This is a genomic window from Lysinibacillus sphaericus (assembly GCF_006864135.1).
GTDB lineage: Bacteria > Bacillota > Bacilli > Bacillales_A > Planococcaceae > Lysinibacillus.
In genome coordinates, this window is sequence record NZ_SADV01000016.1 from 1 (window position 1) to 94,160 (window position 94,160).

Below are 94,160 nucleotides of genomic sequence, written 5' to 3' on the forward strand. Positions count from 1 at the left end.
TGCTTTGCGCATATGTATTCCCCTCCTCATCTAATTACAATTTAAATACACGATATTTAGTATACCATTCGAAGGTAACAGGAAAGCATGCACTTGAGAATTAATGATTGAAAACATCATTTATTTGACGGCACTTTAAGATAAAAAGTTTCTGTTTTTTAACAATTGCTAGAAAAATAGTTTTTTATTGTGGGGTGAGCCACAATTTGAAGCACTCCAAACGTACCGGCAATCGTTCCCTCCCCTTCAGCCCAACTGGCGTGTTGGGGCATTCACCTCCATCTTATATTAAAAAAGCAGCAAAAAAGGCTATGCCTCGGTGATTTATCACCTTTGACATAGCCTTTTAATAAAAATTAATTATTTTGCAGCTTGGAATTTAGCTTCCACTACATCCCAGTTTACTACGTTCCAGAATGCACCGATGTAATCTGGACGACGGTTTTGGTAGTTTAAGTAGTAAGCATGCTCCCAAACGTCTAAGCCTAGGACTGGAGTTTTACCTTCCATAACTGGAGAGTCTTGGTTTGGAGTAGATGTAACAGCAACTGAGTCACCATCAACGATTAACCAAGCCCAGCCTGAACCGAAGCGAGTAGTAGCAGCTTTTGCAAATTCTTCTTTGAATGCATCGAAAGAACCGAATTTAGCATCGATTGCTTTTGCAACTTCGCCAACTGGAGTTTTTGAACCGCCTGGAGCGATTACTTCCCAGAATAATGAGTGGTTAGCATGTCCGCCACCGTTGTTACGTACAGCAGTTTGTTTGTCAGCTGGAAGAGCATCAATGTTTGCGATAAGATCGTTAATGTCTTTTTCAGCAAATTCAGTGCCTTCTACTGCTGCGTTTAAGTTTGTTACATAAGTATTGTGGTGTTTAGAATGGTGAATTTCCATTGTTTTTGCATCGATATGTGGTTCTAATGCGTCATAAGCGTAAGTTAATTGTGGTAATTCGTAAGCCATTGTTAAGTTCCTCCCTAAAATAAAGAAATAATTAATACATTCTTAGATTATCAAAATTGGTCAAACCATTCAACGAAAAATACTTCAAATTGAAGATTTCAGCCTTTTGACTGAAAAGCCAATACGATTACTATACTACCCTGTTGTTTTAGCAATTATGCCTCGGCATAATTACGGCCGGAATTGGAAAGGAGTGACATCCGCCTCAGGCTTTTAAATTCTTTCAACGGATGTTTTGACACCCGCTGAAAGAATTTAAATAGCTAACTATCGGAGGAAATTATATCGCTATAAAGAACACGACAATCATAACGATTTGAATGACTGCTTTTGCAAGTGTTGATGTTAAGAAGCCAACAAGAGAGCCAACACCGCTTTTCACAGCCTCTCCAAATGTACGACGCTCCACGATTAATTCTGCAATCACAGCTCCTAGAAATGGACCGATTAGTATACCTACAACCGGAATGACGAACGGACCAATTAATAAACCAATGGTACTCCCCCACATACCAGCATTTGAACCACCAAATTTTTTAATACCAAAGGCATTGGCTACAGAATCAGCAACAAATAAAATGACAACAAATAGTATTTCAGTCGCCCAGAACAACCAGCTTAGCTCCGCAAATGAAAAAAATAATCCGTATACTAAAAAACCACCTATTAAAAAAATCACACCTGGAATGATCGGGTATACCAATCCAACAAATGAAATGATAAAGCAGGCAATCACTAAGATCCAGCCAACAACTTCCATGAAAATTCTCTCCTTTTATCGTGCATAGCCTACTTACTTTACGGATTTACAAAGCTATTGGTTTCAGTTATTTTCGTTTGTATCGTAAGTGCAACGTCAGCTACAAATCTTTCCTGTAGCGAAAGCAAAGCGTCAGCTACAATGACGCCAAGGCGCAATTGATTTAATGTCTAATTCCTAAAATAGAGTCAGCTATATTTACAGCATGGTCTCCTATACGTTCTAAATTGCTAATGATATCCGTATAGACGATTCCCGCCGCCCCATTACATTCGTACGTATTTAAGCGCGCAATATGCTTTTGTCTTAGTTTATCTTCCATATCATCTATCAAGCTTTCGAGCTCCGTAACTTCCTGCGCCAAACTCAAACTGGCTGTATCCAGAGCCGCTATGCTCTTTCGTACAGCTTCAATCGCCAAGCTAAACATGCCTATTAAATCTTGTCGTGCTGATTTACTTAAATTTACCTCATGATGATCTTTATATTGTAAAAGCTCTAAAATATTTTCAAAATGATCGCCAATACGTTCGATGTCTCGTACATTTGTTAGCAGTGTATGGTGTCTTACTGAGTCTGCTCGAGAAAGTGGTTGCTTAGACACCATCACTAAATAATTCGTGATTTCCTTGTCTAAATGATTGAGCGCTACTTCTAATTGTAAAACTGTAGGAATATGAGCAGTTTCACCCGTTTTCATATATAAAAACGTTTCTTCTAAACCATGCAGTGCATGCTCTCCCATACGTAACACTTCCTCCTTCGCTTGCCCGAGTGCAATCGCCGGAGAGGAATCAATAAATGATGGATCTAAATGCTTCGTTGTCACATCAATATTTCCATCATGCCCAGGAACTAGCTTCGTGACAAGTACAGCCAACCCTCCGATAAATGGCAGCTGAATCATCATATTAATTATGTTAAATGAGCCATGCGCAAGCGCTATTTGCATTTTCGCATCTAAATGGAATAGCCCACTAATCCACTGAACGAAATGTATAAACGGTGTAAAGAATACCATGAAAATGATCGTTCCTATAATATTAAATAGTACATGTGCCGCCGCTGCACGCTTAGCATATATAGAAGCACCCAGTGAAGCTAATACTGCTGTAATGGTCGTGCCTATATTCTCACCGAATAAAATAGGTAAAGCACTATCTAAGCCAATCAAGTGCTCAGCATATAAGCCCTGTAACACACCGACAGTTGCTGTTGAGCTTTGGACAAGCAATGTAAAAACTGCCCCTAGAAAAATCCCTACAATGGGCAGATTCTTGAGATGAAGGGTTAATGATGCTAGGTCCGCTAATTGATGGAGTGATTGCATGCTTGCACTCATTAACTCTAATCCTAAAAATAATCCCCCGAAGCCAAACAATATTTGCCCGATATACTGATACGTCGCTTTCTTAAAGAAAAATAACAACCCTGCACCTAGCGCCAATAACGGATAAAAATATATGCCGATATTTATACCAATAATAAATGCGGTTATGGTCGTCCCAATATTTGCCCCCATAATGACACCTATTGCTTGACGTAATGTTAAAAAACCTGCACTCACTAGCCCAACCGTAATCACCGTCGTTGCAGAGCTCGACTGGATACAAATCGTCACAATTATGCCCACTAACACACCCATTAAAGGATTTGTTGTAAAACGATTCAACCATTCACGCAGTCGATCATCTGCTGATTTTTGAAGCCCATCCCCCATGAATTTAATGGAAAATAAAAAGACTCCTAATCCGCCTAAAAATTGAAACAGTATGCTTTGCCAATCTATTGTCAATTGTATTCGCTCCAATTCCTACATCTCTACTTCCCTATTCCTAATCTTTAAATGATAGTTTAGAAAAAGTAAAGAAAACCTTTAACTTCTTTACACAATATTAACATTTCATCATCGTATTCTCAGTTATTATTACTTATTTCATATCTTGTCAAAGTTGAACATGGTAGAATAGCGGTTGGAGGAGATTTGCTTATGAAACACTCACAACTATTTATCGATAGCTTAATTCATCCAAAAAAACTTGCTGCCTATCGTTTATTACCTATCGGAAAAGTCATTCAATATACTTTTCTTCTAATTACTGTTGTTACAGTTTTCTCTTTTGGTCGTTTTACGGCCGGAATGTCTGTTGATACTTTTGATATGAATAGTTTAAATGGTATTACTGAATACATAGAAGGTGTTAAATGGGTTTTGTATCCCGTGACATTCATTATGCTTTTTGTTTTTACAACGATGCTCATTTTTGCACAAATTGCTCTCTATGCCCTAGCAGGTCTACTGATTTTAAAAGTCATGAAACGTCGCGGTGAATACCGTCACATTTGGCGTACTACGACATTTGCCATGACTTGGGCAATTCTAATAAGTATGCTAGCAGATTATTTACCGATTAACAGTACAATTATCTCTGTTTTTTCTTTATTTTTAACTGTAACTCTACTAATCGTAGCCATCACAAAATATCCAAAACAACCAAACATAAAATAATGTGCATGAACTCCCTCTCTTCTAAATATAGTGTAGAAAAGGAGGGGATTTTTTGCGTGCTTTTGTGTTAACAGCTATCATTATTATTTTTGCTTTTGTTGTGAAAGTAGATTTAACAGAAGGTTCATTACACCTTGCTGCCATTTATCCGAAAGATAGTGAAAAAGCCCTTTGTGAGAAGCAGCGAGAGCCAAATTATATTACTGTACAAACTATTCAAGGCGATTCCATTCACAGTTTATTTGCACTTCATCCCGCCAAAGTACCAATGACCTTCCCTGAACGCTTACAACTATTTTATGAATTAAATCCACACTTACAATTACAGGCTCTTATTCCTGGTGAAAATATTAAGCTTCCTCTGTCATTTGAATTTGAAAACAAATGCGGAAAATGAAAAGTTAACGTTTCTTCCTTGTCCTTATTTTCTTACACTGCTAAAATAAATGTCAGTGACGGTCGAAAGTATGGCCCGAAAAGGAGAGAAAGTTAATGAGTGAAATTTGTCACCGTACAAATACACGTCCCGTACGTGTCGGTAATTTAACAATAGGTGGTAGTAATGAATTATTCATTCAAAGTATGTGTACAACAAAAACACATGATGTCGAAGCAACAGTAGCAGAAATTCTTCGTCTTGAGGAAGCAGGCTGTCAAATCGTTCGCGTCGCAGTACCAGATGAACGTGCAGCTGATGCGATAGCAGATATTAAAAAACGTATCAATATTCCATTAGTAGCTGATATTCACTTTGACTATAAATTAGCATTAAAAGCAATTGAAAATGGTATCGATAAAGTTCGTATTAACCCAGGTAATATTGGGCGTAAGGAAAAAGTAGAAGCTGTTGTTAATGCAGCTAAGGCTAAAGGTATTCCAATCCGTATCGGGGTAAACGCTGGTTCATTAGAGCGTCATATTTTAGAAAAATATGGTTACCCTACTGCGGACGGTATGGTAGAATCTGCCCTTCACCATATTAAAATTTTGGAAGACTTGGACTTCCACGATATTATCGTATCAATGAAGGCATCAGACGTAAATCTAGCGATTGAGGCCTATGAGAAAGCGGCTAAAGCCTTTGATTATCCTCTGCATTTAGGAATTACTGAATCAGGTACATTATTCGCGGGTACAGTAAAATCAGCAGCTGGCCTTGGCGCAATCCTATCAAAAGGTATTGGTAATACGTTACGTATTTCACTATCTGCAGACCCTGTCGAAGAAGTTAAAGTAGCACGCGAGCTATTAAAATCATTCGGTCTTGCTTCAAATATGGCAACACTTATTTCTTGCCCAACTTGTGGTCGTATCGAAATTGATTTAATTTCAATTGCCAATGAAGTAGAAGAATATATTTCTAAACTTAATGTACCATTAAAAGTTGCTGTTCTTGGTTGTGCGGTAAACGGTCCTGGTGAAGCACGTGAAGCCGATATCGGTATTGCTGGTGCTCGTGGTGAAGGTTTACTATTTATGAAGGGCAAAACTGTTCGTAAAGTGCCTGAAGAAACAATGGTAGAAGAGTTGAAAAAAGAAATCGATAAATTAGCAGCTGAAATGGTAGAAAAACGCGCTGCTGAAGAAGCAGAAAAAGCGAACGCCTAAGGAGGTGCTAGTATGAAAAAGCCTCGCTTTGGTATTGATATCGATGGAACAGTAACATGTCCTAGTACTCTCATTCCACATATCAATAAACAATACAATCTAAATATTACACTCGACGATGTGTGCGAATATGATTTTTTATCAGCATTTCCTCACCCTGTTGATCGTGTAGCATTTAATACATGGTTTAAAGAAAATGAACCATTTATGTATGAAGTTTCGGAAGCAGCTAAAGATGCGAAAGATATTTTAAATACGTGGAAAGAAAACTACGAACTTTATTACATCTCTGCTCGTGGTGAGAATGTATCAGATGTTACGGTAAATTGGTTTAAATCACGATCTATTCCGTATGATCATATCGAGCTCATCGGTAGTCACGATAAAATTTCCGTAGCAAAAAAACATGGTGTTGATGCATTTTTTGAAGATAAGCATGATAATGCGGTTATGCTTGCAGAGGAATTAAAAATACCGGTTGTATTATTTGACACTCCGTATAATCGTCTTGCTGTTCCAGACAATGTCGTACGTGTTTATAACTGGCAAGAAGCCAACCATTTTATCACAAATTATTTTAAATAAACAAATGGAGTCGTGTTCATGTATTGAACACGACTCTGCTTCTTTTATACATCCAGTATCCCTCGTAACCAACGCTCCACAAAATTTTCAAAGGTAATGCCATAATTTTCATAAACAGCATGGTAAACAAAGTAAGTCCCTAATCGCTCAAGTAATTCATCATTAATCTTCATCACAAACTGCTCCCTTCCCTTAGTTTTTTTCACTGAATTTTCAGATACTTAAACTTCCAATTTCTCGAATATTCTAGCGGAGTTCGCATAGTTGCAAAACCGTCACAATCTACCGCCTCCATGCCCTTTTTTCATAGTTTTCTTTTCGTTAATATAGTAGTATCAACTTACAAAACTGGAGGGACTACTTGTGAGATGGATAACAAAGGTAGCTTGTATAACATGTCTTTGCGCGTTGCTCACTGGCTGTGGTAATCGATTATCAGAAATTAAAGATGCGGTTTCAGGCATAAATTCAGCAGCAGAAACTGCAGCCAGTGCAGTTAGTCGTGATGTACATGCTGTACGAGCAATTGCCATTAACTATAAAGATACATCTTTTACGGTTAATGACCTATTTAAAACTATTTTACGTGACGTACGCTGGGATTATGACGCCGAAAAAAGTGAGCTTCATGTGAGAGGCACTTGGAAAGCACCTCTATTTTCTGAGCAACCATGGGATGATACGAAGAAAAAACAACTAGCAGAAACAGGTGTAGTAAAGGTTATATGCACTATTAACAACAATAAAATTGATAGCGCTCTCACAAATGTAACACTTATTTTTAATGACGAAACGATTTTAGAAATGACTGGCGAAGATGCTCTTCATCACCTATATGATACATATTTACAAAATTAAGCTCCGTAGCTTTTAAACAAGGCTGTTTCCTCAAAGATTGTTTTAAAAAAAGGCAGATTTAATCTACAAAACGTCTAGATTAAATTCTGTCTTTTTGTTCTAATATATCGCGAATCGAAAATTTAACTAAAGCTCCCTGTTTGTTTAATTGTTAGTGTTATTGTCTAGTTGCAGCTTTTTCTTGACTGTTATTCTGTGATGCTAGGTGAGGATATGTATTTTTTCTAAATAATACTTCACGATAGCTAAATATTCTCTGGAGTAGTACTTAATACGAAATTCTGATGGTGTTGCAGCTGGTAAGCCGGTAACGTTAAGTCCTAAATCTTCAGCAATGGATTCGGCTCGATATAGATGGAATCGGTTTGTTACAACTACAATTGTGGAATCTTTGTCTATGTAATCCATTGAATACTGAAAATTTTCAAGAGTGCGAGTAGAATTGGATTCGGTGATGATTCGTTGTTCATCAATACCTAATTGCATTAATGATTCTTTAATTACAGAAGCTTCAGACACAATTTCGTCCTGCCCCTGACCACCAGAAGCGATTGCAATTGTATGTTCGTTTTCTTTTAAGTATGCAGCTGCAGTCGTAATGCGCTCGAACAGCAGACTAGACGGTTGATCCCCCGATAATCGTGTACCTAAAATAATGAGGTAATCTGCATTTTCTATCGCAGTATTTTTGCCTTGAGACACGATAAGTAAGTGTAGGCAAAGAAAAAAAACAAGTACTACCGCGAGCAATATAGTGATGAGCTTGAATACTTTCTTCATAATAACCTCCATATTTACTGTAACGATTGACATTATTTAAATTATCGGTAGCAAATTTTAATATATGAGCTTGTTTTTTATTCTTTTCTAAAAGATCGTTGCTATTACTACATATCTTTCCTTAATAGTCTGTGGAATAAATATAAAACGACTGTTAATAAGCTCAGAATAAAAAATTGTATTGTTGATGTCCAAAATATAAATATTACATCTGCGCCTAAAACAACAATCTCGCCCGGTGGCAGTTCTTTAGATGGCAAAGGAAATAAAATTATATAAGGTACAATGACAAAAGACGAATAAGAAGTTGCAAAAGAATCGAATCATTTAAAAACACTTGAGCAAAGAATAACAATGTATGCGATAGATACTATTGCATACATTGTTATTCTTTTCATACTCTACGATTAAATTCATACAACACATTTCCTCTCCTTTTAATCTTAATAATCCAATCTATAGTAAGACGAACGGAATCGTGTGATGTTCCAATTTTTCTTCACCTAACCTGCAAGTGAAAAAAGAAACTTAAACAAACAAAGAACTGCGACTGGGTGCTTTCCCGAGGACGTCCGACGAACCCCAAGGAGTCGCACAGCCTCACTCCAACCACTTTTAGTTATAGCGAAAACGAAACTTCAGAATTTTTTGTGCGAAAGAGCAGCGGCAGTAGATGTACAAGCGCATCTCTGTTATAAGTCTATTCGGTGTTCTTCAGCAAATAAGCGCAAAAAAATCTTACAATTTTGAAATATCGGACTCTCCTAATTGAAACTTTCAAAACCAACAAGTTATAATCAAAGTATCACGTGATGGTTTGGAGGTGTTTCCATTGGGACAGAGAGATTAAAAATTGGCGAGCTTGCAGAAAAAACAGGCATTACAAAAAGAACAATCGATTATTATACAAACATCGGCTTATTAGAAGCAGAACGTTCTGCATCCAATTATCGCTACTATGCTTCTGCAATGATCGAAAGACTTCATTATATCGAGCAACGCAAACAGCAAGGTCTTTCACTCATTGATATCCAACATGAACTAAACATCACTCCGCATGAAGAAATTGATGTACAAATGCTACGTGTAAAAATGCAAGACCTAGAGCAGGATGTAACTTCTTTACTTGAACAAATAAACAAACAAGACAACAAAAATATTGAAAAAATAAAAAAAAATGTTTCTCCCGAAAGCATTGCACTCATGCAATCTTTATTTTTACTTATTCATAATTAGGAGGTGACGTTCTGTTCATACAGAACGACTATTTGGAGACCATACTCAACTTATCAATTTTTACAATTTTATTAGCTTTAACTGGCTTTTTCGTAGCAACGGAGTTTGCTATTGTAAAAGTACGTTCATCAAGGCTTGACCAATTAATTGCGGAGGGCAATAAAAGGGCCGTATCTGCAAAGTATGTTGTCAATCATTTAGACGAGTACTTATCTGCCTGTCAACTTGGTATTACTGTAACAGCGCTTGGTATCGGGATGGTCGGAGAAAAAACATTTGAATTTATGCTCCACCCTCTATTTAACTTGATAGGCATTTCAGATAAGTATATGACGATTTTTACAATTGGTAGTGCTTTTGCCATCGCAACATTTTTACATGTTGTCGTCGGGGAGTTGGCACCAAAAACTGCTGCGATTCAGAAGGCTGAAACGATTACACTCCATTTTGCCAAACCTATTATGTTGTTTTATAAAGTGATGTATCCATTTATCTGGTTTTTGAACGGCTCAGCTCGAGTATTAATTGGCCTATTTGGTATGAAGCCTGCTTCAGAGCATGAGTTATCACATTCTGAGGAAGAATTACGATTACTGCTATCTGAAAGCTTTGAAAGTGGTGAAATCAATAAAACAGAGCTAAAGTTTGTGAATAATGTCTTTGAATTTGATGAACGTATTGCTCGTGAAATTATGGTTCCTCGAACAGAGATTATTGGCATTGAAAAAAATGAATCTTTTACAAATATGATTCATTTTATCGCCGCTGAAAATTATACTCGTTATCCTGTTTATGATGGTGATCGTGATAATATTTTAGGCTTTATCAACGTTAAGGAATTGTTTACACACTGTTTGCTTGAGCAACTTACAGACGATTCATTAAACCTTGAAGATTTCATTAATCCTGTTATACGAGTAATTGAAACGATTCCTATTCAAGCATTACTTATGCGTATGCAAAAAGAGCGCATTCATATGGCTATTTTAATGGATGAATACGGCGGGACATCAGGGCTTGTAACAGTCGAGGATATTTTAGAAGAAATAGTAGGTGAGATTCGCGATGAGTTTGATGATGATGAAATTGCAGAAATCCGAAAAGTAAGTGACAACCACTATATTTTAAACGCAAAAATTCTCATTGAAGATGTTGAAAAACTATTAAATGTAACACTTGAAGCAGATGAAGTCGAAACATTGGGCGGTTGGTTTTTAACAGTAAATAATGGCATTAAAGCAACTAAAAATATTGAGTTGGCCCCTTATATATTTAGTATTTATGAGCAGCAAGGCCATCGTATTCATTACATCGAAGTTCGTCCCCTTCGCAATATTGTGCCTACTGTATTAGAGGCATATTCTGACTGATATGGTTTTCTTAATGGTTTATAACAATTTTAACTCCATAGTATCATTCAAATGGGACTATTCTAGTTTTTCTAAATACTTTTTTCTTATTCCATTATTAGGCATATCCATATATAATAAATATATGGATATGATTCTATTTTCAGGGGGCAAAACATATGAAATTGTTTAAACTATATCATTCGGACGGTATTCATATCATTACCGACGTCAAAAAACACAAAACTAACATTGAATTAAAAACAATTACAGGTGAAGTATTATATATTATCGTAGTAACAGATGAAAACTACACAGTATACGATGATCGTTTTGCTGGTGCTTCAAAGCAATTAAATTCTGTTGAGGCATTTGATATTGACGGAAACTTCCGTAGCCTAGATTTTGATAATATGCGTTTACTCTTCAAAGAGGCATTTACGAAGCTATTACAAGAGATTGCAGAATGTGTCAATGAAAATGATAAGCTAGTAGATATTGATACACTACGTCATAAAGTAAGCGCTCAAATTAAAGGTATCCATTTCCGCGTTATTTCTGACACGAAAAAATACGAGTTTTAAATATTTAACAGACTGTCCAATCAATAGAATGCGGATAGTCTGTTTTTTACGTTTCAAATATTCAGCACTTTCCCCGATATTTAACCATAGTCACCCTCGAAACAAAAAACATCTCATACCACTTTCATGTATAATGGTATTTAATTATCTGAAAGAAAGGGTGTTTGGATGAATCGTGAACAATTAATCACACTTATTTCGGAAAAACTGAAATTAATCCGTACCGAAAAAGACTTAACACAGGATCAGATGAGTGATTTACTAGGACTCTCTAAAAAAACACTTGTTCAAATTGAAAAAGGTCGTATTTATACTGGCTGGACTACAACGGTTGCAGTTTGTGCATTATGCCGAGAAAGCTCCATTTTACAGCATGAGCTTGGCGGGGACCCACTAGAGGTTGTCGACTTAATTGCTAATAACGGAACATTATATCCTAAGGAAAAGACGATGGGTGGATACATATGGTGGAAAAATCTTAGCGAGTACAAAGGTTATCGTCTACAACAAAACGTCATTAGTCAGCATTTTCGAATTTTAGATACAAACAATTATCGACTACTATCAACATTCGACGAGTCAATAGCTAAGCAATCATGGGAAAATTTTCAAGAATAATTATTGTACTGTATTCGCACATAACGTAGAAGCATTACATCCAAATACCTCTACGTTATGGGCAGAAGTACTAGGATCGGAAAGAACCTTTGTAAATGCTGCACAATACTGCCAGTGATGGCGCTCTTTTTCTTCATTATTAATCTCCTGTTTTGTTGTACTACTTTCTTGCATTCTCACTCTCTCCTCTCCTAGTTCTAGCTCCTATATAATGAAGATATGAAAAGACCATCACTATATATAATAGCAAATTCTTTCTCTTCGTTATTCCAACACCTAGACGAATGAATACAGAAATGAAATCACTTCGTCATATGATAAAGTATAACTAGAAACCGATAGTATGGCGTAATAACATTACAACCAAACTTTTGGTTAAAAGTTTCATTAGTCGAAATTTCTAACACTATTCTCTATACTTAATAATAACTTCTCTAATACTGGAAAGGATGCTCTTTTATGGATCGAATACTAGCAATTAGTGATATACATGGGGAATTAGAACTTTTTGAAGAATTATTATTAAAAGCTAATTACGATACTGTGCAGGATCAGTTATTTTTACTTGGTGATTATATTGATCGTGGGCCTGCATCATGTGGCGTTTTAAACTTAGTCGGAGAATTACAGGCAAAAGGTGCACGTGTTCTATTAGGAAATCATGAAGCCATTATGCTAAAAGCCTGTCGCTCTGGCGATCCTAAGCCGTGGAATCATTGGGTGGAACTTTGCGGTGGCGAGGCAACTCTTGCAAGCTATGGTTATCAGTTAGAAGATTTTAAGGAAGTCATTGAAAATGAGACATTACCTAGCTTTATTCAGTCTTTACCAAAGCTCGAAGAACATTTACAGCTTATCGCAACCTTTGATACTTATATCGAATTAGAGGATGCCATTTTTGTACATGGCGGTGTAGTCCCTGGCATAGCTTTGGCAGAAACAGATCCCTTGCAATTTTTATGGATTCGTGAAGAATTTCATGTAGGTTATCAAGGCCAGAAAACTGTAATCTTTGGCCATACACCTACCTATAGACTTCACCATAATCCGACAGATTACAGTGTCTATTTTGGCGAAAATAATATCATCGGTATAGATGGTGGAGCTGTTTTTGGAGGTCAGTTACACGCATTAGAATGGCCAAGTCATCAAGTAATATCGGTGGAAAAGGAAAAGCCAACAAGTGTAGAATAACCTGTTGGCTTTTCGTGCTAAAATGAAGATAAAAGTTTTAATACAATTTAAAAATAACACCTACTAAAGAGTACACAATAACTGTTGTAAATAAAATTGTCATGTGGATAAGTGAGAAAACAAACATTTTTGTCGCCCACTTTATTTGATCTTTATTACTATGATATCCGTAAATACTCATCACAAGCCATGCAATGCTTAACAATAGAGCAACAAGCATAATACCAACACTTAAAGTGCCAAATAAAAAGCTTGATAATATCAATAAGATTAAATAAAAGTTCGATTGATAATAAGTACGACGCATTCCTTTCACAACCGGAAGCATTGGAACGCCGGCTGCTTCGTAATCAGCATGCTTACGAATGGCAATGGCATAGAAATGAGGCATCTGCCAAATAACCATAACTAAAAATAGGCCAAGTATCGCAGGATGTGTAATATCAGAAGAAACAGCTGCCCAACCAATTAAAGCTGGAACCGCCCCTCCTATACTCCCTATTTCCGTATTATAAATCGTGCGACGTTTTGTCCACATTGTATAAGGTACTACATATAAAAATACACCTAAGAGACCAAATCCTGCAGCTAATGGAGAAGCAAGTGCCAACACAGCTGCCCCGAGAATAAGCATGGCAAAAGCTAAAATTAACGCTGTTTTACCTGACATTTCACCAGTAACAGTTGGTCGACTTTGCGTACGAGGCATTATAGCATCAATGTCTCGGTCATACACATTATTAAATGTTCCAGCAGCACCAATAACAAGCGCTGAGCCAATCGTTGCGAAAATAATTTCAGGTATATTCTCTACAAAAGTCATTTTATTTTTGTACATACCTAGCGTTAAACCAGCCCACATAGGAATTAAATTGGATTTAATGATCCCTGTTTTTACTGTCTGCGCTAAAATAGAAGGGCGCGAGGACTTCTTGGAAGATTGTAGGTTATGCTCCGTTTTTAGATTTTGTTCCATTCATCTTAATTCCTTTTCTCTCTTAATTTCTACACGCTTTACCATTAGAAAGCGACAAATTTTGCATGCGATTAATATGCGTCGGCATAATTGCGTCCGGAATCTGCTTTTGCGCTTGCACTAAGAACTCCTTGCCGATTCCTTGACATCCATTCAGCGGATTTTGGCACTTACACCCGCATTCATCACCATCTATAGTGATGGTTGACTTCTATAGCTCGCTACAAAAAACATTTGTAACTGCCGATGTACTTTAGTTACAAAAACATTCGCTGAAATAAGTATACATATCAAATTATTATTCTACCCCTTTTAGATAGAATCTGTCTCAATGTTCACATAAAGTACATGATTTTCTTACTCTTTATATTCTACCTAATGAAAATAGAGATACACGTTCATTCACAACATCTTCTATGATACCACCGACTGGCGTGAATTTGAACCTAATTGGCTTGATTCTTTGCATATTACTATTCAAGTAAAACAATCTACTCTATACTAAGGTGTATGCTTTTAACTCTATATGAAGGAGTGTCTATCACGTGAAATACGGATTTATCGGCCTTGGAAATATGACAACGGCCATTATCAAAGGAATGTGTAAAAGCGGAGATTTTAATCCTACTTTTATTTATGGCTATAATCGTACCGAAGCAAAAACAACAAAATTAACAACCTCTTACGGTATTCTAGCCGCAAGCTCTATTGAAGATATTATGTCGAATTGTGACGTCATTATCCTCGGTGTCAAACCCCAAATGTTACCAGATGTTTTACCAGAGGTGAAAAAGCATTTACAAGACAACCATGTCATTGTTTCCATTGCTGCAGGTAAAAATATTTCATATTTTCAGGGTTATCTATCTGAAGTTACCCCCATTATTCGTGTAATGCCAAACATTAATGCGCTTATCGGTGCCTCTACAAGCTGCTTTACAGCAAGTGAACCAGTATCAGATATGCAGCTACAGTATGTCGTTTCACTGTTTGAAACAGTAGGTACAATAATCGAGGTCCCTGAACACCTATTTTCTATATTTACAACGATCGGTGGAGCTTCACCAGCATTCACCTATATGTATATTGACGCTTTAGCACGTGCTGCTGTTCGTGAAGGAATGCCAAAAAGCATGGCTCTTGATATTGCAGCAAATGCAGTACTCGGCAGTGCAAAAATGATAATACAATCTCAGGAACATCCCTGGGCACTTGTAGATCAGGTATGCTCACCGGGAGGAACAACTATTCAAGGTGTATCCTCATTACAAAGCAATCATTTTGAAACAACGATTCACGATGCAGTCGCTGCAGTGACTAACAAAGATCGAAACTTATCAAAATAGAGCTTGCTTGATCTACTAAAAAATAAAACGAAACCGAGACATCATTCGTGTCTCGGCTTTTCATTTCATTGAATATTATCTTGTAATTCCTGTGCTAAAAATGCAATTAGGTCACGTAGATTTTCTGGTGTAACACCGTGACCGTCTGCATACTGCTTAAATGTCACAGTAGCTCCAAATTGCTCAAATAGTTCTTTACTTTCAGCGCCCCATTGCGATGGGATGACATAATCATAATCCCCATGAGAAATAAATGCATGTAAGTGATTGATTGGGCGAATTGCATATTCCTCTGTCACGAATTTCGGCGTGTAGCCACTTAATGCTACTATTCCTGTAATTAAATTACCCATTGCAAAAGCAAGTGACTGTGCCAAAACTGCTCCTTGACTGAATCCAAGCATGTACACTTTATGTGGATCAATTTGATATTCATCCATTGCCTCTAACACAAATCGTTGTAGAGCCACTAATACTTTATCGAAAATTTCACGGTCTGGTTTACCGATGTCTTGGATTGTGAAAAAAGCATAGCCAGGCTTTTGCGTAATAGGTCCACGTAAACTAAAGATATGACATTGCTCTTTAAAGTCCTGCACTAATTGTGGTAAATCATCTTCATTGCTTCCCATTCCATGCAATAAAAAAATCGCTGGATATTTTCTATTTGGATCCATATTCGTTGGTTGTGTATGTTTAAATGTAAATGGTGTATTCATAAAAAAATTCCTTTCAGGTGAACTTGTGTCACCTTATTATACTGCAAAAAATAGCTAGACAAAAACAGGATTGCTTCGTTATCATAAATAGTTTTTGGGACGTACGATCAGACACTTGGAACACAATGTTTTTATGTACGAAATCGTAATAATAGAACGTATACTTTTAGCCTTTGTTCTTCTATCGGTTCGCTCAAGGTACTGCGATCGACCTATTTACATGACAGCTATTATCTCAACTTTTGTAATGAGCCAAATTACAGTAATTTTGTCTTATTTATAATCCCGTCAGTGTGATAAGCAATATAGCCGTTAATTATACGAATCGTTTCTTGTGGATCTGCGTTAAATAGCACTTTTGATTGCTCTGGAGTTGAGACAAGTACCGTTAATAAATCTACGCGCATTGAATGTCCAGCAGAGCTATAAGCATAATCGTAAACAATATCTTCCTCTGTCACATTGTCTGTCATATATTGCTTATGAAACAATTCTTTAGCGGCATCCATTTGTTCTGCAACTTGCTGACGAATTCGCATTTGATGCATCAATAGTTCTTCTTCAAGTATAGTGGTCTTTAACCACTCTTTCTTTTCGAGCATCTTCAAAAACTCTTTTTCCCAAATTTGCTCATTTTCAGTAAAATACAGCATATTCATCATTAACATATCCCAAAAATCAATTTGAGACTGTGCTGATTTACGCTGCATCTCTATTACTTCTTTAAAGTGCTCCTCAACCTTCGTAATATTCATATTGCGCACTAAATGATTACATACATTTTCAATAAATTTATTTGCCACTTCTTGTGCCATGAAAAAACCCGTCCTTTATATCTACAAATCATTTCCTCACTATCATACCATGATTGTAGAATAGAAATAAACGGGTAGCGTTTAGGTCTGCCATGTAGGCTCTCATACTTTTACAAGCTAACAAAAAAACATCCTCGTCAAAAGATGAAACAAGGATGTTGTATGAACATTTTATACTTTAGATGTAGTAATTGAATCTAAAATAGACTTTGCATTTTTGTGAAGCGTTTGATAGTTCTCCTGTAATATATGTGGAGGTACAGGTTTGCTGAATAAGAAGCCCTGTACAGTATCACATTTACTGTCTATTAGATATGTTAGCTGCTCTATCTCTTCTATTCCTTCTGCAACTACCTTTAACTGTAGATGCTTTGCCATAGAGAGAATCATGTCCACTAATGCCTTATCTGTAGAGTTCGAATGTATTTTCTGAACGAAAGATCGATCAATTTTTAAACAATCTATAGGAAAATCCTTTAAATAAGATAATGACGAATAGCCTGTCCCAAAATCATCTACTGCGATCGTAACACCAAGCGCCCTCAATTTTTGTAAAATCGTCGTCATATGATCAATATTGATGGTCATACTCTCTGTTATCTCTAGCTGCAAATATTTCGGCTCTAATTGTGTTTTCTCAAGAACATGATGAATTATTTCAACTAAATTTTGCTGAAAAAGTTGACCTAATGACAGATTGACCGCTACTTTAATCGGTGGCAATCCCGCTGCTTCCCATTTCTTTACTTGTTGACAGGCCGTTTCTAGTACCCATTGTCCAATAGGAATAATTAATCCCGATTCCTCAGCAATTGGGATGAAGACTCCCGGCGAAATCCACCCCTTCTTTGGATGCTGCCATCTGACTAAAGCCTCTACTGACTTAATTTGGCCCGTATGTAAATCTAGTTGCGGTTGATATTCTAAAAAAAGCTCTTGCTTCGCTAATGCATCATGTAAATCATTTTCTAATAAAAGTTGTTCCGTCGTCTCTTTAGATATTGAGGACTCATAAAACCGTAGACGAGTTGGAGATTTCTGCGCTTCATGCATAGCATAGAGTGCAAATCTAATAAGTTCCTCTTCCCTATAAGAATCTGTTGGAAATAAAGCAATACCAATATTTAATTGACTATTGAGGGAAAAATGTTGTATTTGGAATGATTCTTCCATGACAAATTGAAGCTGCTGACTAAGCTGCGTTAATTGATGGGTATTATTCACCTCATCAATATAAACGACAAAATAATCTTCTCTCAGCAAGCAAAGTAAATACTTCTCTGGTAAAACATTTTTCAATCTTTGCGCGATTAGACTTATCATTTGGTCTGCATATGTACTACCTAAAGACGCTTTAATAGCAGGAATTCTTTCTATACCGATCGCAAGAATTGCCTTTTGGGATTTAGATATGTCTAAATCTTTCTTTAATGATTCCATTAAAAAACGTTCATTTGGTAAATTCGTAATATCATTATGGTAAGCCATATGATGCATCTTTTCGCGAGATTTTTCTAAATGCTCTTGTGTATCAACTAACTGCTGAAAAGGTTTTTCGATAGATGAAAAATAAATAGCTCTAAATAAAAGATAAGATGCACCTAGCTCAAAAATATGTCCAATGAAGTTTTTAATATCATAAACATCTTGATAAATTGTATAAAGAAAATCGCTCATGATTAAATAAATTGAACTACATAATAATAAAAATATAATTTTAGGTGCTTTCTTAAAATTTTTAAGTAATAGAACCATAATCACCAGCTGAAGCGCTACAGCTGTATATTGTAAAATATTTTTTATAACAGTAGGTCCTTCACCTTCCATTATAAGTGGGGGCAAAATTGGCGTTGGACCATAGAGAACGCCAAAACAACAAATGATTATTAGAAATGGCAAGCTATAAATAAACCAACGATAACTTGATTTTATTTCCTTCTCCTTTATAAAAAAAATAATGAGAAAACCAATTGATAATAGTAATCGACAAAACATGTAAAACCATGTTGATGCATACGGCGTACTTTCTGTAATGAAAAATGGCATTCCTTTATAGGAAAGTGTATGAGCCATTTCTAATAAGCTAATCGTTAAAAATAATGCCCCAACATAGAGGACTCTATTCGATAAAATATAAGGCGTAATTAACCATGTCTGAATTGAAATAGACATTGTCACTACAGTTATAAGCATTTCCATCATTAAATGAATCGTAACATAATTGTTCTCTCCAAATATCCCATAAAATTTATCGCTACCCAAACCCATTACGATTAATAAAATCATTGATAATAGGATGAATTGATTGCCCTGCTTCACAAATGAAAAATCCTCATTAAATTTCCACATCATAACTCCCTTCTTAAGCTCTAAATAATTTCCTCCATCTACTGCTTTATTGATGGTTTTAGGATAATTATACTATAAAACTATTATGAAGTATCGACTTTTTAACCAAAAAAGAACAAAAATTCAGGACAATAAAGTGAAACTTTAATCAGTAGGAGGGGTTCTTCATCCTACACTAATTATTAATCTTCACTAATCGGGCTTTTTCGGGATAAAAATATCGCTACAAAAAACAGATGCTGAATAAAGAAAAAAAGATGCCTCAGCTTTTGAGACATCTTCTATCTACTACGAAAATACATAGCTATCCATATTATCTATTGTATTTTGGATAGCATCTTTTAAGGAACGCTGATGTTTGCCACAATCAGCTATTGCTTCTTCTAATGTAATTGCAGCATTTGCCATAAACGGTGCCATCTGCAAATCTTTCGCTAATTGAATAAGAACAAGTGCTTTATTCCATTTCCAACGCGCATTTTTCGAATCTAAGTTAATAGCTTGCTCTAAGTAGCCAAGTGCATCGAATGGCATCCACCCAAAGCGATGCATCGTTTGACCCGTGATGCCCCAATATAACGCCTTGTTAGGGTTTTCTTTTACTGCTTGTCTAAAACAATGGACACTCTCATTGTAATGATGTGCAAACAAAAACAGTTCACCTTGTGTAAAATATGATTGTGCCTTTTCAATTGAGGTACCTGTTGTTACTACATCCTCAAGTTCTTTAATACGCTTTGAAAACTCTGTTTCATCTTTGATCGCACGAATTTCGACTACGGTATCCGATTCAGGATAACTTTCATCCGCTCGTTCTGCATGTTGAGTTTCAACATCCAATGCAGGCTTTGGATAGCAAGTAAAATCATACTCTTCTAATAATTTAATATATTTATCAGCTAACGCTTTCTCATTGTTATCTGTAACTCGCTTAGCCGCCTCATAACACTTCATTAGCTCACCATTATAAAAATAATCATCCATTGTCATTCAATATTCCTCCAATGTACAACTCTTCAGTATATTTAGTATACACTACAAAAATCCATTATGGCATTTTTGCGTCCGGAGGCTTTAACTAGCAATAAAAAAAGACTGTTCAAAAATAACTTTTGATACAGTCTCAGCTTTACTTATTTTTTCAATACTTCTTTATTTAAAAATGTACGTAAATCTTCATCTGATAAGGCACCTTCAAAGCGTTGAACCTCTTTACCACCTTCAAAACGAATAAAAGTTGGTGTCGCATTAATATGATATTTATCCCATAAATCTTGATATTCCCAAACATTTAATTGAGCAATATCAACACCAAGCTTCTTAGCCATAGGCATTAACTTGGGTGTAAAAGCTTTACAGTGCACACATGTTGGACTGAAGAAATAAGCATTTACATCTTCACCAGCTTTTATTTTTTTTTCAAGCTCGTCGGGCAACATAATATTTTGGTAATTTTTATCATCTAATTGATCAATAGTTTCTTGTTTTAGTTCTTTGTCGCCGTAAGGATTATTTGCACTTTCTAACTTACTTTTGTTTGATACAAGCGTTACTACAATAATCGCTACAAATAACAAAACGATGACTGAGCCAATAATTAGTAGTTTTTTCACGAGAATATGTTCCTCCTTTTTCACACTAAAAACCCTAGTTTTAGTGTATTCGCAATTGATTATAATGTGTTTTTAAAACCTAGTAAACTAATAAGTCTTTAAAAATAAGTTTTTCCATAATTCAAACATAATTTGGCCCAAATTTGGGAACATACATATATAATGCTCAATACGAATATGGAGTGGTTAATATGAAACACACTATCCGAAATATTTTTCAAATTTATAAAAGTGATATCCATAATATTTTAACAAATTGGGTAGTTGCTGTCATTATTGGTGGGCTCATTTTTTTACCTTCTCTTTATGCTTGGCTCAATATTTATGCATCTATGGATCCCTATGCTCATACATCCAACATGAAGATCGCTATTGTCAATGAAGACACAGGAGCGAATGTTAGAGGAGAAGATATTAATGTCGGTAACGAGGTAGTAGACAATTTAAGTACCAATCAAAACTTTACTTGGGAATTTACCTCTCATGAACAAGCACTTGATAATTTAAAAAACGGTAACTATTTTGCGGTTATAGTTGTCCCTAGTGATTTTTCTCAAAAACTAACCTCCATACTTTCAAAAGTGCCTACTAAAGCGCATATCGATTATTATGTAAATGAAAAAATAAATCCAATTGCCCCTAAAATTACAAGTAAAGGTGCTAGTGGCCTGACGCAACAAGTTTCTAGCGAGTTTATCTCAACCGTTAATGGAACACTTTTTTCTATTTTTAATACGGTCGGTGTTGAAATGGAAAAGGAAATTCCAGATTTTAAAAAATTCGAAAATTACATTTTTACCATTGAACATCATCTTCCAGATATCGGAACATTTTTAGCGAAAACTGCTAATGGCGGAAAAGAAGCTGAGACATTACTGAATCATACGATTACGCAAGTTCCTGAGGTTGAAAAATTAGCAAATGATGGTCTAACAACTATCAGCTCAGGTTTAAAATTGATTAATGAAGCAGATACACTATTCAATCAGCTGTCCCCTATCGTAAAGAAAGATCTAGAATCTGTGCAAAATATTGCTCAACGATTTACAGATATTATAGGGAAGCTACAAAATGCTAATATAGATACAGCTGCTCTTGCACAAATAAAGGATACGATTAAAAACCAACTAGCTGCATCTCGTGAGAAAGTAAATACTAGCATCCAAACACTTGAAGCACTTCAAAAATTAACACAAGCTGATGCTTCGACTCGAAAACAACTTGAAAACAAGGTGCAAAACATCCTGACGGCGCTACAGCAAAGCAATTCAGATGATGTTAAGACTTTGCTAACTAACAATAAAATTATTGAACAACTTGAAGCTATACGTGGAGATTTACAGGCAAATCCTAGTTTTACTGATTATTCTTTAAGCGCTTTAACAGCATTAAATCAGCTAAATACTTTATTAACGGACGCCTCAACTAAAATACAGCAATTAAATAATATTGATGTCGAAACGATAAAAAAAGATCTTGCTGATGTTCAAAGTGTTGCTCAAAATGCTTCTAACAATCTTCATCAATTCCTTACGAATTATAACGATCATCTAGAGCCACAAATTCATACGACCTTGGCTTCTGCGAAAAATACTTTAACAAATGCATCAACCATGCTAACAAAAGTAAAAAGTATACTGCCTCAAGCAACAGATCGTTTAACAAATGCTAAAAATATGTTAGCCACAGCTAATAAGACCATTGGTACAGTACAATCAGATTTTCCTGCATTAAGTACAAAAATTAAAGCTCTTGCAGACAAGCTGAGAAAATTAGAAAGCGAAGCTGATATTTCTGAAATCGTTCAATTATTGAAAAACGACGTTAACGCTGAGCGAGATTTTTTTGAGGAGCCTATTAAGCTTGAGGAACATAGAATGTTTCCAATTGCTAATTATGGAACAGCTATGACACCGTTTTACACTGTGCTATCCATTTGGGTTGGTTGTTTATTATTAATTTCTCTATTATCTGTAGATATTCACGACAATACTCAATATAGTATTCGCCAAATATACTTTGGACGTTTATTAACATTTGCAACTTTTTCATTTATTCAAACGCTCATTATCACAATAGGTGATATTGTTATTTTAGATGGATCAATTAGTGCTCCTTACTTCTTTATTCCATTTGGGCTATTTATTAGTTTAGTGTTCATTACAGTTGTCTATACGCTAGTATCCGTATTCGGAAATGTTGGAAAAGCGTTAGCCATTGTCATGTTAGTATTGCAAATTGCAGGTTCCGGTGGCACATATCCTGTAGAATTACTACCAAAATTTTTCCAAATGATAAATCCATTTCTTCCGTTCACTTATGCAATTGGAATGATGCGAGAAGCAGTTGGTGGTATTATTTGGTCAAAGGTCTGGATTGATCTTGCCTTTTTATCTTTCTTCTGGCTCATTTTCATTCTATTTGGTTTCTTCATGAAAAAATTACTGAGTGAGAAAATGGAACTTTTAATGAACAAAACACGCGGATTAGATATTTTTCATTAATTTTCACTAGTGCTTTTCTTGTAAATCCTAAAACGAACGATGTTATAATGGAAGTATTTTAAACATGTAGGAGGCGCTTTTGTTGAAAAAACTACTATCTATTTTTACTTTGTCGTTATTAGTGTTAAGTGCTTGTGGTGAAGATAAACAGGTTGTTGAAAAAAATGCAGCGCAAAAAGAAGTTTCACATGAAGAACATAGACATGCTTCCGGAGATATTCAGGAGGAAACTGCATCTTCTGATATATTACCATCGTTTTTAGATAATAAATCAGAAGATATTCGCTTAGTGTATCAAATTGCTGGTCAGTCTACTGACATTTTAGAATGGATGCCATGCTATTGTGGATGTGGTGAATCAGCTGGACATAAAAGCAATTTAAACTGCTTTATTGAGGAAAAACGTGAGGATGGCACAATTGTTTGGGATGATCACGGTACTCGTTGTCTCGTTTGCCTAGAAATTGCTGTACAGTCTGCAAAAATGCATAAAGATGGTATGAGCCTAAAAGAAATTCGTCAAACAATTGATAACACATATAAAGAAGGCTACGCAAAACCAACACCGACTGATATGCCTGCTTAATAACAAAAAAACTCATCGTTATGATGAGTTTTTTTGTTATTTAACGAGTTGTAGCACCGTTTTAAAATGTGGATGATCTGCACGTTGTAATAACTCGTATAAAATCATTTCCATGCTTGTTGGTAAAATTCCAAGTGCCTTCATCTTCTCAAGCCCTATCTCTTTATTGGCCTTTGTACGAGAGGACACTGCATCTGCAACAACTTCAACCTCAAACCCTTGTTCTTTTAGCTGTATGGCCGTTTGATAGACACAAATATGTGTTTCGATCCCTGTCACAATAAATTGAGAACGACCACTTGCCTTCATTGCATCGACAAACTCTTGTTCCTGGCATGCACTAAAAGCCATTTTAGCTATAGGTTGTTGACCTTGAATATGCTGAGCAATATTTAACGCTGTCCCACCTAAACGGCTAGGATTTTGCTCGAGCCATAAAATGGGTACCTCTAATACTTGCATAGCTTGTACCAGCTTGGCCACATTTTCTATCACCGCTTCACTTTCATCAACAATTGTCGCTAACTTTCCTTGTACATCGACGACAACTAAACACGCTTCTTCTATTGTAAACATTTAAAACACCCCTTATAGCAGTATTCACTATTCATTATACCGAAAGTTACTTAGTTTATGTTCAAGGTTAGAGATATTTCGTCCATTTAACTTAATTAATGCTTAAAAAGCAATCAACGTTGGCTACTTTTTTGAGTTCCTTTCTACCTGTAAATGTATCCATCTTTACCCTATAAGAACTTAAACTATACTACGGAAAGCGTCCTTCTGGGGTGGAATGTGCAAGCGAGTACTGATTTGACAGAAGAAATTTCATTTAAACAAACACGAACATTTTATTATCACTCCGTTTTAGCAATATGTAAATCACGAAATATTAACTCATATATGTACGACTCCGTTTCAGTTTGTTCGTATTTAAAGCTAAAACGCTATTATGAATTTTAACTCAATTGTGTACATTTTATTGCGAGCCTGTCATTATTCTGCTCGAATAGCGAGAATTTTATTTTTTCTCTTGAAAATTGAGTTATAATCCAGTAAAGTGCTTTTAACGGTCAGTAATCCGCATATTCTATTATCTTTAAATTAAAAAAGTTAGCTAGATGACTATGAACTGATTGTAAAAGCCCGATAGATTCATTAACCAATTAGTAAGGACTAAACTGATTAAGGTTTGACCTTATAAAACAAACAAGGAGTGTACCACTTTGACACAACGAGCATACAATTTTAACGCAGGCCCTTCTGCCCTACCACTAGAAGTATTAGAAAAAGCCCAACAACAATTAGTAAACTTCCGTGACTCAGGCATGTCAATTATGGAAATGAGCCACCGCAGTGCCATTTTCGACGAAGTACATAATGAAGCAATTGCTTTATTGAAAAAGCTTTATGCTATCCCAGAGAACTATGAAGTCCTTTTCCTACAAGGTGGAGCTAGTCTTCAATTTACTATGATACCGATGAACTTCCTACAAGCAGATCAAAAAGCAAGCTACGTATTATCAGGATCATGGTCTGAAAAAGCTTTCAAAGAGGCTAAATTATTTGGTACACCTGTTGAAGCTGCTAGTACAAAAGAAAATAAATACCGCAATATCCCAACTTTAGCAAACCTCCAATTCAATGAAGAGGATGCCTATTTGCATATCACTTCAAACAATACGATTTACGGTACACAATGGAAGGAATTCCCTGAGACAGGTAATGTACCATTAATTGCGGATATGTCTAGTGATATTCTTTCTAAACCAGTAGATGTAAGTAAATTTGGTCTTATTTATGCAGGGGCACAAAAAAATCTTGGTCCATCTGGTGTAACAGTCGTTATTATTCGCAAAGATTTGCTAGAGAAAGCGAATAAAAATATTCCTACAATGCTTAAATATTCAACGCATGCTGACAGCAACTCTTTATACAATACACCACCAACTTTTGGTATCTATATGTTAGGTGAAGTATTAAAATGGGTAGAATCAAAAGGCGGTGTTGCTGAAATTGCCAAGCATAATGAATTAAAAGCAAAAGTAATTTATGATGCTATTGACAATAGCAATGGATTCTATACAGGTCATGCAACACCTGAAAGCCGTTCTTTAATGAACATCACTTTCCGTGTTGCTGATGAAGAGCTTGAAAAACAATTCCTTGCTGAAGCAAAAGCAGCAGGATTTGTTGGACTTAATGGACACCGTTCTGTAGGCGGCTGCCGTGCTTCTACTTACAATGCTGTACCATTAGAGGCTTGTGAAGCATTACGTGACTTTATGGTAGAATTCCAACAAAAACATCAAAAATAATCAATTTCTCCTAGGACGTGGCGTTCGTTCCTCTATTTCAGTAAGTGTTTGGATACCTACTGAAAAGGGACCACACATTCGCCAGTCATCTTCACCTTCAGAGATTGGACCCTTTCACTGAATAAAGATAAAAAATCGACGAATGTTTTACTTAACGTAATCATTCGTCTTTTTATTATTTATGGAAAGAAGACAAATACCCGTGAAGCAGCAAATACCTTCTATTCAATATTTAAGGGAATACATCTTTTTAAATGCCTAGCGGACATATTACCAATCTCCTTTCACTCAAAAATCATAGATTATTAAAGTGATGCGCAATACTAGTCGGGGAAGACCTTTGTACAAAAAAATTGAAACTACATGTATAAAAGCATATATACAATAAAATGGGTAGTTCCAAATGAAACCTCACTTGGAACTACCCCTCTCTTCAAATATTGTCATGTCAGAATTCACAATGTTTCATGCTTACACTCTGGACATTTACCATATATTTCAAATTTATGATTTTCAATCTCATAGTCTGGCAGCTTTTCTCCAAGCATTTCCATAGGGCAAAGATTTAACTCCTTAACATTGCCGCAATCCATACAAATAAAATGATGGTGATGATGTTCAGATTCACAATGCATACGGAAATTTCGTTCCCCAGATAACTCCGTTTCCTCCAGTATTCCTAGCTTCACAAACGTTGAAAGGTTGCGGTAAATCGTATCGAAACTCATACCTGGAAAATCTTTTTTCAAAACATCTAATAAATCTCGAGCAGTTAAATATTTATCTGTTGCTGCAAACATATCTAATATTAACTCACGCTTATCTGTTTTTTTAAAGCCGTTTTCTTTTAAAATTTCCCACGCTCTTGAAACATTCACTGCGCTACCTCCTCCCGTTTTGTAGCCATTTTAAATACCATTTTCTTCACTAGTATTACAAGCAACAAAATTAAGATAGAAGTAACGACAATTGTACCACCGGGTGCTAAATCTAAATAAAAAGCACTGACTAAACCGATTAACACAGCCGTTTCGCCAAAGACAATTGCATAAATGATTGTTTGCTTAAAGCCCTTTGCAAGTCGCATTGCAGCAGCCACTGGTAACGTCATAAGTGATGATACAAGTAAAATACCGACGATGCGCATACTTGCAGCAATAACAAGCGCTGTAACGATCATAAACAAGAGATGAATCCAACGTGCAGGCAGACCGCTAGCTTTTGCATATTCCTCATCGAAAGATAAAACAAAAAGTTCCTTAAAAAATATAAATAAAAAGATAATGACAACGGCAGCAATTCCTACTACTACCCATAAATCCTGACGTGATACAGCTGACACTGAACCAAATAAATAGCTCATTAAATCCGTGCTAAAACCACTCGCAAGCGAGATAAAAATAGCACTAATACCAATGCCACCAGACATAATAATTGGAATAGCAAGCTCTTCATAGTGCTTATATAAACGTCTAAGACGCTCAATTAAAATTGAACCGCTGACAGAGGCTAGTATGCCTAAGTAAATCGGATTTAGCATCGCTAATGCTGTAACAGATTGACTGATATATAAGCTTCCCGCTATTCCCGCCAGTGTCACATGTGACAAGGCATCGGCAATAAGTGAAAGCCTGCGAACGACAATAAAAACACCTAATAGCGGTGCCAATATGCCAATTAATAGCCCAGAGAAAAAGGCATTTTGTAAAAATTCGTAGTTAAAAATTGCTTCAATCATTATGCCTTCTCCTTCTAGTGAATCTTTCTCACAGAATGGCCATACCAAGCATCAAGCGCATCATGAGAAATTGTATCAAATTCATTTTTGTAACCGTGGAAATGTATAGTTTGATTTAAACATGCCACATGACTGATACGATTAGACACTGTATCAACATCGTGTGTAACAAGAATCATTGTAATTCCCTGTTCCCGATTCAATTTCGCCAGCATATCATAAAATGACTGCACATTCTCATGATCAATGCCGACAGTTGGTTCATCTAATATTAGTAGCCTCGGTTCACTAACTAATGCTCTTGCAATAAAGACACGTTGCTGTTGCCCACCAGATAACTCACCAATATTACGATTGATAAATGCTTCCATTCCAACAGCTTTTAATGCTTCTAACACTTTTTCCTTTGCATCTCGTCCAGGTCTTTTAAATAATCCTAATTTTTTCGATAATCCACTTTTCACTACTTCTTGGACAGTTGCTGGAAAACCCGAATTAAAGGCATTAGATTTTTGTGACACATACCCTATCCATTCACGATGCTTAAAAGTTGAACTTGGTACACCAAATAGCTTTATTTCTCCAGACATTGGTTTAAGTAATCCTAGAATAATTTTTAATAATGTAGATTTCCCTGAACCATTCGGACCAAGAAGTGCTAAAAAATCTCCCTCTTCTACACGAAAAGAGATATTTTTTAATACTTGAGTATAGTCATATTGAAATGACACGTTTTCAATGTCAATTAATGATTTTTTCATGTATGTTCTCTTCTTTCTAATTCAAAATCATTACGATTTACAAGTTGTAAGTATAAATGAAAGTACAGTTTTTGTAAAGAAAATAAAATCATCACCATAACGTGTGGTTGATTTCCGTTCCGACTGGGCGCTTTGTTGCTGTCGCTTCGCTTTCGCACAGAAAAAATCATTTGTTGCTGTCGCTTCGCTTTCGCACAGAAAAAATCATTTGTTGCTGTCGCTTCGCTTTCGCACAGAAAAAAAACATTTGTTGCTGTCGCTTCGCTTTCGCACAGAAAAAAACATTTGTTGCTGTCGCGCAGATAAAAGCTTCCTGGGGGCGTCCGATGAGCCGCTTGGGGCAACGGATGTTTTTTGTGCGAAAGCGTAGTGTAACGTAGCGACGGCAACAGGATGTTGGTCACGAAGGCGTTATCACAGGATGTGATGGTTTTAGCCTTCGTTCATCTATATCGCTTATCCCCAAGGAGTCGCCCAGCCTCCACTCCAATCAACTTAAGGCATACGTTTTAACAAATGTCATCCAAGCTTTTGGTGATGACCAGAATTAAGATTATCATGCGTGTTGATTAGAAAAATAAAACTGTATTTTATTATTTGAACCGCGCTATTTTGTAACAGGCATTGATTCCAACACTTTTAATGTGAAGGGTTTTCATAACTGTCACGACTCACAAGAGTGATTTTCTTCAAGAAACTAAACAACTTTAAAAGGAGGATTAGCTTTGAGTATTCAATTTTTACAGCAATTAACACAAAGTAGTGATAAGGAAGTTGTTGCGATTGCACGTGCTGAAGGATTTGAAATTACTACTTCTGAAGTAAGAAAACTCCGTCCTTATTTGGAGCAATTCTCATTTACGTGGCTCTTTTTAGGTATTCCTAAAGATATTCTTGTAGAGGTAGAAGCTGTTTTAGGTAGAAAGCGTTCCAGACAACTAATTGCATTGTTTACGAAATAATCAATTCCGCCTTGGCGTAATTGTAGCTGACGCATTGCTTTCGCTACAGTAGGCATTTGCCGCTGTCGCACAGATAAACCTCTATTTCAGTATGTGTTTAGACACCTATTGAATAAAGGATCACATCAGCATTCATCTCATCACCATGGAGATAAAAAAAGCCCGAAAATCAGCAAATACGCTGATTTCGGACTTTTTATTCTATCCTCTTAGAGCATCGATTAACGCTGGTTTAAACTCTCCATTACGAAGCATTTCAATTTCATGCTTATAAGGAGCCGATTTTGATTTAGCATCACTATTTAAAGCAACAAATGGAGTTTCTAGGATTTTAGGAATCTCCATTAATTGTGGATGATGCACAATATTTTTTAATGCATCAAAGCCAATATGACCGAAGCCAATATTTTCGTGACGGTCTTTTCCTGCACCACGGACATTTTTTGAATCATTGATATGCAGGACTTTGATACGCTCAACACCTATTAGTTTATCAAACTCATTTAAGACGCCATCAAAATCTTCTACAATGTTATAACCAGCGTCATGAGTATGGCATGTATCAAAGCAAACTGAAAGACGTTCATTATGCGTTACGCCATCTATAATTTTTGCAAGTTCTTCAAAGGAACGGCCACATTCAGTTCCCTTCCCCGCCATTGTCTCCAATGCGATTTGTACAGGGTAATCCTGTGACAGTACTTCATTTAAACCTTCAATAATCTTGGCAATCCCTGCGTCTGCTCCCGCACCGACATGGGCACCCGGATGCAATACAATTTGTGTTGCTTCCAACGCTGCTGTTCGTTCGATTTCAGTTTGTAAAAAATCTACACCTAGACGGAAAGTTTCAGGTTTTTCTGTGTTCGCAATATTAATAATGTATGGAGCATGGACAACAATATTTGTCATACCATGCTCTTTCATGTGTAGTAAACCATTCATTATATTGAGGTCAGCAATTGCCTTACGACGAGTGTTTTGAGGTGCTCCTGTATAAATCATAAAGGTATTTGCCCCATATGAAAGGGCCTCTTTACTTGATCCGAGCAGCATTTCTTTTCCGCTCATTGAAACATGTGATCCAAGTAGCATTTGAATGCCTCCTTATTTTTTACCGCGAGCTTTTAAACGACGTTCACGTTTTTTAACTTTTTCCATTTCCCATTTCATATTACGCTTGTAGCCTGGTTTTACTTTTTTCGGCTTCCGCACTAATGCTTTAGCCTTTGCATCGATTTCATTTTCATGCTTCACACGATTTTTACGTGCATGACGATCTTTTAGTTCAGACCATTCGCCATCTTTTACGTCTTTTTGAACAAATGGAATGCCCATCTTCTCAACGCGTACTACTGCATCCTCATCTGATGGCTCAAACAAAGTGATAGCCGTTCCTTTATTCCCTGCACGCGCTGTACGTCCCACACGATGAATAAAGAATTCTAAGTCCTCTGGAATTTCGTAGTTAATGACATGTGAAATTCCTTGAATATCGATACCACGCGCTGCAAGATCTGTTGCAACGATATATTGATAGTCCAACTCTCGAATTTGCTTCATCATCCTCTTACGATCACGTGGACTTAAATCACCATGTATTTGACCACAGCGAATCCCATTTTCATTTAAGAAACCTGCAACGTGCTCTGCAGTTTTGCGTGTGTTGGTGAAAATTACCGCTAAAAATGGGTTGATTCCTTCAATAACATCCAGCAAACGTTTGTTACGTGATTTAGAACGCACTGGTACAAGCACAAAGTCAATTCCTTCTGCAACCGGGCGTTTATCGTTCATATGAATATGAACAGGTGCTTCCATATATTTTTTTAAAAAAGGCTGAAGCTTTTCTGGAATTGTTGCTGAGAATACAAACATTTCAAGGTTTTCTGGCATTTGGGAAGCAAAACCATCGATTTCCTCTATAAAGCCCATATCGAAGGCTAAATCTGCCTCGTCGACAACTAACATTGATGCCGTATGCACAAATAACGCTTGCGCTGTAACGAGATCACGAATACGCCCTGGCGTCCCGACAACAATTTGTGGTTGCGTTTTTAATTTATCAATGGAGCGTTGTTTGTCCGTACCTCCAATAAATAGTTTCGCTTGAATAGTTGTTCCTTCTATTAATTGATTTAGCGCATCAAAAATTTGTTGTGCAAGCTCACGTGTAGGTGACGTAATAACAGCTTGTACTTCCTGCTTGTCAGCATTAATTCGTTGCACAATCGGAATTAAAAAACTATGTGTTTTTCCCGTCCCTGTATGCGCTTGTCCGATTGCACTCTTACCTTTTAATAGTAGCGGAATGATTTCCTTTTGAATCGGCGTTGGTTCTGTAAAGCCAAGTCTTGCAATTGCGTCCTGCAAAAATGGCTGAAAATTATAATCAGTATATTTTGACATAATTCGTTCCTCCTAACATCTTTCACATTGTATCATGATTCGAACTCCAGGTATATTAACGTCCTATTATCTCAAGCATGAACATAATTTTATACTTTTATCATGGCTGTAGCGAAGCCCTTATCAAAGTTACTCGAAATACTGTGAATATGCAATAAAAAAAGCGCTCAGAACTGTACATAAATTCTACTCCTGATTGTAAAAAGCGGTATGGTAATTTAATCGTAAGACTTCGACATTCCCATTTTGTGAGGAGATTTTCTCTATGGTGAGCTCCCATTATAATTTAGTCTAAATCTTTTTAGTTTGTTAAACATAGTTTTAATACTATTTTGATTTTGCTACTTATACTAATGATGAGCTAAAAATTAGTATTTTTTATGTCAATTTATTGTTAACTAATGCTTTGAAGAATTACCATATGTTACGATAAAAATGTAAGATACTAGAGGAGGTTGACTTATCATGAAAGCAGCAAGATGGTATAAAGCAAAAGACATCCGAGTAGAAAACATTGAAGAACCAGTAATCTCACCTGGAAAAGTAAAAATTAAAGTACATTGGACAGGGATTTGCGGTAGTGATTTACATGAATACACAGCTGGCCCAATATTCATTCCAGTAGAACAACCTCACTATGTAAGTAAAGATATTGCGCCAATTGTTATGGGCCATGAGTTCTCTGGTGAAGTAGTAGAAATTGGCGAAGGTGTTACAAAGGTACAAGTTGGGGATCCCGTAGTTGTAGAACCTATTCTTGCATGTGGCGAATGTGCCGCTTGTAAAAAAGGAAAATATAATATTTGTAAGCATTTAGGATTCCACGGTCTGTCTGGCGGCGGCGGAGGTTTCTCTGAATATACAATGGTAGATGAAAAAATGGTACATAAAATGCCAGAAGGTCTTTCCTACGAACAAGGTGCACTTGTTGAACCAGCGGCAGTAGCATTACATGCAGTTCGTCAAAGTAAACTAAAGGCTGGCGATACAGCAGCTGTTTTTGGCACTGGGCCAATCGGTCTTCTAGTTATCGAGGCATTACGTGCAGCTGGAGCGGCGGAAATTTATGCGGTAGAACTTTCGGCGGAGCGTGCTGCTAAAGCATTAGAACTAGGCGCTACAGCAGTTATTAATCCTAAAGATGAGGATGCAGTAGCTCGTCTACATGAATTAACAAATGGTGGCGTAGATGTTGCATTTGAAGTAACAGGTGTTCCTGTAGTATTACAACAAGCTATTGATTCAACAACATTTGAAGGAGAAACAATTATCGTTTCTATTTGGGAAACTGCAGCTTCTATTCTGCCAAACAATATCGTACTGACAGAGCGTTCTGTAAAAGGTATCATTGCATATCGCGATATTTTCCCAGCGGTGATGGAATTAATGAAACAAGGTTACTTCCCTGCTGAAAAACTTGTAACGAAACGAATTGCTCTTGATGAAGTCGTAACAGAAGGCTTCGAGGCACTAATGAAAGAAAAAAACCATATTAAAATCCTTGTCAATTCACAAGCTTAATATATAGAGAGACAGGTAGAGAAAACGAAGAAACTTTTCTCTACCTGTTTTTAATTTTGTTACCCCTCTTTTTTCTCCATTTTTTTCATAATATCTAAATTGGCCATTAGGTAGTTCACCTTATTTTCTCCAAAAGTCCCTAACGTACGTTTTTCTGTATTTTCTTCTATAATTTTTTCAATCTCATCCTTCGCAAGCCCACTTGCTTGGGCAATTCGATCGACTTGTATTTCTGCAGCCTTCACACTAATATGCGGATCCAAACCTGAGCCTGAAGCGGTCATTAAATCAGCAGGTATGTCTTGTCGTTTAACGGATGGATTTGCTAATAAAAACTTCTCGATATCTGCTTCTATCCGTTTCTTTAATTCTGGGTTCGATGGTGCATAGTTAAATGTTCCAGAGCTAACACCACTATAGTTCACCTGGCCATTTTCATCTGGTATCGTATCCTCTTTCGTATAGACATTATAGTTAACAGATGAGACACGCCCCCAGAAATATTCTGGTGCAGTAAAAGCTTGACCGATTAATGCTGAACCAACAGCTTCACCATCCGCTTCTATTAAACTACCATTTGCTTTATGATGAAATAACCCTTGAGCTAATGCAGTTACTGCAAATGGGTATATAAAACCACATAAAACGAACATTGTCATTGAGATTAAAAATGCTTGCTTTGAATTCTCAAAAAATTTCCGCATGTCCTTCCTCCTATAAACCAAACATCTGGAATAGTGGTCCAACTAGTAAATCAATCAATTTAATGCCAATAAAGGGAGCAATAATTCCACCTACACCATAAACAAGTAAGTTTTTATTTAATAACTTTATAGCACTCATCGGCTCATACTTTACACCCTTCATTGCAATAGGTATTAATAGTGGTATAATCACTGCGTTAAAAATTAAAGCAGAAATGATCGCACTAGATGGCGAATTGAGATTCATAATGTTTAATGTCCCCATCTCTGGTACAGCGACCATAAGCATAGCTGGAATAATAGCAAAATACTTTGCGATATCATTTGCAATACTGAAAGTCGTTAATGCCCCTCGCGTCATGAGCAACTGTTTTCCTATTTCTACAACTTCAATAATTTTAGTTGGATTTGAATCTAAATCGACCATGTTCGCAGCTTCCTTTGCAGCGTTCGTTCCCGAATTCATGGCAAGACCTACGTTTGCTTGTGCTAATGCAGGGGCATCGTTCGTCCCGTCACCAGTCATCGCCACTACTTTCCCTTGTGCCTGCTCATCTTTAATAACTTGAATTTTGTCTTCTGGCTTACTTTCTGCTATAAAGCTGTCCACCCCCGCTTCCTTTGCGATAGCCGCTGCCGTTAAAGGATTATCTCCTGTACACATGATCGTTTTAATCCCCATCGTTCGAAGCTTTTCAAAGCGTTCCTTGAGTCCGGCCTTTACGACATCCTTTAAGTAAATGACACCTAAAATTTTATCGTTTAACGCTACTACGAGTGGTGTCCCACCAACAGAAGATACTTGTTGAATCAGTTGTTCCAAATTTGTAGGAATGCTATGACCTGCTTTTAGGCTCTCTTTTTTTATCGTATCATAGGCTCCTTTTCGAATTTTTGTGCCATCCTTCCTATCCAAACCACTCATACGAGTTTGTGCGGTAAAGGGAATATGTTCACTTGACTTAATAATGTCTTCTTCACCGTCTATATTCACTCCTAATTCACAAGCAAGTGACAAAATAGACTTTCCTTCAGGTGTATCATCTGTTAAAGAACTAAGCCATGCAGCTTGCAGTAAATCTTTACTTTCCACCCCTATTACTGGGAGAAATTCAGCTGCCATGCGATTTCCATAAGTAATAGTTCCAGTTTTATCTAAAATTAATGTATCTACATCTCCACACGCCTCTACGGCTCTTCCAGACATCGCAATAACATTAAACTGAGTAACTCTATCCATTCCTGCAATACCGATGGCCGACAATAATCCACCAATGGTTGTAGGAATTAAACAAACTGTAAGGGCAATTAATGTTGCGATGGAAATCGGTACATTTAAATAAGTTGTCATTGGATAGAGCGTCACAACAACTAATAAGAAAATAATCGTTAAACTTACTAAAAGTGTATTGAGTGCTATCTCATTTGGCGTTTTTTTACGACTGGCTCCTTCGATGAGTGTGATCATTTTATCTAAAAATGATTCACCAGGCATCGAAGTAATTTCGATCATCAACCAATCACTCGTAACCGTCGTACCACCTGTAACTGATGAGAAATCTCCACCCCGCTCCTTTACAACAGGCGCAGATTCACCTGTTATCGCCGATTCATCTACTGTAGCAATGCCTTCCAAAACTTCTCCATCATTTGGAATAACCTCACCTGCCTGAACTAAAACAATATCGCCCTTTTTTAGTTCATGTGCCTGTTTAAGTATTTCAGAGCCATCACTAAGTAAAACACGAGCCTGTGTAACTGTTTTTGTGTTTTTTAACGTTTGAACTTGTGCCTTTCCTCGCCCTTCAGCAATCGACTCGGCAAAGTTTGCAAATAGAATAGTTACAAAAAGAATGCTAGCGACGATCGCATTATACAATCGATCATGTTCTACTACTTCGCTACCAAACATATTCGGGAAGAGGGTTAATAGCAGCACAAACATAAACCCTACTTCTACTACAAACATAACAGGATTTTTCAGCATATATAATGGACTAAATTTTTTTAAAGCGTCTATAATCGAGTTTTTTAGCATATTGCCCGTAAGCAAACCTTTTCTTGCTGTTTCCATAGGTGTCTCTCCTTATTAAAAATCAATTTCGCCTTGGCGTAATTGCCGCTGACGCTTCGCTTTCGCGCAGATAAACAATGCGTCCGGATTTTAGATTCATTCCTTTCAAAATCCGTGACATCCGCCGGAGGCTTAGGCCAACATGATGTTGGTCACTCAGTCGTGTGTTGCTGTCGCTTCGCTTTCGCACAGATAAATTGCCACAGGACGTGGCGTTCTTAGACTGAGTTCCTCTATTTCAGTAGTTATTTAAAAGGAACCACATCCGCATTCATCTCACCTCATTCAGAGGCGGGAGTCTTAAACTGAATGAAGATAAAGTTGTAAGTGCTCCGTAATTGGCCCAAGTGCTAATGCCGGTAAAAATGTAAGAGCACCAATCATTAACACGATAGCAACAAGTAAAAATGTAAAAATAGTATTATCTGTTCTTAATGTTCCTACCGAGTCACTGTGAAACATTTTTTTAGCTAGTAGGGACGCTATAGCTAGTTGAATAATGATCGTCAAATAACGTCCGAAGAACATGGCAAGCCCTGTCGTCACATTCCAAAATGTTGAGTTGTCAGCTAATCCCTCAAAACCTGAGCCATTATTTGCTGAGGCAGATGCAAATTCATAAAGAACTTGAGATAACCCATGTGCACCTGGATTCGTTACGGCTGCTACTCCTGACGGTGTTAGTACTGCAAGCGCTGAAAATAGCAAAATAATAGCAGGATGGATGAGAATACAAAGTGCAATTAGCTTCATTTCCTTCTCTTCAATTTTCTTACCTAAAAACTGAGGTGTTCGACCAATCATCAAACAGGCGATAAAAATTGTTAATAACACATACATCATCATGTTCATCAGGCCGACTCCCTTGCCTCCAAACACAACATTTAGCATCATATTAAACATCGGTACAAGACCACCAAGCGGCGTTAATGTATCATGCATATTGTTGACAGACCCCGTTGTAAAAGCAGTGGTCACTGTCGTAAATAACGCAGATTGTGCCACCCCAAAGCGCATCTCTTTTCCTTCCATACTTCCTAGGTCCTGTACAATTCCGAGCTCATTAATAATTGGATTACCCGCTCTCTCCGCAACATACACCGTCATCAATCCAACTAGGAACAGCGCACTCATTGCCACAAAAATGGCGAGCCCTTGCTTTCCAAAGATCGTTTTCCTTTTTCCATATGCAACCATTAAACTAAAGGCAACTACACAAGCACCTGGTAATAACATCATAGATAGCATCTCCACAATATTAGAAATGACCGTTGGATTTTCAAAAGGTGTTGTTGAATTCGCCCCATTGAAGCCACCACCATTTGTTCCTATATGCTTGATAGATTCAAGAGAAGCTACAGGTCCAAGTGCAATATCTTGTAATTTACCTTCTATTGTTTGTACAGTTTTATTCGCACTCAAGGTTTGTGGTGTACCTTGAGAGACTAAAATAATGGCCACAACAATAGCTATAGGTATTAACACACGTGTGATAACACGCACAAAATCCACAAAGAAATTACCAATAGTGTCGGTTTTAGCAACAAGACGTCGGCAGAACGCCATACAAGCCGCATAACCAGTAGCTGCAGATGTAAACATCATAAAAATAATGATTAGCATTTGTGATAAATAACTTAGTCCTGATTCGCCACTATAGTGCTGAAGATTTGTATTCGTTATAAATGAAATTATGGTATTAAATGAAAGTGTTGCTTCCATATTGTCAATATCATTTGGGTTTAACAACAACATAGCTTGAATTCGTAAAAGAAAGTATCCACTAAACACCATAAAGGCGTTCGACAAAATTAATGAAAGTACATACTGTTTACCAGTCATATCTACTTGCTTAATGCCACATAATTTATAAATAAATCCATCAAATCTGTCCATTATTGGATCAAGCCAAGTTTTTTGTTGCATCGTCACCCGAAATAAATAATGACCGGTTAAAATAACGATTGGTAAAGAAATAATTAACACGATGGCGATTTGCCACATACCGCAATACCTCCTACAAGCCTATTAATAATTTTCAGGATAAAGTAATGCATGCCCTAGATAACCGAAAAGGAATACAAGTACAATCCCCATAACAATCCACATTTTTTATTCCTCCTTACTTTTCACCGACTAACTTGAAGCACCAAGCTGTTAATGCATATAGACTCGTAAAGCTTATGATGAGTAAGCCAATCATATAAAAGTCCATCAATCGAGCACCCTCCTTTATTTGGATGCTCTCATCATACTGACTTTCAAATTAATGTAGTGTTAGGAAATCGCTTTTTCTATTAAGAAACTATAAAGAGGGAAAATCTTAATACTTTCTTAATGGAAGATAACGCTATAATACAAATGAGGTGAAAGAGGATGGAAAATACACGTCCAACTCCAGAGACGTTTTTAGCGAGGCTTCAACAGGAAGAACAATTTGTAGGGAAGTTAAAAATCTTTCTTGGTTATGCTGCCGGAGTAGGTAAAACTTATGCAATGCTAGATGCAGCACAGCAAGCAAAAAAACTTGGTAAAGATGTGGTAGTTGGCTATGTAGAACCACATCCTCGTCCAGATACGTTAGCTTTACTCGAAGGACTGGAGCAAATTCCTACGAAAAAAATAATTTATAAAGGGAAACCTTTTCAGGAATTAGATATTGATGAAGTACTAAAGCGCAAACCAGAAATTGTCATTATTGATGAATTGGCACATAGCAATGTTCTAACGATGCGTCACAAAAAACGTTTTGGAGATGTAGAGGAATTACTTGCAAAGGGCATTCATGTCTATACAACCGTAAATATTCAACATATTGAAAGCCTACATGATTTAGTAGAAGAAATAACCGGAATAAAGGTTCGAGAGCGTATTCCCGATTATTTAATAGATCAAGCTGCACAAATAAAAATTGTCGATATTGAACCAGATGAGTTAATTCAACGCCTACAAGAAGGCAAAATTTATGTAAAACAACAAGCTGAAAAAGCGTTGCAATCTTTTTTTCGCAAACAAAATTTAGTATCACTTCGAGAAATTGCATTACGGAGAGCTGCAGATACGATTAACTATAAGCAAGTAAACAGCGACGAATCTATAAAGCATCCTGTACAAATCGAAGAGCATTTACTTGTGGGTATTAGTAGCTCTCCTACGAATGCCAAGGTTATTCGAACTACTGCGCGATTAGCACAGGCATTACATGGGAAATTTACAGCTCTTTACGTTCAAAACGTACAGGAGCATGACAGGAGTAACGCAAATTCTGAACGACTTCAGCAGCATATAAAGCTTGTTGAACAGCTTGGCGGCCATGTCGTAATTGTTCAGGAAGATGATGTAGCTGTCGCCCTTGCTAACTATGCACAAATTAGTGGTGTCACTAAATTAGTCATCGGTAGAACTAGCATGAGAAAAAAATGGTGGCGACCAAACACCAAAATTAGCGATCGACTCAACGAATTTGTGCCGAATTTAGCCATACATATAGTCCCTGATCAGGAAAACGAACAATTCTACTTCCCTACTGTAAAAAATAAGCTGTCATTTGAATGGCATGACTTATTAAAAATGGCTGTAGTATTTGGCATAGTATCAGTTGTTGGGCTATATTTTTACACAATTGGTGTTAGCGACTCGAACATTATCACTATCTACATTTTAGGTGTTTTAATTCTTGCCATTTGGTCATCAGGATGGATGATGAGCATTATTAGCTCCATCATAGCAGTACTACTTTTTAATTATTTTTTTACAGAACCACGATTTTCATTTAACGCCTATCATCGTGACTATCCGATGACCTTTGTGATCATGTTCCTTTCAGGAGTGATTACAAGTAGCTTAACGAAAAAAATAAAGGAGCAAACCATTGTCGCTGTTCGTAAATCTTATCGAATGGAGGTGCTCCTTGATACAAATCGTAGACTTCAACATGCTAAGTCAATAGAAGAAATTATTATTGAAGGCATGTCACAAATTGTTAAATTAGTAGAAAAACCAGTACAATTTTTTGAGATAGAAAATAACTTAATTGTGAACTCTATTTTTTTCCGTACCGAGAGCATATCTAGTATTGAAAATAAGAAGATAGCTTCCCTCTTTGAGAATCCGAATGAGCATGGTGTCGTAAGCTGGGTTATCAATAATAAGCATGTAGCAGGCGTATCCACTGACATATTTCCTGAAGTGAATGCCTACTATTTACCGGTTATTTCAAACGGGAGTGTTAAAGGCGTTATCGGTATTGCACTGTCAAAGCAATCACCATTACCTGCATTTGAGCGTAATATTTTGCATGCCATTATGAATGATTTTTCATTCGCACTTGATAAATGGTATTTACAAAAACTCAATGCAGAAGTAGCTAGAGAAGCTGAAATGGAGCAAATGCGAGCAAACCTTTTGCGCGCAGTTTCTCATGATTTAAGAACACCGTTAACTGCTATTTCCGGTAATGCAGATATATTACTATCTAGTGCATCTCAAATTCGAGAGGATGAAAAAAGCAAAATATATGAGGATATTTATAAAAATTCGAAATGGCTTGTACAAATGGTTGAAAACTTACTTGCTGTGTCTAAGTTAGAAGATGGCCAATTTGCAATGGAGATGCAATTGGAACTTGTAGAAGATATTATTCAAGAAGCACTAACGCATGTCGTTCGTCTAAACAATACACATGAAATATCCTATCAAATTGAACCAGAATTTTTATTTGCTGTAATGGATGCACGACTGATTATTCAAGTTCTAATTAATATTATTGATAATGCATTAACCTATACACCTTCAGGCAGTGTTATTACTATAAAGGTCAAAGAATGTGAACGTTTCGTCCACTTTAGCATTGCAGATAATGGCCCTGGCATTGACGATTCTATAAAAAATAACCTTTTTGAGCCATTTACTACCGGAAAAGTACAGCGGAGCGATAGTCGAAGAGGCTTGGGTTTAGGCTTAGCGCTATGTCAAACTATATTAAAATTACATGGAAGTGAAATAACAGTTTCGGATAATAAACCAAAAGGAACAATTTTTAATTTTTCACTGAAAAAAAGCCCTTTACCAAAAGTTAGAGATAACATTTATTAAACGTTTGTATAAGTTGATTGGAGTAGAAGATGGATGACATCTTGGGAATCAGTGCCACAGAGGATATCCTAAAGCGAGTGCCCCCAGGAAAGCACAAGCCGGCATTGAAATCAACGACACGTTTATGGTGATGAGCTAAAAAGGAGTAATGAATTTCGATGAATAAACGAATTCTAGTAGTAGAAGATGATATAGCCATTGGCAATTTAATTAAAATGACATTAACTACTCAGCAATATGAATTTGATATTGCTAGAGATGGTAATAGTGCTTTACAAAAGGCTCTTGCCATGAGTCCAGACGTTATTATTTTGGATTTAGGACTACCAGACATAGACGGTGTAGAGCTTATAACGAAAATAAGAAGCTGGACTCAAACTCCTATTATCGTAGTTAGTGCACGCGGCGAGGAGCACGATAAAATCAATGCTTTAGATGCCGGTGCAGACGATTATGTTACAAAGCCTTTCAGTGTTGAAGAGCTATTAGCCCGAATTCGAGTAGCTTTGAGAAGAATGTCATTTGAGCATCAGCTAGAAAATGAACCCTCTATCTTTGTAAATGGCCATTTACAAATAAACTACGCGGCAAATACAGTGTTTGTACATGACAAAGAAGTACATTTGACGCCTATTGAATATAAGCTCTTGGTTATTTTATCAAAGCATGTCGGCAAAGTTTTAACACATAATTTTATTTTAAAGGAAGTTTGGCATAACGCACTTCAATCGGATGTTCCAAGTTTAAGAGTTTTTATGGCTACTCTTCGAAAGAAAATAGAGGATAATCCAGCTAACCCAAAGTTCATCCAGACACATGTCCGCGTTGGGTACAGAATGCTTCGTTGTCACGATGAAGCATAAGGTTTAGCTATTCCAATATTACTTTAGACGGCAAACTTATTATTGATTGACTGGATAAAAAATGATAATATTTATTTGATAATGATTATCATCGACAAGAAAGTAGGTAGATCTTATGAACCTTCACGCTGTTCAATTGGGTGAAAAAGTTAAAGTGAAAGATCTACAGCAAATTGACACTCTTTTATGTAAACGTTTAAACGCTTTTGGTATTAAAGAAGGCTGTCAGGTTTGTATGATCCAAAAAGGATGGTTTTCTGGAGCTTGTATATTGGAATGTCAAGGACAGAAAATCGGGCTTAGAAAAAAAGATTTAATGGATATAAAGGTTGAACAAGTATGAGTAGATTAGCTTTAATAGGAAACCCTAATATCGGTAAAACATCATTGTTCAATACGTTGACAAATTCATATGAATATGTTGGCAATTGGAGTGGCGTAACCGTTGAAAAAAAAGTAGGACAAGTAAAAAAATTACAAAAAGAAATAATTGATTTACCTGGTGTCTATACGCTTAACCCTCTTTCAAAAGATGAAAGTGTTGTTACTTCCTTTTTACTGGAAGATCAGGTAGATGGAATTTTAAATATTATCGATGCCTCAAATTTCGAACGAAATATGCAATTAACAGTAGATATACTTGAACTTAGCAAGCCTGTTTTCATCTGTTTAAATATGATAGACGTAGCAAAAAAGAAAGGCGTCTCAATTGATGTCGAAAAATTACAAAGTTATTTAGGAGTACCTGTTGTTCCAATAAGTGCTCGTACGGGTAAAGGTGTCGAAGGTATTTATGCTGCTATTCAAGCCTCAGATCGTACTCAACAACGTTTTACATTAGCCTATGATGACGTAATTGAAAAAGGCATCTCAAAAATTGAAGCATTGTTACAGCATGTTCCTGAAGAACAAAGAAGATGGTGTACGATTCAATTTTTAATGGGAAATGACGCTGTTGACGCTTATTTGCAAGACAAGGAATACTTTGAAAAGCTAGCTACTGTGCGAGATGCTTTAGAGAAGCAAATAGGAGAACCATTAAATAAAGCTATTGCTAAAAAACGTGATTTATATATTTCTAACATCAATAGCGAAGTAATTATACAAGAGAAAAGTGAAACTCAATGGTCAGAGAAAGTTGATAAAATTCTAACACATCCAATTTTAGGTGTTCCGATTTTCCTAGCGCTTATGTTTTTAATGTTTCAAGCAACGTTTGCATGGATTGGTACCCCTCTTTCGGATTTCCTGGATGGCTTTGTAAGTGGCCCTCTTTCAGATGCTGTTACTCAGGGCTTAGAAGCTATTGGTGCAGCTCCTTTTATTGTTCATTTAATATGTGATGGAATCATTGCAGGGGTTGGCGGTGTTTTAGTTTTCATTCCGCAAATCTTTGTACTATTTTTCTTTATTTCACTATTAGAAGATTCAGGGTATATGGCGAGAATTGCTGTTGTAATGGATCGTCTTATGGAGTTTTTCGGTTTAAACGGTAAAGCCTTTATTCCGATGATTGTAAGCTTTGGATGCAATGTTCCAGGTGTAATGGCTGCGAGAACAATTGAACAGCCGAGAGAACGACTATTAACAATTCTTGTTGCGCCGTTTATGAGCTGCTCAGCAAGGCTACCTGTATATGCTTTGTTCGGTGCAGCATTCTTTTCTGCACATCAATCATTAGTAGTATTCTCGCTATATGTTATGGGTATTGTGGTAGCGCTTATTGTAACAAAAATATTATCAATGACGATTTTAAAAAATGAAACTTCCGTATTTTTCGTTGAGTTACCTGCCTACCATGTACCACAACTTAAAACACTTTGGCGTTCCACTTGGGAAAAAGGGAAAGGATTTTTCCGCAAAGCTGGTACTATTATCTTTGCTGGTTCCGTTATTATTTGGCTTCTTTCTTATCTTGGACCACATGGTGCTAATGTCAATATGGATGACAGCTTTTTAGCAATTATCGGGGGCGCTTTTGGTGTGTTGTTTATCCCTCTTGGCTTTGGAACATGGCAAGCCGGTGCATCCCTTATTGCTGGATTCCTGGCAAAAGAAGTAATTGTTTCGACAATGGCGATTATTTATGGCGTAAGTGAAGGTGTATTATCCGCTACAATGACAACTCATTTTACTGCTTTAAGTGCTTATACATTCTTGGCCTTTGTTTTACTTTATATGCCTTGTTTAGCAACAGTAGGCGCAATAAAAAGGGAAACACAGTCTGTGAAATGGACTTTATTTGCAACCATATATCCATTTGTTGTAGCTTATCTCATTGCACTTATGATTTATGGTATTGGGAATTTATTGATGTGAGGTGTAGAGGATGACTTTATTAATTAATATCTTAATCGGTAGTATTATATTTGGCTATGCTGGTATTACTTTATATAAAAGCATTAAGAAGCAGAAAAAGGGCAAATGCGCATCATGCTCATTACAGAAGAGTTGTTCCTCTAACGTTTGTGTCCCTCCTACCAAACTGAAAGATTTCACCACTAAATAAATATATAGCGAGGTAATTTCAAATGGAAAATTTCATTGGGAACTACCTCGCTTTTTTGTGAGCTTTTAGACTTAAAGTGCTTTCTTCTAAAGCTTAAGTATTAGAAACGTACTTTAAATGTTTCATCACCAAGAGTTAGGGTGATGACATTTGTTATAGTGTATAACCTATATATAAGCTGAGTGAGGGCTGGGCGCGACTCCTTGAGGATCAGCAATAGAGGAACGAAGGTGTTATCACATCCTGTGATAACGCCTTCGCCACCAACATCGTGTTATTGCTGCTGCCGCTCCGCATTCGCGGAAATAAACCCCACATTTTGGTAATGAGCGTTATATTTTAAATTTATTGATTTCTTCCTTCACGGACACCGCTTCTTCACTTAATGCCTTAGCAACAGCGTTAATTTCTTGAATAGTCGCAGCTTGCTCTTCAATTGTCGATGCTATTGTTTCAGACTGTTGTGCAGCATGCTTGGAAGAAGAGGACATTTCATTGACCGATGCTGCCACTTCTTCAGTACTCGCAGAAATTTGTTGCGTAGAAGCAGATACATCCTCGATTTGAGATGTCATATCACTAATCGCTTTTAAAATCCCATCGAAGGCATTTTGGGCATTCTGAATAAATGTGACACCTTCATCTACATTCAATACTGTTACATTTACGGCATTTTCTACTTCTTTCGTTTCTTGCTGAATAAGTGTTATTACATCTACTATTTGATTGGCAGAAGCTTTGGATTCCTCTGCTAATTTACGCACTTCATCTGCCACGACTGCGAAGCCATTACCATGCTCTCCTGCACGAGCCGCCTCAATCGCAGCATTTAATGCTAAAAGATTTGTTTGCTCAGTAATGTCAGTAATTACTTTCGCAATATTAACAATTTCAGCTGATTGCGTACTTAGCTTCTTAATACGTTCATTTGTTGTATTTGAAGATTGTTGGATAATTGACATTTGATTTTCTGCAATATGCAACGTTTTTTCACCATCATTTGCAATAGCTTGTGTGTCTACTGCTTTAGAATGAAGCATTTGAGTAGCCTCAGCAATACGGTGAACACCTTGAGCAGTTTCATCCATTGCTATCGAACTTTCACGACCTGTAACAGCTGCTTGGTTATCACTAATCGCCATTCTCTCTACAAGGTTTGCAATATCATGTGAGGAATTTGAAATTTCTTCTGTACTTGCTGCTAGTTCTTCAGCCGCTGATGATGAATGCTCAACATTTGCCGTCATGCTATGTATTAGTGAATGTAAATTAGACTTCATCAAATTAAAAGAATCAGCCAAATCTTTAATTTCATCCTTCGTTCTAACTTCGATATCCTTTTGACATAAATCACCTTTAGCAATTACCCTTGCTGCAGAAGTTAGCTTATTTACAGGGTCAACGATGGAACGTACAAATCTAAACCCAACTACTACACAAATCAATAAAATAATGCAGAACATCCATAAGAACCACTGTTTATTATTATTAATAAGCTTTTCAACATGTGCTAAAGAATTTTGCATGTCTGTAATGTTTTCTTGTTGAAACAAATCTACTTTGTCATTAATCTCAACTGAAGTAGTATCAAATTCAAGCATCATTTTATTCCCTTGCTCAGGCCCGTCTTGAATATAACTATGAGCCATTTTCTGACCAGTACTATAATATTCATCAAACGCTATTTTAATCGCATCTAATCTTTCCCGGTCTTCCTGATGCATTTTTTTCACTTGTTCCAAATCTTTATAAAAGATTTTGCTATATTCTTCTGCTTGCTCAAATCCATCATCTAAATTATCGAGTGCTCTTGTGGCACTAATATCAGTCAAATACTGCTGAACCTGTACAACTGCTAACTTCATCTCATCTGCTAATAACGTCGTTTGAAGTGTTTTTTCTTTCATCAAATGTACTTGTTCCAGTTGAGATTTAGCATTTTGTTGCTGAAATACCCCCATAATTAAAACTAATACTACGATAAGGCCAAACGACACTATACTCCTTACTTTAATTGACACAAAATACCTCCTATTTTTAACCTCTAATAGTTTAGTCTGATAGAAAATATTTTAATAATTTATTTACATTAATGTAACACATTTACCAAACTAACTTTCAAAATCATCATTTTTGTAACGTAATGATTTACCAACAAAACATTATACCTTTCTTATCGACCGGAAAAATGAAAAAATGTGTAGTTTTCAAGAATTTTTCACCACTAATTGACTACAGATGAAATAATAAGTAAACATTACAGGATACAGTGAATACATTTACAATGGATCTAGTTATTTATTTGTGCGTGTCGAACGCTAGCTTACCCATCTGCATATCATATTTATAATCAAGTATGTCATCAATGTTAAATCACTATCGAAAGGAGATCGTTATGGTATTTAGACCACAGTTTCCGATGTATCCTGGTGGCATGAGAATGCCCATGCAAATGCCAATGCAAATGCCGATGCAAATGCCAATGCAAATGCCAACACCTCCACAAATGCCACCGCAGTCCTTTTTCCCGCCTGGAGGCTTCCCAAATCAGCCACGAATTCCCGGTGGCTTCCCTATGTCCAGTGGAATAGGTTCATTTGGAGGACAAATGCCGATGCAGGAACCTTCAAAAATCGGTTCATTTTTGCAGCAGGCGAATAGCTTATTTAACTCAGCGAAAACATATACACCTTACATTCAGCAAGCAATGCCAATGGTAAAAAATATTCCGTCACTTTTAAAATTGTATAAAGGATTTCAAGGTCTTCCTGCTGCAGGAGCTGCCGCAGGGGCTGGAGCAGTAGCAGCTGAAGCAGCGGCTAGCGGAGCAGGTTCTACTAAAAGTCGAAAAGCGTCTCGACAAAATGGATCATTTACTCCCGCTGAACCACTTCCATCTAAGCCCCGTATATTCCAGCCGCCTATGTAGATGAAGGTTTCTTTGTATTCGCCGTCCCTGTCCGTTATAATGTAGATAGGTAAGCTTGAAAGGAGTCACAACCATGCAAGTATTAAAAATTAATCCACGTGGCTATTGCTACGGTGTTGTTGATGCGATGGTCATCGCTCGAAACGCCGCACTCGATAAAACATTACCAAGACCTATCTACATTTTAGGTATGATTGTCCATAATAAACATGTCACGGATGCCTTTGAAGCAGATGGCATCATCACATTAGATGGCGAGAATCGTTTAGAAATTATTAAACAAGTTGAAACTGGCACTGTTATTTTCACAGCACATGGTGTTTCACCTGAAATTCGTGAAATTGCGAAGCGAAAAGGCTTAGTATCCATTGATGCCACATGCCCTGACGTAACGGTTACACACGATTTAATTCGTGAAAAATCAGCAAATGGCTATGATATTATATATATCGGTAAAAAAGGCCATCCCGAGCCAGAGGGAGCAATTGGGGTTGCACCAGATCATGTACATTTAGTGCAATCATCCACTGATATTGATACATTAAATTTAACGAATGATAAATTACTAGTAACAAATCAAACGACGATGAGTCAATGGGATGTCGCTCATTTAATGGATAGTTTAAAAGAGAAATTCCCACATATTGAAGTGCATAAGGAGATTTGTTTGGCAACCCAGGTTCGCCAAGAAGCAGTTGCTCAGCAAGCTGGGGAGGCAGATTTACTTATTGTTGTTGGTGACCCAAAATCCAATAACTCGAATCGTTTAACGCAAGTTTCTGTTGAAATAGCAGGGACGCCATCTTATCGAATTGCAGACGTTTCTGAGCTAAAAGTTGAATGGTTAAAAGGAATTAATTCTGTCGCTGTTACAGCAGGTGCTTCTACGCCAACACCCATTGTAAAAGAGGTTATTTCATTCCTTGAGCATTTCGATGAAAATGATGAATCAACACATATCATTGAGCGTACAGTTACATTAAATAAAATTTTACCTAAAATTAAATCGCCAAAGCCTGTTGATAAAATTATGCCTTACTAAGAACAAATGCGCTAAAGCGCTCGTTTACATCCGACAAGCGCTGAAGAGCACGAAGCAAAAGTAAACGCCACCAGTTTGCACGAGGAATCGAAGCGACCTCGAGGAAGTAGCGCTTTAGTCTAGACGATCTATAGTAGAAAAAAATCCTGATTGTCTATGTTGACAATCAGGATTTCTCATTATTTACTAAAATAATAATTGACTGGACGACCAATACCACCATAATGCACATCCATCGTAATTTCCTCTTGCTTCTCTAAATAATCTAAGTATCTTCTTGCTGTTACACGCGCAATACCTACACCACTGGCTACTTCTTCTGCTGATGCTCCTTCTACAGAGTGCAAATAGTGCACCACTTTCTCTAGCGTTGCGCGATTAAAACCTTTAGGTAAACTTTTTTCTGACCGTAAAACGTTTGATTGCTGAGCTTCATTATGTCCTCCGTGATAATGGAATAACTGATCCAGCTCTCCTTGTGTTATTTCACGCTCCGATTGCATTTGCTTTTTAAAGCGCAAATAATTTTCAAGCGTTCCTTGCACTCGTTCAAATGAAAAAGGTTTCATAATATAATCAAAGACGCCAAGATGTAGGACCTGTTTTACAGTTTCCATATCATTAGCAGCTGTTACTGTAATTACATCTACCGGTAACTTGAGTTCACGAATTTTTCGTAAACTTGTCACGCCATCTTGCTCTGGCATGAAAATATCCATAAATACTAATTCTGGTTTAAGTTTTTGAATTTGCGCAATTCCTTCAACTCCATTTGAGGCTTGTCCAATTACTTCAAATCCAACTACCTTTTCAATAAATTGGCGATTAACCTCTCGCACCATTGGATCGTCCTCTATTAATAAAACCTTTGTTTGTGTCACTGTTAGTCCTCCATACACTTTGTTCTATCTCTATTTGTGCAAATTTTTACTTAAGGAAGCTATCTATGAGAGCGCCACACTGTTCCCATAGAAATTCTCGCTTCTATTTCAACGATTCATATTACATTACTCAAAGGATTGATCTTCATTACAACCAAGTGCTTTCTTAGGGACATCATGAGTCGTCCAGCATTTGTTAATGAGCCTATTAAGTATGGTAAAAAGTTATTAAAAAGCTTGTTCCTTTATTCGGTTCACTTATGACTTCGATTTCTCCCTTTCCTTTTTGTACAATTTCTTGTATTAGAAAAAGTCCAATGCCTCGACCTTTTTTCTCTTTTGTCGAATAGCCATTATCAAAAATATGTGCCTTGACTTCATTCGTCATGCCTATACCATTATCCGTTACTAATATTGCCAGCACATCCTCATCTTCATCAACAGAAACATGAATCATTTTTTCTTCAATTTGGACATCCCTTAATGCATCAAAAGCATTTTCAATTAAGTTACCAAATAAAATAACGAAATCATGATGATCTAAATTATTAGGAAATGTTGTCAAACGGCTTTCCCTGTCAATCTCCAGTAGAATTCCCTGTTCTTTTGCATAGGAAATTTTACTAAGCAATAGCCCGGAAATATTTTCATTTTTAATCCGTTCATTTAGAAAGTTTGTAATTTCATCATGTTCTTCTTTTACTTGTGTTAAGTAAGAAAGTGCTTGTTCATGATGTCCAAGTTGTAAAAGACCAGCAATTGTGTGCAATTTATTTTTATGCTCATGTGTTTGCACGCGTAATGCTTGTACAAATGCCTTAACACCCGTTAGTTCCTCTGCAAGCTTTTTCACTTCTGTACGATCCTTAAACATGGCTACAGCCCCAACCGTTTTTCCATTAACTTGTATTGGTATACGATTACTCATAATATTGTTTTCATTAATATAGAGCTCACGATTAAAAATGGGTTGATCTAGCTCCAATATTTCTGGTAATCGTGTATCAGGTAACACGTCAAAAATTTTCTTCCCTATTAATGTTGAAGGTTTTTTGTGAACCCCCAATATGTCACATGCTTTTTCATTAAATATTGTAATTGTCAAATCATTATCAATGGCAATTATCCCTTCATGCATCGCGTTAAATGTTTCGGTTCTTTCTACATACATTTTAGCAATTTCGTGGGGCTCTAACCCAAACATTTGCTTTTTCATATGAAGCCCTAATGTATGAGCCCCCCATGCACTAAAGAAAAGAGATAATAAAATAGTAATCATTAATTCTGTTTGAATAGATTGTAGCAACTCTGCCACAGTTAAAACACTATAGCCCACTACTACTACGCCTATTTGTTTACCTTCTTTACTCATGATTGGGACGAATGCTCGTACCATATCTCCATGTTCACCATGGGCAATGGATGTATAATAATGCTCAGAAAACGCAGCGTTCAGATCTCCTGACTCCGAGAGTTGCCCAATCTCCTCTGTATTTGGATGTGAGTACTTACGCCTTTGCATATCTAGTACAACAATATATTGTGCGCCATTTATATCACGTATTTCCTCCACTACAGGATTTATATATTTCGTAGCCTCGTTAAAATTTTTATTTGCTATGTAAGTTTTCAGTTCGGGAAGCTGTGATACTGTTTTTGCCACAAGTAAAGCCTGATCTCCAAGCTTATCCTTTTGCACAGTCATGACAAACCCTAGCAAAAATGTTCCACCTATACTAAAGGAGAGCATGAGAATAAAAAAAGTCAGAGACATAATTTTTCTCTTCATCGATATTTTTTGAAATTTCAAGATGTTCGCCTCCCTCTTACTATATTTTAACTTACTCCATATGTTAGAATAACAAAAACATCAGAAAATACGAATAAATTAGGTGTAATAGATGAAAAAATTTATTATTGGAACAATAGCAACCGTTTTATTGTTAACGATAGCGTTTGGTGTTCAACAAGGCTTACTATTCGCCAAGCCTCTGCCCTATGACGATGAGCAAAAAGGTTTGAATACGCAAATTACGATTCATTTAAGTCATGTTGTTGCTGAGAATACACCAAAAGGACAGGCGGCAAGTAAATTCGCCGAGCTTGTTGAGAAAAAAACAAATGGCAAGGTGAAGGTACACGTCTACCCAAACTCCTCCTTGTTTAATGATGAAAACGAGTTTCAGGCTTTGCAAAATGGACAAGTAGAAATGATTATCCCTACTTTCTCAAAGATGACATCCTATATACCAAATTGGCAGGTTCTTGATTTACCTTACCTTTTTAATACGGATGATGAAGTGCATGAGGTACTTACAGGTTCGATCGGTGAACAATTGTTAAATGAGCTTAAGCCTTTTCATATAAAAGGACTGGGCTTTTGGCATAATGGCTTTAAACATTTAACCTCTGTCGATCACCCTATTCATGCATTTGAGGATTTAAAAGGCTTACGTGTCCGTACAATGCCAAGTAAAACCCTTGAAAAGCAATTCGAGGTAGTTGGGGCTACACCAATCCCGACTTCTTTCAGCGAGGTTTTTACTGATTTAGAATCGAATACGATTAATGCTCAGGAAAATACAGCGTCAAATATTTATTCTAAAGGTTTCTATAAAGTGCAGAAGCATATGACATTAACTAAGCACGGCATTTTAGGATACGCTGTTTTAATGAATGACAAATTTTGGAGATCCTTACCTTCAGATATCCAACAACAGGTAATGGAGGCTATGAAAGAAACAACAGACTGGCAATTTGAACAAGCAGTAGAAATGAACGAAGAAGATTTGCAAAAACTTAAGCAGCAGGAAAACTTTGAAATCTATACGATGAGTAATAAGGAACGCCAACGCTTTAAGGACAAACTAGCGCCTGTTTATGATTTTTATAGAAACAATGTACAAGAAAATGATGTTTTATCAGAAATTGAAAAAATTGTTTCTCCTTAAAGTATTAATGTGCGATTCATACTTTTGTTCATTAATGATAAAATCCTCACTAGCGTGGGGATTTTTTTCTTGTGTATTATAATAGGTTCTAAAATTACAAAACTACTATAAAACAGCTTGAAACCCCTGATATCACTAGTTTTATTGATCTCCCAACTAAAATTGAACAAAATGAACAATAGAAACTTTACGGTCATAAAAACTATTGTCGGAAAATTTCAGCTAAGATAACTTCATGAAAGCGTTCACATAATATTCATAAACAGTGTTAGGGGAGAACTTTATGCGTATAAATTTTAAAAACTTAACAGTACAAGTCCTGATTGCTATTGTGCTAGGTATTATTGTAGGTGCTACGTTCCCTGAATTCGGAGCGAAGTTGAAAATATTAGCAGATATTTTTATTAAATTAATTAAGATGTTAATAGCTCCTATTATTTTCTTAACAGTTGTTATTGGAATTGGTAGTATGGGCGATGTAAAAAAGGTTGGTAAAATTGGCGGGAAGGCATTAATTTATTTTGAAATTGTCTCTACTTTCGCATTAGCGATCGGTTTAATCGTTGTCAATATTGTAAAACCTGGTAAAGGCTTTAATACAGCTGCTGCGAACGGTGCAGATGTTTCCCAATATACAGAGGCCGCAGCCGCTACAGAGCATGGTATTGGTGCATTTATCATGCAAATTATACCTGATAATGTTGTCGGAGCACTTGCAAATGGCGAGTTATTACCTGTTTTATTCTCAGCTGTTTTATTCGGCATAGCTGCTGCAGCTATTGGTGAACCCGCTAAACCAGTTATTAAATTTTTCGAACAAGTAGCAGATATATTCTTTAAAATTGTTAATATGGTCATGAAAGTTTCCCCGATTGGTGCATTTGGCGCTATGAGCTACACAATCGGAAACTTCGGTCTTAAATCACTAGGAAACTTAGGATTTTTAATGCTTTCCGTTTATATTACAATGTTTATCTTTATCGTAGTCATCATTGGTCTTATTACACGTTACTTTGGATTCAGTATCTTTAAGTTTATTAAATATATTAAAGATGAAATTTTTATCGTTATTGGAACATCATCATCAGAATCTGCCCTACCTTCGATGATGCGTAAATTAGAAAACTATGGTTGCTCTAAACAAGTCGTTGGGCTTGTTATTCCAACGGGGTACTCCTTTAACTTAGATGGTACGTCCATCTACTTATCTATGGCGGCTATTTTTATCGCACAAGCTTATGGGGTGGATTTAGATGTTTGGCATCAAATTACATTATTAGCTATTTTAATGCTAACATCTAAAGGTGCAGCCGGTGTAACAGGCTCTGGCTTTATTACACTCGCAGCAACATTAGCAGCATTCCCAATGATTCCAGTAGAAGGGATTGCCCTTTTAATTGGGGTCGACCGCTTTATGTCAGAGGCTCGCGCCGTTACAAACTTAATTGGTAATGGTGTAGCAACAGTTGTCGTTTCAAAAATGGAAAAAGAATTCGATCCAGAGCAAGAAAAACGTGCTCTTGCAGGAGAAGTCACAACCCAACAATAAAATGAAAGGCTGGCCGGTAGTGTGAAATTCACATTATCGGCCAGCCTTTTTCAGTGTTAAACTCCATATTCCATTTTTAAAAATCAAATGTACACCATTTGTTGCTTGCAAAAAAAATCAATCCAACTTTTCGAAACAACTTTATCGCCTATTTGAATCAAATATACCTCGGCAAAATTGCCGCTGTCGCTTCGCTTTCGAATCGGCTTTATGCTTATGCCAGTATAACCCTTCCTGATTTGAGGAAGGTATTAAATTAAAAATAATAAAGTAGTTTAATTCAGTGTTTGTTCTACAATAGGACTCTTAGCGAAATAGATCAATATTTAAGAATGTTGATCTATTTCACCACCTGCCTTTTTTAATGCTCTTTGAAGTTGATAAATTTTCATCATACTAATTAATCCAGTTAATAGGGCTCCCAATAGGACTGACCCAATAATGACGAGGATCAATGGCCATTCAGCTTTTCCAAATAAATAATTAACCGTTACCATGTCAACATTTATAACTGAAAAAACTGCGATAATTAAGATCACAATTAGTGCTAATATTAAGTTCCATTGCTTTTTCATAAGCCACCTCATTTATTTAACTATTCTACATTCACTATTATAGAATCAGAATTAGCTTAGGACAATCACTTATTTTACAGCAAGGGTATACACTGATAGACCTTTTAACCCTTTAGTTGGACCTCTTTAACTATCAAAATTTTTATTGAAGATGAAACTTAGAGTAAAGCTTCTCCGTATAGTAAGTAGATTGGAGGCTTTTTTATGACTACATTTACCCTTACCTACCCAAAAGCTTTCGAAAGCTTTTCAAATATCCCTATTGTGAATGAACAACATGAGACAGTTTGTGTGCTACAAAAGGTTGAACGTTCATCCGTTGGAAAAGTAATCAATGCTGTTATGCTAGTTGCTGCACAACAGTCATTACCACATCACTATGAATCACGCACTACTTTAGGGGCACCACTTTTTCAAGTGCAATCTACACTATTAACCAAGGGTGTTAGCCATCAGCTTATTATACCAGATGGATCCATTTTACCGATACAACGGAAGACGGTTCAATTACTTGAATCTTCCTACTCTTTTACAATGGATGGACTCGTTTTTCGCTTTGAAAAGGATTTTACTTCAACCGCCTATTTATATTGTAATGATGAAAAAATAGCAAGCGCTAGTAATATAGAAACTGAGCTTGTGCGTACTGGTATAGCTTTTAAACTGTTTAACTCTGACGATACTCTCTTTGTTGCTTTGCTAGCAACTCTGTATCAAGCATTATTTTCTATGAGTAATTAGGTGACTATATACATATACGTTTTAAATAGATGATGAACAATAAAAACTCCTATATATTAGGAGTTTTTTTGCTTACTTGTCGCGGATTTCTCATAAAAGCTAGCTCTTTTATGCCTTTTATTACTGCTAGAATCAATCAATATCTTCCGGGACACGAAATAAATTCGCTTTGTTTTGACCATTTTACGCCGTTCTTCTATAAAAGGAGTACACTAAAGAGGTAGAAATACTATACATTTGGAGGCATTTAACATGGATACAAAAGCAGCAGACATTAAAAATTTAATGACGCTAGATTTACTTGTTCAAATTCTAGAGGAACGCGGTATTATGACAGAAAGAGAGTTACAAGAACGTCTCACTAATAACGTTAAACTTTCCTCTATGGATGCAAATTTAAAAGAAAAAGTCATTGAAGAAATAAAACATTAATGGAATGGATGGCATTTCAAAAAGGGGCCGCTTCTTAAGTAATAAAATGTTTTTTAGCGGCCCTCTTTTTTATATTTGCACATTTAGCTCCTTCACATATACAGCGGTTCCTGAAATAGAAATAGTCAATTTGCCCTCATCATTTTTTACATGTACATGCACACGCCCATCCTTCCCAAGCTCCTGCCCTTGTTCAATAATTAGTGTCTTCGGCAATTGTGCTTGTCGATCCATATACCCTGCAAAATATGCTCCCATAACACCAGAGGCTGTACCTGTAGTTATATCTTCAATTGTTCCAGAATAAGGTGATGAAAAATGTCGTGCATGCATATCTGCATACTTATCAAATGCCTCTAAGCAAAAAGGATGCACGGATGCTTTTGGCATTTCTTCAAGGACATCCGGAAAATCTGCAGTTTGCGGAGTCATTTTTTCAAAGTATGATAAATTTTTTATAGGTACTAGCAATGTCCAAATTCCTGTACTTCCATAGACTATCGGTAATTCAGGATGTATCGCTTCCTCTGTTAGTCCAATAGATTGTGCAAGCTTAGATTTTGAACCGTTGTTAAATGCTTTAAATTGAGGTGCTGCATGCTGCATAGTCATATGAATTTTCCCTTTTTGTTCTTTTATCTCAATTGGGAGAATTCCTGCTTTCGTTTCAATAGTCAGTTTTGACTTATCTCCTAGTAAACCTTTTGTTTTTAGTGCATATATCGTTGCCATTGTTGCATGTCCACATAAATTCATCTCATGCCCTGGCGTGAAATAACGTATACGTAAATCTGCTTTATCCGATTTTAACGCAAAGGCTGTTTCATTGAAGCCCACTTGCTTAGCAATAGCCTGCATTTCTAATTCACTAAATTGATCTGCCTCTACGACGACACCTGCTGGATTTCCCATATTAGGTATCGTGCTAAACGCATCATAATGATGGACGGTAACCCTTTTCATTTTCTTTTCCCTTCCTTTATTTAAGTTTTACATCAAAGCTTGGCTACTCTAACTGGCGTGTATTACAAAGCCTTTCTGTTCCTAAAATTTTATCCTGCGGAACAAATTTGTCTATCCTTACTCGGCGGTTATCTCCTATTCCCTTACATTAATAGATACGAATGCACTGCATAAAAGTTCCATTTTTGCTAACATTATTAAACCATTCTTAGAAAATACCATCACAAAGAGACCTTTTAAAAAATTCTAGTATAAGGTAGCATCAAAACTCTATTAGATTTCATCTTTCTAAGTTTTGAGCCATACTTTACTCAGACATAGGCCCCTAAATGCATAAAAAAAGCAATATGCACTTTTTTACTGTACATACTGCCTAAGCCTCTATCGAATTGTTTTTAAAGCCGTTGCCCAAGGGATAAGTTGATCTAGCATTTGATTTACTGAATCTGCTTGCACATCCTTTGGTTTAAATACTGTGCCGTTTTCGAAATCTGTAAATAAAGATAAAGCAGGATGGACGCGGACATCTGCGACTAATAATTCACCAAGAATTCCACGTAAATGTTCAGCAGCTCTTGCTCCACCAACAGAACCGTAAGAAACAATACCTGCAGCCTTATTATTCCATTCCACGCGTAAGTAGTCTAATGCATTTTTTAATGCCCCAGTAATAGAATGGTTATACTCTCCAACGATAAAAACAAAGCCATCACATGCAGCAACTTTTTGTGACCATGTAGCTGCTCCTGAAGCATCCCCACCTGGTTCGCCTAGAAGTGGTAGTTTATAATCCGCAATATCAATAATTTCATATTCCGCATCACCGCGTTTTCCAGCGACTTCCTTTACCCATTCGCCCACTTGTGGACTTAAACGACCTTCACGCGTACTCCCTAAAATTACCCCTATTTTCAACATGTTGTTCCTCCTTCATTCATCCCTCTAATGTGACCGAATCATTCATTTCATACTAAAAACAGTTCTCTTAGCCATGTTGTACAAAGTTAATGAACCATGTTTTTTACTTCGAATTAAACTATCTTTAATCCAAGATAAAAATATCATATATTTATAAAAATTTCCAGTTATTTAATTCGGATTAATTTATTTTATTTTAATCGGTCTTTCTAATGCTGCAAGTTCATCCTCAATCGATGCATATTGTCTCTCTACAACATATTTTGCATCCGAGATAGCCGCATTATAAATATGTGGAGCAATATTTTCCTTTATAAAGTCTAATATTCTTTCTGCTTCAAATTCTGTAATGTCCTCATCTCGATTATTATAGAAAAAACGTTGAATATCAGCGATTATTGTTTCCTGTTGTTCTTTTGTTAAACGAATAAACAATTCAATGCTCTCCTCTCATTCCAATATACTCACCTATCATAACACTCTGAAATTAATCTATGCATACACAAAAAGAATGAATTATATTAACTATAGCCTTTGTATAGTGTTGAAAAATAAATTAGTCAAGAAAACTTCGGTGAACGTGTAAATAAGGAGGACTTACTTTCCCGGCTACTTCAAACAAGCGTAGAACTTTTATAAATTTCACCCATTTTTTATACTATAAAAGTGACCAACATCCTGTTGCTGCCGCTATGTTACACTACGCTTTCGCACAAAAATCATCTGTTGCTGCCGCTACGTTACACTACGCTTTCGCACAAAAATCATCTGTTGCCCCAAGCGGCTCACCGGACGCCCCAGGAAGCTCTGCTCTGCGCAAAAGCGAAGCGTTAACGGCAAATGTTTTCTGTAGCGAAAGCAAAGCGACAGCTACAAATGTTTTATCTGTGCGAAAGCAAAGCGACAGCAACAAAGCGCCCAGCTGGAACGGAAATCAGCCGCTATTTTTGCCGAAAATCATACTTTATTTAATAGGACACCTTAATTTCTTTGATACAATAGTTTTTCAACAACACAAAAAGACTGAATTATATTTAGTACGATAATTCAGCCTTGTTATTATTACTGTTTACATTTAAATGAATAGTTTGTTGATAGAAAATTCTTTTCCTTTGAGACGATGGCTTCTCCACCGTCTTTTTCGCATTGCTCTGTCATAGTATCAATTTTTCTGGCATTCATCGTATTCGTCATCAATGTCAAACCTATCCCAAACACAGCAATCAGCAAACCAACCATCATCCATAACTTGCCGGCCTTATTGCCGGCAGGTCTTTCATTCGCCATAGATATTCCCCTCTCTTACACGAATAAAAACGGTTCTGTATGAATAGTAGATTGTACAAATTCAACAGAGTATTTTTTATCCTCACACATTCTTGCCATCTTGTTAGCTACTCCTGCAATCATCACTTTCTCCACATGATGTCCTGGATCTACGATTTGTAGACCAATTGCTTGAGCGTCCTGTGCAGTATGGAAATACATATCTCCTGTTAAAAATACATCTGCGCCAGCACGTTTCGCAGAATAGATATATTTATTGCCGTCGCCACCGACAAGCGCAATTTTTTTCACCTTCGACTGTAAATCACCAACAACGCGGACAGCGGGTACGTCTAGCTGCTGTTTGACGAATTGCGTAAATTCATGAAGAGTCATTTCTTGTGGTAAGTAACCAACTCGTCCTAAGCCCATTACATTCGTTTGCTGGTCTAAGCGAATGATATCATAAGCTGGTTCTTCATATGGATGTGCGTTTAACATTGCCTTTAATAGACGATTTTTTATAGATTCCGGAAATACAACTTCTACCTTCACTTCTTCTTCAACATGTAATTCACCAATAGAACCCACATGTGGATTTGCACCTTCTAGTGCACGGAAACGCCCTTCTCCTAATGTAGTATAGCTACACGCTTCATAATCTCCAATACGACCTGCTCCTGCTTTTGCTAATGCCTCACGTAAATCATTGGCATTTGTAGTCGGTATAAAAACTGCTAGCTTCAACATATTCTCCGCATATGTTTCTTCTAAAATAGAACGGTTTTCAAGCTGTAGAGCATCCGCTAGTAAATCGTTAACACCGCCTTCAGCTACATCTAAATTCGTATGTGCAGCATAAACGGCAATATCATTTTTTAGTAGCTTTTCATATAAACGCCCAGCTGGATTGTCCGTACGAATATTCGAAAGTCGTCTAAAAATCGGAGGATGATGCGCTATTATTAGCTCACATCCTTGTGCAATAGCTTCCTCAGCAACTGCTTCATTAACATCTAATGTGACCAATACTTTACTAACAGGTTTATTTAATGTACCGATCGCAAGACCAATTGGGTCATTTTCCATACATGCTAGTTTTTTAGGCGACCATGATTCGAACAATTGTATAATTTCCTGACCGTTAACTGTTTTCATCTCATAGAACCCCTTCCACTAAATTGAGTAGAGCTACTAACTCTGCACGTTTTTCTTCAATTTCAGGTGTTTGATCTGCCCCTTCAATGGACTTTAATACACGCTGCCAATTTTCTTTTTCACGTGACCATTTTTTTATAAATGATGGTGATTTTCGTTGCATTAATTTCGGACCAAATAAAATTTCCGGTTCCGATAACGTCATTGTGCTTCTTTGCAAAACAAGAATTTCATAAATTTTTTCGTCTTCCTCTAAAATTTCTTCGTCCTGGATTGACCAATTATTTGCTAATGCCCATTCGCGAATCACTTTAGCATGAATATTTGGTTGCAAAATAAGCCTTGTTACCCCTTGCAATTTTTCAGGATGCTTCTCCAAAATGGAAACAATAAGAGGTCCACCCATTCCAGCAATCGTAACTGTATCTACATGGTCAGCTTCTTCAACAGCCGCTAAGCCATTCGCGAGCCGTACTGTAATTTTTTCTGTTAAGCCTTCTTTTTGCACTTGTCCAACTGCTGATTCAAATGGTCCTTTCACAACTTCCCCTGCTATTGCGTAAGAAGCAATACCTTTATGAATTAAGTAGCATGGCAAATATGCATGGTCGCTACCAATATCGGCTACAACTGCACCAGAGGGTACATATTTTGCTACTGTTTCTAATCGCTTTGATAATTTTTGTGCGTTCATTTATTTTTACCGCCTGTCTTAAATAGTGTTCTTTCTTAGTATGTATGATGTCGTGAAAAAAAACAAATGGAGTTGACTCAAATTTTGAGCAACTCCATTTTTCATTAACTGAAATGGAAATAAATAAATTGTAGCTGTACCGATTACGATTAAACGCTTTCAGTACAGCTACTTTTTTAGACTATTTTAGAGTTGAAATGTACTTAGCGATTGCTTTCGCTTCCGCTTCGTTTTTCATACCAGGCGTCATTGGAGTTCCTGGGATTCCGTTTGTTAAAACATCTACGATACGAGCTTCATCTTTGCCGTGTAGATTTGGACCCATACCACCAGTTAAGTCAGTACCATGACAACTAACACAAGATTGTACTAATGCAGAGTCATCAGTAGCTTCTGTTTTTTCGCCACCACCCTCTTTTTCAGCAGTGATTTCCTTTTTGTTCTCTGCGCCCATTAAAGACATAAAGAAAATAAGACCAATACCAAATGCTAAAATTAAGATGTAAGGAACGACTGGATTGTTTTTCATATGTTTCCCCTCCTCATTGTAAATCTACTTCTATGATAATATAGAATCAGTCAACATCTAATATTGTACTTCATTAACCATAAAACGAAAAGCCTATTCGCTAAGTTTTCCTTTGTTTGTAACAATTTCGACATTTCTGTAACTATTGGATAAAATATGTCTTGAAATCCCCAATATTTGGACTATCCATTATCTTTTGAACGACTTCCTTACACGCTGTTATCTTTCCTCTCTTTGCACAGTCATATACCAAGAAAACCAAAGTTCTTTATGTAATAATCCATTAGCTAAATAAGCTATACGATTATAGTCTTCACCAACAGAGTGTAGGCTCAATTACAGTCACAATTTTAAAACAAAAAAGAATCCGTTAGCTATTGGAAAGCAAACAGATTCTTGTCTTTGTCAGCGAAACTATTTTACAAAATGAGTTCCTATAATAAGTTTATGATATAATAGCTAATCAATGCCAGTAAACCTAGGACACCTGAGACCGTAAAATAAAGTAGCTTCATTTTTAAACCTGACCAAAGCCAAACCCCGCAGTTTGCTGCAATCAAGCAAAATAATGCAATATTATTGCCATTAAAATATGTAGTGTAAATTCGAATAGACATACTAAATAATAAAACAGCACCTAATAAATGGAAAATAGGGGCTAAAAGATCCTTTTTTCTTGCCATTCGAAATGCCGTCAAAAATAATATCACCGCAGCTATGCCAACTACAACCGTTAAAATTATCATTAAAGAAGATATTGTAAAATAAATAGACAGCAACGTAATCATTGCAATACATATACCTGCAATTATAAGTAGCAGCCTTCTCTTTTCTGAAGGTAATATAGCCTGTTTATGATGTATTGGTTCTAACTCCTCTATATCTGACCCCTCTGCATATAGAGCCGCTAAAAAATCACAGTAATGCTCTGGTAATAGTTTATTTTGCTTCCAAAACAAAATCTCATTCAAAATTATTTTTTTTCGAGGATTTGTCATAGTGTATACTCCAAACATTGCTTAATAATGGTTGTTATTACAATTTTATCTTAAAATTGTTAATAACACATCTGTATAAAGTAGCAAAAATAATCAAGATTCACTCATTCTAATTACTCGCTATAACATTTATCGAAAAAATATTTACTATGTTTAGTATGTTCTAGGGAAAATGATGAAAATTTTGCGCGGGTATTTACTTCACGTTCACAGGTATTCTCCTATTTCATGCGAATATAATAATAGGCTTAAAAAAGGGCTATCCAATTAGTCATTACTAATTAGATAGCCCAACTTTTTATCTTTATTCTAAGAAGTCTTTTAAACGTTTGCTGCGAGAAGGGTGACGTAGCTTTCTAAGAGCCTTAGCTTCAATTTGGCGAATACGTTCACGTGTTACACCAAATACCTTCCCTACCTCTTCTAATGTACGTGTGCGACCATCATCTAAACCGAAACGTAAGCGAAGGACATTTTCTTCACGGTCAGTTAATGTATCTAGCACATCCTCTAATTGCTCTTTTAACAATTCATAAGCTGCATGGTCAGATGGAGATTGAGCTTCTGAATCCTCAATAAAGTCTCCTAAATGTGAATCATCTTCTTCTCCAATTGGTGTTTCAAGAGATACTGGTTCTTGTGCAATTTTTAAAATTTCACGTACTTTTTCAGGTGTTAAATCCATCTCCTCACCAATTTCTTCTGGAGATGGCTCGCGACCTAAGTCTTGTAGTAATTGGCGTTGTACACGAATTAATTTATTAATTGTTTCTACCATATGCACTGGAATACGAATTGTACGTGCTTGGTCCGCAATTGCACGTGTAATCGCTTGGCGAATCCACCATGTTGCATACGTGGAAAATTTAAAACCTTTACGGTAGTCAAATTTCTCAACTGCCTTGATAAGACCCATATTCCCCTCTTGAATTAAATCAAGGAATAGCATTCCACGGCCAACATAGCGCTTTGCAATCGATACAACAAGACGTAAGTTCGCTTCAGCTAGGCGTTTACGTGCTTCTTCGTCACCTTGCTCAATACGCTCAGCTAAGGCAATTTCTTGCTCGGCAGAAAGTAAATCAACTCGACCAATTTCTTTTAAATACATACGTACAGGGTCATTTATTTTAACACCTGGTGGTACACTCAAATCATTTAAATCAAAAGTCTCTTCGTTTGCTTCTTCTTTCATTAAGCTTTCTTCTTCAAACTCTTCTTTTCCAATGATTTGAATGTCTTTAGCCTTTTCAAGATCCTCAGCAAAGTGGAAAATCTCTTCGTTCTCCAATTCATAAGGCGCTAGTTTCTCTGAAATTTCTTTCATAGAAATTTCACCTTCTGTTTTTGCTTTTTCTTGTAGTATTTTTTTTGCTTCATCTAATGTAATTTCTACTTCTACCTCTTTTGAACGTTCTGACTTGTCCGCCATAAACCTTCCTCCTTCTAAACAACCGAATCGGGTTAAATCGCCGATAACGATTTTCTTAAATGAATAATCTGTTGGGCGATTTCAAGTGCACGCGCATACTCATGCATCTTCTCCGCTTCCTTTGACTCATGCATCTTTTGTTGAATTTCTTGCTCAATTCTATATTTTTGCAGCTGACGTATTGAGTCTGTGACCTCTGCATCTGCTTGGTCGGGATCTCTTTCCGCTAAAGCTGCTTCCATTACAATCTTGCGTAATTCAGCGTCATCTAATATCTCAACAAAACGTTGATAATCAGGATGACCATATTCCTCATAAAATCCTACTAAGCGAACAAAAACTGCCATATAAGCATCTCGTACAAATGGATCTTTTTGCTCACTACGTAATACCCTGTCCACTACATCTATATTATGAAGCATATGAGCCAGTAATAAACGTTCGGCACGTTCAGCTGCGTCCATAGGCTTATGTTGCTGAGTGACCGGCATCGAAGGCGTTTGAACAGGCATTTCTACTTTTGCAGAACGAACCTGATTGGCTTCTAGCTTTCGGAATTGAGCATAAATCGCTTCTTCCGAGATGTTTGTTTCTTTCGATAGCTGTCTTATATACAAATCTCGTTCAACTGGTGATGATCTACCTACCAGTTGTTCAAGAACTTCTTGAATATATTGAAGCGTATCATTTTCAAACTGAAAGTTCTTATTTCGTCTAGCATGCATCATCATAAAAGCAATATACGCATGAGGGTTTTCCAAAATTTGTTCTTTAAATGCTTGTCCACCTAAACTACGAATGTATTCATCGGGATCTAGCTTATCTGGTAACACCGCAATATTGACTTTCATACGTTCCGTTTGAAGTAACTGTGCTGCTCTTTTCGCCGCATCAAACCCAGCATTATCACCGTCATAGCAAATGGTAATCTGCTCTACTAAGCGCTTTAGCTTTGTGATATGCTGATTCGTAAGCGAAGTACCCATTGTTGCTACAGCATTCGTTACACCCACAGAGGTTGCTGCTAAAACATCCATAAATCCTTCCATCAATACTACTTGACGATTTTTTCTAATCGAGGTTCGTGCTTTATCTAGGTTATATAGCACTTCACTCTTTTGAAAAATTGGTGATTCTGGACTATTTAAATATTTTGCCTCTTCACCAGTAGATGTAAGGATTCGTCCTGAGAATGCTATAATCTTTCCGTTCTCATCACGAATGGGAAACATAATACGCCCTCTAAAACGATCAAAATAGCGTTCTTCCCCTTCACGCTTGATTACTAAACCACTTTCCGCGATTTCTTGTAAATTATAACCTTTTCTTTCAAGCAATATCGTTAATGCATCAAAGCTTGGGAGAGACCATCCAATGCTATTAGATTCTATAAGTTCCCTTGTAAATCCTCTTTCTAGCAAATAATTTAAAGGTTCTTCACCATCTTCGGTATTTAACAGTAAATGATGAAAAAAATCTGCTGCAAAAGCGTGAGCTTCTTTCATCCTTTCTTCCGCTTTAGATACCTTTTTCGTTACTTCAGGTAAACTTGGCCCAATATCTAACTGTATGCCAACACGTTCACCAAGTTTCACGACAGCGTCAGGAAAAGAAATACCTTCTATATCCATAACAAAAGTAATAGCATTACCGCCTGCACCACAACCAAAGCAATGGAAAATTTGTTTGTCTGATGACACAGAAAAAGATGGCGTTTGTTCTCCATGAAATGGACAGAGCCCAAACCAATTGCGCCCACGCTTTGTAAGCTGCATGTATTCGCTTATGACATCAACAATCTCCGATTGTGAACGAATCTGTTCAATCACTTCTTCAGGAATCTTCCCTGCCAAATCCATCACCATCTTTAAATTACGTTCTAAAACACAATTCGCTATCCGATTTAAAAATCCTTTATTTCTCGACAAAAAAATAGGATTTTTCTCTTAATAAATATTTTTACCACAATTTTATTATTATAAAACAAAAATTAATTTTTATCTATACTATTTTCAAAATGGACTCAAAAAAACCGCCTCTCACATGAGGTGGTTTATCATCATCCGTTTTTTATTTACAGTTCAAGATATGCTCAATAATGACGTTCGCTGTTTCCTCAACAGCTTTGTTTGTCACATCAATAACCTTACAACCGATTTTAGCGACAATTTTTTCAAAATGTTGGATTTCTTCTAATATTCGATTATGCTGCGCATAGATAGCATCATCATTCAAGCCAAGAGACATTAGTCTCTCTTTTCTAATTGAGTTTAATTTATCAGGAGAAATAATTAAACCAAAACATTTTTTCGGATCAATTTGTAATAGTTCTTCTGGTGGCTCCACTTCTGGTACTAAAGGTACGTTCGCCACCTTATAGCGTTTATGTGCTAAATATTGTGATAACGGTGTTTTAGAGGTACGTGAAACACCGACTAACACAATATCAGCCTGTAAAAGACCACGTGGATCTCTACCATCATCATATTTTACTGCAAATTCAATAGCCTCTATTTTTTTAAAATAATCATCATCTAGCTGGTGAACAATTCCTGGTGCTTCTAATGGGAATTCTTCCACAAATGTTGTCATTGTTTTTAAAGCAGGCCCTAAGATGTCGACAGCATAGACATTTTCTTGCTCACACAGTTCATGTAATAACGATCGCATCTCCTGGCGAACAAGCGTATACACAATAAAAGCATTCTGTTTCGCTGCAAGGCATACAATTTTCCGAATGAGCTCCTCTGATTGTATATGAGGAAAACGGCGAATTACTGTGTTTTCCAAACTAGGTCGAAACTGGCTAATAACCGCTTTCGCGACTTGATCACCAGTTTCACCGACTGAATCAGATACAACAAAAACCCGTAGTCTTTTCATGCTGCTCTCCTTCAAATATTTAGTCATTCTGTGCCAGTGATAAGAAAGCTCGTGTAATCGTCGTTTTTGTAAGACGACCAACGATTTTCAAACCACCTTCTTGTGGCTCTACTACTGGTAGCGAATCAACTTCTCGTTCAATTAGTTTATTCGCTGCAACAACTAAAGAATCTGCTCTCTCACAGTACGAAATATTTGGCATTCGTGTCATAATTATATGTACAGGAATTTTGTTTAAATCCTGCGTGCCAATACTTGTTCGTAGTAAATCTTTTCGAGAAAGTACTCCTGTCAAAAACTCATTTTTATCTACGACAAAGAGTGTTCCAACATCCTCTGAAAACATGAAGCAAATCGCATCGTAAACAGTCATTGTTTCCGGTACAACAACTGGTCCTGAATGGAAATCTTTCACTTTTAAATTGTTAATACTATCCGTCAATGTAACGGATGTTTTTTTACCTGAATAGAAATAGCCAACACGAGGTCTAGCATCTAAAAAGCCCGCCATTGTGAGTATTGCTAAATCTGGTCTTAAAGTTGCTCTTGTCAGATTGAGACGTTCTGCAATATGTTCGCCTGTGATTGGGCCGTTTTCTTTCACAATTTGTAAAATGTCTTCCTGACGTTTATTGAGTTCGATTGGACTCACCGCCTCAAATCTAATAGTGTTATACTTATGCTCAATTATTATATACTATTTTAATAATTATTGCGAAGAAAAGAACTACATGCTACAATATTGACACATACGCTTGCTCTAAATGTATTTTCGAGCGATTTGCGTTTTATAGGCGATGATGGGAAAAAAGTATCTGTTCCACTTTAAAGCGAGTAGAAGATGGTGAAAGTCTACATAGTAGCAGAGAAAAGGCACTCCTTGAGCTAACTTTTTTGAAAAGAGGTTTTAAACAACGCGTTTAAAACAATCAGGGTGGAACCGCGGGTTTTAGCACTCGTCCCTGGGCATTCATTGTGCCCGGAGACGGGTGCTATTTTTAATTTAGTCCTACCTAAATTAAAAAAATCTCTAGCGAATTGTATAAATTCGCTAAAACAAAATCAATGTTCACTCTGTGAAAATTATGAAGGAGGCTATTTTTTATGGCAAACAAATCAATGGAAACAATCGTATCTTTAGCGAAGCATCGCGGCTTTGTCTTCCCTGGTTCTGAAATCTACGGAGGCTTAGCAAACACTTGGGATTACGGTCCACTAGGTGTTGAATTAAAAAACAATGTTAAAAAAGCGTGGTGGCAAAAATTTGTCCAAGAATCAGAGCACAATGTTGGAATAGATGCAGCAATTTTAATGAACCCAAAAGCTTGGGTTGCTTCTGGTCACGTTGGCAACTTTAATGACCCAATGATTGATTGTAAAGCATGTAAAGCGCGCCATCGTGCTGACAAAATCATCGAGGACGCTGCGCTAGCAAAAGGCGATGAAATCATTGTCGATGGTATGACATTTGATCAAATGAAAGAAACGATGATTAAGTATGACGTAGTGTGCCCGGATTGTGGTAAAGCTGATTTTACAGATATTCGTCAATTTAATTTAATGTTTAAAACATTCCAAGGTGTAACAGAATCTTCTACTAATGAAATTTATTTACGCCCAGAAACAGCACAAGGTATATTCGTGAACTTTAAAAACGTACAACGTTCAATGCGTAAACGTACACCATTCGGTATTGCTCAAATCGGTAAATCATTCCGTAACGAAATTACACCAGGTAACTTCACTTTCCGCACACGTGAATTTGAACAAATGGAACTTGAATTTTTCTGTAAGCCTGGCGAGGACCTTGAATGGCACGCATATTGGAAAGAATTTTGTAAAAATTGGTTATTAAATTTAGGCATGAAGGAAGATTCTATGCGTCTTCGTGATCATGAAGACGACGAATTGTCTCACTACTCAAATGCTACAACTGATATTGAATTTAAATTCCCATTCGGTTGGGGCGAACTATGGGGCGTAGCGGATCGCACAGATTTCGATTTAAAACAGCATATGGAGCATTCTGGTGAAGATTTCACTTACATTGACCCAGTATCAAACGAACGTTATGTTCCATATTGTATCGAGCCTTCTTTAGGTGCAGACCGTGTAACATTAGCATTCCTTTGCGATGCTTATGACGAGGAAGAGCTTGAAGGCGATGATAAGCGTACAGTTTTACGCTTCCACCCTGCTCTAGCACCATTTAAAGCTGCGGTCCTACCACTTTCTAAAAAACTTTCGGATGAAGCTACAGATGTTTGGGCAGAGCTTCGTAAATCTTTCCCAGTTGACTTTGACGAGTCACAATCAATCGGTAAACGTTACCGTCGTCAAGATGAAATTGGTACACCATTCTGTATCACTTACGATTTTGACTCAAAAGAGGATGGTCAAGTTACAGTGCGTCATCGCGATTCAATGGCTCAAGTTCGTATGCCAATTACAGATGTTAAAGCATACATCGAAAAACATCTTCAATTCTAAAATTCATCAGTTTATAAAGAGGGAGTCGCATTTTAGCGACTCCCTCTTATTATGTCTTTAATAATGAAAACAAGCGCTCTTGCATCTTCTCCTCAAATGAAAACCTTTTCATATTCATGCCTACTAAGCTTATAAGTAGTTCCTCAATATCTACAAGCGAATAAAAAAGGAATGTTCCTTCTCGCATCGGGCGAACTCTCTTATCAACTGTCAGCTCTTCCCCAATAAAGTAAGCTACATTTACGTTACAATGTTCCATTAATTGCGTAATGCTCTGATCATCATCTGGATTAATAAAGAACGGCACAATTTTGTCAATATACAAAATACTTTGCACAAGTTTTATGAAGAAATTTTCACGTAGTGAAGTTTCCACAACTAATACTGTTGTTTTCTCATGCTGATAATCCATATACAATATATGTAATTGCTCTTCTAATAGTTTCTTTAATATAGTAATAGAGTTCCTATATTTTTTCAAATCTATTTGAATTTCCCTTGTTAATAAACGTAGAATTCGAAAGGCAGGTAAAAATATTTTTAAAATAATTTCTTTAGGATGTAAATGATCTATTAATTTATTGAAGTAGACTCTTAAGCCATTTTCGTCACAACGAATTAATTGTTCTATAAATAAATTAAAAATTTCTTCAAAGCTGTTAGCACGATAATCAATCATTTTCGCAATTTTCACATTATAATTTAAAGGTAAAATCATTGACTTTTGTTCATCCAACAACTTAACTTTAGGTAATGTTGGGAATAAATCATAGACAAGTTCTACTTGTGCACTTCGATTATCAGATAATTGAACGACCGAGTTGACAGGATAAATCCTTAAGCACTCTACAAATTTGTGCATAAATTTCTCGTTATATAAATGTCGATCACGATATAAAACAGCTAATGCATCTGTTGCAGCATATCCCGAATGATATACACGCTTTGATGTCATAGCTGAATAAACATCTATTATTTGCAGTAATTGAACTCCCACACACATATCATCCTCACAAAGCTGATTCGGATAACCTTTACCGGCAAAGCGTTCATGATGATTACGTGCTAAATAGGCAATATCCTCTTCCCCATTTTCTATGAGCAACTCGTAACCTTTAGTCGTATGAGTTTTAACAATGTCAAACTCATCTTCTGATAATTTTCGTTTTAAATTTAATATTTCTTGCGGGATAAACACCTTCCCAATATCATGGAACAAATAGCCCCTTGCTAGCGTTACAATATCCGTTAAACCTAAATAACGTGCAAAGATAGTACCTAAAACGAAAACATCAAATGAATGAACAAAAGAATACTCATCCCATTCCTTTAATCGCATAAGTAATTCATAGCGATGTTTTTTTTCTAAAATTTGTTCAAAAACACCTTGTACATAAGTAGTATCTTGGATACTTTTTAAAATTTGACCATAGCGCAATTCATGCACAACATTCTCTAATGTAGTCATAAAAAGGTTATTCACCTTATCTTTATACTCATCTACCTCATCCTTTTTATCGATAAGTGGTGCAAATATATCCCAGCAATCCCTTGTATGCTGCATACTTAAATCATGAACAATTCGGACTGAATTAGTTGGTAAATAGACAGATAGTTCGTCTACTTTTCTAAGCTTAAGTAAAGCAATAATTCGTTCCGTTAAAACTAAATCTTTTTTAGCGAGTAAACGATAATCAGAAAAAATATCTTCAGCTAAAATATCATTGGCTTCAACTTCATCAATACTTAACGTCACTTTTCTTAGCATATTTTCTGCCACATATGCAATATTCAAGCATCATGTGACTCCCTCCTTCTTCGATAGACTGCGTTGTTCATCAATTATGCCTCGACATAATTGCGTCTGGAGGCTTTAACTTCTTTCAACGGATGTTTGGACTTGCGTTGAAAGAAGTTAAATATCATCTATATTATTTACAATATCATAGATTAAAATGCCTTTTCAACTAGTTTATGGTATACAAATGAATAGTTACTACTATGTTTATGTTAAAAACCATCCCAAAATTAGTAATTTATATCTAACTTATTCTTTTAACAACAGCTATTAACAACAATAAAAAAGATATAAAATCCTATACAATAGAACTAAAAGCGCATTTTTATAATTTATAGTTAAATTTATATCACAAATAATATTTTCTGTAAATTACAAAAAATTACTCATTTTGTCCTAATAGTCTAGCAAAAATCTCACATTACTATACAAACATTACCATTCCAGAAAATTTTACATTAGGAAACGTTGAAATCATTTTTATATACTTCACCCAACTTTTATCTCATCTCCCAAAAATCCTATATACCATTCAATAAAATACGTCCCAGTCGATAAGGAAATAATAGCCATTACTCGTTGATGAACAAGTATTTTATCCATGTTAATTTTTAACATCATATAATTCCCTCTATTCTCATCTTCATCATTTTGATATAAATAAAGTATTATAGTTAATCTTAAATGTTAAATAACAATAATTTAACAATCTATGGAGATTCCAACCTATTTAACAGGATGGTCCTAGCTATAAAAATTTTTTATGTATTTTGGAGGAATTTTTTTGAAAAGCAATCGTTTTTATCACATCGCAATAGCATCAGCACTAGCAACAAGCGCTATTGTCATTGCACCCCCAGCACATGCTGCATCGGTATTCTCTGATGTAAAAAATGTGTCATCTGAAGAAGGTCAAGCTATTATTAACTTAGCTCAACGTGGCATTATATCAGGCTACCCCGATGGCACTTTTAAACCTGAGAATTCAATTACTCGTACACAAGCTGCGAAAATTTTAGCTGGTATTTTAAAGCTAGATACGGTTCATGTAAAAAATCCAAATTTTAAGGATATAAAACCCGGCGACGCAAATTATGGCGCGATTGCTGCTTTAGCAAATGCAGGTATTATTAGCGGAACCAATGGCTATTTCAATCCAACTAAAAATATTACACGTGGACAAATGTCAAAAATGATTGTGAAAGGTTTTAAATTACCAATTACAAACGGCATTTACATTCCTTTTGATGATGTCAACGAAGGTAGCGAATACGAACCATATATAAAAACACTTTTTGCCAATAGCATTACAATAGGTACAACGCCTACTACCTTCGGACCACAAACTAATGTAAAACGCTCCCAGTTAGCACTTTTTGTTGTACGTGCTGAAAAAGCTCAAGGCAACGTCACAGTTTTTGCTAGCCAATTTAAGCAAGACTATATCTTTGCTTCTTATGGCGGCATTAACCCTGCAGAGGATATCTTTACATGGGTTGAAGATGAAGAAGATTATATGACAGAGTCCATTACAATTAAACCGCTAAAAGAAGGCACAGGAAAATTAGTTATTACGGGCTTTAAAGAAGATACGGAAGAATTTATCGATGTCTATTACTTAGTAAATGTGAAGAAAGTAAACGGAAAGCTACAAACAACGCTTCAAAAAGTGAAAGAAGAGGATTATGCAGAAAACTTACCGCTCAACTTAATGGAAAGTAATTTAAAATTTGTTCCTACTAAGGTAGGTATTCAAACTGCAGATGGTCAAACTTTATCTCCTGAATTATATAATTTTAAATCAACGAATAATTCTGCTACACTTTCTATCTTTAAAAATGGTCAATATATGCTTACTTTCACTAATGGTACTCAACAACAAACAATGGCTGCTGATGTCAATACATATGATTTCGTACGTAGTATTGATTTGTATCAAGTTACAGATGAGTTAACGTTTTCAAGTAGCGATCTATCGTTCGAGCCAACACATGTTGCCTTAGAAAAATTTAATTCTGAGCCAGCAGCTGTGAAAGCGACAATAAAGGACAAGAAAGTAAATGTTACACCATTAGCAGAAGGTACATCTATTTTACATATAACAGGTAAAAATGGTGAAACTGCTTATCTATATATTGATTTTCTAAAAATCGCTAATAAATGGGTTGCTTCTTACGAGTTCATGGAAGATCCAGAAGAATATTAATATATTGTAATGTAAAAAGAAAAATGCCAGAAGATCATAATTAATGGTCTTCTGGCGTTTTTTCTTGATCAGTACTCGTTCTTAACTGAAATTCAGGCGTTCTTTCAAGCTGTTCAATAAATTTTTTAGTCTTAAAACGAATTCCTGTTTGTTCTTCGTAAATGGTTGTAATTATTTTTTTAATAAAATATTTGGTTTCCTTTTTTAATTCTAATTTCCCAATTTGGTCAATCGGTACAGTATAGAACATTCGGATAAGCTTAAGCTGAGTCGGTGTTAATCGAATGATATAAGGATCATGATGATAACAACGATGACACAAAAAACCTCCCTGCACAAAAGAAAATGCAAATTCACCGTCTACTGCTCCACAAGTAGCACAAGCATGTAATATAGGCTGCACACCTGTATAGGGTAGCATTTTCCATTCAACGAACAATGTAATGGCCTCCGGGTCGTAACCTTCCTCAATTGCTTGTAATGCTTGAAGGAGCACATCAAATGCAAGTGGCTCTGGTTTCCCCTCTTCTACTACACGTTCGATAAGTTCCATTATATAACTTGCATAGGCCGTTGCCATTATATCCTCACGAATATGACGCATTGAATTTAGATGCTCTCCTTGTTGCAATGTCCCCATACCGGTATGATGCTGTACCATAAACATGCCATACGTAAATGGCTGTGTCACAGATGCTAACCTACTGGAAGGCTTCTTCGCTCCTCGAGCCATTGTTGCAACCTTTCCTGCTTCTCTTGTTAGTAATGTTACAATTTTATTTGATTCTCCATAGGCACGCACCTTTAGGACAATTCCTTCCCATTTATGAAGCATCGATCCTCCTCCTTTCTCCAAGCTTCGCAATCAATTATGCCTCGCCATAATTGCGTCCGGAGGCTTTAGGCCAACAAATGTTTTTTGTGCGAAAGCGCAGTGCTAACGTAGCGACAGCAACACGATGTCGGTCACTCAGTCATGTGTTGCACAGTCGTTTCGCTTTCACACAGATAAATTGCCACAAGATGTGGCGTTCTTAGCCTGAGTTCCTCTATTTCAGCGGTGTCCAAACACCTGTAGCTGACGCTTTGCTTTCGCTACAAAAAACCTGCTGAAAGAAGTGAAAATAGAGCTCTCCAATAATTATTGGACAGCTCCATTTAAAACTACAGCGACAAACAGGAATGTTGGTAAGTTGCTTTGGAACTTAACAGCTTTTCCTATTAATATTCATCATCACGGAAACCGAAGTCACGTAAATGTGTTGATTTATTTCGCCAATCTTTTTGTACCTTTACCCAAAGCTCTAAATATACTTTTGAACCAAGAAGCATTTCAATATCTTTTCTTGCACGTATCCCTACTTCTTTTAATAGCGCTCCACGTTTACCAATGACAATCCCTTTTTGAGAATCCCTTTCCACGATAATTGTTGCTGCTACACGAATTTTATCTTCATTTTCTTCATCACGGCGAATTTTATCAATAACAACAGCAATGGAATGGGGTATTTCTTCACGCGTTAAATGTAACACTTTTTCACGAATTAACTCTGAAATAATAAAACGCTCAGGATGATCTGTTACTTGATCTGCTGGGTAATATTGTGGGCCTTCTGGTAAATACTTCGCTAATGTTGCTAATAAATTTTCAACATTATTCCCTTGTAATGCGGAAATCGGAACTATTTCAGCAAAGTCATAACGCTCTTTGTAACTTTCAATAATCCCCATTAATTCATCAGGATGAATTTGATCGATTTTATTAATTACTAGGAAGACAGGCGTTGGATTACCCGCCAACATTTCAAGGATAAATTCGTCACCCTTCCCAAGTTTCTGCTCTGCATTTACCATGAACATAATAACATCCACTTCACGCAAAGTATTTTTAGAAACCTTTAACATAAAATCCCCTAGCTTATGTTTTGGCTTGTGGATTCCTGGTGTATCTATAAAAATCATTTGGCTATCATTGGTTGTTAGTACACCTTGTACTTTATTTCGTGTTGTTTGTGGTTTATCACTCATAATCGCAATTTTTTGACCTATAACACGGTTTAAAAATGTTGATTTCCCTACATTTGGTCGACCGATTATGGAGATAAAACCCGACTTATAGCCATTGTTATTTTCCAGCATTCTCTAAATCCTCCGTTGTGAATGCAAACGGTAGTAATTCGCCTACAGACGTTACCGTGACATCACCTTTTAAGTTTGTTAAATATACAGGCATAGATGGTTTGCAAAATTCCATCATCACTTGACGACAAGCCCCGCATGGCGCACATGGCCCATCCGTATCAGCTACAATAGCGATCGCCTCAAAATCATAAATACCTTCTGACACAGCTTTGAAAAAGGCTGTACGTTCAGCACAATTGGTCATACTATAGCCAGCATTTTCAATATTGCAACCATGAATAACCTCTCCATTTTTCGTTAAAATCGCCGCGCCAACTTTAAATTTTGAATAAGGTACATAAGCTTTTTCACGCGCTTTTTTTGATTCTTCTAGTAATGCATGCATATCAATTGTCATTATGTTCACCTCTACAAATCAATTTCGCCTTGGCGTAATTGAATAAATCATATTTCTTCAGCACAACTGTTACTACTTCATGACCGATTAATAATTTTTTGTAATATCAAAACCATTTCGGTATAAATATGAGTAATCCGATTATAGCACTGAATATCGCAAATACAAGTACTGCGCCTGCTGCAAGATCTTTAGCCTGCTTAGCAAGCGGATGGATGTTAGGTGAAGCTAAATCCACTACTCGTTCAATTGCAGTATTAACCATTTCGAGTACTAACATTAGTGCTATTAATAGCAACACTATATACCATTCTATATGTGATAAATCCGTAAAATAGCCAGCAATCAAAACTATTCCTGCACTTAGCAAGTGGGACTTGAAATTTTGCTCGGTACAGGCTGTAATGATACCTTTAAAGGCATACCCAAAAGAGCGTACGAATTTGCAAACATTCATTTATTCTCGTCCTAAGCCGAAAGATTGTAAAATCTCATCCTGCTTACCGAACATTACCTTTTCATCTTCTGGCACCATATGATCATAGCCAAGTAGATGTAAGAAACCGTGAACCGCTAAAAAGCCTAATTCTCGCTCAAACGTATGCCCATATTCTTCTGCTTGTTCTTTTGTACGATCTGTTGAAATAATAATATCTCCTAACACACGGGGCATCCCTTCAAATGTTACTTCTATTTCTCCCTCACCTAACTCCTCCAAGGCAAAAGAAATAACATCTGTCGGTTGATCCTTGTCACGATATTCTCGGTTGATTTCTTGAATCGCATCATTTGTAACAAACGTTACTGACACTTCTGTTTCCGGCTCAATATTCTCTATTTTCGCAGCATGCTGCAAAAGCTTTTCAACAAGCTCCATATGCTCAGCAGCCACTTCATTTGTTTCATCTGTAAAATCAATTGTTAAAATCATAGATCCTCCTACTTATCTGCCTTTGGATATTCAATTCGTGAGTGGAAAATTCCATTCAACGTTTCACAAAGTACTCGCTCTATACATTTTAACTCTTTTATTGAAATATCGCATTCATCAAATTGATTGTCTTGTACTCGATCATCAATAATTGCGCGTACCAACTTTTGAATTTTCTCTGCATTCGGTTCCTTCATCGATCGAACTGCTGCCTCAACGCTATCTGCAACGCTAATCACTGCCGCTTCCTTCGTTTGTGGCTTCGGACCTGGATATCTGTACTTTGTATCATCAGCTAAACATTTTCCTTCTTCCTTCGCTTTAAAGTAGAAGAACTTTAACAGACTAGATCCGTGATGCTGCAAGGCAATATCGATAATTTCCTGTGGCATCTTATAACGTTTTAGCATTTGAGCTCCGTCAGTTGTATGTGCGATTATAATTTCCGCGCTTTTTTCTGGGGGCAATGAATCATGTGGGTTAATACCAGACATTTGATTCTCGATGAAAAAGGCAGGACGCTTCGTTTTGCCAATATCATGATAATAGCATCCTACACGAGCCAGTAATCCATCTGCTCCAATTTCCTCACATGCTGCCTCCGCTAAGTTCGCCACCATTACACTATGATGATATGTTCCTGGAGCCTCCATTAGTAATTTTTTCAGCAACGGATGGTTTGGGTTCGATAATTCAATTAAACGCAACGACGACAATAAACTAAATGCTGATTCAAAGAATGGTAAAAGACCCATTGTAAGAGCACCTGATAATAGAGCTGATATCAATGCCGCTATAAAGTAATACAATAACTCTGACAAACCGTAAGTAGATTGTGTCATTAATAAATAAAATGCGATAAACGACATATTTACTAGCCCTATAACACCTACAGCATGTAGAATATGCGAACGCTTTTCCATACTCCCCAAAAAGAATAAGCTCGCAAAGCCTCCAAAAATTATATACAGTGTAATTTCCATCTGCATAACAGATGAATAGCCCTCTTGAAAAATAACACCCGCAGACGCCGCTGTCATAACCGTAATGAGTACTGCAGCACGATCATTCACTAATAGCCGTACAAGCATTGTTGCCAAAGCTGTTGGGAAAAGGAAGGCAACCGTAACATCGAAGCCACCAGAAACTAGGCTTATAAATTTCATCAGCAAGATGGATAAACCATAAACAATTACTGTCACCAACAAGGCATTACGTTTCTTGTGCTCATCTGTATCCCAACGTTCAAATAAAACAAACATGAACGTCATTTCCAAAAGTATTAATATAATCAGCCCTGCAATCGGTTTCAACGATGCCTTATTACTCACCATACCTAGAAGTTCTAATTGACGAAATGCCTCATTATCAATAATTTGACCTTCCTGTACGATGATTTGCCCTTGAAGAATTCGAGTTGGTTCAACCGATTCCTTCGCTTGATCCTTTCGAATTTTCGTTTGTTCTTCGTTTACCGTCTCGTTTTCGATAATACTCGTCCGTCCAATTAAAACTACCGTATTAAATATTTTATCTGGATAGCCACGTTGTCCACGAATTTTTGTCTCAAAATCATTTTGACCCGCAAATACAGTTTCTGATCGAATAGATTTTTGCAAATATTCCTGCACAGATTTTGAAAGTTGCGTACTTGTTCTTTTTAAATCTGCTTCACTTTGTACTAACAATCCTTCTAACTGTGAATCAGTAAAGATAATTGGCATTTGCTCTGAATCTATGGATTCAAACTTTTTGCGGAGCTTCGTCACTTGGTCGTCAATCGGAATAGGTTCTTTGCTACTCTCAACATCCGCCTTTACGTCGAGAACATAGTCAAATAAAGACGTTACAATCGCAGCTCGCTGCTTAGCAACATCCGCAGAAAATTGATAGACTGGCGCAACCGCATTCGCTGCTTTTTCTCGTTCCTGTTGTGTTTTATAAGTATCTTCTATCGTTTTAGTAGATCGTACTGTTTCAGGCGCTAGTTGTAATGGTTTAAAATCATATGTAACACCTTTAACATTGCCATACATAAAAGCAAATTGTAGGGCTCCTGTTAAGATGAGAACGACAATTAAAAAGTAGCGGAAGCCAATAAGTTCTGTAAATTTTTTTAATTGTTTCTCCATCCGGCACCTCCTCTATCTATCTACTATCATACCAATTCAAAAAACATTTTTCCCGAAAAATGTATAAGAAAGCAAAAAAACAGCTATACAATTTGTATAGCTGTCACAAATTTTTCCATTTTCCAAGTATTTTCATGCTTGTTAAATTTTATATCAGTCGCTTTCGGTGCAGACTTTAATAGGACCGCTAGCGGTCCTATTAAAGTTGCTGTTCTTCGTAGGCTTTGATGATTTTTGCTACGATTGGGTGGCGTACAACATCGCCTTGTTCTAAAATTTGGAAATGTATGGATTTTACATACTTTAGCGTACGTTCTGCTACGATTAACCCAGATTCCGTGTTTTTCGGGAGGTCAATTTGTGTTTTGTCGCCGGTAATGACCATTTTTGAACCAAAGCCTAGTCGCGTTAAAAACATCTTCATTTGCTGATGTGTCGTATTTTGAGCTTCATCTAAAATAACAAAGGCATCGTCTAAAGTACGGCCGCGCATATACGCTAAAGGTGCAATTTCGATTGTACCTCGTTCAATAAGTCTTTGCGTTTGTTCTGTCCCGTAAATATCGTTTAAAGCGTCATAAAGAGGTCGTAAATAAGGATCTACCTTTTCCTTCAAATCCCCCGGAAGAAAGCCTAGAGACTCTCCTGCTTCTACTGCAGGGCGTGTTAAAATAATACGCTTAACGTGCCCATTTTTTAGCGCCTGCGTTGCCATGACTACCGCTAAATACGTTTTCCCAGTACCAGCTGGACCGATACCAAAAACAACGTCTTTATGACGGATTGCTTGTATGTATTCACGTTGACCGATTGTTTTTGCACGAATAGGCTTTCCTTTCGTCGTGCGTGCAATTTCTTCATCATAAAGTTCTGCAAAATATTCAATCGTTCCTTTTTGTGTCATTTCAATAGCAGTTGCAACATCACGCTGATCAATATTAATTCCTTTACGAATGACCTTTAGAAGAGCATGTAAAAGGAATGTCGCTTGTTCCTTTGCATCCTCTTCACCAGCAAGCTGAATTTGTTCACCACGTGTAATAATGTGGACTTGTAGTGCCTCTTCGATTAACTTCATATTTGCATCGGAAATTCCGAGTAGCATAACCGCTTCGTTTGGATTATCCACTTGTAATACAGTTAAATGTTCTGACATAATCATTCTCCTTGTGGGCCTTGTATTGGACTGGCAATGTTTTCATTGACTAAAAATAGAACTTTCCCTTCAACTGTACCATTCCCCCACTTTACCTGTAAAAGGTTTTCTTTTTTGATAACCGTTTTCGCAGGTAATGAACGTATTACCTTTTCATGAAGTAATGGTAAGAGCAGTGAATCTATTTTGGATTCATCAAGCTCCACTTGCACTTTTTTAGTGTACTGCTCTTCAACAATTGACACATACTGATCGAGCCAGCTTGGTATATCTTTCTTTTGCACATAGTCAACTTTTTCTTTTTCTTGATGAATGCCTTTCACTAATACACGCCACTGCTTCTGTTGTAGCGTTTCCATCGTTAGCTTTGTCGGAATTTTAAAAGAACATTCGAGCCAATAATCAGCGTAGACCTCTCCCTTTGCCCCAACAAAAACTTGATCTTCGCCACTTTCAATTACGCCACTTACAAGAACATCACCTTCGTAAGCAGTATCGTTAACTGCAATTTTCCGTTCACCATTTTGAATATTAAAATTAGTAATAACACCACTTTTTGTTGCCACTAAATGCGTCGCTAGTTTCTCATTCGTTTGTTTAGTTTGCTTCGGGGATTCCTGAGGCCGTAAAGTTACACGTCCACCATGCTTTTCAATATGCACCCACGAAAGATCTCGATGCCCTTCTAATAGCTTCTGACGAATGACAGCATCTGAGGGTAAGTCTTTTTTAGAAATGGGTGTTTCTAGCTGAAATGTATCTTGAAAAGTCTTTCCTAGACGTTCCTCTAACTCAGGCGTTGCCGCTTTAATATCAATACGCCAAATAACCTGTGCACATAGCAATGGTATTAACATCATCAACGTTAGACCAAGTAAAGTCCAAAGCTGCGCTCGAAAAACTTGAAGCTCATCTGCATAATAAATAGCCACTTTAAGTCGGTATCGACTACGTACACGGCGTATCTTTGGTAGATAATGCATCGTTGTTTCAAAAGTAACCTCTTGCTCACGAAAGACAATCCGCTTTAATGGCACATGTTGCGCATGCAATGCTTGAATAAAAGGATGAACATTTTCATGGCGCTTTATACGTATGATAATTGGCCGATTATTCCACATTATCGCTCACACCCATATCCTTTGTCATTTTCAGATGAAGCTCCTGCAAATCCTCTACAGAAAGATGAAGCATTTCTTCTTTAAGAGCATTAATTTCCACTGATTTCCCACGCACAGTAATATGATAGTCTGCATAAATAAAAGAGCATGATGAAGCATCAGCATGTAGAAAACGATATGGGCCAATGATTTTTAATGTATCATATTGTAATAATTCAAGTAGTGGCGTTAATTGAAATAGTTTTCTCATAAAAAATGCCTCCTTCTTCGGCAATATATGCATCGAAAAAGGAGGACATGCTAGTTATTTTCTTTTTGCTTTTGGAGGACCTAAAACTTCTGCCATTACAACAGCCTGCATTAATGATTTTTTTGATTTTGGTAACGGAAAAGCAGATTGCGATTCAGCTACTCCCACTGCTTTTTTCCCAGCTGCTAAACGACCGATACTTTCTCGCTTCGAAGTACGACTCACTTTGTCAGTCGGGATTAACGGTGGAGCCGCATAGCTTGGAACGTCCTTATTCACTGTTTCTTCGACAATTTTTTTCGGCTCTTCCACTTTAGGCTGTTCACTTTTCCATTCACCTAAAAATTCACGTGCAAAATCCTCAAAGCTCTGGGATTTAGAAGCAGGTCGTTGCTCTGGTGTCATCTCTGCTTTAACAGGTGGATCAACATGTGAATCCTTATTAAAAGGAGGCATTGGTGTTTGTTCTTTCTTTTTTGCTTTACCGAAAATAGAGCTGACTATGGCAATGATCACAAATATAATTAATTGTTCCACTTATTAGTACTGCTCCTTTCCGTTTTTTATTCGTTAGGTTCATTTTTTTCTGATTTATCTGAGCTTACTTTAGAGATGGAGTCTCTCATAGCTGTATCTGCTTGAATGTTGCGGTAGTTCATATAATCCATAATACCAAGATTACCCGAACGTAAAGCTTCGGCCATTGCCTGCGGTACTTCAGCTTCTGCTTCTACAACTTTTGCCTTCATCTCTTGTACGCGTGCAATCATTTCTTGCTCGTTCGCTACAGCCATTGCACGACGTTCTTCAGCTTTCGCTTGGGCGATGTTTTTATCAGCCTGAGCTTGTTCAATTTGTAATTCAGCACCAATATTTTTGCCGATATCAACGTCTGCAATATCGATCGATAAGATTTCAAATGCTGTTCCAGAATCTAAGCCTTTTGCTAATACAGTTTGAGAAATCATATCAGGATTTTCAAGAACTGTCGTATGACTAGAGGCGCTACCAATTGTAGAAACAATCCCCTCACCTACACGGGCAATAACCGTTTCTTCACCAGCACCACCGACTAAACGTTCAATGTTTGCGCGCACTGTAATACGTGCCTTCGCTTTTACTTCGATCCCGTTCATCGCAACACCCGCAATAAATGGTGTTTCAATGACTTTCGGGTTAACAGACATTTGTACAGCTTCTAATACATCACGCCCCGCTAAATCAATTGCCGCACAACGTTCAAATGTTAACTCGATATTTGCACGATGGGCTGCGATTAACGCATTTACTACACGGTCAACATTACCACCTGCTAAATAGTGACTTTCTAATTGATTAATCGTCACAGGTAAACCTGCTTTATGTGCTTTAATTAATGGGTTTACAATTCGTGATGGAATTACACGACGTAATCGCATACCGATTAATGTGAAAATACTAACGCGGACACCTGCAGCAAGTGCGGAAATCCACAGCGCCACTGGTACAAAGGTAAAGAATACCGCGAGAACAATGAATAATAAGACTAGCCCCGCAATTGGACCTATTAAAGCAAAATCAATACCCATTTGTTATTCCTCCATCTCTTTTTCTGTTTGTCTCACAACAATACGTGAGCCCTCTACTTTAATAACTTCTACATGTTTCTCAACATCAACATAGCCACCTTCCGATACTACGTCAATGCGTTCACTTCCAAATAACATTGTACCCGCCGGACGAAGTGGTGTAATCACTTTACCCACTTTTCCAAGCAGCTCTGTGCGATTCACGTTAGAGACATAGCCCTCTTCCGTTGTTGTCGCATCCATCAAGACTAGCTTGTTTAAAACATGCAATTTTTTACCAAAAAATTTCATCAGGATCACCATTCCTATTATCGCTACAACAAGCGCAATGAAAATCGCTATAATCATTTGCATCATGTTTGCACCTGCCAGTATTAGACTTAGTAATATTAGCGCACCACCTAAAATACCAACAATACCTCCGGGGACAAAAAACTCGGCTATAATAAGCGCTAAGCCTACAATAAACAAAAGCAATGTCTCATAACCTGCCAAACCCGCCACCATATGACCGAAGAAAAATAATCCAAGTGCTGACAATCCCATTATACCTGGAACACCAAAACCTGGCGAATAAAGCTCAACTACAAGTCCCAAGCTTGCAATCGACAATAAAATCGGAACTATAATCGGATTCGTAATAAAACGAGCAAGTTTTTCAGCAAACGTAGGTTCAACTGGAACGATATCACTCCCATTTAATTGCGCTTCTTTTAAAAGTTCCTGGAAATTCGAAACAGTTCCATTTGAATATCCAACTTCTTTTGCCTCCGAAGCCGATAAAGTTAATAAATTCCCTTCTCCCGCTCGAAATTTTGGTAAATCAACAGATACATCAGCCATTGCTCGTGCATATTTTGGTTCGCGACCTTTCGATTCTGCAGCTGCCTCCATTTGAGCAACCCATGCACTATGAGCTTTTAAGTCTGCTGCATTTCCTGCTGAATCAATTACTGCAGCCGCCCCGATCGTTCCATTTGGTACCATATAGATTTCATCCGCATGTAAGGCTAAAAAAGCACCTGCAGAATGCGCGTCTTTGTTAATATACGCAATCGTACGTATATCCGTTGCATCCATTAGCATAGCAATATCACCTGCTGCATTCACGAAACCGCCAGGCGTATGAATATCTAAAATAATCGCCTCTGCATAGTTTTCTTCCGCCTCTTTAAAAGCTCGTTCTAAAAATGCGTGAAGTCCTCGTTCTACTTCATTATGAATAGGTATGTGGTAGACCTTACTACTTGCAAAAGCCGACGTTAATGGAAACGCTAACAAAAATGTCATCCAAATAACTATTAAATAACTAAGGATTCTTCGTCTCCGCATCTTTTTCCCTCCCTTCTAACATGCTTCTCTCCTGTATATACGACTGACTAACCGAAAAGTTTCAAAAATCCTAATAATTTTATTATACCGTGAATTATTAATTTACGTTTATACAATCAGAATATAACATAAAAGCCGAATGAATCTCAGGGATCACATTCGGCTTCTTCAATATGTACGTAAATTTGAGTGCTTAAAGTAAAATACCTGAAATTAACCGACATGCGATTAATTTCAGGTATATCTTTTTCTGCTCAGTGAATCATACAATTGCGTGTTATGAACGTAGGGATTTTTAATGGGAAATTAAATTACCACTTACGTTTACGTGCAGCTTCTGATTTCTTTTTACGTTTTACGCTAGGTTTTTCGTAGAACTCGCGCTTTCTAACTTCTTGAATTGTACCACTTTTTGATACAGTACGTTTGAAGCGGCGAAGAGCATCTTCAAGCGATTCGTTTTTGCGAACGACAGTTTTTGACATCTCTCTTTCCCTCCCTCCGAACACACGTCAATACACAAATAGGCAAATAACCATTTGCTGTGTACTAAAGAATTATAACGTATTGTCTAAAAATGGTCAATAGAAAGTGTACGAATTAATCCGATGAATTTTTGGTTTTATTACCTTAAGAATTTTCAGCTTGCTTTTGGACACCATAAACATACAAAGTGATCAATTATATCTCGTCATAATTGCGTCCGGAATTAGCTTTGAGCTTAGACCTGCAGATGTGCGCGAAAGCGTAACGGCAAATGTTTGTGTAGCGAAAGCAAAGCGACAGCTACAGATGTTTTTGTAGCGAAAGCAAAGCGACAGCTACAGATGTTTTTGCGTGAAAGCAATGTGCTAACCCAGCGGTAGCAACTTGTAGATAAATTGCCACAGGGCGTGGCGTTCTATTTCAGCGGGTGTTTGGACGCCTGCTGAAAGAAGTTAAATGAAAGGTTTAATGAGGAGATAAACATGAAAACATTTAAAAATAAATTAAATCCTCCAAAAATACTTGTGCTAGGCTTCGCCGTCATCATTTCAATCGGAACATTTTTGTTAATGCTCCCCGTTGCAACGGTCGATGGTAAAGGTCTTTCATTTTTAGATGCTTTATTTACTGCGACCTCTGCTACCTGTGTAACAGGACTCGTTGTTGTAGATACCGGTGATACATTTTCGATATTTGGGGAATTAGTTATTCTGTTTCTTATCCAAATTGGCGGATTGGGCTTTATGACGTTCGCGACGTTATTATTTTTGCTATTGGGGAAAAAAATTTCTTTAAAAGAAAGGCTTTTGTTAAAGGAAGCATTTAATAATATTTCAATTGCTGGTCTAGTTAAATTAGTTAAAAGGATACTGTTATTTACCGCACTGATTGAATTTATAGGTGGTATCATTTTATCTATTCGTTTTTCGTTCGATATGCCAGTAGGTAAGGCCATTTATTTCGGATTTTTCCATGCCATATCGAATTTTAATAATGCAGGATTTGATTTAATGGGTGGGTTTAAGAGCTTAACAGAGTACGTAGACGATCCATTCGTAGTAATAACTATTTGTGCACTTATTACGATTGGAGGCTTAGGGTTTATTGTTATAAATGAACTATATGAATACCGTGAAACGAAACGACTTTCAGTGCACACAAAAATTGTATTAACGACAACGCTTATTTTAACAGTCGGCTCGACACTTTTAATTTTCTTATTTGAATACGGAAATAGTAAAACCCTTGGGCAACTATCTGGATGGGGCAAAATTCTTGGTTCATTATACCAAGCGGTTACACCAAGAACAGCTGGCTCTAATACCCTTCCTATTAGTGATTTAACACATTCAACATTATTTTTAATCATTTGGCTAATGTTCATCGGAGGCGGTTCTGGATCAACGGCTGGTGGTATTAAAATAACGACTTTTGCTGTTTTAGTTGCTACGATGTGGTCTCAATTAAAAGGGCAAGAAGATGTTGTGCTTTTTAGACGTAGGATCGTTCATGAAACAATTTTAAAAGCTTTAACAGTCACAATGTGTGGGATGATGATTGTCGTACTTGTTACCATAGTCTTAAGTATCATTGAACAACGTCATAGTTTTATGATGTATTTATTTGAGGCTACTTCTGCATTTGGAACAGCTGGACTTTCAATGGGGCTAACGCCCGAGCTATCAATTGGTGGCCGTCTTCTTATCATATTAACGATGTTTATCGGAAGATTAGGCCCTTTAACAATTGCTTTTGCCATTACAAATCGACGGAAAAAAGAGGCTTTCCATCATCCAAAAGGAAATATTATGATTGGATAACGATGATAAAGGAGCGATGTGTACAATGTCTATCAAACAATATGCTGTAATAGGTCTTGGTAGGTTTGGAGTTAGCGTAGCACGCAAGTTGTATGAAGCTGGGCACGAAGTTTTAGGAATCGATATTAACGAGGAAAGAGTTGAAGATGCCGAACAATATGTTACACATGCAGTAGTTGCCGATACGACAGAAGAAAAAGCTCTTAACTCCATTGGGATAAGAAATTTCGATTGTGTCATTGTTGCTATAGGTATTGATATGCAATCAAGTATTTTAACTGTTTCCTTATTAAAAGAGCTAGGTATCAAAAAAATAATTGCAAAGGCTCTTGGAAAAAGACATGGACAAGTTTTAGATAAGGTAGGTGCTGAATGGGTTATTTACCCTGAGAGAGATATGGGGGAACGTGTAGCCAATCAGCTACTTTCACCGAATATGCTAAATTACATTGAATTGTCAAAAGAATACAGTATAGAGGAAATTATGATTCCTTCTAAAATGGCTGGCCATAATTTACGGGATTTAGACATTCGAGCTAAATATAATGTCAGTGTTATCGCCATAGTTCGAGACGGTAATATTACCATTTCACCCTCTCCAGATGAAATTATTAAGGAAAAAGATATATTAGTTATGATTGGGCATAGAAAGGATCTCACTATATTTTCAAATATTGAATAGAAAAAAGCATAAATTAAAAGAGGCTGCGTCAAAAGGTGATTTCCCCCTGAAACAGCCTGCTATTTTATCAATTATGCTTCGGCATAATTGCCGCTGTCGCCTTGCTTTCGCGCAGTAAACATTTGCCGCTGTCGCCTTGCTTTCGCGCAGTAAACATTTGCCGCTGTCACCTTGATAAACAATGCGTCTACAGTGGACATTGTGCTTAGCCCTGCACGATTTTTTTCCACAGGACGTGGCATTCTTAGACTGAGTTCTCCTATGTCAGCAGCGGTTTGAACTTCCACTGAAAAGAAACTAACACTTGTACCTATCGATTTGCTGTCGTTTACAGAAAATAATGGATCAAGGCAATTAAAAGACTTTCTTGCTATCCCTATCGTCTTTTAAAATCTCTACCGCCTCTCTGAAACGTAGAGAATGGACGATTTCTCGTTCGCGTAAAAATTTCAAGCTATCATTCAAGTCTGTGTCATCTGATAAATCAATAATCCACTGATATGTCGCACGTGCCTTTTCTTCAGCTGCAATATCCTCGTACAAATCAGCAATCGGATCCCCTTTAGCCTGAATATAAGTTGCCGTAAACGGTGATCCAGCTGCATTCTGATAAAATAATGCTCTGTCATGATTGACATAATGTTCTCCAAGACCTGCCTCTTTCAGCATCTCTGGAGTGGCATCCTTCGTAAGTTTATAAACCATCGTGGCAATCATTTCTAAGTGAGAAAATTCCTCTGTAGCTATATCTGTCAACAAACCAACCACTTTATCAGGAATAGTATAGCGCTGATTCATATATCGAAGTGCCGCTGCTAATTCTCCATCCGCACCACCATACTGCTCAATTAAATACTTAGCTAGCATTGGGTTACATGTACTCACCCTTACTGGATACTGGAGCTTCTTTTCGTAATACCACAAAAAAATTCCTCCTAGTTACTCATAATCAATTATACCTAGGCATAAATTGCATTCGGAACGCTACCAAAACATTTGTAGCTGCCGTTTCGCTTTCGCTACCAAAACATTTGCTGATAAAGTTAAACTTGCCATGGCCAAGGTGTATCTACCCAATTAAAAGGATAATTTGAATAACTTCTCCCAAAATTCATAAGCGGACCAAATTTTTGCTCAAATTCAACCTTAAGTCGCATGCTTATTTCAGTGTTTTCATTAAATTGCTGGATAGCATCATAATCGTGAGGATGAGTATCTAAATAAAGATTTAATTCCACTATTACAAAATCAATTGCTTGTATTTCTTCAAGTAGCTTATAAAATTCTGGTGGCATCTCTTTACTCATTCTTCATCCCTCCTTTTTGGGGATTTGGATAGGGGCTAAATAATTGCGGCCATAATGTGCCGGATCTAAGAGCTTCTTGAGGGGTTTGATATTGTGGTAGCCCAGGCGGTTGAAAACTCATATACAATTGGGGTGGTGTAGCAAAACTTTTAACCCTTATAGGTGGACATGGATCGAATGGGCTAATAAAAGGCTTCCAATATTTATATTGAGTGAACATTGTATCCTCCCTTCTGTAATCAATTACATCAGTGGAGTATATGAGGTAGATGAAATTTTTATTCAAAGTAGTGTTTTGATCTTGAGGAAGTCACATCACAAAACAAGATTGGTAATCACTCGCGTACAAAGAACACAAAAGTAGCTCGCATTTCGAAAAACGCAAGCTGTTTTTTGTACCTATTATTATGCATTTTTATATAGTTATACCAAGAAAATATCCTATAGAAATAAAAATAATGACCCATGTCAAAGCTCCAAAACAAGCGAAAGCAAGATAAGTCCTAAAGTTCATCTGAGTTATTCCAGACATGTAACTTGTAACATGTCTAATACCTGGAACATAATATCCGATAATTATTGTCCATGGTCCAAAACGATGAAACCATCGTTCAACTTTAACGAACCGTTTATTATTGAGACCAATCCATTTCCCATATTTTAATAGTATAGGTTTCCCTAATTTATTACCAATTAAATAGCTAATGATCATACCAGTAGATGAGCCTAGAAAACTTAAAAGTATACTCAATAGATAGTTTAAATGCCCCTCTTGACACATAAATCCCACAAACGTCATCAAGATTTCATCTGGGACAGGTAAGCCAATTATCCCTAAAGATAAAAGTAAAAATATAGCAATATATCCATATTGACTTATAAAACTGCTTATGAATTCCACAGATAGTTTCTCCTTTTTTAATACAATTCGTTACTTTTATCAAATATCTATATTACCCCATTTTTGCTTATTAAAACACCGGGATGATTAATCAATTATACCTTGGCATAATAGCAAATGTTTGTACACCCGCTGAAAAGTAACTAAATTCCACATTATCTCATCACCTATAGAGGTGGGAGACTTTTGTAGCTGATGTTCGCTTTCGCTGCCAAAACATTTGTTGAAAGAAGTTAAAAATTTGAGAGGCAACTCAGACGAAAATATAGTAATTAACGAATGATTGACCCGTTCATTTTACGATACTTTATGTTATCGATGTTACTAAGTTATGTAAGAAGTCGGTTCGTATCTATACAATGTTCTTATAGAGAAAAAATTTATCAGTCCAATAACAATATAAAAACTTTATTGTAAAACCTAAAATTTATCATATTCCTTCCTATACATTTTTGCAATTACTCTCAATAATACATCATCTACTATAAGTTAAAAAGAGGGGGGATGTGGATGAAATAATGACAATAGATCGATTGATTAAATATTTGTTATAAATTGTTGAAGGATTTTAAACGTGGGGGTTAATTGGGTTTTTAAATTCTAAATGTATAGGGGGCTAGTCCATAATGAACAGCCCCGTATCCCTTACTATAGAAGGATTTTCATTACTATTAATAATTAGAATCTGCAATTAATCCGTTCATAATAGCAACACCAGAGCTTGCTCCGATACGAGTTGCTCCAGCCTCAATCATCTTTTTCATATCCTCTAAGCTTCTGACACCGCCAGAGGCTTTTACACCTAAATCTGGGCCTACTGTTTTACGCATTAATGCAATATCTTCTGCTGTTGCGCCTCCAGTAGAAAAACCAGTTGATGTTTTCACATAATCAGCACCTGCTGCCACAGCTAACTCACATGCTTTTACTTTTTCTTCGTCCGTTAAAAGGCAAGATTCAATAATTACTTTAACAAGTGCATTGCCTTTCACCGCTTCAACAACTGCAGCAATATCCGCTTGCACAAGGTCATAGTTTTTATCCTTTAACGCACCGATATTGATAACCATGTCTACCTCTTTAGCACCGTTAGCAATCGCATCTTTCGCCTCGAATGCTTTAACAGCTGGCGTGTTAGCACCTAAAGGGAAGCCAATTACAGTACAAACTAAGACCTCTGAGCCTTGTAAAAGCTCGCTGCTATAATTTACCCAAGTTGGATTTACACAAACAGAAGCAAAGTTAAATTGTTTTGCCTCCGCACATATTTTTTCGATTTGCTCTTTTGTTGCTTCAGCCTTTAATAATGTGTGATCAATCATACGCGCAAAATTTTGTTCCATTTTTAATAAACTCTCCTCTACCAACAAGTTGTACGTACCTCTTTGGCATCATAACATTTTTTAACGTTTCCGTCTAATCTCTTTTATAGCAAGGGATTTCTATAAGATAAATACGCCATCTCTTTAATCAAAAAAGTAAAACACCGTCCAAAGTTCGAACGGTGTTTCTCTTCATAGTTACACTATTTTTATTTTACAGTTTCTAAAACACGAACAAATTGTCCTTTAGAATGTGGATATCCAGCTTGAATAATTTTCACCTTTACAAGCTGACCGATTAGGCTTTCAGGACCTTCAAAGACTACTTTTAAGTAATTATCTGTGTAGCCCGTTAAAAGCCCTTCTTCATCGCTTCCATCATGCACGAATTCTTCAGGAATTACTTCTAGTACTCGATCTTCAAAGCGAGAAGCATATTCCTTTGCTAATTGGTCATTTAATGCGATTAATCGGTGAACACGTTCGTTTTTAATGTCCTCGTCAATTTGATCCTCCATACGCGCTGCTGGTGTACCTGTACGTGGAGAAAACGGGAATACGTGTAATTCAGAAAACTTATGATCACGTATAAAGTTATATGTTTCCATGAACTCTTCCTCTGTTTCTCCTGGGAAACCTACGATTACGTCAGAAGTGACAGCTAAGTCTGGTAAAGCTTCATGTAGTTTAGTTAAGCGTTCACCGAAGAACTCCATTGTATACTTACGACGCATACGTTTTAAAACTGTATCAGAGCCAGATTGGATTGGAATGTGTAAGTGATTAACAACAATTTTTGATTCGCGTAAAACTTCAATCACTTCATCTGTTAATTGACTTGCCTCAATCGAAGAAATTCGAAGACGTTTTAAGCCTTTCACATTTGCCTCTAAATCACGTAGTAGCTGAGCTAAATTGTAATCTTTTAAGTCTTGTCCATAGCCACCTGTATGAATACCAGTTAGAACAATTTCAAGATACCCTGCATCCACTAATTGTTGAGCTTGGTTCAATACTTCTTGAGGATCTCGAGAACGCATTAACCCACGTGCCCATGGAATAATACAAAACGTACAGAAATTATTACAGCCTTCTTGGATTTTTAAAGATGCACGTGTACGGTCTGTAAATGCTGGCACATCTAATTCCTCATAAACACGATTTTTCATAATGTTGCGTACAGCATTAATTGGTTGGCGTTCAGTAAGATATTGGTCTATGTAGCCAATTAATTTTGTACGATCCTGTGTACCTACAACAATGTCAACACCAGGAATCGCCATAATTTCAGCTGGAGATGTTTGAGCGTAACATCCCGTTACACAAATGACAGCGTCTGGGTTTTGACGAATTGCTCGACGGATAACTTGACGTGATTTTTTATCCCCTGTATTTGTGACTGTACATGTATTAATGACATAAACGTCTGCTTGACGATCAAACTCCGTACGTTCATAGCCTTCTTCTTTAAATAGCTGCCAAATCGCTTCTGTTTCATAATGATTCACTTTACAACCTAATGTATATAGAGCTAGGGTTTTAGGAAGCGTTTCACTCATAATATATTTCATCCTTTCAAGATTGCATTACATTTTGTTTCTTAACTTTTAATTATTATTTGATGTCCATAATTTAGATACGTGAACTATAATAACACAAACCTTTTGAAATCAGTACTTTTAAGATACTTTTTTGTGACTACCAGGTTCTATTCATGGAGAAAGGCACTCATTGTTAAAAAATGAGTGCCTTTCTTTCATCTCTCCAAATCTCAAATATTACTTGCATAACCTATTTTTTTATAAATAGATGGAAATTGTATATAGAAAATGGTAATATTTTCAATGGATGGTAATTCCATTTTTTAAAAAAACCATTCGTAATATTTTGTAAAAGAATGGGGGGTCTTTAATGAAAAAAACTATCTTAATTAGAATATTGGCGTTTATAGCCGTATTACTAATACTTTTTTCAGATGGGATACAATCTCATGATTTTCTTTATCTTTTAATTGTCGTTTTTTTCATTGGTGTTCCGTGGTACAAGTTTTTCAAAAAATAAATTTAAGATTCAGGAGGAATTGTACATGAAGAAAAAGTTGATATTTTTGGTAATGGTTATGTTTTTAGCATTGCAACCCCTATCTGTAAATTTAGATCGAGCTATTGCTAAAGAAAAAGGTGAGAACAATGATTGTAATAGCTGTTCACAAAAATTACCTTTACAAATGGAACAAGCAGGTTTTTTAAAAAATAATTTAGTAATAAACGATGTAAAAGAAGATTTAGATATAGCGGAGAATTTTAATCATAGTGAGTACAATAAAGATGATTTCGATTGGAAAAATATTGAGTTCATGGATTTCGGCAAGGATAAAGATGGTTTAATGATTCCCCATAAGCAGAACAATGAAAACTTTGATATTCGTTTATTAACTGCTTATGATAAAACAACTGGTGAAATTAGTGATGATTTTATTATTATGAAATCAGTTCTTGATATCGAAAATAATGAAATTGAAGTTACCTACTCAACATTAAATGATGAAAAAGTGGTTGGCATGACTCTTGATGTAGGCACAAATGAAGTTATTGACAGAAAAATATATAACGAAGTATCTCCAACTGATAGTGGTCAAGCAGGTTATTGGAGCGATACTTGGGATTGTTTAAAAAATGCTTGGAAAAATGCTCCTGAACTTACGAAAGAATTATGTTCCGCTGCTTGTCTCTCTGTAATATTTGGCGGAAATATTGTAGGTATAGTAGCTTGCGCTAGTTGTTTAGGCGCTCAAGCTATGGTATGCCTTATTCACTAACAATTAAATAAATATTAATTATCTTCCCCTCCATATATTTAGGAGGGGATTTTTATAAATAAACAAATAGAAACCAACAATCGATTCTATACCTTGCTTAACACCATGGCTGTGAATATCTGTATAAAATAGATTAGCCGATCCAAGTTTTACTTGAATCGGCTTTCTCATTTGAGAAATGGTCAACCTAGAGTATGGAAACTCACGATTTTCGGTCGCTCGTTACTCATAATATATATCATCCTTTCAAGAGTACACTACAATAAATAAAATTATTAACGTGTCTTATAATAGCACAAATAAATATAATGAGCCTAGCTTTTTGGCTAAGCTTATTTTTTTGAATGACGGATTGTAATATTAAGTGCAACACCTAGAAGTCAATATAAAGGAAGCCCATAACGACCTCGTGTAGAATGTAGTTACCACACCAACATTCAAACGGAGGAATC

General features: G+C 36.7%; 90 protein-coding genes. 32 read left to right on the forward strand and 58 right to left on the reverse strand.

Annotation, left to right across the window (positions count from 1 at the left end; translation table 11 throughout):
* Positions 1–360 precede the first annotated feature (360 nt).
* The 3 genes from C7Y47_RS16625 to C7Y47_RS16635 all read right to left on the reverse strand — a co-directional run bounded on the left by C7Y47_RS16625 (position 361) and on the right by C7Y47_RS16635 (position 3,521).
* Complete coding sequence (locus tag C7Y47_RS16625) at positions 361–966, reverse strand: superoxide dismutase (RefSeq protein ID WP_132356757.1); 606 nt, start codon at positions 964–966, stop codon at positions 361–363.
* Positions 967–1,246: 280 nt separating this feature from the next.
* A complete protein-coding gene (locus C7Y47_RS16630) occupies positions 1,247–1,726 on the reverse strand; it encodes a DUF456 domain-containing protein (protein ID WP_142509800.1) in 480 nt (159 codons plus the stop codon).
* A 163-nt stretch (positions 1,727–1,889) separates the two neighbouring features.
* Positions 1,890–3,521 carry a Na/Pi cotransporter family protein gene (locus tag C7Y47_RS16635; protein ID WP_142509801.1) on the reverse strand — a complete coding sequence of 544 codons (1,632 nt, stop codon included), beginning with the start codon at positions 3,519–3,521 and terminating at the stop codon, positions 1,890–1,892.
* Positions 3,522–3,716: 195 nt separating this feature from the next.
* Between C7Y47_RS16635 and C7Y47_RS16640 the strand changes: the two genes are divergently transcribed.
* The 4 genes from C7Y47_RS16640 (at position 3,717) to C7Y47_RS16655 (ending at position 6,428) form a co-directional block, all read left to right on the forward strand.
* Complete coding sequence (locus tag C7Y47_RS16640) at positions 3,717–4,235, forward strand: DUF1189 family protein (protein WP_142509802.1); 519 nt, start codon at positions 3,717–3,719, stop codon at positions 4,233–4,235.
* Between the two features lie 52 nt (positions 4,236–4,287).
* Positions 4,288–4,632 carry a hypothetical protein gene (locus C7Y47_RS16645; RefSeq protein WP_142509803.1) on the forward strand — a complete coding sequence of 115 codons (345 nt, stop codon included), beginning with the start codon at positions 4,288–4,290 and terminating at the stop codon, positions 4,630–4,632.
* Between the two features lie 95 nt (positions 4,633–4,727).
* Entirely contained in the window at positions 4,728–5,843 is a 1,116-nt protein-coding gene (gene ispG / locus C7Y47_RS16650; RefSeq protein WP_142509804.1) for a flavodoxin-dependent (E)-4-hydroxy-3-methylbut-2-enyl-diphosphate synthase, read from the forward strand.
* 12 nt (positions 5,844–5,855) lie between these two features.
* Positions 5,856–6,428 carry a 5' nucleotidase, NT5C type gene (locus tag C7Y47_RS16655; RefSeq protein WP_142509805.1) on the forward strand — a complete coding sequence of 191 codons (573 nt, stop codon included), beginning with the start codon at positions 5,856–5,858 and terminating at the stop codon, positions 6,426–6,428.
* A 44-nt stretch (positions 6,429–6,472) separates the two neighbouring features.
* Here C7Y47_RS16655 and C7Y47_RS25750 read toward each other — a convergent pair whose 3' ends face one another.
* Positions 6,473–6,604, reverse strand: a complete 132-nt coding sequence (locus C7Y47_RS25750) for a hypothetical protein (RefSeq protein WP_255505234.1) — start codon at positions 6,602–6,604, stop codon at positions 6,473–6,475.
* Positions 6,605–6,791: 187 nt separating this feature from the next.
* Between C7Y47_RS25750 and C7Y47_RS16660 the strand changes: the two genes are divergently transcribed.
* Positions 6,792–7,286, forward strand: coding sequence for a hypothetical protein (locus C7Y47_RS16660; RefSeq protein WP_142509806.1), 495 nt, complete (start codon positions 6,792–6,794; stop codon positions 7,284–7,286).
* Positions 7,287–7,487: 201 nt separating this feature from the next.
* On the opposite strand, the gene C7Y47_RS16665 is transcribed toward C7Y47_RS16660, so the two are convergent.
* Positions 7,488–8,066, reverse strand: a complete 579-nt coding sequence (locus C7Y47_RS16665; protein WP_185903518.1) for a YdcF family protein — start codon at positions 8,064–8,066, stop codon at positions 7,488–7,490.
* An 852-nt stretch (positions 8,067–8,918) separates the two neighbouring features.
* On the opposite strand from C7Y47_RS16665, the gene C7Y47_RS16670 reads away from it, so the two are divergent.
* The 4 genes from C7Y47_RS16670 to C7Y47_RS16685 all read left to right on the forward strand — a co-directional run bounded on the left by C7Y47_RS16670 (position 8,919) and on the right by C7Y47_RS16685 (position 11,853).
* Positions 8,919–9,302, forward strand: coding sequence for a MerR family transcriptional regulator (locus tag C7Y47_RS16670; RefSeq protein ID WP_142509808.1), 384 nt, complete (start codon positions 8,919–8,921; stop codon positions 9,300–9,302).
* A 32-nt stretch (positions 9,303–9,334) separates the two neighbouring features.
* Entirely contained in the window at positions 9,335–10,672 is a 1,338-nt protein-coding gene (locus C7Y47_RS16675) for a hemolysin family protein (protein ID WP_142509809.1), read from the forward strand.
* A 158-nt stretch (positions 10,673–10,830) separates the two neighbouring features.
* Positions 10,831–11,235, forward strand: coding sequence for a hypothetical protein (locus C7Y47_RS16680; protein ID WP_142509810.1), 405 nt, complete (start codon positions 10,831–10,833; stop codon positions 11,233–11,235).
* A gap of 168 nt (positions 11,236–11,403) precedes the next feature.
* On the forward strand, positions 11,404–11,853 hold the full coding sequence (locus C7Y47_RS16685) for a helix-turn-helix transcriptional regulator (RefSeq protein ID WP_142509811.1): 450 nt from the start codon (positions 11,404–11,406) through the stop codon (positions 11,851–11,853).
* Here the strand turns inward: C7Y47_RS16685 and C7Y47_RS25010 are convergent, their stop codons facing one another.
* Positions 11,854–12,027 carry a hypothetical protein gene (locus C7Y47_RS25010; protein WP_185903519.1) on the reverse strand — a complete coding sequence of 58 codons (174 nt, stop codon included), beginning with the start codon at positions 12,025–12,027 and terminating at the stop codon, positions 11,854–11,856.
* A gap of 285 nt (positions 12,028–12,312) precedes the next feature.
* Between C7Y47_RS25010 and C7Y47_RS16690 the strand changes: the two genes are divergently transcribed.
* A complete protein-coding gene (locus C7Y47_RS16690) occupies positions 12,313–13,047 on the forward strand; it encodes a metallophosphoesterase (RefSeq protein WP_142509812.1) in 735 nt (244 codons plus the stop codon).
* A gap of 37 nt (positions 13,048–13,084) precedes the next feature.
* On the opposite strand, the gene cyoE is transcribed toward C7Y47_RS16690, so the two are convergent.
* Entirely contained in the window at positions 13,085–14,023 is a 939-nt protein-coding gene (gene cyoE, locus C7Y47_RS16695) for a heme o synthase (protein ID WP_142509813.1), read from the reverse strand.
* A gap of 545 nt (positions 14,024–14,568) precedes the next feature.
* On the opposite strand from cyoE, the gene proC reads away from it, so the two are divergent.
* Complete coding sequence (gene proC, locus C7Y47_RS16700; RefSeq protein WP_142509814.1) at positions 14,569–15,369, forward strand: pyrroline-5-carboxylate reductase; 801 nt, start codon at positions 14,569–14,571, stop codon at positions 15,367–15,369.
* 65 nt (positions 15,370–15,434) lie between these two features.
* Here proC and C7Y47_RS16705 read toward each other — a convergent pair whose 3' ends face one another.
* From C7Y47_RS16705 to C7Y47_RS16725, 5 genes are all read right to left on the reverse strand, one after another.
* Positions 15,435–16,088 (reverse strand): alpha/beta hydrolase, encoded by a 654-nt coding sequence (locus tag C7Y47_RS16705; RefSeq protein ID WP_142509815.1) that lies wholly within the window; start codon positions 16,086–16,088, stop codon positions 15,435–15,437.
* A gap of 257 nt (positions 16,089–16,345) precedes the next feature.
* On the reverse strand, positions 16,346–16,903 hold the full coding sequence (locus C7Y47_RS16710) for a hypothetical protein (RefSeq protein ID WP_142509816.1): 558 nt from the start codon (positions 16,901–16,903) through the stop codon (positions 16,346–16,348).
* A 171-nt stretch (positions 16,904–17,074) separates the two neighbouring features.
* A complete protein-coding gene (locus tag C7Y47_RS16715) occupies positions 17,075–19,255 on the reverse strand; it encodes a bifunctional diguanylate cyclase/phosphodiesterase (protein WP_142509817.1) in 2,181 nt (726 codons plus the stop codon).
* A gap of 285 nt (positions 19,256–19,540) precedes the next feature.
* The gene (locus tag C7Y47_RS16720) at positions 19,541–20,242 is read right to left on the reverse strand and encodes an O-linked GlcNAc transferase (RefSeq protein WP_142509818.1); all 702 of its coding nucleotides are present in this window, start codon (positions 20,240–20,242) and stop codon (positions 19,541–19,543) included.
* 143 nt (positions 20,243–20,385) lie between these two features.
* Positions 20,386–20,865 carry a thioredoxin family protein gene (locus C7Y47_RS16725; protein ID WP_142509819.1) on the reverse strand — a complete coding sequence of 160 codons (480 nt, stop codon included), beginning with the start codon at positions 20,863–20,865 and terminating at the stop codon, positions 20,386–20,388.
* A 191-nt stretch (positions 20,866–21,056) separates the two neighbouring features.
* Between C7Y47_RS16725 and C7Y47_RS16730 the strand changes: the two genes are divergently transcribed.
* Together C7Y47_RS16730 and C7Y47_RS16735 are read left to right on the forward strand one after the other, a co-directional pair.
* Complete coding sequence (locus tag C7Y47_RS16730) at positions 21,057–23,369, forward strand: YhgE/Pip domain-containing protein (protein ID WP_142509820.1); 2,313 nt, start codon at positions 21,057–21,059, stop codon at positions 23,367–23,369.
* An 82-nt stretch (positions 23,370–23,451) separates the two neighbouring features.
* Positions 23,452–23,955 (forward strand): PCYCGC motif-containing (lipo)protein, encoded by a 504-nt coding sequence (locus tag C7Y47_RS16735; RefSeq protein ID WP_142509821.1) that lies wholly within the window; start codon positions 23,452–23,454, stop codon positions 23,953–23,955.
* A gap of 36 nt (positions 23,956–23,991) precedes the next feature.
* On the opposite strand, the gene C7Y47_RS16740 is transcribed toward C7Y47_RS16735, so the two are convergent.
* A complete protein-coding gene (locus C7Y47_RS16740) occupies positions 23,992–24,531 on the reverse strand; it encodes a hydrolase (RefSeq protein WP_142509822.1) in 540 nt (179 codons plus the stop codon).
* A gap of 650 nt (positions 24,532–25,181) precedes the next feature.
* On the opposite strand from C7Y47_RS16740, the gene serC reads away from it, so the two are divergent.
* Complete coding sequence (gene serC, locus C7Y47_RS16745; RefSeq protein WP_142509823.1) at positions 25,182–26,273, forward strand: 3-phosphoserine/phosphohydroxythreonine transaminase; 1,092 nt, start codon at positions 25,182–25,184, stop codon at positions 26,271–26,273.
* A gap of 455 nt (positions 26,274–26,728) precedes the next feature.
* Here serC and C7Y47_RS16750 read toward each other — a convergent pair whose 3' ends face one another.
* From C7Y47_RS16750 to C7Y47_RS16760, 3 genes are read right to left on the reverse strand one after another with little or no spacing between them, the layout of a single operon-like run.
* Complete coding sequence (locus C7Y47_RS16750; protein WP_142509824.1) at positions 26,729–27,151, reverse strand: Fur family transcriptional regulator; 423 nt, start codon at positions 27,149–27,151, stop codon at positions 26,729–26,731.
* Entirely contained in the window at positions 27,148–28,011 is an 864-nt protein-coding gene (locus C7Y47_RS16755) for a metal ABC transporter permease (protein ID WP_142509825.1), read from the reverse strand. Before C7Y47_RS16755 ends, C7Y47_RS16750 begins: the two co-directional genes overlap by 4 nt.
* Positions 28,012–28,025: 14 nt before the next feature.
* A complete protein-coding gene (locus C7Y47_RS16760; RefSeq protein ID WP_142509826.1) occupies positions 28,026–28,772 on the reverse strand; it encodes a metal ABC transporter ATP-binding protein in 747 nt (248 codons plus the stop codon).
* Between the two features lie 725 nt (positions 28,773–29,497).
* Between C7Y47_RS16760 and C7Y47_RS16765 the strand changes: the two genes are divergently transcribed.
* Entirely contained in the window at positions 29,498–29,734 is a 237-nt protein-coding gene (locus C7Y47_RS16765) for a Nif11 family protein (protein ID WP_053484617.1), read from the forward strand.
* Positions 29,735–29,935: 201 nt separating this feature from the next.
* Here the strand turns inward: C7Y47_RS16765 and C7Y47_RS16770 are convergent, their stop codons facing one another.
* Together C7Y47_RS16770 and C7Y47_RS16775 are read right to left on the reverse strand one after the other, a co-directional pair.
* Positions 29,936–30,829 carry a deoxyribonuclease IV gene (locus tag C7Y47_RS16770; RefSeq protein WP_142509827.1) on the reverse strand — a complete coding sequence of 298 codons (894 nt, stop codon included), beginning with the start codon at positions 30,827–30,829 and terminating at the stop codon, positions 29,936–29,938.
* A gap of 12 nt (positions 30,830–30,841) precedes the next feature.
* Positions 30,842–32,143 (reverse strand): DEAD/DEAH box helicase, encoded by a 1,302-nt coding sequence (locus C7Y47_RS16775; RefSeq protein ID WP_142509828.1) that lies wholly within the window; start codon positions 32,141–32,143, stop codon positions 30,842–30,844.
* A gap of 465 nt (positions 32,144–32,608) precedes the next feature.
* Between C7Y47_RS16775 and C7Y47_RS16780 the strand changes: the two genes are divergently transcribed.
* Complete coding sequence (locus C7Y47_RS16780) at positions 32,609–33,664, forward strand: 2,3-butanediol dehydrogenase (RefSeq protein ID WP_142509829.1); 1,056 nt, start codon at positions 32,609–32,611, stop codon at positions 33,662–33,664.
* A gap of 59 nt (positions 33,665–33,723) precedes the next feature.
* Here C7Y47_RS16780 and kdpC read toward each other — a convergent pair whose 3' ends face one another.
* From kdpC to kdpA, 3 genes are all read right to left on the reverse strand, one after another.
* The gene (gene kdpC, locus C7Y47_RS16785) at positions 33,724–34,368 is read right to left on the reverse strand and encodes a potassium-transporting ATPase subunit KdpC (RefSeq protein WP_142509830.1); all 645 of its coding nucleotides are present in this window, start codon (positions 34,366–34,368) and stop codon (positions 33,724–33,726) included.
* A 10-nt stretch (positions 34,369–34,378) separates the two neighbouring features.
* Entirely contained in the window at positions 34,379–36,442 is a 2,064-nt protein-coding gene (gene kdpB / locus C7Y47_RS16790; RefSeq protein WP_142509831.1) for a potassium-transporting ATPase subunit KdpB, read from the reverse strand.
* Between the two features lie 300 nt (positions 36,443–36,742).
* Positions 36,743–38,446, reverse strand: a complete 1,704-nt coding sequence (kdpA, locus tag C7Y47_RS16795) for a potassium-transporting ATPase subunit KdpA (RefSeq protein WP_142509832.1) — start codon at positions 38,444–38,446, stop codon at positions 36,743–36,745.
* A gap of 372 nt (positions 38,447–38,818) precedes the next feature.
* On the opposite strand from kdpA, the gene C7Y47_RS16800 reads away from it, so the two are divergent.
* From C7Y47_RS16800 to C7Y47_RS16820, 5 genes are all read left to right on the forward strand, one after another.
* Positions 38,819–41,536, forward strand: coding sequence for a sensor histidine kinase (locus C7Y47_RS16800; RefSeq protein WP_142509833.1), 2,718 nt, complete (start codon positions 38,819–38,821; stop codon positions 41,534–41,536).
* 158 nt (positions 41,537–41,694) lie between these two features.
* A complete protein-coding gene (locus C7Y47_RS16805) occupies positions 41,695–42,399 on the forward strand; it encodes a response regulator transcription factor (protein WP_142509834.1) in 705 nt (234 codons plus the stop codon).
* Positions 42,400–42,514: 115 nt separating this feature from the next.
* A complete protein-coding gene (locus C7Y47_RS16810; protein WP_142509835.1) occupies positions 42,515–42,742 on the forward strand; it encodes a FeoA family protein in 228 nt (75 codons plus the stop codon).
* Positions 42,739–44,718, forward strand: coding sequence for a ferrous iron transport protein B (gene feoB, locus C7Y47_RS16815; RefSeq protein ID WP_142509836.1), 1,980 nt, complete (start codon positions 42,739–42,741; stop codon positions 44,716–44,718). The genes C7Y47_RS16810 and feoB overlap by 4 nt, the downstream gene beginning before the upstream one ends.
* A 10-nt stretch (positions 44,719–44,728) precedes the next feature.
* A complete protein-coding gene (locus C7Y47_RS16820) occupies positions 44,729–44,908 on the forward strand; it encodes a FeoB-associated Cys-rich membrane protein (protein WP_142509837.1) in 180 nt (59 codons plus the stop codon).
* 332 nt (positions 44,909–45,240) lie between these two features.
* Here the strand turns inward: C7Y47_RS16820 and C7Y47_RS16825 are convergent, their stop codons facing one another.
* Complete coding sequence (locus tag C7Y47_RS16825) at positions 45,241–46,929, reverse strand: methyl-accepting chemotaxis protein (protein WP_142509838.1); 1,689 nt, start codon at positions 46,927–46,929, stop codon at positions 45,241–45,243.
* A 374-nt stretch (positions 46,930–47,303) separates the two neighbouring features.
* On the opposite strand from C7Y47_RS16825, the gene vrrA reads away from it, so the two are divergent.
* Together vrrA and C7Y47_RS16835 are read left to right on the forward strand one after the other, a co-directional pair.
* A complete protein-coding gene (gene vrrA / locus C7Y47_RS16830) occupies positions 47,304–47,837 on the forward strand; it encodes a VrrA/YqfQ family protein (protein WP_142509839.1) in 534 nt (177 codons plus the stop codon).
* Positions 47,838–47,910: 73 nt separating this feature from the next.
* A complete protein-coding gene (locus tag C7Y47_RS16835) occupies positions 47,911–48,879 on the forward strand; it encodes a 4-hydroxy-3-methylbut-2-enyl diphosphate reductase (RefSeq protein ID WP_142509840.1) in 969 nt (322 codons plus the stop codon).
* Positions 48,880–49,058: 179 nt separating this feature from the next.
* Here C7Y47_RS16835 and C7Y47_RS16840 read toward each other — a convergent pair whose 3' ends face one another.
* Positions 49,059–49,760: a response regulator gene (locus C7Y47_RS16840; RefSeq protein ID WP_142509841.1), complete on the reverse strand. Its 702-nt coding sequence runs from the start codon at positions 49,758–49,760 to the stop codon at positions 49,059–49,061.
* 208 nt (positions 49,761–49,968) lie between these two features.
* Positions 49,969–51,549, reverse strand: a complete 1,581-nt coding sequence (locus tag C7Y47_RS16845; protein WP_436970117.1) for an ATP-binding protein — start codon at positions 51,547–51,549, stop codon at positions 49,969–49,971.
* A gap of 112 nt (positions 51,550–51,661) precedes the next feature.
* Between C7Y47_RS16845 and C7Y47_RS16850 the strand changes: the two genes are divergently transcribed.
* Both C7Y47_RS16850 and C7Y47_RS16855 read left to right on the forward strand, forming a co-directional pair.
* Entirely contained in the window at positions 51,662–52,711 is a 1,050-nt protein-coding gene (locus C7Y47_RS16850; protein WP_142509843.1) for a TRAP transporter substrate-binding protein, read from the forward strand.
* Between the two features lie 283 nt (positions 52,712–52,994).
* Complete coding sequence (locus C7Y47_RS16855) at positions 52,995–54,260, forward strand: dicarboxylate/amino acid:cation symporter (RefSeq protein ID WP_142509844.1); 1,266 nt, start codon at positions 52,995–52,997, stop codon at positions 54,258–54,260.
* Between the two features lie 326 nt (positions 54,261–54,586).
* On the opposite strand, the gene C7Y47_RS16860 is transcribed toward C7Y47_RS16855, so the two are convergent.
* Positions 54,587–54,835, reverse strand: a complete 249-nt coding sequence (locus C7Y47_RS16860) for a LapA family protein (RefSeq protein WP_142509845.1) — start codon at positions 54,833–54,835, stop codon at positions 54,587–54,589.
* Positions 54,836–55,039: 204 nt separating this feature from the next.
* On the opposite strand from C7Y47_RS16860, the gene C7Y47_RS16865 reads away from it, so the two are divergent.
* Both C7Y47_RS16865 and C7Y47_RS16870 read left to right on the forward strand, forming a co-directional pair.
* A complete protein-coding gene (locus tag C7Y47_RS16865) occupies positions 55,040–55,576 on the forward strand; it encodes a tubby C-terminal domain-like protein (protein WP_142509846.1) in 537 nt (178 codons plus the stop codon).
* Between the two features lie 252 nt (positions 55,577–55,828).
* Positions 55,829–56,008, forward strand: a complete 180-nt coding sequence (locus tag C7Y47_RS16870; RefSeq protein ID WP_142509847.1) for a hypothetical protein — start codon at positions 55,829–55,831, stop codon at positions 56,006–56,008.
* A 69-nt stretch (positions 56,009–56,077) separates the two neighbouring features.
* Here the strand turns inward: C7Y47_RS16870 and C7Y47_RS16875 are convergent, their stop codons facing one another.
* The 12 genes from C7Y47_RS16875 to C7Y47_RS16930 form a co-directional block, all read right to left on the reverse strand.
* The gene (locus C7Y47_RS16875) at positions 56,078–56,971 is read right to left on the reverse strand and encodes a PhzF family phenazine biosynthesis isomerase (protein WP_142509848.1); all 894 of its coding nucleotides are present in this window, start codon (positions 56,969–56,971) and stop codon (positions 56,078–56,080) included.
* Positions 56,972–57,352: 381 nt separating this feature from the next.
* Positions 57,353–57,889, reverse strand: coding sequence for an NADPH-dependent FMN reductase (locus C7Y47_RS16880; RefSeq protein WP_142509849.1), 537 nt, complete (start codon positions 57,887–57,889; stop codon positions 57,353–57,355).
* Between the two features lie 186 nt (positions 57,890–58,075).
* The gene (locus tag C7Y47_RS16885) at positions 58,076–58,324 is read right to left on the reverse strand and encodes a DUF2164 domain-containing protein (RefSeq protein WP_142509850.1); all 249 of its coding nucleotides are present in this window, start codon (positions 58,322–58,324) and stop codon (positions 58,076–58,078) included.
* 627 nt (positions 58,325–58,951) lie between these two features.
* Positions 58,952–59,176, reverse strand: a complete 225-nt coding sequence (locus tag C7Y47_RS16890; protein WP_142509851.1) for a hypothetical protein — start codon at positions 59,174–59,176, stop codon at positions 58,952–58,954.
* A 15-nt stretch (positions 59,177–59,191) separates the two neighbouring features.
* Positions 59,192–60,313 carry a Nif3-like dinuclear metal center hexameric protein gene (locus C7Y47_RS16895; RefSeq protein WP_142509852.1) on the reverse strand — a complete coding sequence of 374 codons (1,122 nt, stop codon included), beginning with the start codon at positions 60,311–60,313 and terminating at the stop codon, positions 59,192–59,194.
* 1 nt (position 60,314) lies between these two features.
* Positions 60,315–61,007: a tRNA (adenine(22)-N(1))-methyltransferase gene (locus C7Y47_RS16900; RefSeq protein ID WP_132356811.1), complete on the reverse strand. Its 693-nt coding sequence runs from the start codon at positions 61,005–61,007 to the stop codon at positions 60,315–60,317.
* A gap of 181 nt (positions 61,008–61,188) precedes the next feature.
* A complete protein-coding gene (locus C7Y47_RS16905) occupies positions 61,189–61,536 on the reverse strand; it encodes a c-type cytochrome (RefSeq protein WP_132356812.1) in 348 nt (115 codons plus the stop codon).
* A 434-nt stretch (positions 61,537–61,970) separates the two neighbouring features.
* Entirely contained in the window at positions 61,971–62,534 is a 564-nt protein-coding gene (locus C7Y47_RS16910) for a hypothetical protein (protein ID WP_142509853.1), read from the reverse strand.
* A 304-nt stretch (positions 62,535–62,838) separates the two neighbouring features.
* Positions 62,839–63,966 (reverse strand): RNA polymerase sigma factor RpoD, encoded by a 1,128-nt coding sequence (gene rpoD / locus C7Y47_RS16915; protein WP_049663796.1) that lies wholly within the window; start codon positions 63,964–63,966, stop codon positions 62,839–62,841.
* 32 nt (positions 63,967–63,998) lie between these two features.
* Positions 63,999–65,831, reverse strand: a complete 1,833-nt coding sequence (dnaG, locus tag C7Y47_RS16920) for a DNA primase (RefSeq protein ID WP_142509875.1) — start codon at positions 65,829–65,831, stop codon at positions 63,999–64,001.
* Positions 65,832–66,036: 205 nt separating this feature from the next.
* Positions 66,037–66,849 carry a pyruvate, water dikinase regulatory protein gene (locus tag C7Y47_RS16925; RefSeq protein ID WP_142509854.1) on the reverse strand — a complete coding sequence of 271 codons (813 nt, stop codon included), beginning with the start codon at positions 66,847–66,849 and terminating at the stop codon, positions 66,037–66,039.
* Positions 66,850–66,868: 19 nt separating this feature from the next.
* Entirely contained in the window at positions 66,869–67,501 is a 633-nt protein-coding gene (locus C7Y47_RS16930; RefSeq protein WP_142509855.1) for a helix-turn-helix transcriptional regulator, read from the reverse strand.
* A gap of 452 nt (positions 67,502–67,953) precedes the next feature.
* Here C7Y47_RS16930 and C7Y47_RS16935 point away from each other — a divergent pair, with 452 nt between their 5' ends.
* Positions 67,954–69,339 carry a glycine--tRNA ligase gene (locus tag C7Y47_RS16935; protein ID WP_142509856.1) on the forward strand — a complete coding sequence of 462 codons (1,386 nt, stop codon included), beginning with the start codon at positions 67,954–67,956 and terminating at the stop codon, positions 69,337–69,339.
* A gap of 49 nt (positions 69,340–69,388) precedes the next feature.
* Here C7Y47_RS16935 and C7Y47_RS16940 read toward each other — a convergent pair whose 3' ends face one another.
* Positions 69,389–71,134 (reverse strand): HD-GYP domain-containing protein, encoded by a 1,746-nt coding sequence (locus C7Y47_RS16940; protein ID WP_255505231.1) that lies wholly within the window; start codon positions 71,132–71,134, stop codon positions 69,389–69,391.
* Between the two features lie 787 nt (positions 71,135–71,921).
* On the opposite strand from C7Y47_RS16940, the gene C7Y47_RS16945 reads away from it, so the two are divergent.
* Positions 71,922–73,343 (forward strand): S-layer homology domain-containing protein, encoded by a 1,422-nt coding sequence (locus C7Y47_RS16945; RefSeq protein WP_142509857.1) that lies wholly within the window; start codon positions 71,922–71,924, stop codon positions 73,341–73,343.
* 40 nt (positions 73,344–73,383) lie between these two features.
* Here C7Y47_RS16945 and recO read toward each other — a convergent pair whose 3' ends face one another.
* The 13 genes from recO to rpsU all read right to left on the reverse strand — a co-directional run bounded on the left by recO (position 73,384) and on the right by rpsU (position 84,857).
* Positions 73,384–74,178, reverse strand: a complete 795-nt coding sequence (recO, locus tag C7Y47_RS16950) for a DNA repair protein RecO (protein WP_142509858.1) — start codon at positions 74,176–74,178, stop codon at positions 73,384–73,386.
* A 386-nt stretch (positions 74,179–74,564) separates the two neighbouring features.
* The gene (gene era / locus C7Y47_RS16955; RefSeq protein WP_132356820.1) at positions 74,565–75,482 is read right to left on the reverse strand and encodes a GTPase Era; all 918 of its coding nucleotides are present in this window, start codon (positions 75,480–75,482) and stop codon (positions 74,565–74,567) included.
* Complete coding sequence (locus tag C7Y47_RS16960) at positions 75,469–75,882, reverse strand: cytidine deaminase (RefSeq protein ID WP_142509859.1); 414 nt, start codon at positions 75,880–75,882, stop codon at positions 75,469–75,471. The genes era and C7Y47_RS16960 overlap by 14 nt, the downstream gene beginning before the upstream one ends.
* 106 nt (positions 75,883–75,988) lie before the next feature.
* Positions 75,989–76,339 carry a diacylglycerol kinase family protein gene (locus C7Y47_RS16965; RefSeq protein ID WP_142509860.1) on the reverse strand — a complete coding sequence of 117 codons (351 nt, stop codon included), beginning with the start codon at positions 76,337–76,339 and terminating at the stop codon, positions 75,989–75,991.
* Entirely contained in the window at positions 76,340–76,813 is a 474-nt protein-coding gene (gene ybeY, locus C7Y47_RS16970) for an rRNA maturation RNase YbeY (RefSeq protein ID WP_142509861.1), read from the reverse strand.
* 8 nt (positions 76,814–76,821) lie between these two features.
* On the reverse strand, positions 76,822–78,945 hold the full coding sequence (locus C7Y47_RS16975) for an HD family phosphohydrolase (protein ID WP_142509862.1): 2,124 nt from the start codon (positions 78,943–78,945) through the stop codon (positions 76,822–76,824).
* Between the two features lie 199 nt (positions 78,946–79,144).
* Positions 79,145–80,101 (reverse strand): PhoH family protein, encoded by a 957-nt coding sequence (locus C7Y47_RS16980; protein WP_142509863.1) that lies wholly within the window; start codon positions 80,099–80,101, stop codon positions 79,145–79,147.
* 2 nt (positions 80,102–80,103) lie between these two features.
* On the reverse strand, positions 80,104–81,222 hold the full coding sequence (locus C7Y47_RS16985) for a sporulation protein YqfD (protein WP_142509864.1): 1,119 nt from the start codon (positions 81,220–81,222) through the stop codon (positions 80,104–80,106).
* Positions 81,212–81,472, reverse strand: coding sequence for a hypothetical protein (locus C7Y47_RS16990; protein ID WP_049663771.1), 261 nt, complete (start codon positions 81,470–81,472; stop codon positions 81,212–81,214). The genes C7Y47_RS16985 and C7Y47_RS16990 overlap by 11 nt, the downstream gene beginning before the upstream one ends.
* A gap of 54 nt (positions 81,473–81,526) precedes the next feature.
* Positions 81,527–82,009 carry a hypothetical protein gene (locus C7Y47_RS16995; RefSeq protein WP_142509865.1) on the reverse strand — a complete coding sequence of 161 codons (483 nt, stop codon included), beginning with the start codon at positions 82,007–82,009 and terminating at the stop codon, positions 81,527–81,529.
* A gap of 26 nt (positions 82,010–82,035) precedes the next feature.
* On the reverse strand, positions 82,036–83,040 hold the full coding sequence (gene floA / locus C7Y47_RS17000) for a flotillin-like protein FloA (protein WP_142509866.1): 1,005 nt from the start codon (positions 83,038–83,040) through the stop codon (positions 82,036–82,038).
* Between the two features lie 3 nt (positions 83,041–83,043).
* Complete coding sequence (locus tag C7Y47_RS17005; RefSeq protein WP_142509867.1) at positions 83,044–84,372, reverse strand: NfeD family protein; 1,329 nt, start codon at positions 84,370–84,372, stop codon at positions 83,044–83,046.
* 311 nt (positions 84,373–84,683) lie between these two features.
* A complete protein-coding gene (gene rpsU, locus C7Y47_RS17010) occupies positions 84,684–84,857 on the reverse strand; it encodes a 30S ribosomal protein S21 (protein ID WP_004227078.1) in 174 nt (57 codons plus the stop codon).
* Positions 84,858–85,340: 483 nt separating this feature from the next.
* On the opposite strand from rpsU, the gene C7Y47_RS17015 reads away from it, so the two are divergent.
* Positions 85,341–86,678, forward strand: a complete 1,338-nt coding sequence (locus tag C7Y47_RS17015; protein WP_142509868.1) for a TrkH family potassium uptake protein — start codon at positions 85,341–85,343, stop codon at positions 86,676–86,678.
* A gap of 25 nt (positions 86,679–86,703) precedes the next feature.
* The gene (locus C7Y47_RS17020; protein WP_142509869.1) at positions 86,704–87,360 is read left to right on the forward strand and encodes a potassium channel family protein; all 657 of its coding nucleotides are present in this window, start codon (positions 86,704–86,706) and stop codon (positions 87,358–87,360) included.
* Between the two features lie 71 nt (positions 87,361–87,431).
* On the opposite strand, the gene C7Y47_RS25015 is transcribed toward C7Y47_RS17020, so the two are convergent.
* From C7Y47_RS25015 to mtaB, 7 genes are all read right to left on the reverse strand, one after another.
* On the reverse strand, positions 87,432–87,602 hold the full coding sequence (locus tag C7Y47_RS25015; RefSeq protein WP_185903520.1) for a hypothetical protein: 171 nt from the start codon (positions 87,600–87,602) through the stop codon (positions 87,432–87,434).
* A gap of 112 nt (positions 87,603–87,714) precedes the next feature.
* The gene (locus C7Y47_RS17025; RefSeq protein ID WP_142509870.1) at positions 87,715–88,284 is read right to left on the reverse strand and encodes a manganese catalase family protein; all 570 of its coding nucleotides are present in this window, start codon (positions 88,282–88,284) and stop codon (positions 87,715–87,717) included.
* A 119-nt stretch (positions 88,285–88,403) separates the two neighbouring features.
* Positions 88,404–88,667, reverse strand: coding sequence for a spore coat protein CotJB (locus C7Y47_RS17030; protein WP_134018446.1), 264 nt, complete (start codon positions 88,665–88,667; stop codon positions 88,404–88,406).
* Entirely contained in the window at positions 88,660–88,887 is a 228-nt protein-coding gene (locus C7Y47_RS17035) for a spore coat associated protein CotJA (protein ID WP_142509871.1), read from the reverse strand. The genes C7Y47_RS17030 and C7Y47_RS17035 overlap by 8 nt, the downstream gene beginning before the upstream one ends.
* A 195-nt stretch (positions 88,888–89,082) precedes the next feature.
* Entirely contained in the window at positions 89,083–89,568 is a 486-nt protein-coding gene (locus C7Y47_RS17040; RefSeq protein WP_142509872.1) for a DedA family protein, read from the reverse strand.
* A 671-nt stretch (positions 89,569–90,239) separates the two neighbouring features.
* On the reverse strand, positions 90,240–90,911 hold the full coding sequence (gene deoC, locus C7Y47_RS17045) for a deoxyribose-phosphate aldolase (RefSeq protein WP_142509873.1): 672 nt from the start codon (positions 90,909–90,911) through the stop codon (positions 90,240–90,242).
* A gap of 188 nt (positions 90,912–91,099) precedes the next feature.
* Positions 91,100–92,449, reverse strand: a complete 1,350-nt coding sequence (mtaB, locus tag C7Y47_RS17050; RefSeq protein WP_142509874.1) for a tRNA (N(6)-L-threonylcarbamoyladenosine(37)-C(2))-methylthiotransferase MtaB — start codon at positions 92,447–92,449, stop codon at positions 91,100–91,102.
* Positions 92,450–92,976: 527 nt separating this feature from the next.
* Here mtaB and C7Y47_RS25755 point away from each other — a divergent pair.
* Entirely contained in the window at positions 92,977–93,708 is a 732-nt protein-coding gene (locus C7Y47_RS25755; RefSeq protein ID WP_255505233.1) for a hypothetical protein, read from the forward strand.
* Positions 93,709–94,160: the final 452 nt, after the last annotated feature.

Excerpts from the sequence above, each read along its gene's own strand:
- C7Y47_RS16625 (WP_132356757.1), bottom strand. The coding sequence starts at position 966 with ATGGCTTACGAATTACCACAATTAACTTACGCTTATGACGCATTAGAA.
- C7Y47_RS16630 (WP_142509800.1), bottom strand. The coding sequence starts at position 1,726 with ATGGAAGTTGTTGGCTGGATCTTAGTGATTGCCTGCTTTATCATTTCA.
- C7Y47_RS16640 (WP_142509802.1), top strand. The coding sequence starts at position 3,717 with ATGAAACACTCACAACTATTTATCGATAGCTTAATTCATCCAAAAAAA.
- ispG (WP_142509804.1), top strand. The coding sequence starts at position 4,728 with ATGAGTGAAATTTGTCACCGTACAAATACACGTCCCGTACGTGTCGGT.
- C7Y47_RS16655 (WP_142509805.1), top strand. The coding sequence starts at position 5,856 with ATGAAAAAGCCTCGCTTTGGTATTGATATCGATGGAACAGTAACATGT.
- C7Y47_RS16665 (WP_185903518.1), bottom strand. The coding sequence starts at position 8,066 with ATGAAGAAAGTATTCAAGCTCATCACTATATTGCTCGCGGTAGTACTT.
- C7Y47_RS16680 (WP_142509810.1), top strand. The coding sequence starts at position 10,831 with ATGAAATTGTTTAAACTATATCATTCGGACGGTATTCATATCATTACC.
- C7Y47_RS16685 (WP_142509811.1), top strand. The coding sequence starts at position 11,404 with ATGAATCGTGAACAATTAATCACACTTATTTCGGAAAAACTGAAATTA.
- C7Y47_RS25010 (WP_185903519.1), bottom strand. The coding sequence starts at position 12,027 with ATGCAAGAAAGTAGTACAACAAAACAGGAGATTAATAATGAAGAAAAA.
- C7Y47_RS16690 (WP_142509812.1), top strand. The coding sequence starts at position 12,313 with ATGGATCGAATACTAGCAATTAGTGATATACATGGGGAATTAGAACTT.
- cyoE (WP_142509813.1), bottom strand. The coding sequence starts at position 14,023 with ATGGAACAAAATCTAAAAACGGAGCATAACCTACAATCTTCCAAGAAG.
- C7Y47_RS16705 (WP_142509815.1), bottom strand. The coding sequence starts at position 16,088 with ATGAATACACCATTTACATTTAAACATACACAACCAACGAATATGGAT.
- C7Y47_RS16710 (WP_142509816.1), bottom strand. The coding sequence starts at position 16,903 with ATGGCACAAGAAGTGGCAAATAAATTTATTGAAAATGTATGTAATCAT.
- C7Y47_RS16715 (WP_142509817.1), bottom strand. The coding sequence starts at position 19,255 with ATGATGTGGAAATTTAATGAGGATTTTTCATTTGTGAAGCAGGGCAAT.
- C7Y47_RS16720 (WP_142509818.1), bottom strand. The coding sequence starts at position 20,242 with ATGACAATGGATGATTATTTTTATAATGGTGAGCTAATGAAGTGTTAT.
- C7Y47_RS16730 (WP_142509820.1), top strand. The coding sequence starts at position 21,057 with ATGAAACACACTATCCGAAATATTTTTCAAATTTATAAAAGTGATATC.
- C7Y47_RS16740 (WP_142509822.1), bottom strand. The coding sequence starts at position 24,531 with ATGTTTACAATAGAAGAAGCGTGTTTAGTTGTCGTCGATGTACAAGGA.
- C7Y47_RS16755 (WP_142509825.1), bottom strand. The coding sequence starts at position 28,011 with ATGATTGAAGCAATTTTTAACTACGAATTTTTACAAAATGCCTTTTTC.
- C7Y47_RS16760 (WP_142509826.1), bottom strand. The coding sequence starts at position 28,772 with ATGAAAAAATCATTAATTGACATTGAAAACGTGTCATTTCAATATGAC.
- C7Y47_RS16770 (WP_142509827.1), bottom strand. The coding sequence starts at position 30,829 with ATGCTACTTGGATCACATGTTTCAATGAGCGGAAAAGAAATGCTGCTC.
- C7Y47_RS16775 (WP_142509828.1), bottom strand. The coding sequence starts at position 32,143 with ATGTCAAAATATACTGATTATAATTTTCAGCCATTTTTGCAGGACGCA.
- C7Y47_RS16780 (WP_142509829.1), top strand. The coding sequence starts at position 32,609 with ATGAAAGCAGCAAGATGGTATAAAGCAAAAGACATCCGAGTAGAAAAC.
- kdpC (WP_142509830.1), bottom strand. The coding sequence starts at position 34,368 with ATGCGGAAATTTTTTGAGAATTCAAAGCAAGCATTTTTAATCTCAATG.
- kdpB (WP_142509831.1), bottom strand. The coding sequence starts at position 36,442 with ATGGAAACAGCAAGAAAAGGTTTGCTTACGGGCAATATGCTAAAAAAC.
- kdpA (WP_142509832.1), bottom strand. The coding sequence starts at position 38,446 with ATGTGGCAAATCGCCATCGTGTTAATTATTTCTTTACCAATCGTTATT.
- C7Y47_RS16800 (WP_142509833.1), top strand. The coding sequence starts at position 38,819 with ATGGAAAATACACGTCCAACTCCAGAGACGTTTTTAGCGAGGCTTCAA.
- C7Y47_RS16805 (WP_142509834.1), top strand. The coding sequence starts at position 41,695 with ATGAATAAACGAATTCTAGTAGTAGAAGATGATATAGCCATTGGCAAT.
- C7Y47_RS16810 (WP_142509835.1), top strand. The coding sequence starts at position 42,515 with ATGAACCTTCACGCTGTTCAATTGGGTGAAAAAGTTAAAGTGAAAGAT.
- feoB (WP_142509836.1), top strand. The coding sequence starts at position 42,739 with ATGAGTAGATTAGCTTTAATAGGAAACCCTAATATCGGTAAAACATCA.
- C7Y47_RS16820 (WP_142509837.1), top strand. The coding sequence starts at position 44,729 with ATGACTTTATTAATTAATATCTTAATCGGTAGTATTATATTTGGCTAT.
- vrrA (WP_142509839.1), top strand. The coding sequence starts at position 47,304 with ATGGTATTTAGACCACAGTTTCCGATGTATCCTGGTGGCATGAGAATG.
- C7Y47_RS16835 (WP_142509840.1), top strand. The coding sequence starts at position 47,911 with ATGCAAGTATTAAAAATTAATCCACGTGGCTATTGCTACGGTGTTGTT.
- C7Y47_RS16845 (WP_436970117.1), bottom strand. The coding sequence starts at position 51,549 with ATGAAGAGAAAAATTATGTCTCTGACTTTTTTTATTCTCATGCTCTCC.
- C7Y47_RS16850 (WP_142509843.1), top strand. The coding sequence starts at position 51,662 with ATGAAAAAATTTATTATTGGAACAATAGCAACCGTTTTATTGTTAACG.
- C7Y47_RS16855 (WP_142509844.1), top strand. The coding sequence starts at position 52,995 with ATGCGTATAAATTTTAAAAACTTAACAGTACAAGTCCTGATTGCTATT.
- C7Y47_RS16860 (WP_142509845.1), bottom strand. The coding sequence starts at position 54,835 with ATGAAAAAGCAATGGAACTTAATATTAGCACTAATTGTGATCTTAATT.
- C7Y47_RS16865 (WP_142509846.1), top strand. The coding sequence starts at position 55,040 with ATGACTACATTTACCCTTACCTACCCAAAAGCTTTCGAAAGCTTTTCA.
- C7Y47_RS16870 (WP_142509847.1), top strand. The coding sequence starts at position 55,829 with ATGGATACAAAAGCAGCAGACATTAAAAATTTAATGACGCTAGATTTA.
- C7Y47_RS16875 (WP_142509848.1), bottom strand. The coding sequence starts at position 56,971 with ATGAAAAGGGTTACCGTCCATCATTATGATGCGTTTAGCACGATACCT.
- C7Y47_RS16880 (WP_142509849.1), bottom strand. The coding sequence starts at position 57,889 with ATGTTGAAAATAGGGGTAATTTTAGGGAGTACGCGTGAAGGTCGTTTA.
- C7Y47_RS16890 (WP_142509851.1), bottom strand. The coding sequence starts at position 59,176 with ATGGCGAATGAAAGACCTGCCGGCAATAAGGCCGGCAAGTTATGGATG.
- C7Y47_RS16895 (WP_142509852.1), bottom strand. The coding sequence starts at position 60,313 with ATGAAAACAGTTAACGGTCAGGAAATTATACAATTGTTCGAATCATGG.
- C7Y47_RS16900 (WP_132356811.1), bottom strand. The coding sequence starts at position 61,007 with ATGAACGCACAAAAATTATCAAAGCGATTAGAAACAGTAGCAAAATAT.
- C7Y47_RS16905 (WP_132356812.1), bottom strand. The coding sequence starts at position 61,536 with ATGAAAAACAATCCAGTCGTTCCTTACATCTTAATTTTAGCATTTGGT.
- C7Y47_RS16910 (WP_142509853.1), bottom strand. The coding sequence starts at position 62,534 with ATGACAAATCCTCGAAAAAAAATAATTTTGAATGAGATTTTGTTTTGG.
- rpoD (WP_049663796.1), bottom strand. The coding sequence starts at position 63,966 with ATGGCGGACAAGTCAGAACGTTCAAAAGAGGTAGAAGTAGAAATTACA.
- dnaG (WP_142509875.1), bottom strand. The coding sequence starts at position 65,831 with ATGGTGATGGATTTGGCAGGGAAGATTCCTGAAGAAGTGATTGAACAG.
- C7Y47_RS16925 (WP_142509854.1), bottom strand. The coding sequence starts at position 66,849 with ATGAAAAGACTACGGGTTTTTGTTGTATCTGATTCAGTCGGTGAAACT.
- C7Y47_RS16935 (WP_142509856.1), top strand. The coding sequence starts at position 67,954 with ATGGCAAACAAATCAATGGAAACAATCGTATCTTTAGCGAAGCATCGC.
- recO (WP_142509858.1), bottom strand. The coding sequence starts at position 74,178 with ATGCTTCATAAATGGGAAGGAATTGTCCTAAAGGTGCGTGCCTATGGA.
- era (WP_132356820.1), bottom strand. The coding sequence starts at position 75,482 with ATGCTGGAAAATAACAATGGCTATAAGTCGGGTTTTATCTCCATAATC.
- C7Y47_RS16960 (WP_142509859.1), bottom strand. The coding sequence starts at position 75,882 with ATGACAATTGATATGCATGCATTACTAGAAGAATCAAAAAAAGCGCGT.
- C7Y47_RS16965 (WP_142509860.1), bottom strand. The coding sequence starts at position 76,339 with ATGAATGTTTGCAAATTCGTACGCTCTTTTGGGTATGCCTTTAAAGGT.
- ybeY (WP_142509861.1), bottom strand. The coding sequence starts at position 76,813 with ATGATTTTAACAATTGATTTTACAGATGAAACAAATGAAGTGGCTGCT.
- C7Y47_RS16975 (WP_142509862.1), bottom strand. The coding sequence starts at position 78,945 with ATGGAGAAACAATTAAAAAAATTTACAGAACTTATTGGCTTCCGCTAC.
- C7Y47_RS16980 (WP_142509863.1), bottom strand. The coding sequence starts at position 80,101 with ATGTCAGAACATTTAACTGTATTACAAGTGGATAATCCAAACGAAGCG.
- C7Y47_RS16985 (WP_142509864.1), bottom strand. The coding sequence starts at position 81,222 with ATGTGGAATAATCGGCCAATTATCATACGTATAAAGCGCCATGAAAAT.
- C7Y47_RS16990 (WP_049663771.1), bottom strand. The coding sequence starts at position 81,472 with ATGAGAAAACTATTTCAATTAACGCCACTACTTGAATTATTACAATAT.
- floA (WP_142509866.1), bottom strand. The coding sequence starts at position 83,040 with ATGGGTATTGATTTTGCTTTAATAGGTCCAATTGCGGGGCTAGTCTTA.
- C7Y47_RS17005 (WP_142509867.1), bottom strand. The coding sequence starts at position 84,372 with ATGCGGAGACGAAGAATCCTTAGTTATTTAATAGTTATTTGGATGACA.
- rpsU (WP_004227078.1), bottom strand. The coding sequence starts at position 84,857 with ATGTCAAAAACTGTCGTTCGCAAAAACGAATCGCTTGAAGATGCTCTT.
- C7Y47_RS17015 (WP_142509868.1), top strand. The coding sequence starts at position 85,341 with ATGAAAACATTTAAAAATAAATTAAATCCTCCAAAAATACTTGTGCTA.
- C7Y47_RS17020 (WP_142509869.1), top strand. The coding sequence starts at position 86,704 with ATGTCTATCAAACAATATGCTGTAATAGGTCTTGGTAGGTTTGGAGTT.
- C7Y47_RS25015 (WP_185903520.1), bottom strand. The coding sequence starts at position 87,602 with ATGCCACGTCCTGTGGAAAAAAATCGTGCAGGGCTAAGCACAATGTCC.
- C7Y47_RS17030 (WP_134018446.1), bottom strand. The coding sequence starts at position 88,667 with ATGAGTAAAGAGATGCCACCAGAATTTTATAAGCTACTTGAAGAAATA.
- C7Y47_RS17035 (WP_142509871.1), bottom strand. The coding sequence starts at position 88,887 with ATGTTCACTCAATATAAATATTGGAAGCCTTTTATTAGCCCATTCGAT.
- deoC (WP_142509873.1), bottom strand. The coding sequence starts at position 90,911 with ATGGAACAAAATTTTGCGCGTATGATTGATCACACATTATTAAAGGCT.
- mtaB (WP_142509874.1), bottom strand. The coding sequence starts at position 92,449 with ATGAGTGAAACGCTTCCTAAAACCCTAGCTCTATATACATTAGGTTGT.
- C7Y47_RS25755 (WP_255505233.1), top strand. The coding sequence starts at position 92,977 with ATGAAGAAAAAGTTGATATTTTTGGTAATGGTTATGTTTTTAGCATTG.